The sequence below is a fragment of the Ruegeria atlantica genome, assembly GCF_013032005.1.
GTDB classification, from domain to species: Bacteria; Pseudomonadota; Alphaproteobacteria; order Rhodobacterales; family Rhodobacteraceae; genus Ruegeria; species Ruegeria atlantica_A.
In genome coordinates, this window is sequence record NZ_WQBE01000008.1 from 1 (window position 1) to 110,149 (window position 110,149).

Annotated in this window: 116 protein-coding genes (1 of these 116 cut by a window edge); 72 read left to right on the forward strand and 44 right to left on the reverse strand. The window is 58.7% G+C overall.

Annotated features, from left to right (window positions below; translation table 11 throughout):
• Positions 1 to 274 precede the first annotated feature (274 nt).
• From GOX21_RS14655 to GOX21_RS14665, 3 genes are all read left to right on the forward strand, one after another.
• Positions 275 to 1,429: a phosphoserine transaminase gene (locus GOX21_RS14655; protein WP_170378169.1), complete on the forward strand. Its 1,155-nt coding sequence runs from the start codon at positions 275 to 277 to the stop codon at positions 1,427 to 1,429.
• 58 nt (positions 1,430 to 1,487) lie between these two features.
• Positions 1,488 to 3,083 carry a phosphoglycerate dehydrogenase gene (gene serA, locus GOX21_RS14660; RefSeq protein ID WP_170378171.1) on the forward strand — a complete coding sequence of 532 codons (1,596 nt, stop codon included), beginning with the start codon at positions 1,488 to 1,490 and terminating at the stop codon, positions 3,081 to 3,083.
• 116 nt (positions 3,084 to 3,199) lie between these two features.
• Complete coding sequence (locus GOX21_RS14665) at positions 3,200 to 3,928, forward strand: metallophosphoesterase family protein (RefSeq protein WP_170378173.1); 729 nt, start codon at positions 3,200 to 3,202, stop codon at positions 3,926 to 3,928.
• On the opposite strand, the gene GOX21_RS14670 is transcribed toward GOX21_RS14665, so the two are convergent.
• The 3 genes from GOX21_RS14670 to GOX21_RS14680 all read right to left on the reverse strand — a co-directional run bounded on the left by GOX21_RS14670 (position 3,925) and on the right by GOX21_RS14680 (position 7,598).
• Positions 3,925 to 5,442: a malonate--CoA ligase gene (locus GOX21_RS14670; protein ID WP_170378175.1), complete on the reverse strand. Its 1,518-nt coding sequence runs from the start codon at positions 5,440 to 5,442 to the stop codon at positions 3,925 to 3,927. The two genes, GOX21_RS14665 and GOX21_RS14670, sit on opposite strands and share 4 nt — an antisense overlap.
• Positions 5,443 to 5,524: 82 nt before the next feature.
• On the reverse strand, positions 5,525 to 6,229 hold the full coding sequence (locus tag GOX21_RS14675; RefSeq protein ID WP_170378177.1) for a GntR family transcriptional regulator: 705 nt from the start codon (positions 6,227 to 6,229) through the stop codon (positions 5,525 to 5,527).
• 13 nt (positions 6,230 to 6,242) lie between these two features.
• Positions 6,243 to 7,598, reverse strand: a complete 1,356-nt coding sequence (locus tag GOX21_RS14680; RefSeq protein WP_170378179.1) for a formimidoylglutamate deiminase — start codon at positions 7,596 to 7,598, stop codon at positions 6,243 to 6,245.
• Between the two features lie 82 nt (positions 7,599 to 7,680).
• Here GOX21_RS14680 and hutI point away from each other — a divergent pair, with 82 nt between their 5' ends.
• The 8 genes from hutI (at position 7,681) to GOX21_RS14720 (ending at position 14,977) form a co-directional block, all read left to right on the forward strand.
• Entirely contained in the window at positions 7,681 to 8,889 is a 1,209-nt protein-coding gene (gene hutI / locus GOX21_RS14685; protein WP_170378181.1) for an imidazolonepropionase, read from the forward strand.
• Positions 8,886 to 10,415 carry a histidine ammonia-lyase gene (gene hutH, locus GOX21_RS14690; protein WP_170378183.1) on the forward strand — a complete coding sequence of 510 codons (1,530 nt, stop codon included), beginning with the start codon at positions 8,886 to 8,888 and terminating at the stop codon, positions 10,413 to 10,415. The genes hutI and hutH overlap by 4 nt, the downstream gene beginning before the upstream one ends.
• On the forward strand, positions 10,415 to 11,212 hold the full coding sequence (gene hutG / locus GOX21_RS14695) for an N-formylglutamate deformylase (RefSeq protein ID WP_170378185.1): 798 nt from the start codon (positions 10,415 to 10,417) through the stop codon (positions 11,210 to 11,212). The genes hutH and hutG overlap by 1 nt, the downstream gene beginning before the upstream one ends.
• Positions 11,209 to 12,894, forward strand: coding sequence for a urocanate hydratase (hutU, locus tag GOX21_RS14700; RefSeq protein WP_170351121.1), 1,686 nt, complete (start codon positions 11,209 to 11,211; stop codon positions 12,892 to 12,894). Before hutG ends, hutU begins: the two co-directional genes overlap by 4 nt.
• A gap of 70 nt (positions 12,895 to 12,964) precedes the next feature.
• A complete protein-coding gene (serB, locus tag GOX21_RS14705) occupies positions 12,965 to 13,843 on the forward strand; it encodes a phosphoserine phosphatase SerB (RefSeq protein ID WP_170378187.1) in 879 nt (292 codons plus the stop codon).
• A gap of 46 nt (positions 13,844 to 13,889) precedes the next feature.
• Positions 13,890 to 14,219, forward strand: coding sequence for an ArsR/SmtB family transcription factor (locus tag GOX21_RS14710; RefSeq protein ID WP_170362806.1), 330 nt, complete (start codon positions 13,890 to 13,892; stop codon positions 14,217 to 14,219).
• Positions 14,207 to 14,632: an SRPBCC family protein gene (locus GOX21_RS14715; RefSeq protein ID WP_170351118.1), complete on the forward strand. Its 426-nt coding sequence runs from the start codon at positions 14,207 to 14,209 to the stop codon at positions 14,630 to 14,632. The genes GOX21_RS14710 and GOX21_RS14715 overlap by 13 nt, the downstream gene beginning before the upstream one ends.
• A gap of 24 nt (positions 14,633 to 14,656) precedes the next feature.
• On the forward strand, positions 14,657 to 14,977 hold the full coding sequence (locus tag GOX21_RS14720; RefSeq protein WP_170378189.1) for a YciI family protein: 321 nt from the start codon (positions 14,657 to 14,659) through the stop codon (positions 14,975 to 14,977).
• Between the two features lie 5 nt (positions 14,978 to 14,982).
• On the opposite strand, the gene GOX21_RS14725 is transcribed toward GOX21_RS14720, so the two are convergent.
• Entirely contained in the window at positions 14,983 to 15,981 is a 999-nt protein-coding gene (locus tag GOX21_RS14725; protein ID WP_170378191.1) for an asparaginase, read from the reverse strand.
• 178 nt (positions 15,982 to 16,159) lie between these two features.
• On the opposite strand from GOX21_RS14725, the gene GOX21_RS14730 reads away from it, so the two are divergent.
• From GOX21_RS14730 to GOX21_RS14750, 5 genes are all read left to right on the forward strand, one after another.
• Positions 16,160 to 16,693, forward strand: a complete 534-nt coding sequence (locus tag GOX21_RS14730) for an invasion associated locus B family protein (protein ID WP_170351115.1) — start codon at positions 16,160 to 16,162, stop codon at positions 16,691 to 16,693.
• Between the two features lie 166 nt (positions 16,694 to 16,859).
• Positions 16,860 to 17,027, forward strand: a complete 168-nt coding sequence (locus GOX21_RS14735; RefSeq protein WP_170351114.1) for a hypothetical protein — start codon at positions 16,860 to 16,862, stop codon at positions 17,025 to 17,027.
• Positions 17,028 to 17,150: 123 nt separating this feature from the next.
• On the forward strand, positions 17,151 to 17,528 hold the full coding sequence (locus GOX21_RS14740) for a lysozyme inhibitor LprI family protein (RefSeq protein ID WP_170351113.1): 378 nt from the start codon (positions 17,151 to 17,153) through the stop codon (positions 17,526 to 17,528).
• A gap of 79 nt (positions 17,529 to 17,607) precedes the next feature.
• Entirely contained in the window at positions 17,608 to 18,795 is a 1,188-nt protein-coding gene (gene rlmN / locus GOX21_RS14745) for a 23S rRNA (adenine(2503)-C(2))-methyltransferase RlmN (RefSeq protein WP_170378193.1), read from the forward strand.
• Positions 18,796 to 19,029: 234 nt separating this feature from the next.
• Positions 19,030 to 19,656: a cytochrome P460 family protein gene (locus GOX21_RS14750; RefSeq protein ID WP_170378195.1), complete on the forward strand. Its 627-nt coding sequence runs from the start codon at positions 19,030 to 19,032 to the stop codon at positions 19,654 to 19,656.
• Here GOX21_RS14750 and GOX21_RS14755 read toward each other — a convergent pair whose 3' ends face one another.
• The gene (locus GOX21_RS14755; RefSeq protein WP_170378197.1) at positions 19,657 to 20,001 is read right to left on the reverse strand and encodes a hypothetical protein; all 345 of its coding nucleotides are present in this window, start codon (positions 19,999 to 20,001) and stop codon (positions 19,657 to 19,659) included.
• Positions 19,998 to 20,915, reverse strand: a complete 918-nt coding sequence (locus GOX21_RS14760) for a DnaJ C-terminal domain-containing protein (protein WP_170351109.1) — start codon at positions 20,913 to 20,915, stop codon at positions 19,998 to 20,000. The genes GOX21_RS14755 and GOX21_RS14760 overlap by 4 nt, the downstream gene beginning before the upstream one ends.
• Positions 20,916 to 21,062: 147 nt before the next feature.
• Between GOX21_RS14760 and GOX21_RS14765 the strand changes: the two genes are divergently transcribed.
• Positions 21,063 to 21,452 (forward strand): hypothetical protein, encoded by a 390-nt coding sequence (locus GOX21_RS14765; RefSeq protein WP_170378199.1) that lies wholly within the window; start codon positions 21,063 to 21,065, stop codon positions 21,450 to 21,452.
• On the opposite strand, the gene GOX21_RS14770 is transcribed toward GOX21_RS14765, so the two are convergent.
• On the reverse strand, positions 21,447 to 22,544 hold the full coding sequence (locus GOX21_RS14770; protein ID WP_170378201.1) for a cystathionine gamma-lyase: 1,098 nt from the start codon (positions 22,542 to 22,544) through the stop codon (positions 21,447 to 21,449). The two genes, GOX21_RS14765 and GOX21_RS14770, sit on opposite strands and share 6 nt — an antisense overlap.
• Before the next feature lie 3 nt (positions 22,545 to 22,547).
• Positions 22,548 to 23,390, reverse strand: a complete 843-nt coding sequence (locus GOX21_RS14775; protein WP_170351106.1) for a TIGR00730 family Rossman fold protein — start codon at positions 23,388 to 23,390, stop codon at positions 22,548 to 22,550.
• A gap of 79 nt (positions 23,391 to 23,469) precedes the next feature.
• On the opposite strand from GOX21_RS14775, the gene GOX21_RS14780 reads away from it, so the two are divergent.
• Positions 23,470 to 24,387 (forward strand): serine/threonine dehydratase, encoded by a 918-nt coding sequence (locus tag GOX21_RS14780; RefSeq protein WP_170378203.1) that lies wholly within the window; start codon positions 23,470 to 23,472, stop codon positions 24,385 to 24,387.
• Positions 24,388 to 24,495: 108 nt separating this feature from the next.
• Positions 24,496 to 25,323: a 2,3,4,5-tetrahydropyridine-2,6-dicarboxylate N-succinyltransferase gene (gene dapD / locus GOX21_RS14785; protein ID WP_170378205.1), complete on the forward strand. Its 828-nt coding sequence runs from the start codon at positions 24,496 to 24,498 to the stop codon at positions 25,321 to 25,323.
• Positions 25,324 to 25,455: 132 nt separating this feature from the next.
• Here the strand turns inward: dapD and GOX21_RS14790 are convergent, their stop codons facing one another.
• Complete coding sequence (locus GOX21_RS14790) at positions 25,456 to 26,103, reverse strand: hypothetical protein (RefSeq protein WP_170378207.1); 648 nt, start codon at positions 26,101 to 26,103, stop codon at positions 25,456 to 25,458.
• A 351-nt stretch (positions 26,104 to 26,454) separates the two neighbouring features.
• Here GOX21_RS14790 and GOX21_RS14795 point away from each other — a divergent pair, with 351 nt between their 5' ends.
• Entirely contained in the window at positions 26,455 to 26,799 is a 345-nt protein-coding gene (locus tag GOX21_RS14795; RefSeq protein WP_170351102.1) for a hypothetical protein, read from the forward strand.
• Here the strand turns inward: GOX21_RS14795 and GOX21_RS14800 are convergent.
• A complete protein-coding gene (locus GOX21_RS14800; RefSeq protein ID WP_170378209.1) occupies positions 26,796 to 27,854 on the reverse strand; it encodes a transporter substrate-binding domain-containing protein in 1,059 nt (352 codons plus the stop codon). The two genes, GOX21_RS14795 and GOX21_RS14800, sit on opposite strands and share 4 nt — an antisense overlap.
• A 209-nt stretch (positions 27,855 to 28,063) precedes the next feature.
• Between GOX21_RS14800 and dapE the strand changes: the two genes are divergently transcribed.
• Genes dapE through rnr form a run of 3 tightly spaced genes read left to right on the forward strand, consistent with a single transcriptional unit; the run spans position 28,064 to position 32,088 of the window.
• Positions 28,064 to 29,203, forward strand: a complete 1,140-nt coding sequence (gene dapE, locus GOX21_RS14805) for a succinyl-diaminopimelate desuccinylase (RefSeq protein ID WP_170378211.1) — start codon at positions 28,064 to 28,066, stop codon at positions 29,201 to 29,203.
• 3 nt (positions 29,204 to 29,206) lie between these two features.
• Entirely contained in the window at positions 29,207 to 29,782 is a 576-nt protein-coding gene (locus GOX21_RS14810) for a TIGR04282 family arsenosugar biosynthesis glycosyltransferase (RefSeq protein ID WP_170378213.1), read from the forward strand.
• 47 nt (positions 29,783 to 29,829) lie between these two features.
• Positions 29,830 to 32,088, forward strand: a complete 2,259-nt coding sequence (gene rnr, locus GOX21_RS14815) for a ribonuclease R (RefSeq protein WP_170378215.1) — start codon at positions 29,830 to 29,832, stop codon at positions 32,086 to 32,088.
• On the opposite strand, the gene GOX21_RS14820 is transcribed toward rnr, so the two are convergent.
• Positions 32,079 to 32,465 carry a DUF1801 domain-containing protein gene (locus GOX21_RS14820; RefSeq protein ID WP_170378217.1) on the reverse strand — a complete coding sequence of 129 codons (387 nt, stop codon included), beginning with the start codon at positions 32,463 to 32,465 and terminating at the stop codon, positions 32,079 to 32,081. The genes rnr and GOX21_RS14820 overlap by 10 nt on opposite strands.
• Positions 32,466 to 32,576: 111 nt before the next feature.
• Here GOX21_RS14820 and GOX21_RS14825 point away from each other — a divergent pair, with 111 nt between their 5' ends.
• Positions 32,577 to 33,875, forward strand: coding sequence for a lytic murein transglycosylase (locus GOX21_RS14825; RefSeq protein ID WP_170378219.1), 1,299 nt, complete (start codon positions 32,577 to 32,579; stop codon positions 33,873 to 33,875).
• A 576-nt stretch (positions 33,876 to 34,451) separates the two neighbouring features.
• The gene (locus GOX21_RS14830) at positions 34,452 to 34,715 is read left to right on the forward strand and encodes a hypothetical protein (RefSeq protein WP_170378221.1); all 264 of its coding nucleotides are present in this window, start codon (positions 34,452 to 34,454) and stop codon (positions 34,713 to 34,715) included.
• A 109-nt stretch (positions 34,716 to 34,824) separates the two neighbouring features.
• Here the strand turns inward: GOX21_RS14830 and GOX21_RS14835 are convergent, their stop codons facing one another.
• Positions 34,825 to 36,222 carry an aspartate aminotransferase family protein gene (locus GOX21_RS14835; RefSeq protein ID WP_170378223.1) on the reverse strand — a complete coding sequence of 466 codons (1,398 nt, stop codon included), beginning with the start codon at positions 36,220 to 36,222 and terminating at the stop codon, positions 34,825 to 34,827.
• A 75-nt stretch (positions 36,223 to 36,297) separates the two neighbouring features.
• Positions 36,298 to 36,981, reverse strand: a complete 684-nt coding sequence (locus tag GOX21_RS14840; protein ID WP_170378225.1) for a GntR family transcriptional regulator — start codon at positions 36,979 to 36,981, stop codon at positions 36,298 to 36,300.
• A gap of 140 nt (positions 36,982 to 37,121) precedes the next feature.
• On the opposite strand from GOX21_RS14840, the gene GOX21_RS14845 reads away from it, so the two are divergent.
• From GOX21_RS14845 to GOX21_RS14865, 5 genes are read left to right on the forward strand one after another with little or no spacing between them, the layout of a single operon-like run.
• Entirely contained in the window at positions 37,122 to 38,207 is a 1,086-nt protein-coding gene (locus GOX21_RS14845; RefSeq protein ID WP_170378227.1) for a polyamine ABC transporter substrate-binding protein, read from the forward strand.
• Positions 38,208 to 38,263: 56 nt separating this feature from the next.
• Positions 38,264 to 39,403 carry an ABC transporter ATP-binding protein gene (locus GOX21_RS14850; RefSeq protein ID WP_170378229.1) on the forward strand — a complete coding sequence of 380 codons (1,140 nt, stop codon included), beginning with the start codon at positions 38,264 to 38,266 and terminating at the stop codon, positions 39,401 to 39,403.
• On the forward strand, positions 39,403 to 40,293 hold the full coding sequence (locus GOX21_RS14855) for an ABC transporter permease subunit (protein WP_170362382.1): 891 nt from the start codon (positions 39,403 to 39,405) through the stop codon (positions 40,291 to 40,293). The genes GOX21_RS14850 and GOX21_RS14855 overlap by 1 nt, the downstream gene beginning before the upstream one ends.
• Positions 40,290 to 41,108, forward strand: a complete 819-nt coding sequence (locus GOX21_RS14860; RefSeq protein ID WP_170351089.1) for an ABC transporter permease — start codon at positions 40,290 to 40,292, stop codon at positions 41,106 to 41,108. The genes GOX21_RS14855 and GOX21_RS14860 overlap by 4 nt, the downstream gene beginning before the upstream one ends.
• Positions 41,105 to 42,406: an NAD(P)/FAD-dependent oxidoreductase gene (locus GOX21_RS14865; RefSeq protein WP_170378232.1), complete on the forward strand. Its 1,302-nt coding sequence runs from the start codon at positions 41,105 to 41,107 to the stop codon at positions 42,404 to 42,406. Before GOX21_RS14860 ends, GOX21_RS14865 begins: the two co-directional genes overlap by 4 nt.
• Here GOX21_RS14865 and GOX21_RS14870 read toward each other — a convergent pair.
• The 3 genes from GOX21_RS14870 to GOX21_RS14880 form a co-directional block, all read right to left on the reverse strand.
• Positions 42,401 to 43,243, reverse strand: a complete 843-nt coding sequence (locus GOX21_RS14870) for a phosphotransferase family protein (protein ID WP_254428566.1) — start codon at positions 43,241 to 43,243, stop codon at positions 42,401 to 42,403. The two genes, GOX21_RS14865 and GOX21_RS14870, sit on opposite strands and share 6 nt — an antisense overlap.
• Before the next feature lie 85 nt (positions 43,244 to 43,328).
• The gene (locus GOX21_RS14875; protein WP_170378234.1) at positions 43,329 to 43,994 is read right to left on the reverse strand and encodes a flagellar hook capping FlgD N-terminal domain-containing protein; all 666 of its coding nucleotides are present in this window, start codon (positions 43,992 to 43,994) and stop codon (positions 43,329 to 43,331) included.
• 2 nt (positions 43,995 to 43,996) lie between these two features.
• The gene (locus GOX21_RS14880) at positions 43,997 to 45,226 is read right to left on the reverse strand and encodes a flagellar hook-length control protein FliK (RefSeq protein ID WP_170378236.1); all 1,230 of its coding nucleotides are present in this window, start codon (positions 45,224 to 45,226) and stop codon (positions 43,997 to 43,999) included.
• A gap of 111 nt (positions 45,227 to 45,337) precedes the next feature.
• Between GOX21_RS14880 and GOX21_RS14885 the strand changes: the two genes are divergently transcribed.
• The 6 genes from GOX21_RS14885 to GOX21_RS14910 all read left to right on the forward strand — a co-directional run bounded on the left by GOX21_RS14885 (position 45,338) and on the right by GOX21_RS14910 (position 49,057).
• A complete protein-coding gene (locus tag GOX21_RS14885) occupies positions 45,338 to 45,619 on the forward strand; it encodes a rod-binding protein (protein WP_170378238.1) in 282 nt (93 codons plus the stop codon).
• Complete coding sequence (locus GOX21_RS14890) at positions 45,603 to 45,962, forward strand: flagellar biosynthesis protein FlgN (RefSeq protein WP_170362376.1); 360 nt, start codon at positions 45,603 to 45,605, stop codon at positions 45,960 to 45,962. Before GOX21_RS14885 ends, GOX21_RS14890 begins: the two co-directional genes overlap by 17 nt.
• Positions 45,963 to 46,171: 209 nt before the next feature.
• The gene (locus GOX21_RS14895; RefSeq protein ID WP_170351083.1) at positions 46,172 to 47,419 is read left to right on the forward strand and encodes a flagellin; all 1,248 of its coding nucleotides are present in this window, start codon (positions 46,172 to 46,174) and stop codon (positions 47,417 to 47,419) included.
• A 77-nt stretch (positions 47,420 to 47,496) separates the two neighbouring features.
• The gene (gene flaF / locus GOX21_RS14900; protein ID WP_170378240.1) at positions 47,497 to 47,868 is read left to right on the forward strand and encodes a flagellar biosynthesis regulator FlaF; all 372 of its coding nucleotides are present in this window, start codon (positions 47,497 to 47,499) and stop codon (positions 47,866 to 47,868) included.
• Positions 47,868 to 48,269, forward strand: coding sequence for a flagellar biosynthesis repressor FlbT (flbT, locus tag GOX21_RS14905; RefSeq protein ID WP_170362374.1), 402 nt, complete (start codon positions 47,868 to 47,870; stop codon positions 48,267 to 48,269). Before flaF ends, flbT begins: the two co-directional genes overlap by 1 nt.
• The gene (locus tag GOX21_RS14910) at positions 48,266 to 49,057 is read left to right on the forward strand and encodes a DUF1217 domain-containing protein (RefSeq protein ID WP_170378242.1); all 792 of its coding nucleotides are present in this window, start codon (positions 48,266 to 48,268) and stop codon (positions 49,055 to 49,057) included. The genes flbT and GOX21_RS14910 overlap by 4 nt, the downstream gene beginning before the upstream one ends.
• Before the next feature lie 32 nt (positions 49,058 to 49,089).
• Here GOX21_RS14910 and GOX21_RS14915 read toward each other — a convergent pair whose 3' ends face one another.
• The 3 genes from GOX21_RS14915 to GOX21_RS14925 form a co-directional block, all read right to left on the reverse strand.
• Positions 49,090 to 50,661, reverse strand: a complete 1,572-nt coding sequence (locus GOX21_RS14915) for a DUF427 domain-containing protein (RefSeq protein ID WP_170378244.1) — start codon at positions 50,659 to 50,661, stop codon at positions 49,090 to 49,092.
• Between the two features lie 106 nt (positions 50,662 to 50,767).
• Positions 50,768 to 51,469, reverse strand: coding sequence for a winged helix-turn-helix domain-containing protein (locus tag GOX21_RS14920; protein ID WP_170351079.1), 702 nt, complete (start codon positions 51,467 to 51,469; stop codon positions 50,768 to 50,770).
• Positions 51,441 to 51,728 (reverse strand): hypothetical protein, encoded by a 288-nt coding sequence (locus GOX21_RS14925; RefSeq protein WP_170351078.1) that lies wholly within the window; start codon positions 51,726 to 51,728, stop codon positions 51,441 to 51,443. The genes GOX21_RS14920 and GOX21_RS14925 overlap by 29 nt, the downstream gene beginning before the upstream one ends.
• Before the next feature lie 176 nt (positions 51,729 to 51,904).
• Here GOX21_RS14925 and GOX21_RS14930 point away from each other — a divergent pair, with 176 nt between their 5' ends.
• The 4 genes from GOX21_RS14930 (at position 51,905) to GOX21_RS14945 (ending at position 55,862) form a co-directional block, all read left to right on the forward strand.
• Positions 51,905 to 52,393 (forward strand): hypothetical protein, encoded by a 489-nt coding sequence (locus tag GOX21_RS14930; RefSeq protein ID WP_170362371.1) that lies wholly within the window; start codon positions 51,905 to 51,907, stop codon positions 52,391 to 52,393.
• 110 nt (positions 52,394 to 52,503) lie between these two features.
• Positions 52,504 to 53,121, forward strand: a complete 618-nt coding sequence (locus GOX21_RS14935; RefSeq protein WP_170378247.1) for a ribonuclease HII — start codon at positions 52,504 to 52,506, stop codon at positions 53,119 to 53,121.
• 108 nt (positions 53,122 to 53,229) lie between these two features.
• Entirely contained in the window at positions 53,230 to 54,330 is a 1,101-nt protein-coding gene (locus GOX21_RS14940; protein ID WP_170362369.1) for a site-specific DNA-methyltransferase, read from the forward strand.
• Positions 54,331 to 54,473: 143 nt separating this feature from the next.
• Positions 54,474 to 55,862 (forward strand): adenylate/guanylate cyclase domain-containing protein, encoded by a 1,389-nt coding sequence (locus GOX21_RS14945; RefSeq protein WP_170378249.1) that lies wholly within the window; start codon positions 54,474 to 54,476, stop codon positions 55,860 to 55,862.
• A gap of 78 nt (positions 55,863 to 55,940) precedes the next feature.
• On the opposite strand, the gene GOX21_RS14950 is transcribed toward GOX21_RS14945, so the two are convergent.
• Together GOX21_RS14950 and mutY are read right to left on the reverse strand one after the other, a co-directional pair.
• Positions 55,941 to 57,077 carry an alkane 1-monooxygenase gene (locus tag GOX21_RS14950; protein WP_170378251.1) on the reverse strand — a complete coding sequence of 379 codons (1,137 nt, stop codon included), beginning with the start codon at positions 57,075 to 57,077 and terminating at the stop codon, positions 55,941 to 55,943.
• A gap of 59 nt (positions 57,078 to 57,136) precedes the next feature.
• Positions 57,137 to 58,192, reverse strand: a complete 1,056-nt coding sequence (gene mutY / locus GOX21_RS14955; protein ID WP_170378253.1) for an A/G-specific adenine glycosylase — start codon at positions 58,190 to 58,192, stop codon at positions 57,137 to 57,139.
• Positions 58,193 to 58,273: 81 nt separating this feature from the next.
• Between mutY and GOX21_RS14960 the strand changes: the two genes are divergently transcribed.
• Both GOX21_RS14960 and GOX21_RS14965 read left to right on the forward strand, forming a co-directional pair.
• Entirely contained in the window at positions 58,274 to 58,780 is a 507-nt protein-coding gene (locus GOX21_RS14960) for a DUF721 domain-containing protein (protein ID WP_170351071.1), read from the forward strand.
• 14 nt (positions 58,781 to 58,794) lie between these two features.
• The gene (locus GOX21_RS14965; protein ID WP_170378256.1) at positions 58,795 to 59,451 is read left to right on the forward strand and encodes a DsbA family protein; all 657 of its coding nucleotides are present in this window, start codon (positions 58,795 to 58,797) and stop codon (positions 59,449 to 59,451) included.
• 39 nt (positions 59,452 to 59,490) lie between these two features.
• On the opposite strand, the gene lpxK is transcribed toward GOX21_RS14965, so the two are convergent.
• From lpxK to GOX21_RS14985, 4 genes are read right to left on the reverse strand one after another with little or no spacing between them, the layout of a single operon-like run.
• A complete protein-coding gene (lpxK, locus tag GOX21_RS14970; protein WP_170378258.1) occupies positions 59,491 to 60,489 on the reverse strand; it encodes a tetraacyldisaccharide 4'-kinase in 999 nt (332 codons plus the stop codon).
• Positions 60,489 to 61,712: a 3-deoxy-D-manno-octulosonic acid transferase gene (locus tag GOX21_RS14975; protein WP_170378260.1), complete on the reverse strand. Its 1,224-nt coding sequence runs from the start codon at positions 61,710 to 61,712 to the stop codon at positions 60,489 to 60,491. The genes lpxK and GOX21_RS14975 overlap by 1 nt, the downstream gene beginning before the upstream one ends.
• On the reverse strand, positions 61,709 to 62,509 hold the full coding sequence (locus tag GOX21_RS14980) for an inositol monophosphatase family protein (RefSeq protein WP_170378262.1): 801 nt from the start codon (positions 62,507 to 62,509) through the stop codon (positions 61,709 to 61,711). Before GOX21_RS14980 ends, GOX21_RS14975 begins: the two co-directional genes overlap by 4 nt.
• The gene (locus tag GOX21_RS14985; RefSeq protein ID WP_170378263.1) at positions 62,496 to 63,842 is read right to left on the reverse strand and encodes a TldD/PmbA family protein; all 1,347 of its coding nucleotides are present in this window, start codon (positions 63,840 to 63,842) and stop codon (positions 62,496 to 62,498) included. Before GOX21_RS14985 ends, GOX21_RS14980 begins: the two co-directional genes overlap by 14 nt.
• Positions 63,843 to 64,081: 239 nt before the next feature.
• Here GOX21_RS14985 and GOX21_RS14990 point away from each other — a divergent pair, with 239 nt between their 5' ends.
• Entirely contained in the window at positions 64,082 to 65,008 is a 927-nt protein-coding gene (locus GOX21_RS14990; protein ID WP_170378265.1) for a hypothetical protein, read from the forward strand.
• 49 nt (positions 65,009 to 65,057) lie between these two features.
• Here the strand turns inward: GOX21_RS14990 and GOX21_RS14995 are convergent, their stop codons facing one another.
• Entirely contained in the window at positions 65,058 to 66,581 is a 1,524-nt protein-coding gene (locus GOX21_RS14995) for a DUF2125 domain-containing protein (RefSeq protein WP_170378267.1), read from the reverse strand.
• 139 nt (positions 66,582 to 66,720) lie between these two features.
• Here GOX21_RS14995 and GOX21_RS15000 point away from each other — a divergent pair, with 139 nt between their 5' ends.
• From GOX21_RS15000 to GOX21_RS15010, 3 genes are read left to right on the forward strand one after another with little or no spacing between them, the layout of a single operon-like run.
• On the forward strand, positions 66,721 to 67,464 hold the full coding sequence (locus GOX21_RS15000; RefSeq protein ID WP_170378270.1) for an SDR family oxidoreductase: 744 nt from the start codon (positions 66,721 to 66,723) through the stop codon (positions 67,462 to 67,464).
• Entirely contained in the window at positions 67,461 to 68,069 is a 609-nt protein-coding gene (locus GOX21_RS15005) for an enoyl-CoA hydratase/isomerase family protein (RefSeq protein WP_170378272.1), read from the forward strand. The genes GOX21_RS15000 and GOX21_RS15005 overlap by 4 nt, the downstream gene beginning before the upstream one ends.
• Positions 68,066 to 68,803 carry a VOC family protein gene (locus GOX21_RS15010; RefSeq protein ID WP_170378274.1) on the forward strand — a complete coding sequence of 246 codons (738 nt, stop codon included), beginning with the start codon at positions 68,066 to 68,068 and terminating at the stop codon, positions 68,801 to 68,803. The genes GOX21_RS15005 and GOX21_RS15010 overlap by 4 nt, the downstream gene beginning before the upstream one ends.
• Here the strand turns inward: GOX21_RS15010 and GOX21_RS15015 are convergent, their stop codons facing one another.
• Complete coding sequence (locus tag GOX21_RS15015; protein WP_170378276.1) at positions 68,804 to 69,100, reverse strand: HNH endonuclease; 297 nt, start codon at positions 69,098 to 69,100, stop codon at positions 68,804 to 68,806.
• Positions 69,101 to 69,148: 48 nt separating this feature from the next.
• On the opposite strand from GOX21_RS15015, the gene GOX21_RS15020 reads away from it, so the two are divergent.
• The gene (locus GOX21_RS15020) at positions 69,149 to 70,330 is read left to right on the forward strand and encodes a TIGR03862 family flavoprotein (RefSeq protein WP_170378278.1); all 1,182 of its coding nucleotides are present in this window, start codon (positions 69,149 to 69,151) and stop codon (positions 70,328 to 70,330) included.
• Here the strand turns inward: GOX21_RS15020 and holA are convergent.
• The 4 genes from holA to GOX21_RS15040 all read right to left on the reverse strand — a co-directional run bounded on the left by holA (position 70,327) and on the right by GOX21_RS15040 (position 74,925).
• A complete protein-coding gene (gene holA, locus GOX21_RS15025; protein WP_170378280.1) occupies positions 70,327 to 71,355 on the reverse strand; it encodes a DNA polymerase III subunit delta in 1,029 nt (342 codons plus the stop codon). The two genes, GOX21_RS15020 and holA, sit on opposite strands and share 4 nt — an antisense overlap.
• On the reverse strand, positions 71,352 to 71,843 hold the full coding sequence (gene lptE / locus GOX21_RS15030; RefSeq protein WP_170378282.1) for an LPS assembly lipoprotein LptE: 492 nt from the start codon (positions 71,841 to 71,843) through the stop codon (positions 71,352 to 71,354). The genes holA and lptE overlap by 4 nt, the downstream gene beginning before the upstream one ends.
• Complete coding sequence (gene leuS, locus GOX21_RS15035) at positions 71,830 to 74,367, reverse strand: leucine--tRNA ligase (protein WP_170378284.1); 2,538 nt, start codon at positions 74,365 to 74,367, stop codon at positions 71,830 to 71,832. Before leuS ends, lptE begins: the two co-directional genes overlap by 14 nt.
• Before the next feature lie 72 nt (positions 74,368 to 74,439).
• Positions 74,440 to 74,925, reverse strand: coding sequence for a DUF3576 domain-containing protein (locus GOX21_RS15040; protein WP_170351055.1), 486 nt, complete (start codon positions 74,923 to 74,925; stop codon positions 74,440 to 74,442).
• Between the two features lie 283 nt (positions 74,926 to 75,208).
• Between GOX21_RS15040 and GOX21_RS15045 the strand changes: the two genes are divergently transcribed.
• Together GOX21_RS15045 and GOX21_RS15050 are read left to right on the forward strand one after the other, a co-directional pair.
• Positions 75,209 to 76,282, forward strand: a complete 1,074-nt coding sequence (locus tag GOX21_RS15045) for a porin (protein WP_170351137.1) — start codon at positions 75,209 to 75,211, stop codon at positions 76,280 to 76,282.
• A gap of 102 nt (positions 76,283 to 76,384) precedes the next feature.
• Complete coding sequence (locus GOX21_RS15050; protein ID WP_170362352.1) at positions 76,385 to 77,044, forward strand: YggS family pyridoxal phosphate-dependent enzyme; 660 nt, start codon at positions 76,385 to 76,387, stop codon at positions 77,042 to 77,044.
• Here the strand turns inward: GOX21_RS15050 and GOX21_RS15055 are convergent.
• Entirely contained in the window at positions 77,028 to 77,528 is a 501-nt protein-coding gene (locus GOX21_RS15055) for a L,D-transpeptidase family protein (protein WP_170378286.1), read from the reverse strand. The two genes, GOX21_RS15050 and GOX21_RS15055, sit on opposite strands and share 17 nt — an antisense overlap.
• Positions 77,525 to 78,619 carry a GTP cyclohydrolase II gene (gene ribA, locus GOX21_RS15060; RefSeq protein ID WP_170378288.1) on the reverse strand — a complete coding sequence of 365 codons (1,095 nt, stop codon included), beginning with the start codon at positions 78,617 to 78,619 and terminating at the stop codon, positions 77,525 to 77,527. Before ribA ends, GOX21_RS15055 begins: the two co-directional genes overlap by 4 nt.
• 161 nt (positions 78,620 to 78,780) lie before the next feature.
• On the opposite strand from ribA, the gene GOX21_RS15065 reads away from it, so the two are divergent.
• On the forward strand, positions 78,781 to 79,467 hold the full coding sequence (locus GOX21_RS15065) for a response regulator transcription factor (protein ID WP_058283107.1): 687 nt from the start codon (positions 78,781 to 78,783) through the stop codon (positions 79,465 to 79,467).
• 191 nt (positions 79,468 to 79,658) lie between these two features.
• On the opposite strand, the gene GOX21_RS15070 is transcribed toward GOX21_RS15065, so the two are convergent.
• The gene (locus GOX21_RS15070; protein WP_170351051.1) at positions 79,659 to 80,114 is read right to left on the reverse strand and encodes a hypothetical protein; all 456 of its coding nucleotides are present in this window, start codon (positions 80,112 to 80,114) and stop codon (positions 79,659 to 79,661) included.
• Positions 80,115 to 80,338: 224 nt separating this feature from the next.
• Between GOX21_RS15070 and GOX21_RS15075 the strand changes: the two genes are divergently transcribed.
• From GOX21_RS15075 to GOX21_RS15090, 4 genes are all read left to right on the forward strand, one after another.
• Positions 80,339 to 81,127 (forward strand): exodeoxyribonuclease III, encoded by a 789-nt coding sequence (locus GOX21_RS15075; protein ID WP_170378290.1) that lies wholly within the window; start codon positions 80,339 to 80,341, stop codon positions 81,125 to 81,127.
• Positions 81,128 to 81,203: 76 nt separating this feature from the next.
• Entirely contained in the window at positions 81,204 to 82,121 is a 918-nt protein-coding gene (gene trxA, locus GOX21_RS15080) for a thioredoxin (protein ID WP_170378292.1), read from the forward strand.
• A 27-nt stretch (positions 82,122 to 82,148) separates the two neighbouring features.
• Complete coding sequence (locus GOX21_RS15085) at positions 82,149 to 82,790, forward strand: LON peptidase substrate-binding domain-containing protein (protein ID WP_170362347.1); 642 nt, start codon at positions 82,149 to 82,151, stop codon at positions 82,788 to 82,790.
• Complete coding sequence (locus tag GOX21_RS15090) at positions 82,787 to 82,972, forward strand: Trm112 family protein (RefSeq protein ID WP_170351047.1); 186 nt, start codon at positions 82,787 to 82,789, stop codon at positions 82,970 to 82,972. The genes GOX21_RS15085 and GOX21_RS15090 overlap by 4 nt, the downstream gene beginning before the upstream one ends.
• Here GOX21_RS15090 and GOX21_RS15095 read toward each other — a convergent pair.
• The gene (locus GOX21_RS15095; RefSeq protein ID WP_254428567.1) at positions 82,969 to 84,231 is read right to left on the reverse strand and encodes an FAD-dependent monooxygenase; all 1,263 of its coding nucleotides are present in this window, start codon (positions 84,229 to 84,231) and stop codon (positions 82,969 to 82,971) included. The two genes, GOX21_RS15090 and GOX21_RS15095, sit on opposite strands and share 4 nt — an antisense overlap.
• Before the next feature lie 54 nt (positions 84,232 to 84,285).
• Between GOX21_RS15095 and GOX21_RS15100 the strand changes: the two genes are divergently transcribed.
• From GOX21_RS15100 to GOX21_RS15115, 4 genes are all read left to right on the forward strand, one after another.
• The gene (locus GOX21_RS15100) at positions 84,286 to 85,614 is read left to right on the forward strand and encodes an amidase (protein ID WP_170378294.1); all 1,329 of its coding nucleotides are present in this window, start codon (positions 84,286 to 84,288) and stop codon (positions 85,612 to 85,614) included.
• Positions 85,615 to 85,723: 109 nt separating this feature from the next.
• The gene (locus GOX21_RS15105; protein WP_170378296.1) at positions 85,724 to 86,905 is read left to right on the forward strand and encodes an aminotransferase class I/II-fold pyridoxal phosphate-dependent enzyme; all 1,182 of its coding nucleotides are present in this window, start codon (positions 85,724 to 85,726) and stop codon (positions 86,903 to 86,905) included.
• 14 nt (positions 86,906 to 86,919) lie between these two features.
• Positions 86,920 to 89,823: a DNA translocase FtsK gene (locus tag GOX21_RS15110; RefSeq protein WP_170351044.1), complete on the forward strand. Its 2,904-nt coding sequence runs from the start codon at positions 86,920 to 86,922 to the stop codon at positions 89,821 to 89,823.
• 39 nt (positions 89,824 to 89,862) lie between these two features.
• Positions 89,863 to 90,459, forward strand: a complete 597-nt coding sequence (locus GOX21_RS15115; protein ID WP_170362343.1) for a LolA family protein — start codon at positions 89,863 to 89,865, stop codon at positions 90,457 to 90,459.
• A 12-nt stretch (positions 90,460 to 90,471) separates the two neighbouring features.
• Here the strand turns inward: GOX21_RS15115 and GOX21_RS15120 are convergent, their stop codons facing one another.
• Together GOX21_RS15120 and GOX21_RS15125 are read right to left on the reverse strand one after the other, a co-directional pair.
• Complete coding sequence (locus tag GOX21_RS15120; RefSeq protein WP_170351042.1) at positions 90,472 to 91,053, reverse strand: lytic transglycosylase; 582 nt, start codon at positions 91,051 to 91,053, stop codon at positions 90,472 to 90,474.
• Between the two features lie 60 nt (positions 91,054 to 91,113).
• A complete protein-coding gene (locus tag GOX21_RS15125) occupies positions 91,114 to 91,995 on the reverse strand; it encodes an AEC family transporter (protein WP_170351041.1) in 882 nt (293 codons plus the stop codon).
• Positions 91,996 to 92,075: 80 nt separating this feature from the next.
• Between GOX21_RS15125 and hspQ the strand changes: the two genes are divergently transcribed.
• Positions 92,076 to 92,402 carry a heat shock protein HspQ gene (hspQ, locus tag GOX21_RS15130; RefSeq protein WP_170351040.1) on the forward strand — a complete coding sequence of 109 codons (327 nt, stop codon included), beginning with the start codon at positions 92,076 to 92,078 and terminating at the stop codon, positions 92,400 to 92,402.
• A gap of 25 nt (positions 92,403 to 92,427) precedes the next feature.
• Here the strand turns inward: hspQ and GOX21_RS15135 are convergent, their stop codons facing one another.
• The 3 genes from GOX21_RS15135 to GOX21_RS15145 all read right to left on the reverse strand — a co-directional run bounded on the left by GOX21_RS15135 (position 92,428) and on the right by GOX21_RS15145 (position 95,028).
• Positions 92,428 to 94,005: a gamma-glutamyltransferase family protein gene (locus tag GOX21_RS15135; RefSeq protein WP_170378298.1), complete on the reverse strand. Its 1,578-nt coding sequence runs from the start codon at positions 94,003 to 94,005 to the stop codon at positions 92,428 to 92,430.
• Positions 94,006 to 94,216: 211 nt separating this feature from the next.
• Positions 94,217 to 94,657, reverse strand: coding sequence for an ATP-binding protein (locus GOX21_RS15140; RefSeq protein WP_170362338.1), 441 nt, complete (start codon positions 94,655 to 94,657; stop codon positions 94,217 to 94,219).
• Positions 94,658 to 94,689: 32 nt separating this feature from the next.
• Positions 94,690 to 95,028, reverse strand: coding sequence for an STAS domain-containing protein (locus tag GOX21_RS15145; protein ID WP_170362337.1), 339 nt, complete (start codon positions 95,026 to 95,028; stop codon positions 94,690 to 94,692).
• Positions 95,029 to 95,129: 101 nt separating this feature from the next.
• Between GOX21_RS15145 and GOX21_RS15150 the strand changes: the two genes are divergently transcribed.
• Both GOX21_RS15150 and GOX21_RS15155 read left to right on the forward strand, forming a co-directional pair.
• Positions 95,130 to 96,302 (forward strand): acetyl-CoA C-acyltransferase, encoded by a 1,173-nt coding sequence (locus GOX21_RS15150; protein ID WP_170378300.1) that lies wholly within the window; start codon positions 95,130 to 95,132, stop codon positions 96,300 to 96,302.
• 54 nt (positions 96,303 to 96,356) lie between these two features.
• Positions 96,357 to 96,809 (forward strand): GAF domain-containing protein, encoded by a 453-nt coding sequence (locus tag GOX21_RS15155; protein ID WP_170362335.1) that lies wholly within the window; start codon positions 96,357 to 96,359, stop codon positions 96,807 to 96,809.
• Positions 96,810 to 96,862: 53 nt separating this feature from the next.
• Here the strand turns inward: GOX21_RS15155 and GOX21_RS15160 are convergent, their stop codons facing one another.
• Together GOX21_RS15160 and GOX21_RS15165 are read right to left on the reverse strand one after the other, a co-directional pair.
• The gene (locus tag GOX21_RS15160) at positions 96,863 to 97,258 is read right to left on the reverse strand and encodes an SHOCT domain-containing protein (protein ID WP_170378302.1); all 396 of its coding nucleotides are present in this window, start codon (positions 97,256 to 97,258) and stop codon (positions 96,863 to 96,865) included.
• Between the two features lie 105 nt (positions 97,259 to 97,363).
• Positions 97,364 to 97,774, reverse strand: coding sequence for a DUF1294 domain-containing protein (locus tag GOX21_RS15165; protein WP_254428568.1), 411 nt, complete (start codon positions 97,772 to 97,774; stop codon positions 97,364 to 97,366).
• On the opposite strand from GOX21_RS15165, the gene GOX21_RS15170 reads away from it, so the two are divergent.
• From GOX21_RS15170 to rarD, 10 genes are all read left to right on the forward strand, one after another.
• Entirely contained in the window at positions 97,763 to 98,332 is a 570-nt protein-coding gene (locus GOX21_RS15170; protein ID WP_170378303.1) for a helix-turn-helix domain-containing protein, read from the forward strand. The genes GOX21_RS15165 and GOX21_RS15170 overlap by 12 nt on opposite strands.
• Positions 98,332 to 98,955, forward strand: coding sequence for a LysE family translocator (locus tag GOX21_RS15175; RefSeq protein WP_170378306.1), 624 nt, complete (start codon positions 98,332 to 98,334; stop codon positions 98,953 to 98,955). The genes GOX21_RS15170 and GOX21_RS15175 overlap by 1 nt, the downstream gene beginning before the upstream one ends.
• A gap of 4 nt (positions 98,956 to 98,959) precedes the next feature.
• The gene (locus tag GOX21_RS15180; RefSeq protein ID WP_170378308.1) at positions 98,960 to 99,340 is read left to right on the forward strand and encodes a GFA family protein; all 381 of its coding nucleotides are present in this window, start codon (positions 98,960 to 98,962) and stop codon (positions 99,338 to 99,340) included.
• Positions 99,341 to 99,355: 15 nt separating this feature from the next.
• Positions 99,356 to 101,806 (forward strand): GcvT family protein, encoded by a 2,451-nt coding sequence (locus tag GOX21_RS15185; RefSeq protein ID WP_170378310.1) that lies wholly within the window; start codon positions 99,356 to 99,358, stop codon positions 101,804 to 101,806.
• A gap of 17 nt (positions 101,807 to 101,823) precedes the next feature.
• Positions 101,824 to 102,300, forward strand: coding sequence for a cupin domain-containing protein (locus GOX21_RS15190; protein ID WP_170351029.1), 477 nt, complete (start codon positions 101,824 to 101,826; stop codon positions 102,298 to 102,300).
• Between the two features lie 12 nt (positions 102,301 to 102,312).
• Positions 102,313 to 103,365 (forward strand): alcohol dehydrogenase catalytic domain-containing protein, encoded by a 1,053-nt coding sequence (locus tag GOX21_RS15195; protein ID WP_170378311.1) that lies wholly within the window; start codon positions 102,313 to 102,315, stop codon positions 103,363 to 103,365.
• A 12-nt stretch (positions 103,366 to 103,377) separates the two neighbouring features.
• Positions 103,378 to 104,271 (forward strand): homocysteine S-methyltransferase family protein, encoded by an 894-nt coding sequence (locus GOX21_RS15200; protein WP_170378313.1) that lies wholly within the window; start codon positions 103,378 to 103,380, stop codon positions 104,269 to 104,271.
• Between the two features lie 10 nt (positions 104,272 to 104,281).
• Positions 104,282 to 105,253 (forward strand): GlxA family transcriptional regulator, encoded by a 972-nt coding sequence (locus tag GOX21_RS15205; RefSeq protein WP_170378315.1) that lies wholly within the window; start codon positions 104,282 to 104,284, stop codon positions 105,251 to 105,253.
• A 90-nt stretch (positions 105,254 to 105,343) separates the two neighbouring features.
• On the forward strand, positions 105,344 to 107,797 hold the full coding sequence (locus GOX21_RS15210; RefSeq protein ID WP_170378317.1) for a GcvT family protein: 2,454 nt from the start codon (positions 105,344 to 105,346) through the stop codon (positions 107,795 to 107,797).
• A gap of 158 nt (positions 107,798 to 107,955) precedes the next feature.
• Positions 107,956 to 108,861: an EamA family transporter RarD gene (rarD, locus tag GOX21_RS15215; RefSeq protein WP_170378319.1), complete on the forward strand. Its 906-nt coding sequence runs from the start codon at positions 107,956 to 107,958 to the stop codon at positions 108,859 to 108,861.
• On the opposite strand, the gene GOX21_RS15220 is transcribed toward rarD, so the two are convergent.
• Positions 108,852 to 109,556, reverse strand: a complete 705-nt coding sequence (locus GOX21_RS15220; protein WP_170378321.1) for an SGNH/GDSL hydrolase family protein — start codon at positions 109,554 to 109,556, stop codon at positions 108,852 to 108,854. The genes rarD and GOX21_RS15220 overlap by 10 nt on opposite strands.
• Positions 109,557 to 109,558: 2 nt before the next feature.
• A complete protein-coding gene (locus GOX21_RS15225) occupies positions 109,559 to 109,969 on the reverse strand; it encodes a nuclear transport factor 2 family protein (protein ID WP_170378323.1) in 411 nt (136 codons plus the stop codon).
• A 97-nt stretch (positions 109,970 to 110,066) separates the two neighbouring features.
• Between GOX21_RS15225 and GOX21_RS15230 the strand changes: the two genes are divergently transcribed.
• Positions 110,067 to 110,149 carry the beginning of an RluA family pseudouridine synthase gene (locus tag GOX21_RS15230; RefSeq protein ID WP_170362323.1) on the forward strand. 565 nt of this gene lie beyond the right edge of the window, so the window shows 83 of its 648 coding nt (coding positions 1-83); its start codon is at positions 110,067 to 110,069; its stop codon lies off the right edge, out of view.

Here is a 110,149-nt window from a genome sequence, read left to right on the forward strand (position 1 = left end):
CAACGCATATGGCGACAGAAACCTCGTCTGCACATGCCCACCAATGGACGCATACGAAGAAGCCGCAGAATAAACACAAAACACAAAACCCCGCCGGAATACCGGCGGGGTTTTTCGCCAATAGGAAACCTGTGTTCCAATTTGCGCACCCACCCTATGTCGTTTTCTGCGGGTGAACGGTCTTTTTTGCTTGCTGGATCTGCGAAGGCCTCATACCCCTGTCCGTGGGACACCCCTCCCCAACGAGGGGCGTGTATCTGGAAGGGTAATACACATGACCATCGAACAACCGGCAACGCGGCCGGCGAATCCGCGTTTTTCCTCGGGCCCCTGCGCCAAACCCCCCACATTTGATCTGTCCAAACTGGCCGATGCCGCGCTGGGTCGGTCGCACCGTGCAGTCGTTGGCAAGGACAAGCTGAAGGCGGCCATTGAAGGCACGCGCGAGGTGCTGGGCATTCCGGCAGATTACAAGATCGGCATCGTTCCCGCCTCGGACACCGGCGCGGTCGAGATGGCGCTGTGGTCGCTGCTTGGCGAACGCAAGGTCGAGATGCTGGCCTGGGAGAGCTTTGGCTCGGGTTGGGTGACCGATGTTGTCAAGCAGCTAAAGATCGACGCCGAGGTGAAAACGGCCGAGTACGGGCAGATCGTTGATCTCGCATCCGTCGATTTCGCCAATGACGTTGTGTTTACATGGAACGGCACCACCTCGGGTGTGCGGGTTCCCAATGGCAACTGGATTGCGGATGACCGTCAGGGTCTGATGATCTGTGACGCAACCAGCGCAGCCTTTGCGATGGACCTGCCCTGGGACAAGTTGGATGTCACCACCTTCAGCTGGCAGAAGGTACTGGGTGGTGAGGCCGCGCATGGGATGCTGATCCTGTCACCCCGCGCGGTGGAGCGGCTGGAGAGCTATACCCCTGCATGGCCGCTGCCGAAGATTTTCCGCCTGACCAAAGGCGGCAAACTGATCGATGGTATCTTTACCGGTGCCACGATCAACACGCCTTCGATGCTGGCGGTCGAAGATTACCTGTTCGCGCTGGATTGGGCGCGCTCGGTTGGTGGTCTGCAAGGGCTGATCGCCCGAGCTGATGCCAATGCCGGTGCGGTGCATGCATTCTGTGACCGGAACGACTGGATCGCCAATCTGGCCGAGGATGCTGCGACGCAGTCGAACACTTCGGTCTGCCTGAAGTTCACCGATGACCGCATTCAAGATGGCGCAGTCTTTGCCAAAGCCGTGGCGAAACGGTTGGAGGTCGAGAATATCGCGCTGGATATCGGCGCCTATCGCGACGCGCCTGCGGGCCTGCGCATCTGGTGCGGTGGTACGGTCGAAACCTCGGATATCGAGGCGATGCTGCCCTGGCTGGCCTGGGCTTTTGAGGCCGAGATCGCGGCGCAAACCGAAGCCGCCTGACCTTTTTCACCGGGCCCCATCAGGCCCGGACCTTCCCTACAATTCAAGGACCAGAGATATGGCCCCCAAAGTACTCGTATCTGACAAGCTCAGCGAAACCGCCGTTCAAATCTTCCGGGATCGCGGCATCGATGTGGATTTCATGCCGGATCTTGGCAAGGACAAAGACAAACTGGCCGAGGTGATCGGTCAGTATGACGGCCTTGCCATCCGTTCGGCCACCAAGGTCACGCCGACCCTGCTTGAAAAGGCTGACAACCTGAAAGTCATTGGCCGCGCTGGCATTGGCACGGACAATGTGGACAAAGAGGCTGCCTCGAAAAAAGGCGTGATCGTGATGAACACGCCTTTTGGCAACATGATCACAACGGCCGAACATGCGATTGCCATGATGTTCGCCGTTGCGCGGCAAATCCCCGAGGCCAGTACCTCGACCCATGCGGGTAAGTGGGAAAAGTCCAAGTTCATGGGAATCGAGCTGACCAACAAGACCCTTGGCGTCATCGGCGCGGGCAATATCGGCGGCATCGTTTGCGAACGCGCCTTGGGCCTGAAGATGAAGGTCATCGCCTATGATCCCTATCTGGGCGAAGAGAAAGCCGCCAAGATGGGCGTGGAAAAGGTCGAACTGGACGAACTGCTGTCGCGGGCAGACTTCATCACCCTGCACGTGCCGCTGACCGACCAGACCCGTAACATCCTGAGCCGCGAAAACCTGGCCAAGACCAAGCCGGGCGTGCGCATCGTCAACTGTGCCCGTGGTGGTCTGGTCGACGAAGAGGCGCTGGCCGAACTGCTGCAATCCGGTCACATTGCTGGCGCCGCCTTTGATGTGTTCAGCGAAGAGCCCGCCAAGGAAAACGCCCTGTTCAACCTGCCCAACGTCGTCTGCACGCCGCATCTGGGTGCGGCCACGACCGAGGCGCAGGAAAACGTGGCGCTGCAGGTGGCCGAGCAGATCTCGAACTATCTGCTGACAGGAGCGGTGGAAAACGCGCTGAACATGCCCAGCGTCACCGCCGAAGAAGCCAAGATCATGGGGCCGTGGATCAAGCTGGCCGGTCACTTGGGCAGCTTCATCGGTCAAATGACAGATGAGCCGATCAAGGCGATTAACATCCTCTATGACGGTGTCGCCTCCGAGATGAACCTGGCGGCTCTGAACTGCTCGGTCGTGGCGGGGATCATGAAGAAGTTCAACCCCGAGGTGAACATGGTCTCAGCTCCGGTAGTCGCCAAAGAGCGTGGCATTCAGATCTCGACCACCAACCAGGACAAGTCCGGTGCGTTCGAAGGCTACATCAAAGTGACCGTGGTGACCGAAAAACGCGAACGCTCGATCGGTGGCACGGTCTTCAGCGACGGCAAGCCACGTTTCATCCAGATCAAGGGTATCAATATCGAGGCCGAGGTGGGTGCGCACATGCTCTACACCACCAACGAGGACGTGCCGGGCATCATCGGTGCACTGGGTCAGACCATGGGTGACAATGACGTCAACATCGCCAACTTTACCCTTGGCCGGGCGGAAGCAGGCGGCGAAGCCATTGCGTTGCTTTACGTGGACGAGCCGGTCCCGGCCGAGGCGCGCGCCAAGCTGGCGGAAACCGGTCTGTTCACCCAGATCAAACCGCTGGAGTTCGACGTCGCCTAAGCAGTGTTGAATTTCTGGAACAATTCTTGCCCGCGCCCCTCAAGGCGCGGGTATTTTCTTTTCCTGACACGCATTTCGCGCCAAAAGCCGGGTACGCGTTTATCCGAGGGATTTTCATGACATCCGCCATCTACGCCATCGGCGATATCCACGGGCAGTTAGAGATGCTTGAAAATGCGCTGCACCTTATCGAACAGGACGGTGGGCGGGATGCGCGGATCGTGTTTTTGGGTGACTATGTAGATCGTGGGCCGGATTGTCGTGGCGTTCTGGACCTTTTGGTCGCTGGGCAAAAGGTCGGACGGAACTGGGTTTTTCTGTTGGGCAATCATGACCGGATGTTCGCCAGATTCATGCACGATGGTTCAACCGCCGAGGCCAAATTGCGGATCGGCGAGCACTGGCTGCATGCGCGTTTGGGCGGGACCGAGACGTTGGCGTCATACGGTGTGACGTACACCGAAGAAGAACGCGTTTACAAAATTCTCGACCGCGCAAGGGCAGCGGTGCCGTCGGACCATGTCGACTTTCTGAACCGGTTGGTGACGTACCATCACCAAGATGAGGTTCTGTTCGTCCATGCCGGGATTCGCCCCGGTGTATCGCTGGCCGATCAGACCGAGGAAGACCTGATCTGGATACGGGGCGAGTTTCTGGATGATCCGCGACCGCACCTGTGGCTGGTGGTCCATGGGCACACACCTGCGGAACAGGCTGAGCATCGCGGTAACCGGATCAATCTGGACGGAGGTGCCGGGATGGGGCGACCGTTGGTTCCGGCGGTGTTTGAGGGCCGGGATTGCTGGCTGCTCACCAACGATGGCCGTGTGCCGCTGATCCCTTAACCCTTGGTGAACAGGTCCTTGTAATCCTCACGCAGGAAATTCTTTTGCACCTTGCCCATCGCGTTGCGGGGCAGCTCTTCCAGCACGATCAGTTTGCGCGGGTGTTTGAACCGGGCCAGCGAGTTCTGCACGTTTGCCAGAATGGCCTCGGGGTCCAGTGTCTGTCCCGGCTCGGGTACCAGAATGCCGACCGGTGTTTCGCCGAAATCCGGGTGCGGCACGCCGATCACGGCGCTTTCCAACACGCCCGGCTGGTCATCCAGAACCAGCTCAACCTCTTTGGGGTAAATGTTGTACCCGCCTGAGATGATCAGGTCCTTGCCGCGCCCGACGATATGGACATACCCGTCCGCATCCAAACGCCCCAGATCGCCGGTGATGAAAAACCCGTCATCGCGCAGCTCGGCGGCGGTTTTCTCGGGCATTTGCCAATAGCCCTGAAACACGTTGGGGCCGCGCACCTCAAGCATGCCGATCTCACCCTGCGGCAAGTCTGCACCAGTTTCAGGGTCGGTCACCTTCAGTTCGACGCCGGGCAGGGGAAAGCCTACCGTGCCTGGACGACGTTCGCCGTCATGGGGGTTCGAAGTGCTCATGTTGGTCTCGGTCATGCCGTACCTCTCAAGGATACGGTGGCCAGTGCGCGCCTCGAACCGCTCATGGGTCTCTGCCAGTAACGGCGCCGAGCCCGAGATGAACAAACGCATGTGCCGGGTCAGATCGCCGGTGAACCGCTCATCGCCCAGTAAGCGGGTGTAAAAGGTTGGAACTCCCATCATCGTCGTGGCCTGCGGCATCAGCCGCAACATGCCTTCAAGATCGAATTTCGGCAAAAAGATCATCGACCCGCCCGCGAACAGCGCCACATTTGTCGCCACGAACAGCCCGTGCGTGTGAAAGATTGGCAGCGCATGCAGCAGCACGTCATCCGCCGTGAACCGCCACTCCTGCACTAGCGTTTCAGCGTTTGACAGCAGATTGGCATGCGTCAGCATCGCGCCCTTCGATCGTCCCGTTGTACCCGAAGTATAAAGGAATGCGGCCAGATCATCCTCGGACCGCTGGACCGGCTCAAACGCGGGTAACATCCCCAGCGCCCGCCGCATAAGGCTTCCCGAACCATCGGCGTTGAGCGTCTCTAACCGGGCGTCTTGGGCGGCGGCGATGGGGGCCAGCCCCTGTTCTTTTGCGGCGTCACAGACAACCAGTTTCGCACCGCTGTTTTCGATGAAATATTGCAACTCGGCCGTGGTGTATCCGGTATTCAGTGGCAGAAAGATCAATCCGGTCTGCACGCAGGCAGCATAGAGCGCCAGCGCCTGGGGCGATTTTTCCACCTGTACGGCCACGCGTTCACCGGGCTCAAGTTCGTATCCGCTTAGGGTATTGGCGATCTGCGCGGCCATGTCCAGAAAATCGGCATGGGTCAGGATCTGACCATCAGGAAGATGAAGAAACGGTGTGTGTTTGCCCGCGTGAATGCCAAACAGCCGTTCGTACAGCGGGTTACCCATTTCGTCTTTCCTTTGCGTCTGCTCAATCTTGGGTGAATCTGTATCGGATTGAGCAGAGGGTAAAGAGAAATCCGGGCGCGGTTTAGAATTGCGTGGTCATGCGATACCCGGCGGCAAAGAACATCTTGGCAAAGGTCACGGGCTGACCCTGCAACCAGGTGATGCGCTCTCCGGTAAAGACGGGTTCTCCTTCGGGGACGTCCAGAAACCCGGCGAGTGTTGTATCGGCACGGCTGGCCAGAAAACTCAGTTCGACATTGGTGAAGGGCAGGGTCTGGATCAGCCACTCATTCGGTCCGATCTGCGAGAAATCTGCCTGCTCCACCTGCGGGACCGAGGCCGTGACGATCCAGCGATCCTCAAACTGAAACGGCGTGTTGCCGTTGAAATGCATGCAGCGAACATGCATCACGCTTTGCTCCTCAGACAGAGCCAATCGGGCGCTTAGCCATTCCGGAGCAGTCTCTAACTTAGAAGAAACCAGCGCATAGCGATACGTGCCGCCCATCGCCTCAACCTCGTCCCGGACCATGGGGATGGTGAAACGGGCCTGTCGCTGCGGTGCGCTCAACACCCGCGTACCAGCCTTGCGCCGGCGTTCCAGATAGCCCTCGTCAGCTAACTCCCGTAGGGCGCGGTTCACTGTTGTGCGGGTGCAGGAAAACTCGACCGCAAGATCCTGTTCGTTGGGCAACAGAGAGTCGGGCTGCCACTCGCCCGATCGGATGCGGGACAGAACGGTTTTCTTGATGTCTTTGTAGCTGGTGGTGTCACTGGATTGGGGCATGATGACCGTTCCTTTAGACCGAGGCCAGCAGGCCCGCAATCGCGGATCTATAGGCGGATAAGATCTGATCACGTGCGACGTGCCGGCCCTGTTTCACCATGTGGCGTCCGGCAGACCACAAGTCAGTTACCAGTCCATCAGGGGCGGCAAAACACAGTCCATCCAGCAATTGATCGTCCGTCAATGCGCAGAGCGTCGGGTGGGTCCGGTCAATGGCCAGCAGATCAGCTAACTTGCCCTCGGCAATCTCACCGGCGTCACGTCCAAGCGCTTGGGCCCCACCTCGCGCGGCACCGGTAAAAAGCGCATGCCCGACCGAGCCTTCGCCCGGTACTAGGACGGCACGTTGATGATCGCGCAAACGTTGGGAGTATTCCAGGGTGCGCAGTTCCTCTGGCAAGGAAATCTTAATATTAGAGTCTGATCCGACCCCAAATCGTCCGTTTTCTGCGACGTAGGTCGCGCCGTTGAAAATACCATCGCCCAGATTGGCCTCGGTGATCGGGCACAGCCCCGCCACAGCACCGGACTGGGCCAGCGTGCGGGTTTCGGCATCGGTCATATGGGTGGCATGGATCAGACACCACCGCGCGTTCACGTCTGCATTGTCCAGCAGCCAGGCCACCGGACGCTGGCCCAACGCGGATTGTACGTCGGCGACTTCCTGAACCTGTTCGGCGATATGGATATGGACCGGACCCTTGGGTGTGTTTTGCAGCAGTTCGCGCAGGTCTGTCGGTGAAGTTGCGCGCAAGGAATGTGGCGCAACCCCCAATATAGAGTCAGTGTGTGGCAGTTTATTACGGCAATCATCCACCAAATTCAAAAACCGGGACACATCATTGCTGAACCGCAACTGCCCACCTGACAGCGGGTCCTGCGCAACGCCGCCATAGGTGTAGAGGACCGGTAAATGAGTCAGACCGATCCCTGACTGGTGTGCGGCGGAAAAGATACGCTGGCTTAGTTCCGAGAGTTGATCGTAGGCCGCGCCGCCGGGTTGGTTATGGACATAGTGGAATTCACCGACCGAGGCATACCCGGCCTCCTGCATCTCCATGAAAACCAGTGCGGCGATGGCTTCGATCTGGTCGGGCGTCAACCGATCCAGAAAGCGATACATCAGGTTGCGCCATGTCCAGAAACTCTCGCGTCCGGCCATGCGGGTTTCCGTCATGCCCGCCATGGCCCGTTGAAAGGTGTGGCTGTGCAGGTTTGCCAAAGCGGGCAAAAGAACGTCAACGCGCGTATCATCGGGCAATGCCGACGCCTGGTACTGCACCCGGCTGATACGCCCATGGTCGATTTCTACTCGCACATCGTGAACCCAATCAGAGCCTAATAAAGCTGTCTTGGCATGAATCTGCATTTTGATTTCCATAATGTGTAGACTTCATATCTTTACACCTATACATAAAAATCAAACAAGAGGGGAGCCGAAAAGAATCGCCATGACCAGAAAAGCGGTCTTACTCAGCGCCAGGATGGCCACGATGTCAGAAGGGGGCACGCCCTATGGGCTGTGTCGGGATGCAGCGATCGCCGTTAACGGGGCAAAGATTGTCTGGGTCGGTGAACGCCAGGACCTGCCGCCGGAATATGCTGATTGGCCGGTCGAGGATTTCGGTGAACGGTTGATCACTCCGGCGCTGATTGACGCGCATACCCATGTGGTGTTCGGCGGAAACCGCGCAACTGAGTTTGAAATGCGGCTGAATGGCGCCTCATACGAGGACATCGCCCGTGCCGGGGGTGGTATCCTCTCCACGGTCAACGCCACGCGGTCCGCCAGCGCTGAGATGCTTTTGTCAGATGCTCTAACCCGCGTGGACGCCCTGATTGCCGAGGGTGTCAGCACCCTTGAGGTCAAGTCGGGCTATGGGTTGGATACCGAGACCGAATTGAAGATGCTGCGCGTTGCCCGCCGGATCGGTGAAACCCGCCCTATCCGCGTCAAAACCAGCTTTCTGGGCGCACATGCAGTGCCGCCGGAATATGCCGAATGCCCCGACGACTATATTCGCGAGGTCTGCATCCCAACCCTGCGCGCGACCCATGCCGAGGGGCTGGTGGACGCGGTGGATGGGTTCTGCGAAGGAATCGCCTTTAACCCCGCACAAATCGCCCTGGTTTTTGATGTGGCGCAAGAGCTGGGCCTGCCGGTGAAACTGCATGCCGAGCAGTTGTCCAATCTGGGGGGGGCGCAACTGGCGGCCTCTTACGGGGCTTTGTCGGCGGATCACATCGAATACCTGGATGCCAATGGTGTATCAGCCATGGCAAAGGCCGGAACCACGGCCGTGCTGTTGCCGGGCGCGTTTTACACACTGCGAGAAACGCAGGTGCCACCCGTTGATCTGCTGCGCCAGCATCAAGTGCCAATGGCTTTGGCGACTGACTGCAATCCCGGTTCTTCGCCGCTGACCTCGCTGCTGCTGACCATGAACATGGGCTGCACACTGTTTCGTCTTACGCCTGAAGAGGCGCTGGCTGGTGTCACCCGCAACGCCGCGCGCGCGTTGGGGATCAACGATGCGGGCACTCTCGCGCCGGGGCATAGGGCGGATCTGGCGATCTGGAATGTCACTCATCCGGCGGAACTGGCCTATCGCGTCGGCTTCAACCCACTGCATAAACGTCTTTTCGGAGGGATCGAATGACGTCTCTGATTTTGCAGCCCGGTCAGGTTTCTTTGGCGCAACTGGCCGAGATCTATTGGGATCAAACGGTTGTTTCACTGGATTCTGACTGCAAGCCCGCAGTCGATGCGGCGGCGCTACGTATTCAGGCGGCGGCTCGGGGCAATGACCCCGTCTATGGCGTCAATACCGGTTTTGGGAAACTGGCCAGCCTCAAAATCGCGCCACAGGACACCTCGACCCTGCAGCGCAACCTGATCCTCAGCCATTGTTGCGGTGTTGGTCCCGCCATACCGCAAAGGCTGACCCGGCTGATGATGACACTCAAGCTGTTGTCCTTCGGTCGCGGTGCATCGGGCGTGCGGAGGGAGCTGATCGAGCTGTTGCAGCAGATGCTGGCCCGCGGGGTCACTCCGGTGATCCCGGCACAGGGTTCGGTTGGGGCATCGGGCGACCTGGCGCCGTTGGCCCATATGACCGCAGTGGTCATTGGCGCGGGCGAGGCCGAGGTGAACGGCACTGTCCTGCCGGGGGCTGAAGCACTGAAAACAGTTGATTTAGAGCCAATTCAACTGGGTCCCAAGGAAGGATTGGCCTTTATCAACGGCACGCAGTTTTCAACCGCCTTTGCTTTGGCTGGGTTGTTCGAGGCTTGGCGTGCGGCGCAAAGTGCGCTGGTTGTTTCGGCTTTGTCGACCGATGCGATCATGGGGTCCACCGCACCCCTGCGGCCTGAAATTCACACTTTGCGTGGTCATCGTGGCCAGACCGAAGCCGCCAGCGCCATGCGCGCCGTGCTGGACGGGTCGGAAATTCGGGAAAGTCACCGTGAGGGCGACACCCGCGTTCAGGATCCTTATTGCATCCGCTGTCAACCGCAGGTCACGGGCGCAGCAATGGATGTATTGCGGCAGGCCGCCGCCACGCTTGAGGTTGAGGCCAACGCAGCCACCGACAATCCGCTGGTTCTGGCCGACGGGATTGTCTCGGGAGGGAATTTCCATGCTGAACCTGTAGGGTTCGCCGCTGATATGATCGCGCTGGCCGTGTCCGAGATCGGTGCTATCGCGCAGCGTCGCATTGCCTTGATGGTGGACCCGACACTCAGCTTTGATTTGCCGCCTTTCCTGACACCTGATCCGGGGTTGAATTCTGGCCTGATGATTGCTGAGGTCACCACCGCCGCATTGATGAGCGAGAACAAGCACCTCGCCAATCCCTGTGTCACCGACAGCACCCCCACCTCGGCCAACCAGGAGGATCATGTTTCGATGGCGGCCCATGGTGCGCGGCGCCTGATCCGAATGGTCGAGAATTTGAACTACATTCTTGGTGTGGAACTACTGTGTGCAGCTCAAGGGGTTGAATTTCGCGCGCCTCTGGTCACCAGCGGGCCTTTGCAGCAGGTCATTGCTCGGTTGCGGGCTGACATTCCGGCCCTGACCGAAGATCGTTATTTGGCCCCTGAGTTGGAGACCGCGAAACAACTGGTAGCCGGGGCGTCGATCCTACGGGCCGTTGGCACCCCAATGCCCGAGGTGGTGTGATGCAGGTGGTTAGCGTGCATCGCGGGGATGGCCCTATCGTCTTGGGACAACCGCATGGCGGGACCTATGTGCCGGATGACATTGCAGATCGTCTCAATGACACTGGGCGTGCATTGGCGGACACGGATTGGCATATAAACAGGCTCTATGAAAAGCTTTTGAGTGGTGCGACGGTGGTTCAGTCGCATGTTCATCGCTATGTCATCGACGCCAATCGCGATCCCGACGGTGTTTCGCTTTACCCAGGGCAAAACACGACAACGCTGGTGCCATTGACCGATTTCGATGGGCAACCGATCTGGCGCGACGGGCAGGAACCGTCAGAGGATGAGATCGGTCAGAGGCGCGAAACCTTCCATGCACCCTATCATGCCGCACTTGCCGAAGAGTTGGAGCGCGTGCGGGCAAAGCACGGCGTGGCTGTTCTATTCGATTGCCACTCTATCCGCAGTCGCATTCCATTTCTGTTTGAAGGCATGTTGCCCGACATGAATATCGGGACGGATGGGGGAGTGACGTGTGTGCCAGAAGTAGAGTCTATTGCTCATGAGTTTGCCGCATCATCGCCCTACAGCACCGTTTTGAACGGGCGGTTCCGGGGTGGCTGGTCGACCCGCCACTATGGCCGTCCGGCCGACGGTCTGTACGCCATACAGATGGAACTGGCGCAATCCACTTACCTGACAGCCGAGGCCGCCCCGTGGAGTTATGATACTGCCAAGGCCGACCGCCTGCGTCGTTGGCTGCGCGATATTCTTGAAGCCATCCAAGACACTGCATTGGAGACGATCCCATGACCGACCCTCGCAAGAACACGCGCGATATCTATCCGCCGACAGGCCCCGAGCTGAACGCCAAAAGCTGGCTGACTGAGGCCCCGCTGCGGATGTTAATGAACAACCTGCACCCGGACGTGGCCGAAAACCCGCATGAACTGGTGGTCTATGGCGGTATCGGCCGCGCGGCCCGCACATGGAAGGATTTCGACACTATTGTGGACGGTTTGAAGGATCTGGAAGAGGACGAAACCCTGATCGTTCAATCCGGCAAGCCGGTCGCCATTGTGCGGACGCACAAGGACGCGCCCCGCGTGCTGATCGCCAATTCCAACCTAGTGCCCCATTGGGCAACCTGGGATCACTTCAACGAGCTCGATAAAAAGGGTCTGATGATGTACGGCCAGATGACGGCCGGTTCGTGGATCTACATTGGCACTCAAGGCATCGTTCAGGGTACGTACGAGACTTTTGCTGAGGCAGGACGTCAACACTATGGCGGCGACTTGACCGGCAAGTGGATTCTGACCGGGGGCTTGGGTGGCATGGGGGGCGCGCAACCGCTGGCCGCCGTTTTTGCCGGTGCCTGCTGTCTGGCGGTCGAGTGTAACCCAGACAGTATCGATTTCCGCCTGCGCACCAAATACCTCGACGAAAAGGCCGAGACTCTGGACGAAGCGCTGGAGATGATCGATCGTTGGACCAAAGCGGGCGAGGCAAAATCCGTGGGCCTGTTAGGTAACGCGGCTGAGGTGTTCCCAGAAATCTTCAAAAGAGGAAACGAGGGCATCCGCCCGTTTCCCGATATTGTCACCGATCAGACCAGCGCCCATGATCCGATCAACGGCTACCTGCCAATTGGTTGGTCCATGGCGCAGTGGCGTGAAATGCGTGAAACAGACCCTAAAGCAGTGGAAAAGGCTGCTCGGGCGTCGATGAAACAACACGTCGCCGCGATGGTTGATTTCTGGAACGCGGGCGTGCCGACGCTGGATTACGGTAACAACATCCGGCAGGTGGCACAGGATGAGGGGTTGGAGAACGCTTTTGCCTTCCCCGGTTTCGTTCCCGCCTATATCCGTCCGCTGTTTTGCAAAGGCATCGGTCCGTTCCGCTGGTGTGCGTTGTCAGGCGACCCCGAGGATATCTATAAGACCGACGCCAAGATGAAAGAGCTGTTCCCCGAGAACGAACATCTGCACCGCTGGCTCGACATGGCGCAGGAACGGATTGCGTTTCAGGGCCTGCCTGCGCGGATTTGCTGGATCGGGTTGGGCGACCGCCACCGCGCCGGGTTGGCGTTCAATGAGATGGTCGCCAATGGCGAGTTGAAAGCGCCGGTCGTGATCGGCCGGGATCACTTGGACAGTGGATCTGTCGCCAGTCCTAACCGCGAAACCGAGGCGATGTTGGACGGGTCTGACGCCGTAAGCGATTGGCCGCTGCTGAATGCTCTGATCAACACCGCCAGCGGCGCGACCTGGGTCTCGCTGCATCACGGTGGTGGGGTCGGCATGGGGTTCTCTCAACATGCGGGTGTGGTGATCTGTGCCGATGGTACCGAGGACGCGGCCCGACGGTTGGAACGGGTGCTGTGGAACGATCCGGCCTCGGGCGTGTGGCGGCATGCGGATGCGGGGTATGACATTGCAAAGGATTGCGCCCGCGCCCATGGGCTGCGATTGCCTGGCATTCTGGGGTAAACATATCAACTGTCTCTGGTGAATTGGCGGCCCCTGCGTTATGCGCGGGGGAGCCTGCAGGAGACCGATGATGTACGTAGCCACTCTGTTGACCAATCCGAACATGCCGAAGCTCGAGCAGGCTTTGGTCGAGTCGTTGTGCAACGCGTGGGGCGGGGGCGATCTGGTTTGGCTCAGCGAAGATGAGGCGGCGCAGTTCACGTTTCCCGAGCTGCCTGATAATCAGTGGGACGTCTGGGCAGAGCTGCAGTTGTTAGAGGTCGACCTGATCGTGCAGCCGTTCGGGAAACGCCGCAAGCTGATGCTGCTGGCCGATATGGACAGCACCATGATCCAGCAGGAATGTATTGACGAACTGGCCGATGAGGCGGGCGTGGGCGATCGCGTCAAAGAGATTACCGCGCGGGCCATGAATGGTGAGCTTGATTTCGAAGGTGCGCTGATTGAACGTGTCGGCCTATTGAAGGGCCTGGATAAGGCGGTGATCGACAAGGTTCTGAACGAACGCATTACATTGATGCCGGGCGGTAAGGAACTGGTTGCGACGATGCGCCTGAACGGGGGCTATGCGGCCCTGGTGTCGGGTGGGTTTACGGCCTTCACCGCGAGGGTGGCTGATCTGCTTGGCTTTGATGAAAACCGCGCCAATACATTGCTGGCCGAAAACGGCAAGCTGACCGGTGATGTACAGCGCCCGATTCTGGGCAAACAGGCCAAGGTGGATGCGCTGGCGCAGATTACCAAGCGGCTGGGCCTGTCCGAGGCCGACGTGATTGCCGTGGGCGATGGCGCCAATGATCTGGGCATGCTGAGCCGGGCCGGAACCGGTGTGGCGCTACATGCCAAACCTTCGGTCGCCGCCAAATGCGATATTCGGATCAATTACGGAGATCTGACTGCTTTGCTGTACCTGCAGGGCTATTCCCGCGCGGCCTTTACCGAGGTCTGATCGCAAGGGGCTTCCCTTTATTTAACAAAAATGTTAAACAATGGTCATGAACACGCTTCTGACCGCATTTTCGGCATTGTCCGATGCCACCCGATTCTCGATCGTCGAGCAGTTAATGCAAGACGGTGAACTGCCCGCTGGTGACCTGATCGAAGGTCGCGGCATGTCCGGGGCCGCGATCTCGCGCCATCTGAAGGTGTTGCGCGCCGCCGGGCTGGTGCAGCAACGGGTGCAGGGCAGTCAACGCATGTATTCCATCCAGCCCGAGGGGCTGCGGACCATCGCGGAATGGACCATCTCGAAACGGCAATTCTGGGAAAGCAGCCTCGACCGATTGAACGATTTGATTGAAAGGGAGAATTCATGGCCGACCTGAAATTGGAACGCGCGTTTCCCACATCCCAGGAAAACCTGTTTGCCTGGATCAGCGATGGTGCAAAGCTGTTGCAGTGGTGGGGCCCCGAAGGGATGCATGTGCCCGAACATGATTTGGATTTTTCACGCCTTGGGCCGTGGCACTCGGTCATGGTGAATGCTGAAGGGCAGCGATACAAAGTATCCGGGCAGGTGACCCATGTTGATCCGCCGAATTCAGTGGGGTTCACCTGGGCCTGGCATGACGATCAGGATCAGCGCGGAGCGGAAAGCCACGTGACGCTGACGGTCACAGCGACGGAAGCTGGTGCAAAGCTGGTTCTTGATCACCGCGAATTGGCCGATGCCGAGGTCGCGGCCAACCACAATCAGGGTTGGACTTCGTCACTGCGCAAGCTGGAAGCTCAGTTTTAAGATTTTCATTAGGGAGGAAGAGAAATGCCTCAGTTCTTGTTTGTCTATCACGGTGGTCACACCCCAACCGACCCCGCCGAAATCGAAGCGACCATGGCCGCCTGGGGCGCATGGTTCCAGAATTTGGGCGATGCGCTGGACATCCCCGGCAACCCGGTGGGCCAGTCCTATACCGTCAGCAACAGCGGTGTCGTCGACAATGGCGGTGCCAACCCGGCCTCGGGGTTCACGGTCATCAGGGCCGACAGCATCGACGCCGCCAACGAGATGGCCAAGGGCTGCCCCATGGTCGTCAACGGATCAGGCTCGGTCGAAGTGGCCGAGATTCATCCGATCGAGATGTGATCGCCTTAGCCGGGGAAACCCGGCGCAGGCTTGATGATGCCGCATTCCAGCCCGCGGCGGCTGTACTGAATGGCGTTCATGAATTTGCGGGTGGCCGGGTGTTCGGCCTCCAGCACACCCAGATGGACCAGAATGGATGCGATGGCACATTCAGCGGCACGCGTGGTGCCGTCTGTGATCTTCAGTGCCACGCCCATGCGTTTTTCCGGAATGATGGCGATGAAAACAGCTTCGGCCCCGGTCTTGATCGCGGCGCGGCCCTCCATCGCGCGCATCAGTTCGGTACAGGCGCGGCTTTCGCCGGCAACCAGTTCGGGATGCTTGATCATCGCAGCGGTCAATTGCTGCGCCGCGTCGCTGGCCCGGTCCGACCGGTCGGCGGCCGAGGCAAACCACGCCATCGATCGCGCCAACCCCACCAGCGAGGTGGCAAAGTTCGGCGCTGAACATCCGTCTATCCCATAGGCGGGGCTGGCCTCACCGGTTGTTTCTTCGATGGCTGACAGACAGGCCTGCTGAACTGGGTGGTCGATTTCCAGATACTCCGGCCCGGCCCCCATATGCTGGGCCACGGTCAGGAACCCGCAATGCTTGCCCGAGCAGTTATTGTGAATCTGGCAAGGCGTGTCGTCGGCCAGAATCAATCCGTCGCGCGCGGCCATATCCTGCGGCTCTTGCGGGCCGCAGCGCAGATCATGTTCGGACAGGTTCAGATGGTCCAACCAGGCGGTCACACGGTCAGTGTGGATATGCGCGCCGCTGTGTGAGGCGCAAGCCAGTGCCAGATGCTCGCTGTTCAGCCCATATTTCGCCGCGGCGCCTGAGGTGATCAGCGGCAGACCTTGGATCATCTTGGCCGAAGAGCGGGGGTAGATAATCGCATTTGGATCACCCCAGCATTGTACGATCTGGCCACTGTCATCGCAGATCACCGCGTGGCCCAGATGCAGGCTTTCCAACAAGGGACCGCGCCATAGTTCTGTCATTGGTACCGGCTGCGTCATCAGGCCTCTCCGTAATATGCGCAAAATTCTGCCAATCGCCCTTTCGCCTGTGGCGAAACCTGCGTTAGTGTGTGTATGTCGACAATCATCGGAATACGCAACTTACAGACGAACCGGCAGGGTGCGCAGGCTTTTCCGATGGGTATGAGGTAATAGGTCGAGCTAGGAGGCTGGACAGATGGGATTGAAACTCGTCCGTGTAATCGCGGGCCTGTGCATGGCAGGGATGGCCACTACGGCAACCGCTCAGCAGGCGTCAAGCACCAACCGTGTGGCAGCCAAAACCGATTGGAGCGTGTTCGTCGAAGACGATCCCACCGAATGCTGGAGCGTGTCTGCACCCAAGGAAACCGTCAACACACGCGGTGGCCGGGTGGTCTCGGTCCGCCGCAGCGATATCCTGCTGTTCGTGTTCTATCGTCCCAACGCCGAGGTGAAGGGGCAAGTGACCTTTACCGGCGGCTATCCGTTCGCGGCAGGCTCAACCGTCAATCTTGAAATCGACGGGACCGAGTTTGAACTGATCACCGAAGGCGAATGGGCCTGGCCTGCAACCGAAGGCGAAGACCTCAAGGTGGTTGCAGCGATGAAGCGGGGCACTGAGGCTGTTCTGACCGCCCGGTCCGAGCGTGGGACGCAGACCAAGGACACATTCTCGTTGCTGGGTTTCACGGCAGCGATCGAAGACGCCGAGAAACGCTGCACAAACTGATACGTATCTGAAGACACGCGAGACCCCGTCATTTGGCGGGGTTTTCTTTTTTTGAAGCGCCAAGTGTCGGCTTTACGCCACGTCTGTCTGCAAGTTTGATCCGTATCAAAGCGAGCCTCCGACATTTTTGAACTAATTAGTTCAGCTGAATAGAAGGAGCTTACGAATGCTGAATAAGCCTATTGTTGCGCTGATGATGGCAGTCGCCGTGTTGTTGAGCGCGTGTGAAAAAGATTCTGAAACCTACCCCGTATCCGGTGAGCAATGTGGGCCAGAGGATCCGGTAAAAACTTTGGATGCAGCAGATTGCGATATCCTGCCAGCGGGCATCTGAAGCGGCTTACCTGATAGCATTGATTTCGGCCGCATCGGCGTTGACGGTGCGGCCAATCTGTATTTGGGGCGCAGTAGTTCGCGTGCTACCGTCGGCAGTGGGAACCTCTGGCAGGAGCGAGTTATGCGGTATGTATTGATCACATTGTTGTTTTCCTCTGCGGCACTGGCAGACCCAACGTTGGAATGTTCAGACGCAAGTTCTCAGGTGGAAATTGGGGCGTGTGTTGGCGAGATGGAAGATCGGGTCAGTCTGGCGCTGGAGGAGAGCTACGGATTTGCCATGCAATCGGCCAAAGAGTTGGACGAGATCACCGAGCGGGTGGTGGCGCAGCCCGCCTTGGAAGCTTCGCAATCAGCCTGGGCAAGCTACCGCGATGCGCAGTGCGAAGCGGTGGGCGCTTCCTATGGCGGAGGGTCCGGTACTGGCATCGCCATCACCGCGTGCCGGGTCGATCTGGGACGCGCGCGTGTGGACGAGTTGCTGCGCTTTGCGAATTGATTGATACGATTCCTTTTGATCTTTGCCAGCGATCCTATATAGAGGCGCATCCCAAGCCAGAATCCGTTGAGATAACCACATGTCGCCCAAAGCGCCGATCACTCAAGATGTCATGACCATCCCCCGCAAATTGCCCGAGGGGAAGATTAACCTTGTCGGCCTGACCCGCGCCCAGCTGCGTGAGGTTTTGATCGAACATGGCACACCGGAAAAGCAGGCCAAGATGCGCACCGGTCAGATCTGGCAGTGGATTTATCAATGGGGTGTGCGCGACTTTGCCGAGATGACCAATCTGGCCAAGGCCTATCGCGCACAACTGGCCGAAAACTTCGTGATCGAAATCCCTGAGGTTGTAACGCGTCAGGTGTCCGAGGACGGCACCCGCAAATACCTATGCCGCATCGCGGGCGGGCACGAGGTTGAGGTCGTGTACATCCCCGAAGAAGATCGCGGCACGCTGTGCATTTCATCTCAGGTGGGTTGCACGCTGACCTGTTCCTTCTGCCACACCGGCACGCAGAAACTGGTGCGCAACCTGACCGCGGCCGAGATTGTCGGTCAGGTCATGATGGCGCGCGACGATCTTGAGGAATGGCCGGTTCCCGGCGCGCCTAAAGACGAAACACGCCTGCTGTCGAACATCGTTCTGATGGGCATGGGTGAGCCGCTGTATAATTTCGAAAACGTCCGCGACGCGATGAAGATCGCCATGGATCCCGAGGGGATTTCCCTGTCGCGCCGCCGCATCACCCTGTCGACCTCGGGTGTTGTGCCTGAAATCGCGCGCACGGCTGAGGAAATCGGTTGTCTGCTGGCGATCTCGTTCCATGCCACCACGGATGAAACCCGTGACGTGTTGGTGCCGATCAACAAGCGCTGGAATATCGAGGAACTGCTGGGTGCGCTGGCCAGCTATCCGAACGCATCGAATTCCGAACGGATCACCTTTGAATATGTGATGCTGGATGGCGTGAACGACAGAGACGAGGATGCGCATCGCCTGATCGACCATATCAAGCGTCATAACATCCCGGCCAAGATCAACCTGATCCCGTTCAATGAATGGCCGGGCGCACCGTACAAGCGCAGCTCGAACAATCGCATCCGGGCCTTTGCGAATATCATTTACCAGGCGGGTTACGCCTCACCCATCCGCAAGACGCGGGGCGAGGATATCATGGCGGCTTGTGGTCAATTGAAATCGGCCACGGAACGCGCCCGAAAATCGCGCAAACAGATCGAGGCCGAAGCCGGGGTGAAAAGCTGAGGCGTGTTATTGTCGCCAAGTGGTCGACAATAAATAAATTCTCGCCTTGCTGTTCTTTGCATTCGAAATTTGGTATGTTTTAAGCGTCGGGGCTGGATCGGCGCATGTCACTCTTGCGCACAAAGCGGTGAAAGCCGTGGTCTGGCCGTGGCGCGTTTGTTCAGGGCCGCTATCTTATTTCAAACATGATAGGCGGCGTTCAGGCGAACCTTAAGAAACAGGTAGGCCATCCATATGTTTTTACGATTTAAACGTGTGTTTTCAATCTCACTGACAGTGCTGTCAATTTCGGGGTTGTCCGCAACCGACGGGTTTGCGCAATCAACTGGTGAGGACGCGCATATTGCCATCGAGAATCCAGCGGATTTGTCCAAGGGGGAAGCATTGCGCATCTATGAATCCCTGCAGCGGCGCATGGCGCGGGGTTATGGCGCTGCACAGCTGGATTTGCTCCTGAATTATCAGAACTGGCCATTGTTCAACGATGCGCCCTATATCTCGGCCACCCATGGTCAGCGGTATGTGAACAGCTATGCTAATCGCATGGCTCATAACTACGGAACGCTGGCCGAGGGGGAAAAGCTGCCCAAAGGCTCGGTTTTGGCCAAGGACAGCGTGACCGTCACGGATGAAGGCAATATCCATCCCGGCGCTTTGTTCGTAATGGAAAAGCTGGCCCAAGGCGAAAGCCCCGACACGGGTGACTGGCGTTATATCATGGTGATGCCGGACGGATCGCTGTTCGGGGACACGATGGGTGCGCGCGCAAATTCGGTCGCCTATTGCCATGATTGCCACGAGGCGGTGGCCGACCGGGACTACACCTTTTTCGTGCCCGAAGAATACGTCGTCGACAATTGATCAACTGCGCTTGAGGCGGGCGGCTCCGATCACCTCGATCAGGGTCTGACGCACGGGTTCGGGCTGCGCTTCAACCGCGTTCAGCACCTCGCGCAGTTCTGCGCGCAGGCCGTGCATCTGGTCGATCAGCGAAATCATCATCGACAGCGCGTCGGGTTCCATCTCGTATTGCTCATGCAATTCGCAGGCCAGTTCCAGACGGGCGACGTCGAGGCTGTGATAGACCAAGCCCTTATCGGTTTGTTCGGGGATCACGATCTCGGCGGCCAAGTATTCGGTCAACCGGGTCGAGGTCAGGCGGGTGACGGTTGCGATCAGCTGCTCTTCGGTCAGAGTGCGGGTCATGACGGCATTCCTTTACGCGGATCATAACTGTGGCTCTCGCGCCATGTCTCCATGAATTGCTTTAGGTCTTCGTCGATCTGTCCGGGCATCGCGATGGTCAGTTCGATCAGCTGATCGCCGCGCTCGGTTGAGCCGCGTTTCTTGACCCCTTTGCCGCGCAGGCGCAGTGTCTTGCCGCTGCTGGTGCCCGCAGGAACGCTGACATTAACGCCACCGTCGATGGTGGGTGCAGGGACCTTGCCGCCCAGAATAGCCTCATCAATCGTGATCGGCAGAGTGATATGTATGTCGTCGCCCTGACGATCGAAGACGGGGTGTTTGGCAACCGAGACGGTCACTAGAGCATCACCCGGCGGCCCGTCGCCAAAGCCCGGGTCGCCTTTGCCGCGCAGGCGGATGGTTTGGCCGTCGGTGATGCCAGCGGGAATCTTGACCTCGATCCGGTCGCCATCGGGCAGGGTAAGTTTCTGGCTGGCCCCAAAAACCGCATCCAGAAAACTGATCTGCAGGCTGTAGCCTCGATTGTGCCCCGGCGCGTGGAATTCATGGGTGCGCTGGCCGTATCCGCCACGGCCCCGCATGAACTCGGCAAAGATGTCCGACATGTCATCGGGGTCTGCAGCCTGTCCCCGATAAGGGTTCCCGGCGGCCTCAGCGTAGTCGCGATAATAATGCTGCTGCGGGCGTTCCTGACCCGAGGCGTCAATCTCACCATTGTCGAATTGCGCCCGCTTTTCGGGGTCTTTGAGCAAGTCGTAAGCGGCGGCTGCCGCCTTAAACTTGGCTTCGGCCTCGGCATCGCCGGGCTTTAGATCCGGGTGGCATTCCTTGGCGATACGCCGATAAGCCTTTTTGATTTCGGCGGCGCTGGCGTCTTTGGCGACACCAAGGGCGGAATAGGGATCGTCGCTCATCTCACCTCTCGCGGGTCGGGCTGAACAGGTTGGTTTTATCATGCGATTTCAAGGACCCAAAAGGAAGAGGCTTTTGAAACCGCTCGCAAAACCCCGAAAGTCTGCTAACATATGCACGTTTCGAATTATTTTCTGACGGAGACCCCCATGACGCGCAGAATCAAATCCGCCTTGGCCCTGCTGGCCGGCAATGCCATCGGGTTGCTACTGGCCACGCTGCTGCTGTCAGGGTTTGCGATCAAGCCGATCTCTTTCATCGTCGTGGTGATCGTCTTTACGCTGGTGCAGGTGGTGGCCGAGCCGCTGATCCTGAAGCTGGGCGAGAAAAAAGCACCCGCGCTGAAAGGCGGCATCGCGCTGATCGTTACCTTTGTGGGCTTGCTGATAACCGATCTTGTCACTGCCGGGTTGACGGTTGGAGGTATCTCGAACCTGTTGGCGGCCACGCTTCTGGTCTGGCTGGGGGCGCTGATCGCCAGCATAGTGCTGCCGATCTATGTGTTTACAGAACTGCGTGAGCCCAAGAAAAAATCATAGCGCGTTCAGGCTGATTTCAATCGCCTGCCACAGTTCCTCGACCGGTTCACAGCCGACAGACAGGCGGATGAAGGCGGGGTCGACATCGTCGCCCCAGCGCGCGCGGCGTTCTGCTGAACTGTGGACGCCACCAAAGGAGGTTGCGGGACGCAACATCGGGCAGGCGTTGATAAAGGCCTCGGCCTTGGCCTCGGTCTCAAGCGTGATCGACAGCAGGAACCCAAACCGCGACGTCTGTGCCGTGGCCAGCGCATGCGATGGATCGCTAGGCAGTCCGGGATAGCGGATTTGCCGGACCGACGAGTGGACGGCCAACCGTTCGGCCAGCACCTGCGCCGAGGAACACATGCGGTCGAACCGCACATCCAGCGTTTCCAGTCCGCGATGCAACAGCCAAGCCTCATGCGGGCCGGGGATCGCCCCAGAAACGCGGCGCCATTCTACTACCCGTTCCATAATCTGTGCATTGCGGCTGGCCACGTGGCCCATCAACAGGTCGGAATGCCCACCCATGGCTTTCGTATCCGAGGCCACAACCACGTCGATGCCCATATCCAGCGGGCGCTGGCCCAGCGGGGTCAGGGTCGTGTTATCAGCAATCGTGATCCCGCCCGCTACACGTACAGCAGTGGCGATAGTAGGCAGGTCCAGCATGTCCAGTCCGGGGTTTGAGGGGCTTTCGACAAAGACCACATCAAAGCCGTCAAACCCGCCCTCGGTAAAGGTGGCCGTCGGGCGTTCGGTGACCGTTACACCCAGCCCGGACAGGAACTGATCGGCCAGCACGCGCGTAACATAGTACCCATCCGACGGAATCAGCAGGTGCGACCCGGCCTTTAGTGTCGCAAACAATGCGGCTGAAATTGCCCCCATGCCAGACGGAAAAGTCAGGCAGGGCGCACCTTCAAGATGGGCCAGCACATGTTCCAGATGCTCCCAAGTGGGGTTGTCGACTCGGCCGTATGTGGGCAGGCCGTCCGTCACGCCCGGCAGATGATACATACTGCTTTGGGTCAGCGGCAGCGTCACCGGCTCGCCCGCGTTCAAGGCATTGCCGCGCAGGTGCAGCATCTCTCCGGTCTTCGGGGCCATGGCTCAGCGTCCCGGTATTTCGTCGCGGGGCGGGGCGGGTTCCCAGTTCTCGATGATCTCGACCGCCTCTTGCGCCGTGTCGACAAACCGGAACAGATCAAGGTCTTCGTCCGAGATGGTGCCCGCATCGGCCAGCGCCTCCCAGTTGATAACCTTTTCCCAGAACTCGCGGCCAAACAGCAGGAAGGGCACGCGCTCCATCCGACCGGTTTGGATCAAGGTCAGGGATTCGAACAGCTCATCCATGGTACCGAATCCGCCGGGAAAGATGGTGATGGCGCGGGCGCGCATCAGGAAGTGCATCTTGCGGATGGCGAAATAGTGGAAGTTGAAGCTGAGCTCGGGGGTCACGTATTCGTTCGGCGCTTGTTCGTGCGGCAACACGATGTTCAGGCCGATGGAACAGCCGCCCGCATCCTGCGCGCCGCGATTCCCCGCCTCCATCACGCCGGGGCCACCGCCGGTGACGATGACGTTCTCGCGGCAGCCGGTTTCATTGGATTTCTCGGTCATCAGCCGGGCGAATTCGCGGGCCTCGTCATAGTACTCCGACAGGTTGGCCAGCGTCTGGGTCCGGGCGGTGTGTTTCTGCGACGGCTCGGGAATACGCGCACCACCGAACATGACGATGGTCGAGGTGATCTCACGCTCGGTCATGAGCATCTCGGGTTTCAGCAGTTCTAGCTGCAGGCGAACCGGGCGCAGCTCATCGCGGCACAGGAAATCGTCATCGGCAAAGGCAAGGCGATACGCGGGCGAGCGCGTTTGCGGCGTGTCCGGCACCTCGCTCGCGGTCGAGCGGTCGGTCTGCGCGTCGCGGAAAGGGCTGAGGCGGTCTTCTCTCATGTGTAATGGTTCCCTGCTTGCGTGTTCTTGAAACAGCTATAGGGTTCGCGGGCAGAGTGCCAGTCACGGAAGAACAAGAATGAATTGGAAGAGTGAAATATTGGCGGCCGCCGACCGAATCAACGGCTATGCGCAGGTGACGCCGGTGATGGAAAGCAAGGCTTTGGGTCTTGATTATCCAGTTGAGATGAAGCTGGAACATCTGCAACATACCGGCAGTTTTAAGGCGCGTGGGGCGTTCAATACATTGCTCAGCCGGGATGTGCCCAAGGCGGGCATCGTGGCGGCGTCCGGCGGCAATCATGGTGCGGCGGCGGCTTATGCAGCGGGTGCCTTGGGCTATCCAGCCAAGATTTTCGTGCCGGAAATGGCGGGGCCGTCCAAGATCGCGCTGATCGAACGGACGGGCGCGGATCTGAGCGTGGTGCCGGGCGAATACGCTAACGCGCTGACCAGGGCGCAAGCGCATGAGGATGCAACAGGTGCGATGCAAATCCACGCCTATGACGCGCCCGCAACCGTAGCCGGGCAGGGCACCTGTTTCGCCGAGTGGGAGGCGCAGGGTCTGCAGGCCGACACGGTTTTGATTGCCGTCGGCGGCGGCGGATTGATTGCAGGCGCACTGGGCTGGTTGCAGGGCGCGCGCAAGGTTGTGGCGGTCGAGCCCGAAACCTCAAGCGCGCTGAACGCGGCACTTCAGGCCGGAGAGCCTGTGGATGTTACCGTTTCGGGTATTGCCGCCAATGCGCTGGGCGCGCGGCGGATCGGGTCGATCTGTTTCGGACTGGCGCAGGGGCTGGCATCGGTTCTGGTCAATGACGAGGCCATCGCCGAAGCCCAGCAGGTTCTGTGGCGCACGCATCGGATTCTGGTAGAGCCAGCGGGCGCGACCGCATTGGCTGCGCTGCTGTCTGGTGCCTATCAGCCGGAACCCAATGAGCGTGTGGCGGTGCTGGTTTGTGGCGGGAACCTCTCGCCGGACCCATTGAAAGGCTGAAACTGCAGCAATCAGCCGCAAAGCGCGCATTCTGCGTCGCATTGCGGCCTGTCCCCTGCTTGCGTATAGGCAACACCAACGTGAACAGATTCTGCAGGGAGCCGCCAAATGTCCAACGCGCAACTGGAAGCCGCTATCGAAGCCGCCTGGGAGGCACGCGATACCATCACCCCCGCCACCTCTGGCGAACAACGCGAAGCGATCGAAGATACGCTGAACGCGCTGGACAGCGGTTCTCTGCGTGTGGCCGAAAAGATGGACAGCGGCGACTGGCATGTGAACCAGTGGGCCAAAAAGGCGGTTCTGCTGGGCTTCCGCATCAAGGACATGGAGATTCAGTCGGGCGGTCCGCAGGCCGGCGGCTGGTGGGACAAAGTGGACAGCAAATTCGCCGGTTGGGGTGACGACCAGTGGCGCACCGCCGGGTTCCGCGCCGTGCCGAACTGCGTGGTTCGCAAATCCGCCTATGTCGCGCCCGGCGTGGTGCTGATGCCGTCTTTCGTGAACCTGGGCGCTTATGTCGACGAGGGCACCATGGTCGACACCTGGGCCACCGTGGGATCCTGCGCACAGATCGGCAAGAATGTACACCTGTCGGGCGGCGTCGGCATCGGTGGTGTGTTGGAACCGATGCAGGCAGGCCCCACCATCATCGAAGACAATTGCTTTATCGGCGCGCGCTCTGAGGTGGTCGAAGGCTGCATCGTGCGCGAAGGCTCAGTTCTGGGCATGGGTGTGTTCATCGGTAAATCGACCAAGATTGTTGACCGCGAAACCGGCGAGGTCACATATGGCGAAGTGCCGCCCTATTCGGTGGTTGTTGCCGGATCGATGCCATCAAAGAACAATATCAGCCTGTACTGCGCTGTGATCGTGAAACGTGTGGATGAAAAGACCCGCTCGAAAACCGGGATCAATGAATTGTTGCGGGACTAACAGGTAAGAAAAAAGATAATGCCCGAACCACGTTCGGGCATTTCATTTGTTTAAGCTCGGTTATCGAGCGATCTGATTGTTGGCGTCCGCGAGCTATATTCTCGTCATCTGACCAACACCAGATAAGCTTAGTTAGCGATCTTCGCCTGGACGTTCGACTGCGCTGCCATTTTCTTCGCCGCTAGTGTAGCCACTGCCGTTGGATTCACCGTCGTCTCCGCCGCCGGATTCACCGCCGTCATTGGGTTCACTGCCGTCATCGCCATCGTTGGGTTCACTGCCATCGTCACCGCCGGATTCACCGCCGTCATTGGGTTCACTGCCGTCATCGCCACCACCGGAACTGTCGCCGTCATCGCCACCACCGGAACTGTCGCCTTCATCGCCGCCACCGGAGCTGTCGCCTTCATCGCCGCCACCGGAGCTGTCGCCTTCATCGCCGCCACCGGAGCTGTCGCCTTCATCGCCGCCACCGGAGCTGTCGCCTTCATCGCCGCCACCGGAGCTGTCGCCTTCATCGCCGCCACCGGAGCTGTCGCCTTCTTCGCCGCCGCCGGAGCTGTCGCCTTCTTCGCCGCCGCCGGAGCTGTCGCCTTCATCGCCGCCACCGGAGCTGTCGCCTTCATCGCCGCCGCCGGAACCGCCACCTTCTTCGCCGCCGCCGCTGGCTTCAGCTTGCACAGAGTTGGTGGATGCGATTGTCACAACAAAAGCTGCGGGAGCCAGAGCTAGAACGGACACACTTGCCACGGTAGTTAGGAGTTTAGACAAAGTACTCATTGAACTTTCCTTTGTTAAAAAATTGCGACCAATAGTGTTGGGTATTCTAAATTTCGCATGCCATACCTCGTATCGACCTAAAGATGTGGCGCTGCCGTAAGCTAATTTCCGCGCAAATAAACCCGGGCTGTCGGCGAAATTGTACCGATTTCAACCATGCGGATTCTCAATAATATTCCTGTCAATCCAGTGGGGAAATTTTTGCTAGTAACGTGTGTCAATTTTGCATGAAGGCGGAAGCCTGTTGGCTTTGATGCAACGTATTTCGGTTGCCCACAAATCGAATCAGGTCTTGCTGCCGGATCGTTCTATCAGTTGACCATGCCTTGTTGCGCCCGTAATGCAGGCGCCATGGAAAAGCAAAAGAAACCCTCGCGTCAGCAAGTCTATACCCTGCTTGTGCAGATCGGCCGCAAGGATGGCGATGGCCTGCCCGACGGCGCGACCGGCGCGGCGCTGATGTGTTTCGCCAGTGGCGTGGATGAGGCCGAAGCCGTGCGCGAGACCGTGGCGATCCTGAAACAGGCAGACACCGCGCCGCTGGACGTCACCGGCTATGGTACATTGGCCGAGCGAGAAGCACAGGGCCATGACATTGACGCCGACGAGCGCGCGCTGATGCAGCGGGCATTGGATGAAAACGCGGTCATAGTCGCGCAGATGACGCCGTTTTTCGGCGATGAGGAGCAGGGTTAGTTCCGAACCCCGAACCACTTGCGGTATATCTCGTCATAGGTGCCGTCTTCACGCAGCGACAGCAGCGCCTGATTGACGTCCTCGACCAAGGGTGATCCCGTCGGGAAGGCGATCCCGTAATTCTCTCGCAAGAACACGCCGCCGGTCACCGATGCGATCCGTCGTCCTTCGTGCGAGGCATAGTAAGACAGGATCGGCGCGTCAAAAACAACCGCGTCCAGCTCTTTGTCCTTGAAGGCGGTCAGCATCTCATCCAGACCGGAATATCCGGTAAACTCGATCTCGCGCCGGTTCAGGAAATTTGCGGCGGTCGAGTTCGAAATCGTGCCCACCTGTTTGCCATACAGATCGTTGACCGAATTCACGTTGCCGCTGATCGCATCCACCGTCATGACCGAGGTGATGCGCGCGGTAAAAACCGACACGATGAACAGGGATGACACCACCAGAACCACGCCCAGCACACGGCCAAACGGGGTGCGCGGCATGCGTTCTTCGAACCCGCCATTGACCACCAGGTTCAGCGCCCACCAGAAGGACGGGAACCATGCCTCATTCAATTTGCGGTCGAAATAGGGCTGCGAGCGGCGCTCGAACCCCCACATCAGCATGCCACCGCCCAACAGGATGGCAAAGGCCAGGCCAATGGCGATGAACAATTCGGTCGACAGCAACGCATGCAGCAGCGAGGGCCGGCGTGCGGCCTCGGACGGGACCATGATCTGCAAACCGGCCTCAAAGATCGGCTGGCTGAAATCCATCTGCGTTTCGCGCGCCGCGGTGATCGAGATGTTGGCGATGGCCAGATCGGCGGTACCGTCCTGCACTGCACCCAGCATGTCGCTGAACGCCTCGACCCGGTTGACCGAATAGTCCCAATCCAGCGACTGGGCCAGCGCCGCCAGCAGATCCATGGAAAAACCGGTCTGTGCCCCGTCTTCGACATAGGAAAACGGAGGGCGGGTCACGGTGGTGACGTCCAGTGTCTGCGCCTGGGCTTGTTTTGCAAGCGTGGCGAAGGTCAGGCAGATCAGTGCGAATAGGGCGCGTATCATCGTCAGTTTACCTGTTTGGCGCGGCTCTAACGCAATTTTGACGGGTGCGGCAAGGTGGTCGCGGGGTCAAGGTCCGTGTTTTATTGGGGTATCGGCGCGATACAAACAGAAAAAAGCCCGTGGAATCGGGCGTGCGGGGGTTGGCAATCGGCCCAATTCGTTGAATCTGTGCGCGAACCAGCGCCCGAATGAAGCAAAGAGGTCTCACCATGACAGATCCGGTAGAATTGACAGCGGACCTAATCCGTTGCCCATCGGTCACACCCGAAGAAGGTGGCGCGCTGGTGTTGTTGGAAAAGTTATTGTCGGATGCGGGGTTCGATTGCACGCGGGTCGATCGCGGGGGTGTCGCCAACCTGTTCGCGCGCTGGGGCAAAAAGGGCCATGCGCGCAGCTTTGGGTTCAATGGCCATACCGATGTTGTTCCGGTCGGGGATGAAGCCGCCTGGACCATGCTGCCCTTTGGGGCGGAAATCCGCGACGGCGTGATGTACGGGCGGGGGACGACCGACATGAAATCCGGCGTGGCGGCCTTTGCGGCAGCGGCGGTGGATTTCGTGCAAGACACGCCACCAGACGGTGCAGTCATTCTTGCCATCACCGGGGATGAAGAAGGTGATGCCGTGGACGGCACGACCGCGTTGCTGGATTACATGGACCGCGCCGATGAACGGATGTCGGTCTGTCTGGTCGGCGAACCGACCTGCCCGAACACGATGGGTGAGATGATGAAGATCGGGCGTCGTGGCTCGATGACGGCGTGGTTCACGGTGACCGGTGTACAGGGGCATTCGGCCTATCCGCATCGCGCCAAAAACCCGTTGCCTGCAATGGCGCGGCTGATGCACGACCTGGCCAGTCATGAGTTGGATCAGGGCACGGATCATTTCGATGCCTCGACGCTGGCCGTTGTGAATATCGATACCGGAAATACAGCAACCAATGTGATCCCGGCGCAATGCCGTGGGGCAGTGAATATACGGTTCAACGATTTGCACTCGGGTGCAAGCCTAAGCGACTGGTTGCGGGCCGAAGCGCAGCGTTTGGCTAAGGCATATGACGTCGAGGTCGATGTCAAAATCAAAATCTCAGGCGAAAGCTTTCTGACCCCTCCCGGCCCGCTCTCTGATCTGGTGGCGCAGGCTGTTGAGGCGGAAACAGGTGTTCGTCCTGAGATGTCCACTACAGGTGGCACCTCGGACGCGCGGTTTGTGAAAAACCACTGCCCGGTGGTCGAATTCGGCCTGGTCGGTCGCACGATGCATCAGGTGGATGAATGCGTCGAGGTGGCGCAGATCGACCAGCTCAAGGCGATCTACACGCGCATCCTGCGGGATTATTTCGCCTGATCCATGCAGCGGACTCTGGTCATCATGGTCAAGGAACCGCGCCCGGGGCGGGTAAAGACCCGTTTGGGTCGCGATATCGGCATGGTCGGCGCAGCCTGGTGGTTTCGGCATCAGACACAGTCGTTGATCCGGCGGTTACGTGATCCGCGCTGGCAGATTGTCCTGGCGGTCTCCCCGGACCGCGAGGGGCTGAACAGCCGTATCTGGCCGGTGGATCTGCTGCGAGCGCCACAGGGGAACGGTGATCTGGGCGATCGCATGGGCCGGATGTTGCGGGACATGCCAAAAGGTCCGATCTGTTTAATTGGTGCGGATATTCCCGGCATCACGCGGTGGCATATTGCGCGGGCGTTCAAGGCGCTGGGCTCGGCGCAAATGGTGTTCGGGCCTGCGCCGGACGGGGGCTACTGGCTGGTTGGCGCGCAACGCTACGGGGCAATGCCCACGAACCTGTTCCGCGATGTCCGCTGGTCCACGGAACACGCACTGGCCGATACTCTGGTCTCAATCCCCGGAACGCGGGTGGCTTTTCTGGATCATCTGCGTGACGTGGACACGGTTGCCGATCTGAAACCCTGATCTTTTTTAGTCATGACGCCGTCGCATCCCCGTGATACGCCGGACTTATGACTCGCATCCCTACCAAGCAAGAGGTCCTCGATTGGATCTCGGCGAACCCCACCCTGACCTCGAAACGCGATATCGCCAAAGCCTTTGGCATCAAGGGTGCAGATCGAATTGATCTGAAGCGTATCCTCAAAGAACTTGAGGCTGAAGGGCATCTGGAAAAGCGCAAGCGCAGCTATCGTGACCCGGACCGGTTGCCGCCGGTCAGCGTGTTGCAAGTAAAGGCTCCGAATGCCGATGGTGACCTGTTCGCGCGCCCGCTGGAATGGCATGGTGAAGGCGTTGAACCCATCGTTCTGATCGTTGCGCGCGCCAGCGATCCGGCGCTGGGCGAAGGCGACCGTATCCTGGCTCGCCTGACAGTGGTACATGAAGAAGACCACAACTACGAAGCGCGCTTGATCCGACGTATCGGAACCAATCCGCGCAGGATCGTCGGTATCTTCCGCAAAAGCGCCGAAGGTGGACGGATCGTCCCCATCGACAAGACCGGCTCGACCGAATGGCTGGTGCATGACGGTGCGGTACTGGGCGCCAAGGATGGCGAACTGGTCGAGGCCGAACAGGCAGGCCCCAAGAACCGCATGGGTCTGCCGCGCGCCCGTATCGTCGAGCGGCTGGGTGACCCATCGGCACCCAAGGCGGTGTCGCTGATCGCGATCCACCAGCACGGTATCCCCGACGATTTCCCTGATAAGGTGATTGCCGAGGCCGATAAGGCCAAACCCGTCGGCCTGAAAGGGCGCGAAGACCTGCGGGACATGCCGCTGCTGACCATCGACCCCTCGGACGCGCGCGACCATGACGACGCCTGTTATGCGCACGCGGATGAGGACCCGAAAAACCCCGGCGGTCATGTGATCTGGGTCGCCATCGCGGATGTTGCTGCTTATGTGCAGCCGGGAACCGCACTGGATCGCGAGGCGCGAAAGCGTGGTAATTCCAGCTATTTCCCGGATCGTGTGGTGCCGATGTTGCCGGATCGCCTGTCCGGCGATCTGTGTTCGCTGCACGAAGGCGTTCCGCGCGCCTGTATCGCCGTACGGATGCAGATCGACGCAGACGGCAACAAGATCGAACACCGGTTTGTGCGGGGCCTTATGCGTTCGGCCGCTTCGCTGCACTATGCCGAGGTGCAGGACGCCATTGACGGTAACCCGAATGACCGCACCGGACCTTTGTTGGAAACTGTTCTGAAACCGCTCTACGCCGCTTATGCGGCCCTGAAGAAGGCGCGTGCCGAACGGCAGCCGCTGGAGCTGGACCTGCCGGAACGCAAGATCGTCCTCAGCGACGCGGGCGAAGTGACCAGCGTGGCGTTCCGCGACCGGTTGGACGCCCATAAGCTGATCGAGGAGTTCATGATCCTCGCCAATGTCGCCGCCGCCGAGACCCTGATTGCCAAGCGCCGCCCGCTGCTGTTCCGCGTGCATGAAGAGCCCGCGCCTGAGAAACTGGAAAGTCTGCGGGAAACGGCGCAGGCCGCCGGTCTTAATTTGGCCAAGGGCCAGGTTCTGCAAACCCGGCATCTGAATGCGCTGTTGAACGCCGCCGCCGGGACCGAGGATGCCGAGTTGATCAACCTCAGCACATTGCGGTCGATGGCGCAGGCGTATTACAACCCGGAAAACTTCGGGCATTTCGGGCTGGCGCTGCGGAACTATGCGCATTTCACCTCGCCCATTCGTCGCTATTCTGACCTGATCGTGCATCGGGCGCTGATCACGGCGCATGGTTGGGGTGACGACGGTCTGACCGAGGATGAAATCGCCAGGCTGGAAGAAACCGCCACCCATATTTCGGACACCGAGCGGCGTTCGATGATGGCCGAACGGGATACGACAGATCGCTACCTGGCTGCCTATCTCAGCGAGCGCGTAGGCAATGAGTTCAGTGGCCGTATCAGTGGTATCGCCCGGTTCGGGGCCTTTGTGAAAATGGACGAAACCGGTGCGGATGGTCTGGTGCCCGTCCGATCACTCGGGCGCGAATTCTTCCATTTCGACCGTGAGGCAGGGACGCTGATGGGATCGGACACCGGGCTGATCATCGCCATCGGACAGCGTGTCACCGTGCGTCTTGCCGCGGCGACGCCTGTGACCGGCGGTTTGGAACTGGAATTGTTGTCCATTGACGATCAGGCCCTGCCACGGGGACGCGGTGCGAAAGGGCGGCCAACCCGACGCAAAGCGGTTAGCAACAAGCGCAAGAAAGACAAGATCAAACGCAAGGTCGAACGCAAACGCCGTCAGAGGTGATAGGTCAGCGCCCGCGCAATCAGCCAGCCATGGCGCGTCGGGTCGATCTGCGCGGGGTCGTCAAACAACACGGCCCTGTTGCCATCCAGCCGATCCTCTTCGGGAAAGGCCGAGGTGAAATCACCCATCAACCGGCTTTGGCAATGGACGAACAGGGCAAACTGCGCGGCCTTATGCGTGCCAATCCGGATTGTTGAACCCTTTGGGGCCAGATAGGCGGGCTGACCCCAGCGCAGCGATTCCTGCAAAGGCTGCGCGTCGGGCGAGGACGCGGCGGTGTCAAAGATCAAGTCACGCAGGGCAAGCGCTCCGGCACGAGCATCAATTGGCAGCGCGTCAAATGCGGCGGCAACTTTTGGATCGTCAAAGGGTGTCATCTCAGCAGCTTATTCCGTTTGGCCGGGCGCGTCAGGCATTTTGACTTGAGCGCTTTGTGAATCTCTCACTTTGCGCTATCCTGAGGGCGAGCAGTAATCAGGAATTTCGGAATGCGTAAATGCGTAAGTGGCATCATAGCCGCTGCATTATGGGCATCCATTGTGCAGGCGGAATCCCACAATTCAGCGGATAGGTCACAGACCTTTCAGCTGGCCTCGGCTGATATAACCGTGTCCCTCCGACCGGTCGTGCGGCCTTCAGCTAAGGAGTATCGGGTGTCGACCGAAGGAAACGCGCGGTTTCAGGCGTGGCTGGGGGCGTTCCGCGAACGGGCAGAACAACAGGGCATTTCAGTCGCGACGCTGGACCGGGCGCTGGCGGGCCTGACCTATGACAAAAAAATCATCGAACGGGATCGCAATCAGGCCGAGTTTTCAAAACCGATCTGGGAGTATCTGGATGCCGCTGTGTCAGACACGCGAATCCGCAACGGTCGCGCCGGGCTGGAACGCCATCACGCGACCCTGACCCGGATCGAGGCGCAATATGGCGTCGAGAAAGAGGTTGTAACGGCGATCTGGGGGCTCGAGACCTCGTTCGGGACGTTTAGGGGCAGTGATCAGACCATCCGTTCACTGGCGACTCTGGCCTTTGACGCGCGGCGGGCGCAGTTCTTTGAAACTCAGTTGATCGCGGCTTTGCGGATCGTTCAGGCCGGGGATGTCAGTGCCGGGAATATGGTCGGCAGCTGGGCGGGTGCGATGGGTCACACGCAGTTCATGCCGACCTCATACCTGGATCACGCGGTGGATTTCGATGGCGACGGGCGGCGCGATATCTGGTCCGAGGACCCGACCGATGCGCTGGCCTCTGCCGCCGCCTACCTAGCGCGGCACGGCTGGACCAAGGGTCAGCCTTGGGGTGTCGAAGTACGTTTGCCGCAAGGGTTCGACTATGCCGTGGCCAAACGGGGTTATACATTGATGCCCTCTGACTGGGCCGCGCGCGGCGTGTTGGGTCGCAATGGTACGCCGGTGCCGGATTACGGACAGGCGGCCATTCTATTGCCCGCCGGAGGGCAGGGCGTGGCGCTGATGATCTTCGACAATTTCGGCGTGATCGAGAAATACAACGGTGCCGACGCCTATGTGATCGGTATCGGCCATCTGTCCGACCGTCTGGCCGGCCAAGCGCCGTTTCAAGCCAACTGGCCGCGCGGTGACCGGGTGCTGAGTTTCACCGAGAAAAAGGAACTTCAATCCCGCCTGACTGAGGCTGGCTTTGATACGCAGGGCATCGACGGGCGCACCGGACCAAACACGACCGACGCCGTCCGCGCGTATCAGTTGGCGCAGGGGCTGCTCCCGGATGGATATGCCAGTTTGAAACTATTAGAGCGGTTGCGGTGATAACGAACGGGTCCTGTACAGTGTTTAGGTGCGTGGTGCGGACATTCTCTCAGTTTTTGGCTTTATGGGATGAGTAACCTCCCGACTACCGGCACTCACTACGATAGACGGGAGGTGGACCCAGCAGTTTAGCGGGTCGCGACGCCAGTAGAGGTAATAAAAAACTGGACCGCATTCATATATTTGAATCTAAGATGCATCAAATCAAGTTTTTTATCGCGCGACAATTTTTATATTCCCGCGCGATGCGGTTGCAATGCTCGTGTGCTGAGCTTTGCTTAGCGCTGAAAACTGCTAGCTCGCCTGACAGAGGCTGGAACTGATACACAGGGTATAGACACAGGCGAACCGAGCCAAACACGACCGGCGTCGTACGAACGTACCAACTGTGCCGAATTTACTGCCGGATGATTTCGTCAGCTTGAATATGCAAGGGCGGCTTCAAACACTAACGTCACTGAGGTGTCTTAGTCTGAATCTTATGGTCTCGGCCGCCATTTTGTTGTGACTACCCGCCACGTATATTGCCGGTAGCTTCATCAATCCCAAGTGTGCCTCAAATGATGAGGCCGCACTATGACCGAAGACACACCACAACCAGCGCAGTACTATGACAAACACGACATCTGGACGTTGGATCCAACGTCCACGGACAAAGAGGTCTATGATGTCTTTGCTACCGAAGTCGCCAAACTTGTTCAGTTGCTGGATGAAAACGAGCCACTCATGTCGCGGGATTTTTACGCACGACTTTTTGTGTCACTATTGGGGTTGTCCCGAGTTTTGGGAGAGTACGATGATAGCTGGAGCCGGAGTGTCTATTCTCCGGACGAAATTTAGCTCTGTCACATATAACCTAATGAGGCAGAGCAAGACTCGGATCTTCAAAGCTAAGGGCGGTTGTTAATCCAACCGCCCCTTGCGTTTCGTAGTTACTCTGAACGCCGACCTATGCCGCCACCTTCATCAAGCCCTGCGCGATGATTTCGGCATGTGCCTCATCCAGCGACTTGTAAATCCGCACGAACATCTCGTCGATATCCGCAGGGGTCAGGATCAGCGGGGGTGAGATGATCATCCGGTCACCCACATGGCGCATGATCAGGTTGTTGGCAAAGCAGCGGTCGCGGCAGATATAGCCGACCGTGCCGGGGTCCGAGGCGAATTTGGCGCGGCTGGCCTTGTCTGGCGTCAGCGCGATCGAGGCCATCATGCCGACGATTTTGGCCTCACCGACCAGCGGGTGATCGGCCAGCGCCTCCCATTTCTCTTTCAAATAGGGCGCGGCCACGTCGCGGACGTGTTCGACGATCTTCTCCTCTTCGAGGATGCGCAGATTTTCCAGCGCAACGGCAGCCGCGACCGGGTGGCCGGAATAGGTGTAGCCATGGTTGAACTCGGTGCCGCCGATGACCTTGGCGATCTCATCACTGACGATGGACCCCCCGATGGGCGCATAGCCCGAGCTGAGCCCCTTGGCGATGGTCATGATATCCGGTCGGATACCTACGGTTTCTGAGCCGAACCAGTTGCCCGTGCGGCCAAATCCGCAAATCACCTCATCCGCGATCAGTAGGATATCGTATTTATCGCAGATCCGCTGAATCTCGGGCCAGTAGCTGTCGGGTGCCACGATCACGCCGCCCGCACCTTGCACGGGTTCGGCGATAAAGGCGGCAACGCGGTCTTCGCCCAGCTCCAGAATGGCGTCTTCCAACTCGCGCGCGCGGGCTAGGCCGAATTCCTCGGGGGTCATGGTGCCGCCTTCGGCCCACCAGTTCGGTTGGTTAATGTGGTGGATGTTGGGGATCGGAATGCCGCCCTGCGCGTGCATCCCGGCCATGCCCCCGAGAGACGCGGACCCCACGGACGAGCCGTGATAGGCGTTGTGGCGGCTAATGATGATGTTTTTATCGGGCTGGCCTTTTTCGGCCCAATAGGTGCGCACCAGACGGATGTTGGTGTCATTCGCCTCGGATCCGCCACCGGCGAAGAAGACGTGGTTCAGATCGCCCGGCGCCAGTTCTGCCAGCTTCGCGGCGAGCGCGATGACAGGCACATGGGTCGTTTTGAAGAAGGTGTTGTAATACGGCAGCTCGCGCATCTGGCGGGCGGCGACCTCGGCCAGTTCATCGCGACCATAGCCGATATTGACGCACCACAGACCGGCCATGGCGTCCAGAATCTCTTCGCCCTCGCTGTCGGTCAGATAGACGCCATTGGCGCGGGTGATGACGCGGGCGCCTTCCTGGCCAAGCGAACTATTGGCCGAGAACGGGTGCATGTGATGGGCAGCATCCAGCGCCTGCAATTCAGCGGTGGGCATGTGATTGGTGATAGTGGACATCCGGACGTCTCCTGCAAAAGCGGTTGGCATTTACAATATGATCAAATTTTTCCCTGTCAATCGAATCGCCAATTTCTAGCCGTCGGTCAGGGCGTCGGCCATCAGTTCCATCCCCTGTTCGATATCCTGAGCCGTGGCTTTTGCTGCCATTTTCGCATCTTTTGCGCGCAGCGCGGTGATAATGTCCTTATGCCGGTCCGGCAGACTTTGCGTGCCGAAACGGCCACAGACCACACGCAGAGACGGCCCGAATCTCAGCCAGAGCCGCTCGGTCAGATCAAGCAGAATTGGGGCGTCAGCAAAGGAATAGAGGGTTTCGTGAAACGTGTGGTTCAGATGCAGATAACCGCTGACGTCGCCGTCTGCGATTGTGCGGTCAAGCCGCTGATCGATCCGTTCAAGGTTTTCGATATCCGCGCTGTTCATATTCGCAGCCGCGCGGCTTGAAAGCTCTGATTCTATTGAAATTCTGGCAAATATCATCTGTTCAACATCTCCCGCCGACAACAGCGGTACACTGACCCTGCGGTTGCCCTGAAACACCAGCGCGCCATCCGAGATCAAGCGGCGAATCGCCTCACGCACGGGGGTCATTCCTACCCCCAGCGAATCAGTCAGCCCCTGTATCGTGACGGGCTGTCCCGGCACCAAGTCGCCGAACATGATCTGCGCTTTGAGGGTTTGATAGACCTGTTCGTGCGCGGGTCGTTTTTCGGTCTCTACCTTCGCGCTGGATGCCTTATTTTTGATCAAATCCAATTGGTTTGCCCCGTTTCCAGTGATGATGTCTTGCCAGGTTTCAGGCCTCGTGAAACCATACGCGGGATCGGGGGAAAACGCAAAACTTGATCAAATCCAAAAAAACGGGATTATACCCGTACACTTGCAGGGAGAAGAAAATGACAATCAAAACGCTGACCATGACAGCGGTCATCGCGCTGGGGACTTCGGCGGCCTTTGCCGAAGAGGTGCGTGTTTACAACTGGTCCGACTATATCGATGAGGAACTGCTGTCCAAGTTCGAGGAAGAAACCGGCCTGACGCTGATCTATGATGTGTTCGACAGCAATGAGGTTCTTGAAACCAAGATGTTGGCCGGTGGTTCGGGGTATGACGTTGTGGTGCCGTCCGGAACATTCCTTCAGCGCCAGATACAGGCTGGTGCATTTCAGGAGTTGGATTCGTCCAAACTATCCAACGCGGGCAACCTGTGGGACGTAATCCAGGAACGTACCGCGGGTTATGATCCCAGCAACGCGTATTCGATAAACTACATGTGGGGCACCACTGGACTCGGCGTGAATGTCGACAAAGTCAAAGAAGTGCTGGGTGATGACGTCGCCCTCAATAGCATGGATCTGGTGCTGAAGCCTGAGAACATGAAAAAGCTGGCCTCTTGTGGGGTGCACTTCCTGGACGCGCCAGCCGAGATGATACCAATGGCTTTGCAGTACATAGGCGAAGATCCTGATAGCCACGATCCTGACGTCATCAAGAAAGTCGAAGAGGTTCTGACTAGCGTCCGCCCTCACATCCAAAAGTTCCATAGTTCGGAATATATCAACGCATTGGCCAATGGAGATATATGCGTAGCCGTCGGCTGGTCGGGCGATATTCTTCAGGCACGCGATCGCGCAGCAGAGGCTGACAACGGTGTCAACATTGAATACCACCCATTTGCCGAAGGCTCGTTGATGTGGTTCGACCAGATGGCAATTCCGGCGGATGCTCCGAACCCAGAAGGTGCACACAAGTTCCTGGATTTTATTCTGGATGCCAATAACATGGCCGCTGCATCGAACTACGTTTACTATGCCAATGGCAACAAGGCGTCACAGGAGTTTCTTGTAGAAGACGTGATCGGTGATCCGGCGATCTATCCTGATGATGCTACCATGCAGAATCTCTACATCACGACGCCATACCCGTCGAAAACACAACGGGTGGTGACCCGTCTGTGGACCAAGATCAAATCGGGCACCTGACCGGTTATCTGCACAGGGCGGATTGGCCCGCCCTGTGCCATTTCCCAGATTGATGCATGGGGGCCGTTTTGAACTCTGACGTCTTTGAGCCGTGGAATGATCCACAGGCGAAACCTTTGATCCAGTTCCGGAATGTCACCAAACGGTTTGGTGAATTCACGGCCATCGACAACCTGTCTCTGGATATCTTCGAAAAAGAATTCTTTGCTTTGCTGGGGCCTTCGGGCTGCGGCAAGACCACCATGATGCGGATGCTGGCGGGGTTCGAAACGCCGACCGAAGGGCACATCATGTTGGGCGGTCAGGACATCGACCCGATCCCGCCGAACAAGCGGGCGGTGAACATGATGTTCCAGTCCTACGCACTGTTCCCGCACCTCAGTATCTGGGACAATATTGCCTTCGGCCTGCGCCGGGACAACATGCCCAAGCATGACTTGGAAGAGCGTGTCGAAGAGATGCTGCGCCTGACCCGACTGGAACAATTTGCCCGCCGCAAGCCGCATCAGATCTCGGGTGGGCAACGTCAGCGTGTGGCGCTGGCGCGGTCGCTGGCCAAGGCACCAAAGCTGCTGTTGCTGGATGAACCGCTGGGCGCGTTGGACAAGAAACTGCGGCAGGACACGCAGTTTGAACTGATGGACATTCAGGAAAAGACCGGCACCACCTTTGTGATCGTGACCCATGATCAGGAAGAGGCGATGACCGTCGCCAGCCGTGTCGCCGTGATGGATCAGGGCAAGTTGATGCAGGTGGAAACGCCGGATCGCATCTATGAAAACCCGAACTCGGTCTATGTTGCGGATTTCATCGGGGATGTGAACATCATCGAGGGCCGGGCGTCCGCCAACGGTGAAGACTCCTATCAGATCGACTGGGCCGAGGGGCAGGCACCGCTGACGGCAACCTCAGCAAATGGGTTTTCTAGCGGTCAGACCTGCCATCTGGCGATCCGGCCCGAAAAAGTGACGATCTCGGCGGATCGTCCGGCAGATGCGATCAACGCGGTGCAGGGCAAGGTGCATGACATCGCCTATCTGGGCAACCTGTCTACCTATCATGTCGAGCTTGCAAACGGCACGATCATCAAGGCGCAGACGGCCAATACCCGTCGAATCTCGCGCCGGTCGTTCACCTGGGAAGACCCGGTCTGGCTGTCTTGGACAGCGACGGCCGCGGTTCTGCTGGCCAGCTGATGCGCCGCGCGTTTCTAATTGCCGTTCCCTATGTCTGGCTGCTGGCGCTGTTTCTGGTGCCGTTCTTCATCGTTCTGAAGATCTCGTTGTCGGATACCGAACTGGCCATTCCGCCCTACACGCCAACACTGGACCTGTCGCAGGGCTGGGCCGGGATCAAAGAGTTCTTCAGCCAGCTGGATTTCGAAAACTTCGTCTGGCTGACCGAGGATGACCTGTATTGGAAAGCCTACCTGTCCAGCGTCAAAATCGCGGTGATCTCGACTTTTCTGACGCTGTTGGTGGGCTATCCGATTGCCTACGGCATGGCCCGCGCGCCGGTCGAGTGGCGGCCCACGCTGATGATGCTGGTGATCTTGCCGTTCTGGACCTCGTTCCTGATCCGCGTTTACGCGTGGATGGGGATTTTGTCGAACGAAGGCTATCTGAACCAGTTTCTGCTGTGGTTGGGCATCATATCGACCCCGCTGACCATTCTGAACACGCAATGGGCGGTCTATATCGGCATCGTCTACACGTATCTGCCGTTCATGATCCTGCCGGTTTATTCGTCACTGGAGCGTATGGACGGGTCCCTGATCGAAGCGGCTGAGGATCTGGGCTGCTCACGCCTGCAGGCCTTTTGGCTGGTGACTGTTCCGCTGTCGCGCCCTGGCATCATCGCTGGATGTTTTCTGGTGATGATCCCGGTGATTGGTGAGTTCGTGATCCCATCATTGCTGGGCGGCTCGGGCACATTGATGATCGGCAAGGTGCTGTGGGAAGAGTTCTTCTCGAACCGCGACTGGCCGGTGGCCAGCGCCGTGGCGGTGGTACTGCTGCTGATCCTTGTCGTCCCGATTGTGCTGTTCCAGCGCAACCAGCAAAAGCAGACGGAGGCCGAGCAATGAACAGGCTAAGCTGGTTCAACGCGGTGTCCCTGACGCTGGGATTTGCGTTCCTCTATATCCCGATGATCATCCTGATCATCTTCAGCTTCAATGAGAGCAAGCTGGTGACAGTCTGGGCCGGGTTCTCGACCAAATGGTATGGCGAAGTGATCCAGAACGAGGCCTTTCTGGATGCAGCCTGGGTGACCGTGCGCGTCGCGGTATTCTCATCCACATTGGCGACAATCTTGGGTACCGCCGCGGCCTATGTGTTGGTGCGTGGTGGGCGGTTCTTTGGTCGCACGCTGTTTTCCGGCATGATCTACGCGCCGCTGGTGATGCCCGAGGTTATCACCGGGCTGTCGCTGCTGTTGCTGTTCATCGGCATCGGGTTGGATCGGGGTATCCTGACCATCGTTCTGGCGCATACGACCTTTTCGATGTGTTTCGTCTCGGTCGTCGTGTCTTCACGCCTAGTGACCTTCGATAAATCTTTGGAAGAGGCTGCGCTGGATTTGGGCTGTTCACCCGCTCAGGCGTTCCGGCTGGTGACTTTGCCAATTATCGCGCCTGCGGTGATCTCGGGTTGGTTGCTGGCCTTCACTCTGTCGCTGGATGATCTGGTGATTGCGTCGTTCACTTCTGGGCCGTCGGCGACAACCCTGCCGATCAAGATCTTTTCGGCCGTGCGCCTGGGTGTCAGCCCCGAGATCAACGCATTGTCCACGATCATGATCGCGATTGTGACGGTGGGCGTTATCACCGCATCATTGGTCACAAAACGCGCGATGGTGCGGCAAAAGCAGGATGAAATGGCTGCTGCGCGTACCGAATGAAGCGGCTGTTCCCGGATTACACCTATGGGCCCGGCCCCCGGACCAACTGCTGGTGGGACGAAACGATTGCCAGCCCCGACTGGCCGGTTCTCAACGGTGAACAGAAGGTAGACGTCGCTATTGTTGGTGGCGGTTTCACCGGGCTGTCAGCGGCGCTGCATCTGGCAAACGCGTGTGTTTCGGTTGCGGTGCTTGAGGCCCAGACACCTGGTTGGGGCGCCTCGGGGCGCAATGGTGGCTTTTGCTGTCTGGGCGGATCAAAACTGAGCTACAGCGCAATGGTCCGCCAATTCGGTGAGGCGGCCGCACACAGTTATGATCAAGCTGAAATGGACGCGGTTCACCTTGTCGCTGATCTGCTGAAAACCAATGCCATAGATGCGGATGTGCATTCACAGGGTGAAACCCAACTGGCCCACACCCCCCGTGCGATGGAAAGGCTGAGCAAACGGGCCGAGGCCACGGGCACTTTGCACGCCCCAGATGATCTTCCCGGACTTGGGTTTGGTGGTCGGTTTTATGGCGGGTACACCAACCCGGTCGGGTTTGCACTGAACCCCAGAAAATACCTGTTCGGTTTGGCGCAAATGGCGCAGACACTTGGGGCCAAGCTGTTTCAGAACAGTGCGGTGCAGACAATTCGGAAGACGCAATCTGGCTTTGACTTGGAGGCAGCCTCGGGTCGGATCAGCGCCGCAAACGTTCTCATCTGCACCAATGGTTACTCCAGCGAGGACGTGCCGACCTGGCTGGCTGGCCGGTATATGCCTGTCCAATCCACGGTTCTGGTGACGCGCCCCTTGTCCGACGCTGACTTGCAAGCTCAGGGTTGGACATCTGACCAGATGTCTTACGATACCCGCCATTTGCTGCATTATTTCCGCCTGATGCCCGACCGACGGTTTCTGTTCGGAATGCGCGGCGGGTTGCGCGCGTCTCCGCAGGCTGAGGCGGCCATTCGCCGGAAGGCTCTGAACGATTTCAGGCAGATGTTCCCGGAATGGGCGTCGGTCGATGTCACCCATATGTGGTCCGGTATGGTCTGCCTGTCGCGAGGGTTAACGCCGTTTGTGGGTCCCGTGACGGATCAACCGGGGATGTTCGCCGGGTTTGCCTATCACGGTAACGGGGTGGCGATGGGGACCTATTGCGGACGGGCGCTGGCCCGGATGGTTTTGCAGCAAGAGACCGGGCTACCTGAACCCATAACACGTGTCCCGGCGCGGTTTCCGCTGGGACGCTGGCGGCGCGCATTGATGCCGCCGGCCTATGCCATGATGGGGCTATTGGACTTATGACCGCTCTAGCACCGCGCGTTCTAGTTCCAACCCCGTGGCATAGTCCGGTGACCCGTTTTCTATCCGCCACAAACAATAGGCCGCCATCCGCCAGGCATACCAACGACGCAGCGATTTGAACCGGTTCACGATGTCTGCGCGTCTGTACGAGGACAGAAACTGATTTTCTTCCTCAGGTGTCAAAGCTGACCCCCGGTACAGGTGCTGCATGGCGGGCGACACAAACAGTGCAATGTCTTCGCACGGATCGCCCTGCGCCGGGCATTGCCAGTCGATTAGGGTCAGCCCGGATGGCGCAACCAGAATGTTCCCCGCAACCGGGTCGCCGTGTATCAGGCAAGTCTGTTGGGTCGGTTGTACCTGTTCGTCAGGTTTTAGCTGTTCCAATTGGTGCCGCATGGCTGAGGTGCATCCGTCAAGGATGCTCTGGCCGTGCCGGGCCAGATCCGCACTGCCATTGCATCCGCGGGGCGCCGGAACCGACACATCCAGCCCATGTAGTTTGCCGAGCAATAGGGCAACGTCGGTTGTGTCCTTACGCCAGGGCGTACCCGGCGCGTGATCGTAAAACACCCATCGACCGTTTTGATGTTGACCCGCCGCGCGCAGACGCGGGGCAAACCCGGTCGGCTCCAACGCGGTTAGGCACTGCGCTTCCAACTCGGCATCGTTGCGAAACAATGGATTGCGCAACCCTGTTCGGTACAGTTTCAAAACCTTGCCGCCGTTCTCTTCCAGCACTTTCCAGACCTTATTGGTCCGACCGCCATACAGGGTTTGAAACTGTGCATCAGGTGCGATCAGCCTTCGGTGACGCAGGTCATCAACAAGATCCAAAGGGGGGAGTGTCGGGGCGGGCAGTGGGTTCACCAAAAAAAACGAGTCGCAGTTTGCACTGGTTTGGCCTGTCCCGCCCTGCAGATCAAGTTCCGGTTCGGACCCCGGTCACCATCCCCGCCGGAACCACTTGCCCGCTTTCCAGCGTCAGCACGACAGCATCCTCGCCAACCTGTGCCTCGACCACCTGACTGTAGGTTGAGACAGGCTGGACCGAAAGCAACTGTTCCCCGTCATAGCTTTCCAGCGTGGCTGAATAGCTGCCGGTCGGCAAAGGGTTGCCATCGCTTGTTGTCCCGGCCCAGTCAAATTCGGTCTCGGTCACCGGTACGGAAATCCTTTCGATCTCGGTGCCGTCACTGTCCCGGATCACCATCATCGCACTGTCTGCCGCCGGTTCAGCCTGCGCGGACAGGGTCACAGGCTCGCCATCAAAGTGGAACGCTGCGGTGGTCTGGACATCCATACCGACCCAATTGGCAAGATCCTCCAGCTTTATACCGCCCAGAGACAGCGCCAGTTCGGACAAAAGCTCGTTGCTCTGAACTTGTTGTTCAACCATCGAAAATTGCGCCAATTGCGAGGCGTACTCGGTCGAATCCATCGGCTCCAACGGGTCCTGATTTTGCGCCTGGGTTGTCATCAGCAACAGGAAAGTGTCGAAATCCGACGCGATCGAGGTTGCCTGTGACTGAGATGCTGATTGGGCCTGGGTATTGGCTTGCGTCGTCGATTGGGTTGGGGTGATCATGCTCAAAGCCTCATGTCGATCCGGCCGTCGGGGCCTAGTTTCGGAATGGCGGGACCTGCCTCGGTGACAGGCTCGTCCTGCGTTTCCGCAAGCCGGGTGCCGTCGCCCGAGTCAGACCTATCCTGCTGTGCGTCTGCAGAGGTGCCCAGATCAAAGGACAGGTCGCCCAGCCCAAAGTTCTGGAATTCGGCCTCCAGCACCGAGATGTGACGGCGCATCATATCCAGTGTTTCCGGCCGTTCCGCCGAGATTGTTACGTGCAGACCATCCTCGCGACCATTAAAGACTATCGAAACGCGTCCCAGTTCTTCGGGGTTTAACGCGACCTCGATTGTGCCTTGCTGTCCACGGGTCGAAACAATGGTTGCCATTTGATTGGCAACCGCGCGTGCCGTTTCAGCGCGCGCCGTCGATGTCATGGTCTGTGTTAATGGTGCCGAATCTCGGGCAGAGGACAATGCCGGGGTCTCTCTGGTGGTCGATATCTCTTCGATTTCGGGAAAGGTCTGAAGCTCGGTCTGCGTGTTGGTTTGATCCGTGGCCAAAAGCTGCATTTGTACAAGTGTTGGCGCCCGATCAGGCACCACCGCTTGCGATCGCGCCACCTGTGGCGTCGCGGGGACACTTGGTCCGCCCAGGTCGGGTCGGATGATGGGCGAATGATCCAACCTCTCTTTCGGGAGCATGTTCGGTGTTACAAACCCGGCGGGAAAGCTTGGCGGATTGGTGGCCGCCTGGGGCGTTCTTCTTGGCGAAACTGTACCGAAAAGCATGGCTTGAACGGCTGGAGATACCGCACTCCGAGCAGGGCCCGCCGCGGGTTGCAACCTGTCGGCTTTTTGAGGGGGCGGGTGCGTCTCGTCTACCGTTTCAGTCTCCGCCTCAATAGTTGATGACGTCATGGTTGGTTTTTCAGCCAACGTCTTGGCAACCGGAGCCGGAAAAACTTCCGGCACAGCCGCATGCAATTCGGCAGGCGGCTGATCCTCGGGGGTATCGGAAACATCCGGAATTTCAACGTTTGCTGCGATGTCGTCCACCTCTGACACCGTGTCTGGGTCCTGAACCAAAAGGTCGGTGAGATCGGGCTCGGCTGACTGCGGATCGGCCTCTTGATCCATGACCATTTGAAAGGACGCGGCCCCTTTGGACGCACGAGGTTCTTGCGGTGTTGAATCGGGTTTCGCGGCGGTGCCCGACGAAGACAACAGTGCTGAAAGTGGGTTGGGCATTTTGCTCCGACTCCGTTTGTGTGAACGGAAATCTGCCCGCAGGAGGTTACGTTTATTTTAACTGCTTTCGCCTTTGATCAAGAAAGTTCGATGCAAATTTCGGAGAAAGTGATGAAGATTTCCACAACCCTTCCTACTGCTCAGCCCCTCACCACGGTCGAGAAATTGCAGGCTGCGGCGGTCGAGTTGGAGGCCGCGTTTCTGGCGGAAATGCTCAAATCTTCTGGGTTGGGCAAGGCCAGCGAATCTTTTGGCGGCGGTGCGGGCGAAGATCAGTTTTCGTCCTTCCTCGTGCAACATCAGGCGCGCGCGATGGCCGCATCCGGCGGCATTGGCCTGTCCGAAATTTTGTTCCAGTCCATGATGGAGAAAACTGATGCCAACCAATTCTGAAACCGACCTGATCCGATCCCTTGAGGAAGTGCTGGATCTTGAGCGATCCGCGCTTGTCGACGGGGATCTGGACCGGCTGAGCCATATGGCACCGGAAAAGGAAAAGCTGATCGGCGCGATCAATGAATTGCAGGTTTTGGACAGCGCCGAATTGATTCGCCTGCAGCAGAAAGTCGAACGGAACCAGGCGCTTTTGAACAGTGCCGCCGAAGGGATTCGGGCCGTTGCCAGCCGTATGGCCGAATTGCGGCGCGTTCGGCAGGAGTTCAGCACCTACGGAGCGGACGGGCAGCGCAACGGATACGCCGTGCGTCGCAATGCGAAACTGGAAAAACGGGCATAGGAGCGGGTTTGATTCAAATCCGAATTTTCTCAGTGAGGGGCTTTAGCATTCCGTTAGGGGATCAGGGGCAAAGGTGGCCGGGCATCTGAAACAACAGGTGGCGCGAACAGCCCGACGGCGGATCGCATTGATCAGAAAGACGTCAAAGCCCGCATGTGGTGCGGGGTAAGCATGGGCGCAAAGGGCCCGAACGGAAAAGGAAGAAAGCTATGTCCAGCATTCTGACAAACAACGGCGCAATGGTGGCGCTGCAAACCCTGAAATCGGTCAACAAGAATCTGGAGATGACCCAGAACGCGATCTCGACCGGTAAGGACGTCGCAACTGCCAAGGACAACTCGGCCGTCTGGGCAATCTCCAAAGTCATGGAGTCGGACGTCAAGGGCTTCAACGCGATCAAAGACAGTCTCGCGCTGGGTGAATCGACCGTTGCGGTGGCGCGGAACGCGTCGGAAACCGTGACCGATCTGTTGACGCAGATGAAAGAGAAAATCGTCGCCGCGCAGGAGGACAACGTTGACCGCGGCAAGATCAACGATGATGTGACCGCTCTGCGGGATCAGATTGCGTCGGTTGTTGGTGCGGCACAGTTCAACGGGCTTAACCTTGTGGACGGCTCGGCCGGTACTGCTTCGATCTTGTCCTCACTTGATCGGGATAGCACTGGTGCAGTGAATTCGTCGTCGATTTCGGTTGCAAGTCAGGACCTGTCCATTGGCGGTTATACTGCCAAAGGCGTACTTGCAGGTTCGGGAGGCGCGACCACTGACAATGATGTTGCAGGCTTTACCATGGATAAAGCCGGCGGGTCAGGTGACATTGTGATCGACAGCTCGACTGACAACTTTGAAGTCGGTGATAGTGTCTCGATCCGAGTCGGTGATCAGGATGTGTCGTACACCATTCAAGCCAGCGATCTGGATCCCTCTGGAACCTATGACGATGCATATACAGATGCTCTTGTTGCTGTTGGCCTCAAGAACCAGGTTGATGCGCTGGGCATCACAGGTGTCGCAGTCGACTATGACTCGGGATCGCCGAACACCCTGTCCTTTACTACAGGTACGGCAACGGCTGGTGCGGATGCGGATCAGGACATTACCGTGTCGGCTCAATTCACTAATGCTGGTTCCGGTGGGCTTGGCGCACTCAGCTCGATTGACGTTTCGACAGATGCAGGCGCGGCAGCCGCGCTGGGCACCATAGAAACACTGATCGACACGTCGATTGATGCAGCGGCAGCCTTTGGTTCGGCGCAGGGCCGTATCGAAACACAGCAGGATTTCGTTTCCAAACTGACCGACTCGTTCAAGTCCGGCATCGGTTCGATGGTTGACGCCGATATGGAAGAGACCTCGGCTCGTCTGCAAGCTCTTCAGGTTCAGCAGCAGCTGGCCACTCAATCGCTGTCGATTGCCAATCAGGCGCCGCAGTCGATCCTGTCGCTGTTCCGTTAATTTTCGGAACCTGGTCGGGGCGCCCAGACGCGCCCCGACTCTGATCGCCAAAAGACGGCCTATTGGAAGGATTTCAAGTGACACCGCAAACTCTTGCACAACGTGCCTACGCGCAGACCGCCCCGACCCGCACCCCGCGCGATACCGAGTACGAGGCGATTTCGAAGATCACGCATCGGCTCAAGGTTGCGGCGGCCCGACGCAAAACCGATTTCGGAGGGTTCGTTCACGCGCTACACGAAAATCGTCGCTTGTGGACCGTTCTGGCAGCTGGCGTGTCCGACTCGGACAACGCGCTGCCCAATGAATTGCGCGCGCGAATCTTCTATCTGGCAGAATTCACCGAGCAACACAGCAGTCAGGTTCTGGGCAATAAGGCGACCGTTGAGCCGCTGCTTGAGATCAATATGGCCGTCCTGCGCGGCCTGCGTCAGATGGGTGCTACCTGATGGGGGGGCTGGTTCTGAAACTGGCACCGAAAGAGAGGGTGCTGATAAACGGCGTGGTTGTCGAAAACGGAGATCGCCGCAGCCGCTTTTCAATCATGACGCCGGACGCAAATGTCCTGCGCCTGCGGGATGCCATTCATCCGGATGAGGTGACTACCCCGGTGCGGCGGGTGTGTTATGCCGCCCAGCTTGTCTTGTCCGGCGATATGGAGCCTGAGCGGGCGCGGCAACAGCTTTTGCGGCGGGTTGAAGAGTTGAGCCAGGTCTTCACCGATGCCGACAGTCGTCGTGTTCTGTCCGAAGCTACTGAGGCTTTACTGGCCGAACAGTATTACAAATGCCTGAAATCCCTGCGGGCGCTGTTGCCGCGTGAAGAACGGTTGATGGCGTATCAGCAATGACATTCCGGCCTGTCATCCCCTCTGATGGTATTGTCGGCTGGCGTTTTTTGCAGCGTACCTATGATACGCAGCTCGAAAGCTTTTCGGCCTCGCCAGTCAATGAACGAGAGACAAAGTACTTTCTGAGCAATATCGGCAAGGTACAGACGGCTGAGGAATTGGTTTCGGATAGGCGGTTGCTGCAAGTGGCGCTGGGCGCCTTCGGGCTAGAGGATGACATCAACAATCGCTATTTCATCCAGAAAATTCTGTCCGATGGGACAAGCGCCGAGGATGCATTGTCCAACCGTCTGGCCGATAAGCGGTATCGGGAGTTTTCCGAAGCCTTCGGCCTAGGTCCGGGCGAGGTGCGCAGAACGGGTTTGACCACCTTTATGGAAGCAATTGCGCAGGACAATGTCGTGTCTCGGTTCGAAATCGCTGTGGGTGAGAGCGATGAGACGATGCGCATATCGCTTTATACGCAACATACCTTGGCGGATCTGGCCGCGCAGGACAGCAATTCGGACACTAAGTGGTTCGACCTGATGGGGCAACCGCCGCTGCGAAGCATGATGGAGACGGCGCTGGGGCTGCCATCAAGTTTCGCGCAGTTGGACATCGACAGGCAGCTTGAGGTTTTCAAGGATAGATTGTCGGGCCTGACTGGATCAGACGATCTGGCCCAATTTACCGACGAGGCGTCGGTGGCCCGGCTGACAGACCAATATCTTGCACGCAGCCAGATTGCACAGCTGCAAAACACGATTTCCCCTGCTCAAACGGCGCTGATTTTGCTGGGGGCGTAACCTGGGCGCGACACAGATAACTATTCGAAAATTCAGGCGTTCAACACGGCATCCGCCGAAGTTCTGAGTGCAAATGCGGTCACTGGCTGGGACACATTGTGCAGCTTGACCTCGCCCAATGACAAAGCATCCGCGCATGCAGGCTGAATATCGGCCGAGACGACAATGCGCTGACCGATCGTTTTGCTGTATTCCCCCAACCGGGCCGCGACATTTGCGGCCTGTCCGATGACTGTGAAATCCAGCCGTTCGCGCGATCCGACATTGCCATATGTGACCCGACCATAGGCAACCCCGATCGAGCAATCGCAATGAACGTCTGAGCCAGATTGGCGCAACTCACCAAGTTTTTCGACAATTTCAACGGCTGAGCGTTGCGCGTTTCGGCGCGCGACCATGGAATCTTCACCCTCGGGAAAGACTGCCAGAACAGCGTCACCGATGAACTTCAATACTTCGCCGCCATTGTTATGCACGATATCGGACACGGTTTCGAAAAAGTCGTTCAGCACGTTGATATAGGCGGTACGGCCAAGCTGCTCTTCCAGGCTGGTCGAATTGCGCAGGTCGCAGAACATAATGGCCGCATCAATCTCATCCCCGTCGCCGCGCCGGATTTCACCGCCCAGCACCCGCGCGCCCGAGCGTTTGCCGACATAAGTCTCAAGCAACACCTGTGCGTTCTCGCGCTGCATGAAAACTTCGTAAAAGCGGGCAATGACAGATGAGCACTCGAACACCAACCCGAGGTTTTCTGTTGTAAACCCATCAGGATGATCGCAGGTCAGGGTCAGGACATTTGTCCGCCCGTCCGAGAACGGCAATGGCATGGCGACGTAATCGGTGGCACCCTTGGCCCGCAGGTCCTCCATAATCGGGAAGCTGTTTTGGGGGTTTTCGTCGTTCAACCGCTGGCGCACACCGCCCAGCCCGTTCGAGACGTGACGCAGGGGGCTGTTGATATAGGCCGGGTGATCGTGGATTTCATACGTGGGCACGTTAGTAGAAATCTCGGCCTTACCTTTTTCCCAGATATAATGCTTGCCTGCGATCAGCGGATGCAGAGACCAGGCCAGAATGCTGAGCCGTTGAATGGCGATGCCGTGTTCCAACATCTTTTCGGCCAACGCCTTGGTGAAGGCTTCCGGCGTGCTGAGGTTGGATGCACCACGCATCAGCCAATCAATCAGAGGGCCGCTGATATTGCCATCCTCGGTATCTCGCAGTTGGTTTTCGCCCAAGTCGACCCGTGTATAGGTCGATGGCATAAACCCGACATAGCCCTGAATGGCGGCGCTTTCAGGCAGTGCTTCTTCATAGGCCCAGACTGAGTTGGTCAGCCGTTGCCCATTCAGAATGACATCGTGATAGGTCGCCGTTCCCTTGAATGGGCAAAACGTCTGCAACTCGGTTTCTGCACCAAGATCGACACAGACATCTGCGCGCGGGACGTAAATTGTGGCCGGCAGCCGCGTTTCATACATGACTTTCGCGTCGGTGCTTTCGGCCAACAGGGTGTCATCCCGATAGATCGCGATCCGACCTTTCAGCGATTCGACCGATATCCCATAGCCTTTGGTCGGCGGTGTGGTATGGACGTTCATCATCAGTTTCCCTGACCCGCTTGGTAATAGGATGGGCCTTTGGGGCAAGCATTCCAAGGGGGATAACTGGCATTTTATCACACATACCTTGTGGGATGCGGCAAAGTCAGACCATCTGAATCACATCTTTTTCGATCGACAGCATATAGCCTTTTTTGGCGATATTCTTGACCAGCAACTCACTGACCATCTGATTGCCCAAGGCATCGCGCAGCCGTTTGATCCGTGTGGCACCTGCGGCCTCGTCACAATCGGCGGTGTCTTTGCCCGAAATCATCGACTCGATCTGGACGCCGGACAGGACCTCGTCGTCCAGCCGGGATTCGGCCAGCACCGACAAGGTCTCCATTGCCGCGGGGGTCAGTTTGAAATCCATGTTGTTCAGATAGACGGTATTTTCCTCGCGGCTGATCAACAGCGAGGTGACCTGAATGCCGGTGCGTTCGATCTGTGCCATTCGCCGGTTCAACAACACCAGCATTACCAGAAACACCAGCGCCGTTACCAACATAGCAGTGGCAAAAACCAGCAACACGAAAATCACCATTCGGTAGCTGGACAGTGTATCGGCAAAAGCGGTGCCCGATTGCGCCAATATCTCAAGCAAGCGGATTTCAGTTTGCGAGGTTAGATCGCTTTCGATGAACAATCGTTCGACCCGGGCGTTGAATGCGTTCGCATCGGGCAGGGTCCAGAATAAAAAGATGGCCGCTGTTACCAGAATCACCACGATCGCCGCGATGCCCGCGCCGACCAGTCTGACACCAGATCGGCGGGCCTCAGTAACGGAGATAGAATTTTCCGGCATTGACCTTCCTTTTATCCAACCCTTCCGGCCCGAACACGGACATGACGTTCAGCAGGGTCCAGCCCGACCCCTTGAGGCGTTGGGCGACTTCTTTTTTAGCCTGCCCTTTACCGCAAGCCGATACCTGCATGACGCCATAATGCAGGCGCAGTGGATTGTCCTGCTTGGCCTTGTAGTCGGCATAGCAATCGGCCGCCGAAGCGGTGGTGCCAAGCGATATCAGGGCCAACAGGGCCAGAGAAGAGAGGATCTGTTTCATAGGCCGCATCCTGCGCATGTGTTGGCACGATATTCAATAACCTAAGGGGTTTCGCGGGCCTGATATCGGATAACACCGGCCCGTTATTGCCTGTCTGAACGAGGCGCGGCCAGTGTCGGGTCATCAGCACACGGCCCGCCACCGGGTCACCTCAAGACTACTGAAGGACAAGCACCATGCATAAGAAATTCATTGCCCTGATCGTGGCCTCGGCAGTTGCCATCACCGGTATTTCCGCGTCTCAGGCGCGGGCCGCGGATGTCGAGGATATTCTTGGCGGGCTTGCAGCCATTGCGCTGATTGGCGCCGCTGTGAAGCATTTCGACGACAAGAGCAAAAAGAACAACGTGACGCACAACTACAATCACATATATAAGGCGCCCCAGAAACACGTACACACCCGGCCAAAGCACCGGCCACATCACGTACGCCCGCTGCCTCCGCGTGTTGCGCGTTACAGCCTGCCGCAACGATGCTTGCGCACGTTCAAAGGGTATTCGCCCAATCAACGACTGTTGGGGCAGACCTGTCTGGGCAAGCATTACAAATACAGCAATAGCCTGCCTAACCAGTGCAAGGTCAGGTTCTGGAATGGCAAAAAGGTCAAGCGGGCATACCACCCCGGTTGTCTGCGCCAGAAAGGATACCGCGTTAGTTACAAGTAACGGTTTTCGAGCAGGAGCGGCGCCACAGAAGCGCTGTGCGGGGGAGGGCGGCGCAAGCTGCTCTCTCCTTTTTTCTTGCGGTGGGTGGCAAAACGCGGTTTTCCGGGGGTATGACGACTCCGGATTATGAAATTGAGAATGCCGCAGCGGCGCGTGGATTTCTGCGGATCGCAGGTGTCGACGAGGTTGGGCGCGGACCGCTGGCCGGACCGGTGGTAGCCGCAGCCGTGGTTCTGAACCCCAGTGATATTCCTGACGGGCTGAACGATTCCAAAAAGCTGACGGCGAAACGGCGCGCCGCGTTAGAGGCAGCCCTGCGTGAGAAGGCCGAGATCGCAATTGCCGAGGCGTCAGTGGCCGAGATTGACGAACACAATATCTTGCGGGCCTCACATCTGGCGATGGAGCGCGCGGTGGCAGCGCTGGACCCGCCGCCTGATTACCTGCTGATCGATGGGAACATGATTCCACGAGGCCTGACGATCCCCGCGAGGGCGGTGGTCAAAGGCGATGCGCATTCTGTGTCGATTGCGGCGGCTTCGATCGTCGCCAAAAACTGGCGCGATCAACTGATGGTGGATTTGGCGCAACAGCATCCGGGCTACGGATGGGAGACAAACGCCGGTTATCCGTCGAAACAACACAAGGACGCGCTGCAAAATCTTGGTGTGACCCCACACCATAGACGTTCCTTCAAGCCGGTACACAATATCTTGTATCAAGAGTAAATCGTAAGTCGCTGATTCAAAAAAGAAATTGACGGCGAATCGACTTTGACTCATCCTTGTCTCAACCAAATGAGCGCAAAAGCGCCGTGGATACTTGAGGCAGTACAAATGACAACAACCACTAAAAAGGGCGCAAAAGCGCTCCCTTTAAACACGATTCTATCCGGGGACTGCATCGATGTGATGAACAGTCTGCCCGAGGCGTCGGTGGACCTGATTTTTGCGGATCCGCCCTATAATCTTCAGTTGAAGGGTCAATTGCACCGCCCCGATAACAGCCAGGTAGATGCGGTTGACGATCATTGGGATCAATTCTCCAGCTTTGCCGTTTATGACCAATTCACCCGCGAATGGCTGAAGGCAGCGCGTCGTCTGCTTAAGCCAAATGGCGCGATCTGGGTGATTGGATCTTACCACAATATCTTCCGTGTGGGTTCGGCCCTGCAGGACGCGGGCTATTGGATTCTAAACGACGTCGTGTGGCGCAAATCCAATCCGATGCCGAACTTCCGCGGCAAACGCTTTACCAACGCGCATGAGACGATGATCTGGGCGTCGAAACGCGAAGGGGCAAAGTACACGTTCAACTATGAAGCCCTAAAGGCGCTGAACGAGGGCGTTCAGATGCGCAGTGACTGGGTGCTGCCGATCTGCACCGGGCACGAGCGCCTGAAGGATGAAAACGGCGACAAGGCGCATCCGACGCAGAAACCGGAATCGCTGTTGCACCGTGTGCTGATCGGCTCGACCAATCCGGGCGACGTGATCCTTGATCCGTTCTTCGGTACCGGAACCACAGGTGCAGTTGCCAAGATGCTGGGCCGCGAATTCATCGGCATCGAGCGCGAGGAAAGCTATCGCAAGGTCGCTGAAAAGCGCATCTCGAAGGTCCGTAAGTTCGACCGTGAGGCGCTGGAGGTCAGCGCCAGCAAACGTGCCGAGCCGCGCGTGCCCTTCGGCCAACTGGTTGAACGTGGGATGCTGCGCCCGGGTGAAGAACTGTATTCCATGAACCAGCGCCACAAGGCCAAAGTCCGTGCCGACGGCACGCTGGTGGGCAACAACGTCAAGGGCTCGATCCATCAAGTGGGGGCGCAGCTGGAAAACGCGCCGTCCTGTAACGGCTGGACCTACTGGTGCTTTAAACGCGACGGCAAAACGGTGCCGATTGACGTGTTGCGTCAGCAGATCCGGGCCGAGATGAACTGATTTTACCAACACCGCCGGTGCCTGTGGCCTGACACAAGGCACTAAGCCTTGCCCCGCCGATCTCGGCGGGGTCTTTTGTTTTTCAACATCTGGTTTCGAAACGGGCCTTCTGTATCCTGCGGTGCAGTGAAGGAGCTTGTGCAATGTCGGAAACCACAGCCAGCGAGTCCCGCTTTGACCGGTTCTTTGTGACCCGCCCGGACAATTTCGATCTGGAAAACAAATATACCGAAGCCGCGATGGAACGACACAAGCGCGAGGGGCTTGAACTTGCGGTCCGCGCTCGCTGGATCGCGATGGCGCTGACTGGTGTGCTGCTGATCTACCTGAATCCGCAATGGGAAGTGCTGTGGTATCACTTCATCTTGCTGCTGATCTGCGCCAACGGCTGGTTTATCCGGCGCGCGGGGCGTGTGGGGCAATCGCGGACCGAGCTGCTTTTGATCTTTGTGGACCTGCTGATCATGACACTGGGGATGATTGTGCCCAACCCGTTCAGCGACGATGTCCGACCGTTGGCGATGCAGTACCGGTTCGACAATTTCCAGTATTTTTTCATCATTCTGGCGGCCGGTACGTTGGCCTATTCCTGGCGCACGGTGATTGCGATCGGATCATGGACGGCAGGGGTCTGGACAGCAGGATGGATCATCGCCTGGTGGGTTGCAACCCCGATGCCCGGTCTCAGCGAGCGTGTGGCTGAGGCATTGGCTGGCTATCCCGATGTGGCAGAATTGCTGGACCCCAACAGCTTTATGCCAGCGCAGCGTATTCAACAGGTGATCGTGTTCATGATGGTGGCGGTGACATTGGGCGTGTCGATGCGGCGGCTCAATCGGTTGCTGATGTCGAATGCGGGGTTGGAGCGCGAAAGGGCAAACCTGTCGCGGTATTTCTCACCGAACGTGGTGGATGAGCTGAGCCAGAATGATGAGCCGCTGAAGCAGGTGCGCAAAGAGCAAATTGCCGTCCTGTTCATCGATATCGTCGGGTTCACCAGATATGCCGCGGGGCGCGACCCATATGATGTGATTGAAGCCCTGCGCGGCTTTCACGCCCGGATGGAGGCCGAAGTGTTCCGCCATCACGGAACGCTGGACAAATACCTGGGTGACGGGTTGATGGCCACGTTTGGGACGCCGGTGCCGACACCGCAGGATGCGAGTAATGCAGTGGCCTGCGCGCGTGGGATGATCGATGTGATTGACCGTTGGAACGTGGAACGCCGCCGTACGGGCGAGCCTGAGATACGTGTGGGGATCGGGGTCCATTTCGGCGCGGTCGTTCTGGGGGATATCGGCGCCAACCGTTTGGAATTTGCGGTGATAGGGGATGCGGTGAATGTGGCCGCGAAGCTTGAGGCGCAGACTCGCGAGTTTCAGGCAAAAGTCATCATGAGCGACGCAGTTCGGAGCCGTTTGGAGGAAGAAGGCCGCAACGTATCCGAGCTGATGGCGGGGTTTGCGAAACACGAAAATCGTGCGGTCCGGGGGGTGGAGGCCCCGATGGATGTATGGGTGATGACCGGGTGAGGGCTCCCGCCGATCAACCATGCATCGAAGATGCAAGGCGGATCGTTGGGCCGGGCAGCACGCTGACGCGTGCTGCGGTCAGGCACGTGGCAGCGGGTTTTGCAATTTGTTATAGGGCGTCCAGTCCGTAACTTCGGGATAGTATTGGCGCCGCCAAGCGCGGACGCGCGGGTTCATGATGCGACGCCACAGCGGTGGGATCATCGCGGCGACCGTCATCACCGGATAGCCATAGGGCAATTGCGGGGCGGCGTCCTCAGGGTGGTGTTGCAACAGTGGAAAGCGGCGGTTGGGTTTATAGTGGTGGTCCGAGTGGCGCTGCAAATTGATGAGCAGCCAGTTCGACGCTTTCTGTGACGCATTCCATGAGTGGCGTGGTTGGACATGCTCATACTTGCCTGCGCCCAGATGTTTGCGCGTCAGGCCATAATGTTCGACGTAATTAACCAATTCTAGCTGCCAGATGGCGACGCCCGCTTGGATCAGGAACAGTGCGAGCCCCGAGAGACCTCCGATCACGAAGGCCAATACCAGCATTGCACCTTGTAATGCCCAGTAGCGCCAGAACGGGTTGGAGAGGTCGCTCCACGGGCGGTCTTTACGGGCCAGTTTTTCGCGTTCAGCCTGCATGGCCGAGAACAGGCATTGTTTCAGCACCCGCGGATAAAACCGATGAAACCCCTCGTTATAGCGTGCAGTCACCGGGTCGCGGGGCGTACCGACATAGCGGTGATGCACCAGCAGATGTTCAGAGCGGAAATGTGAATACAGCACCATCGCCAGAAGGATATCGCCCAACCAGCGTTCGACTCGGCCTTTTTGGTGCATCAACTCGTGGCTGTAGTTGATGCCGATCGTGCCCGAGATTACTCCCATTCCGAAGAACAGCCCAATCTTAGCTGAACTTGACAGGTGGTCGGTATGCGTGGCGTGCCAGATCAGCCCGTAAAGGGTCAGGAATTGTACCGGAACCCAAGCTTTTGTCAGCAGGATATACCAGTGCAACACCGAGTCGGGGGTATCGGGGTTGGCATTGGTCAGATCCAGCCCGGTGAGCCGGTCGAGCAACGCAAAGGCCCACCATGTGGAAAGTGGCACCAGCAAGACCCACCAACCGCCAGCCATTGCGGTGAACCAGATCAGCGGGATCAGCAGGAATGAGATCCAGAACGGCAGGGCTGATTGCCAACGGGGTAAGGTATCTGTTGCGGTCATTGGGTGGCTCCGGATGACTGCGCGCACATTAGCCACAGTCCGGTAGGACAGACAATGGGTTACCGGTTGCGCCAGAGGTCATATGCTTTGCGCATCACGGTCGGCAGGTCGCTGGGGCGGAAAGTGTGTTTTTCCAAAACGATCAGATCATCGAGCGTCGTTTCCGTCGGCAACGTAGCTGTCCAGACACACAGGATCAGGTGAAAATGGGTGAAGGTGTGGCGCACCTCACCTGCCAAAGCTTGCCAGTCAGCGGAAAAGGGGGGGGAGTCTGCTGGCGCATCTGACCAAACTGACCCCGGCCAGCCCAGCATGCCGCCCAGCAACCCTTTGTCGGGGCGCCGCTCCAGCAGCAGGGCTCCATCCGTACGCTGAGCGATATAGACATGGCCATACCGCGTGGGTTTCGGCTTTTTCGGTGTCTTGCGCGGCAGGTCGGGCTGGGTTCCGGCCGCACGGGCCTGACAAGGGTCGCGCAGGGGGCAGATGCCACAGGCCGGAGACTTCGGGGTACAGATCGTGGCCCCCAGATCCATCACGGCCTGTGCATAATCTCCGGGTCGCAGGTCGGGCGTTAGCGCAGCGGCTTTTTCTTTCAACAGGGGTTTCGAGCCCGGCAGAGGGTCGTGAATGTCATACAGACGCGCCATGACCCGTTCGACATTGCCATCCAGAACCGTCTCGGGCTGGTCAAAAGCGATGGCCGAGATAGCGGCGGCCGTATAGGGGCCGATGCCGGGCAGTTTCAGCAGGGCGTCATAGGTATCAGGAAAAACGCCGCCATGTTCATTGGCCACCGCGCGTGCGCATTTCAGCAGGTTGCGGGCACGGGCGTAATAGCCCAGCCCGGCCCATTCGCCCATGACCTGATCGTCCGGTGCGGCCGCCAGCGTCTGAACCGTAGGCCAGCGCGCGGTGAATCGCATAAAATAATCTCGGACAGCGGCCACGGTGGTCTGTTGCAACATCACTTCGGACAACCAGACCCGGTAGGGGTCCGGTATCATGCCCGCCGCCCGGTCGGTTGGTCTAACACGCCACGGCATTGTGCGAGCGTGGCGGTCGTACCAAGCCAGTAACGCACCGCTCAGGTCATGTTGAATACTGTCACGCAAGTTTTATCTATCTCTCTGTCGGGTTTCGCTGGCGTCCGATATCATGCCCTTTACAATAGCGGCGCAGGAGTTGGAAACCAGATGCAGCGCAGACGTTCTTCGACCCGCGGGTTCAAACGCACCGCGACATTGCTGAACGGCCAGATTAGGCGCGCCGGGGAAAGCCGGGGCTTTGCCGTTTCGCGTCTGCTGACCCATTGGGCCGAGATCGTGGGCCAAGATATGGCCGCCATCGCGCGACCGGTGAATGTGGGCTATGGCAAGGGCGGGATCGGCGCGACGCTGACGGTGCTGACCACTGGTCCGCAGGCTCCGATGCTTGAAATGCAAAAGGAACAGCTGCGCGGCAAGGTGAATGCTGTTTATGGCTATAACGCCATCAGCCGGGTGCGTATCACCCAGACCGCGCCGACAGGATTTGCCGAGGGGCAGGCCAGCTTCGATCACAAACCGAAAGCGGCGAAACCCAAAATCGATCCCGAAATCGTGGCCGAGGCGGACCGGACTGCGCGCGACGTCAATGACGGTGATCTGCGCGCGGCCCTTGAACGTCTGGGCCGCAACGTATTATCCAAGCAAAAACGCTGAGAAAGGGCTGAGAAATGAGCCGTATTGCAACCGGAATCTGCGCGGCCGTCGCTATTGCCGCTGGCGGCTATTGGCTGTCGAATTCCTCTACTTCGTATCCGATGATTGGCAGTGCCGAGGCGCAAGAGGCCGATATTGACACCTCGACCATCGTCGAGATGGTGCAGGGGGCCGAAGATGCGCCGGTCGAGATCATCGAATATGCATCCTATACCTGCCCGCATTGCGCCAACTTCCATACGGGGGCGTATAAGCAACTGAAGAAGGATTTCATCGACACCGGTAAGGTTAAGTTCATCTACCGCGAGGTGTATTTCGACAAATATGGCCTGTGGGCTTCGATGGTCGCGCGTTGTGACGGCCCCGATAAGTTCTTTGGCATTTCCGACCTGATCTATGAAGGTCAGTCCGAATGGACCCGCGCAGGTGGTCCAGCTGAAATCGTGGACGAGTTGCGCAAGATCGGGCGTCTGGCTGGTATTGACAATGACCAGCTTGAAGCCTGCCTGCAGGACGGCACCCGCGCGCAAACACTGGTGGCCTGGTATCAGGAAAACGCCGAACGTGACGGTGTTCAATCCACGCCTTCGTTCGTTGTGAATGGCAAGAAGGTCGACAACCAATCTTATGCCGATTTCAAGAAGCTGATCGAAGAAGAACTGGGCAGCTGATTGCCTGTTGCGACCGGTTCTGCATGGACCGGTCGCACTTTACGGCGACGGGGCGATTTGCAGCAGCATCTGCCGCACCTTGTCGGCCTCATTCACTTTCAAACGCACGGGCAGGGTGATGACCTTGCTGCGAAACGCCGGTGGCAGGCGCACGGCGTCTTTTTCTGTTGTCACCATTTGCGCGCCCAGCAGGCGGGCCTCGTTCTCTAACCGGGTCATAAGGGCAGGGGTCAGCGGTTGGTGATCGTCCAGTGCCTCGGCCCGCAAGAGTGTCGCGCCCTGTTGGCGCAGAGTGTCAAAAAACTTTTCAGGATGGCCGATCCCTGCAAAGGCCAGAACCGGCGTATCTGCCCAATCCATACCGGTTTGCAGGGGCTCAACCGCGCCGGTGGCGTGGGGAGCGGTCAATTTCGCCCCCCAGCGATCGGTAAATTGCGACTGCGCGTCGGTATCACCCAGCGACAGTACCAGATCGGCGCGTTGCAATCCGGTTTCAACAGGTTCACGTAAAGGCCCGGCAGGCAGACACAGTCCATTGCCGAATCCGCGCGCCGCATCGACCACGATGACCGAGAAATCCTTGGCGACCGAGGGGTTCTGAAACCCGTCGTCCAGCAGGATCACACTGGCCCCGGCTTCGGCCGCCGCGCGCGCGCCGGCGGCGCGGTCCTTGGCCACCCAGACCTCGGCAAAGGCGGCCAGCAACAGGGGTTCATCCCCGACTTGCGCGGCGGTGTGTTTGGATGGGTCAACCTGCACGGGCCCTTCTAACGAACCTCCATGGCCACGCGTCACCACATGCGTTTCGTGCCAGGCGTCGCGTAATTGCTCGATCATCCAGATCACGGTTGGGGTCTTGCCGGTGCCACCCGCGTTCAGGTTGCCGATGCAGATGACCGGAACGCCGGGTTTAACTCCCGGTTTGGACGCAACCCGCCGGGCGGTTGCGGCGGCGTAGATTCGGCCAAGCGGTGCCAGTAGTCTGGCACGCATATCCAGCCGGTTGGGGGCGGTGTTCCAAAAACCAGGTGCTCTCATCAATCCGCACTCCGCTGATCCAGGCAATCCTGCACCATATCGATCAGTTGATCCGCTTGTGGTGCGCCTTCGGATACGATCTGCCACCCGGCCAACGCCATATCTGCAGCCCGGTCAGGCGATAGCAGCTCGACCACGGCGTCGCCCAGTTCGGTTGCGGATCTGACCATGCGGGCAGCGCCGGCCCGATCCAGTTGATCGTACATCTGCTGATGACGATGCACAAACGGGCCGTGGATGACAGACGACCCAAGGGCAACGGCAAAAAGTGGATCGCGCCCACCCGCGTCGCGTTCTAGCGAGCTGCCCATGAATGTGACTGGCGAGATCCGGTGCCACAGGCCCAGATCTTCGGAGTGGGCGGACAGGATAACCTGCGTGTTGTCTTCGATCTGACCGCTGGTGTCCCAATTGGTACAACGCAGATCCATAGTCTCAAGGCGGTTTTGCAGTGGTTCTGCCTCGGCGGTGTCTGCCACATGCAGCACCAGTGTCAGCCGGGGCAACATCCGCAATGCCTGGCGATGGGCACTAAGGATCGAGATGAACTCCTTGTCCCGCACACATGCTGCCAACCAGACCGGACGCCCCGCCAGTGCGTGATTGGTTTCGATCAGTTCATCCTCGGGCCAGGGCTGCGGGTTCGGGCTGACATACAATGGTGGAGAGTCGGTGACTTTGCCCGACGTGATGCCAAGGCGACGGATTGTCCGGGTGGTTTCCGAATTCGTGGTCAGGATGGTTTTGAAACAGTCTAAAGTAAAACGGGTGATGTCCGGCAGCCACCGGGCGCCGCGCGCGATCTTTATATCTACCCGTGCTTCGATCAGGATCAGGGGAATACCGCGCTCTTCGGCGCGCGTGATAACATTGGGCATCAGCCCGCCCCCGACCCACAGGCCGGTTTCGGGGTGCCAATGGTCCAGAAACGCGCGTGCTGCCCCCGCTTGTTCCGAGGGCAGGTTCACCAGCGGGTAGTCTCCTTGCTCCCAAAGGCTCAGGTCGGCTTCGGCGGGCACTGTCAGCAGCACATGCAAAGTGGGTCGGACCTGCTGCAGCCTATGGCAGAAATCTACGACCGCGCGCTGGCGATCCTGCGCGTTGATATGGACCCATAGCAACTCGCCCTCAGGGCGCTGGATCTCGGGTTGGCTGCTCGGGTTGGACACGCCCCAGGACAGAACCCGATAGGCTGCCAGGCTGAGGGATCGCGGTCGGCTCATGGGCGGATTCCGGTGCTGCCCGGGTCAAGCTGTGCGTGCAGGGTGTCATGAATGGGCGTGCCGGCCGCGATCACGCCGTTCAGGCGCGGATGGGCGTTGTTGAACCGCAAGGGTTGCGCCAACCGGTCGGAACAGCGGCCGCCAGCCTCGCGGATAAGCAGGTCGCCTGCAGCGATATCCCATTCCCAACTGGGCCGCAGCGTCAGCATCCCGTCGAAACGCCCTTGTCCGACCAGCGCCATTCGATAGGCCAGTGACGGGCGATAGACCCGTTCAAAGTCAGGCACCTGACCCTGCCGCCAATGGTGTGGCTTTATATTGGGTTTGGCCGCCAATATTTGCGCCGTGTCCAGCGTCGTGACGCCCGAGACGTGGATCGCCGCCCCATTCAGAAACGCGCCTTGTCCTTTGGCCGCAGTATACAGCAGATCGCGCAGGGGCAGGTAAATTACAGCTGCAATCACTTCGCCCTGTTCTGCAATGGCCAGTGAGTGTGCCCAGGTGCGCGATCCTTCGGCAAAGCTGCGCGTGCCGTCGATCGGATCGATGATGAACACCCGGTCCTTCGTCAGCCGGTCAGTGGAATCCTCGGTTTCTTCGCTCAGCCAGCCATAGCATGGCCGGGCGGCGGGCAGGCGCTGTTCCAGCATGGCGTTGACGGCCAGATCGGCCTCGGTCACCGGTCCGGCGCCGTCGGGTTTATCCCAGCGCTGCGCCGTTGTGCCCGAGTATCGAGTGGCGATCTTTCCGGCCTCTAATGCGGCGTCGATCAAAAGTTGCAGGTCAGCTGCCGGCAAGTGTCATTCCTTCGATCAGCACCGACGGAACCACCCGCGACAGATACGGGCGCGCGTCGTTTGCCGGGATGATCCGTTTCAACATATCGCGCAGGTTACCCGCGATGGTGCATTCGTTGACCGGATGCGTGATCTCTCCGTTCTCGACCCAAAACCCTGATGCACCGCGTGAATAGTCACCTGTGTTTGGGTTGATGGTCGAGCCGATCATAGATGTCACCAGCAGCCCGGTACCCATGTCGCGCAGCAAGTCCTGGCGGCTGTGTGTGCCTTGGGTCAGGCTCAGGTTCCAGTTGCTAGGCGAAGGTGGCCCCGACACGCCGCGCGCGGCGTTACCGGTTGAGGTCATGTCCAGCTTGCGCGCGCTGGACAGATCAAGCGTCCAGCCGGTCAGCACGCCGTTTTCGACAATGGCGCGCCGCTGCGTTGCCAGTCCTTCGGCGTCGAAGGGGCGCGAGCCTGCGATGCGTGGGCGGTGCGGGTCTTCGATCAGCGACAGGTGGTCAGGTAACACCTGTTCGCCCAGACAGTCCTTAAGCCAAGACGCGCCCCGCGCGATAGCCGCACCATTGCTGGCCCCCAGCAGGTGACCGATCAGCGAGGATGAGATGCGTTCGTCAAACAGCACCGGAAATGTGCCGGTGGTGGGTTTCTGAGCCCCGACCAGCGCCACAGCACGTTCACCTGCGGTGCGGCCGATTTCCTCGGGGCTGCGCAGGTCGCTTTGAAAGGTGCGGTTGTCGCCGTCATAGTCGCGCTCCATCCCGGTACCTTCGCCCGAGATCGCCACGCATGTGGTCGAGCGGCTGCTGCGGGCATAGCCACCGGAAAAACCGTTGGTTGCTGTCAGATGTACACGGTGCGTGCCATAAGCCGCCGCTGCATCGGATACTTGCGATACGCCGTGAACCGACAGTGCCGTAGCTTCGGCTGCTAGCGCGTCATGCAGCAGGTCTTCGGCCGCTGGTTCCGGGGTGGGGTCGAACAATTCCAATGCGGGCAGATCCCAATCCGTGGCCAACTGCGCCGCATCGGCCAGCCCGGTGAACGGATCTTCGGGGGCTTCGCGGGCCATGGCCACGGCGCGCTCGGCCATCGCGGTCAAGGTTTCCGGGCGGCTGTCAGAGCTGGACACGATCGCCTGCCGTTGGCCCAGGAACACCCGCAGGCCAAGGTCAGTACCCTCGGACCTTTCGGCATGTTCCAGCGCCCCGCTCCGCACTTCGACCGAAACCGAAGAGCCATCGATCACAATAGCATCCGCCGCGTCGGCCCCGGCATTGCGGGCCGCGTCCATCAAGGATTGGCTGATGTCTTCAGGTGTTAGGGTCATGCGGCCTCCGGTTTTATTGCATTGGACCTAGCCTTGGACCGCCCGTCCCGCAAGACCTCTGGGCAGATAGATCACAGGTCAGACCCCTTAGTTTGGCCCAAATTCAGATGGGGCAGCCGAAGGGTTTACATTTCCGTATAAACTTTCATTAGTTGGGACGCATTACAGATTTCCGGGTGACGATCGCAACAGATTGAAACTTTCACCCGGGCAAGTGAAGGCAAATAGGAGAGCTTGGCTTGGCTCAGTTTTTCGTAGTTGATTTTGACGAGCCGCATGTCGTTGCCGCGGGCAAAGGGTCGAGCAATATCATCAGCCATTTCACAAGGGTTCTTACCAAGCTGCAAGTCCCTGCTGAAGTTTTGCCTTTCCGGGAACTGATTGAGCGCGGCCCGACAACAGATCCGAAAAGCTATGTTTTGCTGCATTACAACGAGCTTTTCGTCGTTCAGCATCAAAAAGTAGACTGGCTGCGTGCACGTGAAACAGAGCTTGCTGCTCTGGGTCACAAGGTCCTGCATTCTGTTGAACATGGGCGCGTCATTGGCCACAAAGTCCGCCAGAACAAGGTTTTGACGGCCGCGGGTGTTCCCATGCCTAGGTTGATTGAGGCGGGTGACAGTTTCGGCACTGTTTTTTCGAACGAAGTGTCAAACGCGCATGTTCCGGTGCAACTCGTGAGTGACGAAAGGGAATTGGATTCCACGCGGTACAACACCGATTACATCAATTGCAAATACGAATACAAAGGTAAGCCCTGGCATGTATCCATTCGTGCCATGGCGGTAGGCGAACAGGTCCTGTTTTCGTGGATAAGAACCGGAAAAGGACTCAATGTCCGAACTCGGGGGACGCCGGTTGATGCTGAAATGCTAACACATTTTCACGACCTACTGATCAAACCCAATATTGACCAAATCCGCGACATCGCGAAAAGCGTCAAGAATGCTGTGGGAGTCGGGCTTTACGCGCATGACATTCTTCCATGCGCAGAAACCGGGGAATTTTTTCTGTGTGAGACCAACTTCAAATTTTATGAGGGGATGTACCGGTTCCACATGCAGAGCATTGCTAAGGATCTGCCGACACCCGCGTATTTTAATGGTCGAACCGCCGGACGGCGTATCGCACGAGCTCTAGTCCACGAGTTGGATTTGCAGACCTGAGTCAGTTAGCGGGCGAAGCTCTGGTAATATTGAGCTTCGCCCCCCAACATCACTTGATGCGCTGACCGTTGGCCAGTATCTGGCCATCTTCCGTGAACTCGATTTTCGAGTTCAGCGTATCCGGTTCGTCGCCGGGTACGGCCATCAGGCCCATCATCATCCGCGCACCCATCGCGTCGCTTTCGCCGATCACGCCCATGGTGATCAGCGTGTCGATCAATGCGTTGGCGCCCGCCAGCTGAAGGTTCGCCACGCCGGCCGGGGTCGGCAGCCCGTCGAACTCCTCGGTGCTGGAATTGTCGAAAGTAAAGTCCGCGTCACCCGTCAATTTAGCTCCGACCATTGAGACCAGCAATTCGTTGATCTTCAGCGAGTTCAACTCACCCGGTGCTTCGCCTGATGTTTCCAGAGCCTCGATAGCGGCCGGATCGAAGAAGTTCGTCAGGATTTTTGCGGTTCCGGTGGCGTCCAGCGCGATCGTTGCCGGGTCGCGCGGCAGGGCGCCTGCCGGGTCGAAGATGCTCCACAACACGTCCGACATGGTGAAATCGGTTACGTTGACCGACAGTCCAAAGGGTTGCTCTTCTTCGGATTGCTGCACCGGGAATTCGAACCCTAACCCTGTCTTGGCCATTGCCATCTCGATTGGGAACGGCAGCTCGGCCGTAGTCACGGCGAGGTTTGCGCTGTTTTGTTCGACATCATAAGCCAGACGCTGATCGTCCAAGCTGGCGCCGAACCGGCCACCTTCGGATTGGGTGGCCATCGAAAATGCCTGACCTTCGCTCGTCCCTTCAATCGCGGCCTGACCCGAGGCATAGGTGAACAGACCCGAGAATGAGACCCCGCCGTTGAAGAAGGATTGCGGATCGGTGCCGTCGAAATCTTCGGGGATCACGCTGGTGCCTTCGAAGGTCAATTGGTTCATCGACCCGTTGATCTTGCCATCATCTGACCCTTCGGGATCGGTGAATCCCAGATCATAGATCAGCCCGGCGGCGGTCATTTTCTGGTCCACTGTGCGGGTTTCGCCGATCTTCATCCGCGAATCTCCGGACAAGTCGGTCAGTTTGAAATCCATGGCCAGCATGTCGTTGGGCAGGGTCTCATCCTCGACCTGTACGCCACCCAGTTTCAGACCAAGTGTGGGCGCGGAATAGTCATAAGTCATATCGTCCGGTTGGCCCGAAACGACCATCTCAAGCCCGGTATGGTAGTACTCGATATCAACGGAAAACGCCTCGCCCTCTTCCTCACCGGACAGGGTCATGGGAAAGCTTTCGGGGAAACCGATGCTGACTGTGCCGTCACCATTTTCAGTCAGGGTCATCTGCGGGACGGTCATTTTGAACGATCCGTCCGTGTCCGGCGAAGACAAGGCAACAATCATATCGGTGATCGTGGTCACCCCGCCCGAGATGGATTGTTCCGCCGAAACCGTATAGCCCATCTGGGACAGGTAGGCCTGCCAATCATCCCAAACCTGCTGGGCGGTGACATCGGCGAACGCGCCCTGAGTGACAACGGCATAGGCCAGAACTGCGCCGCTGCTGCGGCGGAGGAAAGCGGACATTTGAGAACCCTTCTTGATCAAATTTGCCGGCATCGTCGTGCCTGAGACCGCAGGCGTCAAGGGGCAAGGGCTGGACCCTTTCCCCGTTGGCACGGTAAAGATTCACACAATCTAAAAACAACGGAGGTACAGGGTCCATATGCAGGGTAAAACCGTACTGATAACAGGGGCCAGTCGTGGCATCGGGGCCGAGGCGGGGCGCGTATTTGCCGCAGCGGGGGCAAATGTCGCGCTAGTGGCCCGTAACGTCGACCAGATTGATGCGCTGGCTGCTGCATTGGGTGACAATGCTATCGCGCTGCAATGCGATGTCAGCGATTTTGCGCAGGTCGAACAGGCCGTTGCGGATTGTATCGACCGTTTTGGCGGGCTGGACGTTTTGATCGGCAACGCGGGTGTCATTGATCCGATCTTTCACTTGTCCAATGCCGATGTCGCCGCGTGGAGCCAGGCAATCGACATCAACCTCAAAGGTGTCTTCTACGGAATGCGCGCCGCGTTACCGGTTATGCGCGCGGCGGGCGGGGGCACGGTGATCACGGTTTCTTCGGGCGCGGCGACAAACCCGATCGAGGCGTGGAGCCACTACTGCGCCTCGAAAGCCGGGGCTAAAATGCTGACCGAATGCCTGCATCTTGAAAATTCAATGCACGGTATTCGTGCTATGGGCCTGTCGCCGGGCACCGTGGCCACGGATATGCAGCGGGTGATCAAGGCGAGCGGCATCAATGCCGTTAGCCAGCTGGATTGGGATGATCACATTCCTGCCGATTGGCCTGCACGGGCATTGCTGTGGATGTGTTCGACGGATGCAGATGAGTTTCTGGGCTCAGAAATCTCGCTGCGACGCGAAGATATCCGGCAAAGGGTAGGGCTGACGTGATCAAACTAACCAAGAAGGACGGGTTGTGGACGGTCACACTCAACAACCCGCAAAAGGCCAATGCACTGACCGAGGTGATGCTGAGTGAGCTGGTTGAGATCGCCGAAGCTGCTAATGAGGCGCGGGCCCTGATCCTGACAGGTGAGGGTAAAGTGTTCAGCGCCGGGGCCGATCTGGATGAGGTCCGTGCGGGACTGGCGACCTCGGATCTGTGGGAGAGGTTGTCAGGCGCCATCGCGGCCTTGCCGTGTCTGACGGTGGCTGCTTTGAACGGGACGCTGGCGGGCGGTGCCAACGGGATGGTGCTGGCCTGTGACCTCCGAATCGCGGTGCCGCAAGCCAAGTTCTTTTATCCGGTGATGAAGCTGGGGTTTCTGCCGCAACCCTCGGACCCGGTGCGTATGGCTGCCCTGATCGGGCCATCACGCACCAAGATGATTCTGATGGCCGGTCAAAAGATCACGGCAGAGGAAGCGTACGGTTTCGGTCTGGTCGACCGGGTTGTCGACCCTGATCAACTGATGCCAACGGCGCATGAACTGGTGGCAGACAGCCTGGTCGCCGATCCCCGAATTGCCGCTGGAATCGCAAGGATGTGCCAATGAAATTGTCCGCCGTGCTGCTGCGTGTTGCCGACCCCAAGCAACTGACTGATTTTTATATGGATGTTCTGGGTATGACGGCGCGTGCGCAGGGGGCGAATTATCGCATTGGCTATGGTGGGCAGGACGCGGACCTACTGCTGATGCCGGGTGGGGGCGGATATGCCCACGATGGTGGACAGCGGTATTGGAAGATCGGTATTACCGTGCCCGATGTTGACCTGGCCGTTTCTCATCTGCGTGAAAAAGGCGTCGAGGTCTCGGAGCCGAAACAGTTCCGCGACATCGGCTATATGTGCCACCTGAAAGACCCCGAAGGGTTTGTGATCGAGCTACTGCAACACGACTTTCAGGGCAACCGTTCCGATAACGCAGCCGACCCTGCCGCACCATTCGCCAAAGCCTGCATCGGCCAGATCACCTTGCGGACAGGGGACATAGCCGCCGAGGATGCGTTCTGTCGGGCGCAAGGCATGCGACTGCTTTCAGTGCAGGATGTGGCCCAATACGGGTTCGACCTGCATTTCTATGCCTTCACCGATGATGTGCCGCCTAATCAGGACCTTTGGTCCGTTGAGAACCGCGAATGGCTTTGGAAACGTCCCTATACCACGTTGGAATTCCAGCACATCGCCGGGGCGCAGTTTGCGTCGGCGCCGGATTACAGGGGGTTAGAGGTTCAGGGGCTGTCGACGTCCCTGAGGGATGCTTTTGGTGATCCGGTGCGGCCTGGCTGATCAGCGCACACGTCGTTTGCCCGGAACTTTCGACCGAAATCCGGGTGGTCGATTGCGCACCCAGATCAGGAATTTTTCTAGTCGCGGATGGGCACGCAAGGCCTCGACCGTGTTGAAAGTGCGGGCCAATTCACCCTCGGTCAAGGTGGCGTGGATTTCTTTGTGGCAAATCACGTGCAGCAAAACCGTGGGTCCGCCCTTGCCCCCTTTGAGTTTTGGGATCAGATGGTGCAGGCTGCCGCCCCCATCCGGGATGGGGCGGTCACAGAGCGGGCAGATCGGATCGCTGTCTGACATGGCAGGTACAGATTTGCGCTGGATAGCGTGAAAGGCAAGGGGACGGACATGGCGCAGGCAGTGGTGATCGGGGCCGGACCCGCAGGCCTGATGGCGGCAGGGGAACTGGCCGCTGCTGGCCATGACGTGATGGTGGCCGAGGCCAAGCCATCAGTCGCACGCAAGTTTCTGATGGCGGGCAAGTCGGGTCTAAACCTGACCAAGGACGAACCGTTCGAAACTTTGCTGCAATCCTACGGAGAGGCGGCGGAGTGGCTGCGTCCGATGATTGCTGAGTTCGACGCCGCCGAGGTGCAGGACTGGGCGCGGGGTTTGGGGCAGAAGCTGTTTACCGGCTCGACCGGGCGGGTTTTCCCGACAATGATGAAAGCCTCGCCGCTGTTGCGCGCATGGCTGAGGAGGCTTGAGGGCGCGGGCGTTCGGATACAAACCCGCTGGCGTTGGTTGGGATGGGACGGCGATGCGCTGATTTTCGACACGTCTGAAGGTACACAGAGCCTGAAGCCGGATGTGACCATTCTGGCGCTGGGCGGGGCCAGCTGGGCGCGGTTGGGGTCAGACGGTCAATGGGCGGATATCTTGCAACAGAAAGGCGTCGCGCTGACACCCTTCGCCCCGGCGAATTCCGCCTTGTCCGTTGACTGGAGCCCCCACATGACCCCGCATTTCGGCGCGGCGCTGAAATCGGTGCGTTGGATGGCCGGAGAGCTGGACAGCCGCGGAGAAGCCACGATATCGGCAACGGGGCTTGAGGGCGGCGGGTTGTATTCTTTGACCCCGGCTTTGCGCGCCGGTGCGGACCTGTTAGTCGATCTTGTGCCCGATCTGGACGCAGCGGCGCTACAGTCGCGGTTGGATGCAAAGAAATCCAAGACCACACTGTCACAATGGCTGAAGAAGTCATTGAAGCTGCCGCGGCAAAAGATTGCGTTGTTCCATGAGATGTCGAAACGTTGTGGATTGCCGCAATCCTCTGAGGCCACTGCACTCAAACAACTTCCTGTTTCCGGGGCAGTCCTGCGCCCGATGGATGAAGCCATTTCAACGTCGGGTGGGGTCAGATGTACAGCGCTGGACAAGGGGCTAATGCTGACCGCAATGCCCGGCGTGTTCTGTGCCGGAGAGATGCTGGATTGGGAAGCTCCGACCGGGGGCTATCTGCTGACCGCTTGCATGGCGACTGGGCGATGGGCCGGGCGTTCGGCTGTGGATTGGTTGCGCACCGGTTAGCGGGATCGGGCCAGCATAGCCAGACGGATCATTGCCCGTTCCACCAGCGCCATGGCAGGCGCAGACTGCCCAGCTGAGCGCAGTGACAGGTCAGTATCAGTCAGAACTGTCAGAGCCGTTTGCAACTTCGGTGCTCCCCAGCCCTGGGCCTGCCGTAAAATCCGGTCACGGCGTTTGCCATAGACCGGTGGCCGCAGCTTGCCGATGCCCTGTGCCGCCCCGCCGGGGTCCGAGGCACAGGCATACAATGTGCGAAAGTGCCGGGTTGCGCCGATACACAGGCTGACCGCATTGGTGCCCTGTGATTGCAGCCGTCGGATCAGCGGACCGATCTCTCCGGCGCGGCCTTCAGCCACCACGTTCAAAACATCATCCAGCGCGGCCTCGGTCGAGCGGGGCGCGCAAGCTTCGATATCCTCGATGGCCAGTTCGGAACTGTCTCCACGTTTATAGAGCGACAGTTTTTCAATGGTTTGCGTGAAGTCTCCGGGGCTGATCCCAGTGGCCAGCTCAGCAAGGGCTGACATCGAATCGCGAGGGATGTTCTGCAACCTGGCCTGTGTCAGAATCCGTTCGATCTCGGCCCGTGAGGGCGGATCGTCATAAATGCCGACAGCATAGGCAGCGGGATGCGCCTCGAACGCTTTGCGGATTTTCGAGCTGGGTTTCAACTGCCCGGCGGTGACGATGATCTGGGCATCACCAGGGGCCCAGTCTTCGAACGCGGCGATGATTGCGGGGGCGGCGGTGTCGGTGGTGTCTTCGACGAATACGGCGCGGGGGCCTGGGAAAAACCCCACGGCCTTGACCGCATCCAACAAAAGTGCGGGATCGCCGCGCAAATCCGTGCCCGGAATGCGGGTCAGGCGCATTTCCTCTTCGGCATTGGCGCCCAGAAGTGCCGACAGAACCTGCTGGCGTTTCAGTGCCACGCGCATCGTATCCGCACCATAAATCAAGAGCCCGGCCTTGTCGGCGTCGGGCCGGGCGAAATACCCTTCAGCCTCGCGCGGGCTGAGCTTCATGAACCAAGGCCTGGCGCAGCATAGAGTTCGTTTACGATCTGATCCGATAGGATCGCCATCAGCCGTTTGCGGGCGTCGCGTTCGTCCGCCAGCGTGGACACTGTTGATCCGGCGGCAGAATAGCTGACGAAATTCTCGACCGTGCCCGAGGCAATGACCTGACCGGTCTCGTTTGATTTGAGCGTGTAGCTCGACCTGCCTTCGATGGTATAGCGGTTGGTTTCGTTCGTCGAAGTGATCGCTGACCGCTGGAAAGCAATCGAGACGGTTACATTCAGATTGTATTCGCTGCCCGAGGTCGCGCTGCGCCCCAGCCGCTGTTCCAGATTTTGGACCAGCAAATAGGTGTCGACCGAGTTTGGCGCTGAAACGGCGACCTTGCCGTTCAGGGCCGCACCCGAACCACCGGGAGCGTAGACCGGTTCAAAGCCGCAGGCAGCCAACACCAGCGGTATCATCAACAGGATTCTGCGGTTAAACAACGACATTTACGATCCGGCCCGGGACAACAATAACCTTCTTAGGCGCATTGCCATCCAGCGCCTTTTGCACAGCTTCGATGCTGAGCGCGATTTTTTCAACCTCGTCCTTCGCCATATCCTTGGCCACGCTGATTTCCGCGCGGCGCTTGCCGTTGATCTGAATCGGCAGGGTCACCGTGTCGTCGACCAGCATCGCCTGATCCGCAACGGGCCATGGGGCTACCGCCACCAAGCCTTCGCCGCCTTGATGTGCCCAGATGTCTTCTGCAATGTGCGGCGTCATCGGCGACATCAGCTGCGCCAGCGTTTTTATTGCCTGCTTTTGCGCCGCAGCGCCAGCTTTGGATTTTGCCAGCGTATTGGTGAAGGCGTAGAGTTTCGCGATCGCTGCATTGAAGCCAAAGCTCTCAACGCCAAGGGTAACGTCGTGGATGGTCTTGTGCATCTCGCGCAAAAGCTCTTGATCGCCTTCCCCTTCGGCTGCTGGGTTCATGGCCCCGATCTTGTCGCAGAGGTTCCATACCCGGTTAAGGTGCTTATAGGCGGCCTCGGCCCCGGACGCGGTCCATTCCACATCGCGCTCGGGCGGCGAATCGGACAGCACGAACCAGCGCGCGGTGTCGGCACCGAACGCCGAGATAATGCTGACCGGGTCGACCACGTTCTTCTTGGATTTCGACATCTTGGCCGAAGGGATGATCTCGACCTCGGTGCCGTCTGCCAGTTTGCCGTCGGTCACATCCTCGGGCAGGTGATAGACCGGGCGGCCGTTTTCGTCGCGGGTCTGGTAAATCTCGTGGGTCACCATGCCTTGGGTGAACAGCGCATCGAAAGGTTCGATGGCCTTTTTGGGCAGATGGCCCGTGATGTTCATCGCCCGCGCGAAGAAGCGGGAATAGAGCAGGTGGAGAATCGCGTGCTCAATGCCGCCGATATACTGGTCCACATTCATCCAGTATTCGGCCTCGGCCAGATCAGTGGGCGTTTCGGCGCGCGGGGCGGTGAAGCGGGCGAAATACCACGACGAATCGACAAACGTATCCATCGTGTCGGTTTCGCGTCTGGCCGGGGCGCCGCAGTTCGGGCAGGAACAGTCGCGCCAGGTCGGATGACGGTCCAGCGGGTTGCCTGGTTTGTCAAAGGTGACATCATCGGGCAGCCGGACCGGCAGGTTCTCTTTCTTCTCGGGCACCACACCGCAGCTGTCGCAATGGACAACGGGAATCGGGCAACCCCAATAGCGTTGGCGGGAAAGGCCCCAGTCTCGCAGGCGGTATTTGGTGACGCCTTCGCCCCAGCCTGCCTTTTCGGCAAAATCCACGGTGGCGTTGATAGCCTCATCACCCGTGGCTTCGGTGAGGCCCGCGAAATGGTTCACCCAACGGACTTTTTCGGTCTTGGGTGGCACGAAGGCGGTTTTGTCGACCGGAGTGGCGTCATCCAGCGCAAAGAACGTATCGACCACGGGCAGGCCGTATTTGCGGCAGAAATCCAAGTCGCGCTGGTCATGCGCGGGGCAGGCAAAGATCGCGCCCGTGCCATAGTCCATCAGGATGAAGTTGGCGATCCAAACTGGCAGTTCCCAGCTTGGGTCCAGCGGGTGCTTGACGCGGATCCCGGTATCGTAACCCAGCTTTTCAGCCGTTTCGATGGCTTCTTCGGTGGTGCCACCTTTGCGACATTCAGCCACGAATTCAGCAACTTCGGGGTTCTCGGCTTCCAATTGCTTAGCAATCGGGTGATCCGGCGAGATGCCCACAAACGACGCGCCCAGCAGCGTGTCGGGGCGCGTCGTATAGACGGTGATCGGTTCGCCTCCGTCCGTGCGCTCGAACCCGAATTGCAGGCCGCGTGACTTGCCGATCCAGTTTTCCTGCATCAAGCGGACCTTTGCGGGCCAGTTTTCCAACGTGTCCAGTGCGTCGAGCAGTTCCTCTGAATAGTCCGAGATCTTGAAGAACCATTGGGTCAACTCGCGGCGTTCAACCAACGCGCCCGAGCGCCAGCCGCGCCCTTGTTCCACCTGCTCGTTGGCCAGAACGGTCATGTCGACCGGGTCCCAATTCACAACGGCGTTCTTGCGGTAAACAAGCCCAGCATCGAGCATATCCAGAAACAACGCCTGTTGCTGGCCGTAATATTCTGGGTCACAGGTTGCAAACTCACGCGACCAATCGATCGACAGGCCCAATGGCTTCATTTGCCCCCGCATGTCGGCGATGTTCCCGTAGGTCCAGTCTTTGGGGTGGCCACCGATGGCCATAGCGGCATTTTCCGCAGGCATTCCGAAGGCGTCCCAACCCATCGGGTGCAATACGTTGTGGCCGGTCGCCAGTTTGTGTCGCGCGATCACGTCGCCCATCGTATAGTTGCGCACATGTCCCATATGGATTCGGCCCGACGGGTAAGGGAACATCTCAAGCACATAGTATTTCGGCTTGTCCGCCTTGTGGTTGGCGGTGAAGATTCCGGCCTTGTCCCAGGCCTCTTGCCATTTTGCTTCGATTTCGTTGGCCGAGTAGCGAGACATTGTACGGTCCTTCGTGAATGAAAACGCCGGGTAGGAACCCGGCGTGGTATTAGTGTGATTTTCGACGAGTTGCTAGAACTTGTTGTCCGCAATGCGCAACTGACGGGCGCGGGACAGGATTGCATCTTCGACTGCGCGGGTCGTGGCCGCACTGACCGGGGCGCCACCGCTGGTCTGCAGCGAGACCGACAGAGACCGCGCCGCCAGGGCCGGGTCACTGATGTGAACTGTCGCGCGATACTGCCGCCCTCCACCCGGAGGTGTGCCGTACCCGGTCACGATTACCCCGGTAAAGGGATCAACTTCCTGAACCGGCAGGAAATTCAATACATCCAGCGACGCCGTCCAAAGATAGCGATTCACATTTGTGATCTGTTCAGCATTGGCCGTGTTGAACACATCCCAGATGGTCTCGCGATTCGGATCGTTGAGCTGGCGCTCATCGGTTTTACCCGCATCGAGATTCGTAGTGTACTCGGTTGGTGCGGCCCGATTCTGTCCGCAGGCGGACACGGCAGCAGTCATTATGATCAAACCGAAAATCGTCTGCAGGCGCATTATCGACTGGTCCTGTTCACTTTGGTCAACGTTGTCAATTGTTACTCCTAGACAAGGACCCGTTCAGCAACAACCCTATTATTGTCACATATCAGTGGTCGTAGGGCTTACCGATGCCCAAAAACAGACTGTGGCATCCTTGCACCAATTTTCCCTCAATGCAGCCGAGTCATTTATGCCAAGCTTGCGTGTTGGGGGCAAAAAGAGCGAAACGGTTCCCGTGCTGAGACATGTGCTGAGGCATGTGTCGAGTAGAAAAACTTTTGAAACCGAGGGAAACAAGATGAAAAAAGTTCTCTTCGCATCGACAGCTCTGATTGCAACCGCAGGTGTTGCAGCGGCTGATTCCGGTGTAAACTTGAGCGGTTATGGCCGTTTCGGTATTGGCTACGTTGAAGATCGCGCCAATGCGACCGGCGTAACTGCTGCCACTCTGACCACCGTGAACGGCGGAACAACAGCAGGTGTCATCCCGACCTTTGCTGATTCCGACGACGCGATCCTGGTATCGCGCTTCCGTCTGAACATCGACGGTTTCACTGAAACCGACGGTGGCGTTCGCTTTGAAGGCCGTGTTCGTCTGCAAGCCGACGAAAACTCGTCGACCGGCGAGGCCAACTCCGCTGGCCTGAACGGCGCGCGCTTCTCGGTTATCTACGGTGGTCTGCGTGTTGACGCCGGCAACGTTGCCGGTTCGTTCGACAACCTGGCAAACTACTACGGTAACGAAGTTGGTCTGGAACTGTTCGCAGGTCAGTATTCGGGTGTTGACTACAGCTTCCTGTCGTACACCTCGACCGGTTCGGGCGCGAACGCAGTGTTCTTCCAGTACGCAGTTGGCGACTTCGCTTTCGGCGCATCGTATGACCAGCGCACCATCTTCCTGAACGACGGCCTGGGCGGCACCATCGACGCCGACCGTTGGGACGTGAGCGCGACCTACACCTTCAACAACATCACCGCAGCTATTGCTTATGGTCAAACTGACGCTGGTGTTTCGGGTGTTTCGGATCCAGAACTGCTGGTTTTCACCCTGGGTGCTGAATTCGGCGACTTCTCGGGTACCCTGTTCGTGGCTGACGAAGACAATACCGCTCCTGCTCTGATCGGTACTCGCTTCTATGAAACCGACGGCACCGCTTGGGGTGTGTCGGGTGCCTATAACCTGGGCGCAGCAACCACCCTGCTGTTCACCTACGGTGACGGTAGCGCGGACGCTGACCTTCAGCAGATTGCTATCGGCGCAAGCTATGACCTGGGCGGCGGCGCGTCGCTGGTTGGTGGTATCGGCCGCAACGATTGTTCGGTTTGCGAAGACTCCATCCAGGCTGACTTTGGTGCAATCTTCAACTTCTAAGTTGGGTTGAACCGCAAGGTTTAAGGGCAGGTCTTCGGACCTGCCCTTTTCTTTTTTGCCGACATGGTGTTTTCCTGCGCTGAAAGCAGATTGAGGAAGCTTATGTCGCTGCAAGATATCACTGCCCGTATTTCCAAAGCCGAAACTGCCGCCGGGCGGCCTGCCGGTTCTGTCAAACTGATCGCCGTATCAAAAGTGCAGCCGAACGAACGTGTGCAGGCTGTTCTGGAGCAGGGCCATCGGTGTTTTGGTGAAAATCGGGTTCAAGAGGCCGTAGGTAAATGGCCGGGTTTCATGGAGCAGTTCGCCGACATTGATCTGCATCTGATTGGCCCGCTTCAAACCAACAAGGCCCGTCAAGCGATTGAGCTGGTCAACTCTATCCACTCGGTGGACCGGCCCAAGCTGGCCAAAACGCTGGCGCGGCTGGCACAAGAGGTCGGCACCTGCCCGGATCTGTTCATTCAGGTCAATACCGGGGAAGAGGATCAAAAGGCCGGTATCCTGCCTGCCGAGGCGGATACGTTCATTGCAGAATGCCGGGGGCTGGACCTGCCGATCCAGGGATTGATGTGTATCCCACCCGTCGATGAGGAACCCTCACTGCATTTCGCACTGCTGGCGAAAATAGCCGAGCACAACGGCCTGACTGGTCTATCGATGGGTATGAGCGGTGATTTCGAACAAGCCATCGCATTGGGGGCGACCCATGTGCGCGTTGGCTCGGCCATTTTTGGCGAACGGGTCAGGCCGCAGGAATGATCAAACTCGTGCCCGGCGAGACGCGGCGCGCGATCCAATGCAGGTGATCACGGCGAAAGGCAACGCAGCCCTCGGTCGGGTATCCGGGGCGCCGCCATTGATGAATAAAGATCGCTGATCCGTGACCCGGTATGGCATTGGGCCAGTTCCAATCGGTGATCAACACCAGATCATACAGCGGATCAGCGCGGCGCAGCTTTTCATGGCTAAAGTCATAGGGCGCGCTGACCAGATTATTGTACTGGTCGTCCCGCCCGTCATCCGACCAAAGATCGCGCGGACCGATGGGAATCGCCCAAGGGGCCGGTTTGGCCATGCGATCTGGCCGGTACAGCATCCCCACGATGTGATGTACGCCCGTGGGCGTGGCGCCATCCCCTTCGCGTTTTGCGTGGCTCAACCCACCTTTGCCGATTGTGCAGGGAAAGACCCGCCCGGCAAATCGTACTCCGCGCGGTGTCAGGACCAGATCATTCGGCGTCACAGCAGATGCCCGGACTTGGCCGCTTTGGTCGCAAGATATCCGCGGTTATGGGCGGTTTCGCCAACCTTCAGCGGCACGCGCTCGGTCACGGCGATACCGGTCTTCTCCATCATCGCGATCTTTGCCGGGTTGTTGGTCAGCAACCGGACCGAGTTGAACCCCAGAGATTTGAGAATGTCCGAACCCAGCCTGAAATCCCGCTCATCATCCTCGAACCCTAACCGATGATTGGCTTCGACTGTGTCGAACCCCTGATCCTGCAGGAAATAGGCGCGCATCTTGTTGGCAAGGCCAATACCGCGCCCTTCCTGGTTCAGATACAGCAGCACCCCGGCCCCTTCCCAACCCATCTGAGCCAGCGCACCACGCAATTGCGGACCGCAGTCGCATTTCAGACTGCCCATAAGGTCTCCGGTAAAACAGGCCGAATGCAAACGGGCCAATACCGGCTTGTCCCGGTCCGGGCGCCCGATCTCGACGGCATAGTGTTCTTCGCCACCATCTTCGGGGCGGAATACGTGCAACCGGCCGGCCTCGGACACTTCCATCGGCAGGCGGGCGGCAACCACAGCATGAAGCTCACTGCGATCGGCCAGATGTGGCGCAGCGCGGGTGTGGTCAATGCATGTCAGGCCATGTGCCGCTGCAAAGCCACGCCCATCCTCAATGGGCATCACAACGGCTGCGGGTAGCAATCGCGCCGACTTGGTGAGGGCGATTGCGATGCGGTGCAGGTTGGCGTTGCCCTGACGTTCGGTCATCAGGGGGCCCTTCATCGGAGCGTTCAGGTCGTCTGACGGATCGGCCACCGCCTGCACCCAGGTCATATCGGCATCGGCAGGGATAATCACACGCGCCAGATCGCCATCATAAGACCGGGCCTTCAGCGTTTCCGCCCGCCGCACAGTGACAGCAACCACCGGGTCGCCACCAAGCCCGCGCAGATCCGCGAGCCGTTGCGCGCTCAGGGTCTCAGCCGCGATGGCCAGCACGCTGAACCCGCTGTCGTCGGTCAATGCGACGGGAACCCCCATGCGCAGATCGGCGCGGGCCCGCGCCAGCAATTCTGAAATATCCGGGATCAGACTCATCTATGTTACCCTGTAACGTTCAAGCCTTGCTGTAGCCTGATACGGCAGAAATGTGAAACATTTCCTCTACCTTGGACACGAGGGCGTGAGACAATTGCAGCAAACCTTGTTGATTGCATCTTCCGCGCGCAAGTGGTGGAAAAGGCTTAGGAGGACCGCACATGGCTCAGCTCAAGAAAATTCTGCTGGTGGATGATGACGAAGACCTGCGCGAGGCGCTTAGCGAGCAACTTGTGATGACCGAGGATTTCGACGTGTTCGAAGCCCATGACGGTCAGTCCGCGATGGAACGGGCGCGTGAAGCGATTTACGATCTGGTCATTCTGGACGTTGGTCTGCCGGATACCGATGGGCGCGAGCTGTGCCGCCTGATGCGCAAGCAAGGTGTAAAAAGCCCGATTCTGATGCTGACCGGCCATGACAGCGACGCAGATACCATCCTGGGCCTGGATGCCGGTGCCAACGACTATGTCTCGAAACCGTTCAAGTTTCCCGTGCTGCTGGCCCGTATCCGTGCCCAGCTGCGCCAGCATGAGCAATCCGAGGATGCGGTGTTCGTTTTGGGGCCGTACACGTTCAAGCCTGCGATGAAGATGCTGATCACCGAAGAAGATCGCAAAATCCGGCTGACCGAAAAAGAAACCAATATTCTCAAGTTCCTGTACCGTTCGACCGATGGCGTGGTTGCCCGCGACGTTCTGCTGCATGAGGTCTGGGGTTATAACGCCGGTGTCACCACCCACACGTTAGAGACGCATATCTATCGTCTGCGCCAGAAAATCGAGCCCGATCCGTCAAATGCGCGCCTTTTGGTCACAGAATCGGGTGGATATCGCTTGGTCTCTTAACTCGTTGTGGATTGACGTGGATCAAAGTGATACTCTGGATACGTAATTAGATTACTCCCAACCCGCGCATGTCCGGGTTATGACATGCACCTCCCTGTTGGACTGCCGGGCCTGATGGCCCGGCCTTTTTTTGAAACAAGCTGGGTCGAAGATACAAATCCGATGGCCAGATTTGCTCCCTCAAACACAGTTTAGCTGGTGCCGTCGTTTTCCAGAACGGTACCGTAGGTTATGCCGCTGCGCAGGCTACGAAAATCAGCATAAATCTTGCCATCTTCAAATGTGGCATCGATCAACCCGTTGACCTGGCGGTCTTCTCCGACCCGGGTTTCAACCATGGCGATTGAACCAGTGCCATCGCGGCTGATTGTCCCGGTAACCTGACCTTCGTTCCACCGGTCCGAGCCGATCCGGCTCCATTTGCTGGTTCCCCAGAACGCATTGTCCTGTTGTTCTTTGATCTCAAGAACCCACTCAGATTGATTAAAACGCGGGGCTCCGTCGCTGTGTTCGTTGGGCAGGGCCGCAACGGTGTGGGTGCCGCTCCAGACGCCGCGCAAATCAGGTGTGTTTTCCGCAACTGCATGGGTTGCAAAGGCAAGGGTGCTGGCCAGCGCGGCGGCGCCAAGTGTCTTGAATCTGGTCATGGTTTCCTCCGTTTTCTAGTCACAAATGTTGGGAACCGCTGTTCTGATTTCCATGCTGGCGACGAAACATAAACAGGATTTAACCTGCGCTTTATGTTGCGAACGGTGTGGTGGATTGAGCCCGTTTGCCCTCAAAACCAAAAACTGGCTCAGGACATTTTTTTCTCGTGGCACCGGCGGAAACGCCACGCTAACCTGCGCCAATTGCGACAGAGGAATCCCCCATGCCCTTTACACTTGCCACCTGGAACATCAACTCGGTCCGCCTGCGCGAGCCTATCGTGCTGAAATTGCTGCAGGAGGAAGCGCCGGATGTTCTGTGTCTGCAGGAGTGCAAGTCGCCGGTTGAAAAGATCCCGACCGAGGGGTTTGCCGAGCTGGGCTACACCCACATGATCGCACGTGGGCAAAAGGGGTATAACGGCGTCGCCATCCTGTCTCGGCTACCAATGGAAGAGGTCGGCGACAAGGATTTCGCGGGTCTCGGTCACGCGCGACACATTGCCGGACGGTTGGAAAACGGGGTCACAATCCACAATTTCTATGTCCCGGCTGGTGGCGACGTGCCGGATCGTGAAAAGAATGAGAAGTTCGGGCAAAAGCTCGACTACCTCAGCGACATGCGCGATTGGTTCCATACGGAAAAGCCGGAAAAATCCATTCTGGTGGGGGATCTGAACATCGCCCCGCGCGAGGATGACGTCTGGTCGCACAAACAACTGCTCAAGGTTGTTTCGCACACACCGATCGAGGTCGAAGCGCTGGCTGAAACCCAGGATGCAGGCGGTTGGGTTGATATCACCCGCCAGGATATTCCCGAGGGGCAATTGTACAGTTGGTGGTCCTATCGCGCGCGCGATTGGGACGCCGCTGACAAGGGGCGGCGGCTGGATCACGTCTGGGCCACGCCCGATATCTCGAACGCGGGCCACTCCAGCCGCGTCCTGCGCGACGCGCGCGGATGGGAAAAACCCAGCGACCACGCACCCGTTTTTGCCAGTTTTGACCTGTAATTACGCAACTCTGCCCTTGGTTTCCGCTGCCAGCGGTTGCATATAGGGCGCAAGTTCGAACCGGAGAGTGAAAACCATGGATCTTCTGAACGCCGCAGCCAGCCCCGAGGCCACCGATCTGATCAAGGACGGGTCCGAGGCGACCTTTATGGTCGACGTGGTCGAGGCCTCTCAGGAAACGCCTGTCATCGTTGATTTCTGGGCGCCTTGGTGCGGGCCATGCAAGACGCTGGGGCCCGCCTTGGAAGAAGCTGTAACCGCTGCCAAGGGTGCGGTGAAGATGGTCAAGATCAACGTGGATGAGGCGCAGATGATCGCGTCGCAAATGCGCATTCAGTCGATCCCGACCGTTTATGCCTTTTTCAAAGGTCAGCCCATCGACGGGTTTCAGGGCGCGCAGCCGGGTTCGGAAATCAAAGCTTTTGTTGATCGTGTGATCGAAGCCGCGGGCGGCGAAAGCCCCGGTGGGCAGCTGGATGATGCGGTCGAAGCTGCCGAAGATATGCTGGCCGATGGCGCCGCTGTTGATGCGGCCCAAACCTTTGCTGCGATTTTGGGCGAAGATCCGAACCATGCCGGGGCTTACGGCGGGCTGGTTCGCGCACACATCGCGTCAGGCGATTTGGAACAGGCCGAAGCCATTCTGAACGGCGCACCTGCCGAGATTTCTACCTCGGCCGAGGTGGAGGCGGCGCATGCGCAGCTGGAACTGGCCAAGCAGGCCGCTGATGCCGGTCCGGTGGCCGAACTGACCGCTGCGGTCGAGGCTGATCCCGACAACCTTCAGGCCCGGTTCGATCTGGCGCAGGCACTGCACGCCAATGGCAATGTGGAGGAGGCCGTGGCGCAGTTGCTGGACCTGTTCCGCCGTGATCGCGAATGGAATGACGGTGCCGCCAAGGCGCAGCTGTTCACCATCTTCGACGCGCTAAAACCCAATGATCCGATCGTTCTGAACGGGCGGCGCAAGCTCAGCTCGATGATATTTGCCTAATTCGGGATCAGAGCTACACTCGGATACATGATGCATCCCGCTGATCTGCCGGAAACGGTATCCGTTTTTCCATTGCCGGGGGCGCTGTTGTTGCCCCGCTCGCGCCTGCCGCTGCATATTTTCGAGCCGCGCTATCTGCAGATGCTGGACGACGCACTGAAAACGCAGGAGCGGCTGATCGGCATGGTGCAGCCGAACCCATGTCACAGCAACGAAGATAAGCTGCACCAGATCGGCTGTGCTGGGCGTGTGACGCAATTTTCGGAAACCGAAGATGGCCGTTACCTGATTACCCTGACCGGGATTTCACGGTTCCGCGTCCAATCCGAGTTGGACGCCTTTACGCCTTACCGGCGCTGTGCCGTGTCGTGGGGTGGGTTTGATCGGGATTTGGGCCGGGCCGAGATGGACGATAGTTTCGACCGCAGCGCATTTTTGGGCTTGTTGGAACGGTTTTTCGCCTCGCGCCAGCTTTCGACCGATTGGGATACGTTGAAAGATGCAGATGATGAGTTGCTGGTGAATTCACTGTCGATGCTGCTGGATTTCGATCCCGAGGAAAAACAAGCGCTGCTTGAGGCCCCCTGTCTGCGCACCCGGCGCGAGACACTAACGACACTGATAGAATTCGCCATGCGCGGCGGCACGAATGAGGAAAAACTGCAATGACCGAGCCCCAACACCCTTTCGACCGGCATATGCTTGAGGCTCTGATTTGTCCGCAGACGCACACGACTTTGCACTACGATGCCGACAAGCAGGAACTGGTGTCCAAGGCGGCCAATCTGGCCTTTCCGATCCGAAATGGGATTCCGGTGATGTTGGTCGATGAGGCGCGAGAACTAGACTAAATCGCGCGACCCTGCAGCAGTTTTGGCAGGTCTCCGGTCAGCCCGGCGGCCTCACGCACGAAGCCACGGCGCAGGCCGGGCAGCGATCCCACAATTCCCATTCCAATGTCGCGTCCGATCCGCAGCAATGGGTTGTCGTTGGAAAACAGCTTGTTGAACACGTCTGTCGCCATAGCCAGCGCCGCCGTGTCGAACCGCCGCCATTCCTGATAGCGTTCCAGCACCAGGACAGATCCGATATCCTCGCCGCGCCGCCCGGCCAGTGTTAGCACCTCGGCCAGAGCCCCGACATCGCGCAGACCCGCGTTCAGGCCTTGCCCCGCGATGGGGTGCATGCCGTGGGCGGCGTCTCCGACCAGAGCCATTCGGTCGCCAATGAAGGAATTGGCGATGGTCAGGTTCAGCGGATAGGTGAACCGGTCGCCCTGCAGGCGGATATCGCCCAGAAAATCTCCGAACCGGGGGCGCAGGACCTGCAGGTACTCGTCTTCGGGCAGGGTGTTGATGTGCTGGGCCGTCTCAGTCCGTTCGCTCCAGACGATCGAACTGCGATTGCCGGTCAGGGGCAGAATGGCTAGCGGGCCGGGTGGCATGAAGAACTGGTGGGCAACGCCGTGGTGGGGCAGGTCATGTTCGATGGCGCAGACCAGTGCGGTCTGGCCGTAATCCCAGCCAGTACGCTTGATGCCCGCCCGCGTGGCGGTCCCGCTGCGGCGACCGTCGCAACCGACCAGCATTGAACCGGTCAGTGTGGTGCCGTCGTCCAAGGTCAGCGTCACGCCGGTCGCATCGCAATTCTGCGCGACAACGGTTCTGCCGCTGATTTCTGTGATGCCTTTTTCCTCGGCCATGGCGCTCATAAAGGCGCGGCGCAGGTGACGGTCTTCGACCATGTAGCCCATCGGACCTTCTTCGATCTCGGCATGGTCGAAATGCATGAAGAACGGGGATGGCCCAACGCCTGCATGCCCATCGGTCACCTTGATTTCCAACATCGGCTGGGCGTGTTCGGCCACGCGATCCCAGACCCCGATCGCATCCAGCAACCTTTGAGAGGCCAGCGCCAGCGCATAGGCACGCCCATCAAAGGCTGCGTTCTTGCGCACTTTTTCCGCCAGCGCGTCAATCACGGTGACCGAATGGCCGGTCTGCGCCAGCGCCAAAGCCAATGCCGGGCCGTTTAGGCCGCCGCCCACGATCAGGATATCCGAGGTTTGTTCCATGCCCCGCAATATGCGCGCCCATTCGGGATTGTCCATGTGCGGTCCTGTCGCTACCGTCCGTCAAAGCGCAATTTTTTCAAGGGGGCGGTGATGCAGGATTGGCTGACCATGACGGCGTGTGATCTGGGTCGGGGCATCGGTATGGGGCGGATTGACCCGGTGGAATTGACCGAAACATACCTGTCGGCCATCGACGAACATCCCCACAGCGACCGAATCTATGCCCGTGTCACCCATGATCGCGCTAGGTCTGAGGCGGCAGCGGCGCAAGCCCGCGCCAAGCAGGGGCAGCGCCTGTCGCTTTTGGATGGGGTGCCGATCAGTTGGAAAGACCTGTTCGACACTGCCGGTATCGGAACCGAGTCCGGGTCGGCCCTGCTGAAAGGTCGGGTGCCGGAAGCTGACGCGGTCGTGGTGCGCAACGCCACCGCGTTGGGGGCGGTCTGTCTGGGCAAAACCCATATGAGCGAGCTGGCCTTTTCCGGCCTCGGCCTGAACCCAATTACTGGCACGCCGCCCTGCGTCGATGATGTGGACGCGGTGCCGGGTGGATCCTCGTCTGGTGCCGGGGCATCGGTGGCCTGGGGATTGGCGGCTGGCGGGATCGGCTCGGACACCGGCGGATCGGTCCGCATCCCCGCGGCCTGGAACAACTTGGTGGGGCTTAAAACCACCGCCGGACGGATCAGCCTGGAAGGTGTAGTGCCCTTGTGCCTGCGATTCGACACCGCCGGTCCGCTGACCCGGTCGGTTGAGGATGCCGCGCATATGCTGGCGCTGTTGGAAGGAGGTACACCGGCGGACCTGCGGGGGGCCAGCCTGAAAGGTCGGCGCTTTGCTGATCTGCAGAACGTCGCCAAGGACGACCTGCGCGATGCGCCCCGCAAAGCTTTTGACGACGCTGTTGACCGGTTGCGCGATGCTGGCGCGGAAATCGTGCCATTGGAAGTGCCCGAACTGGATGAGGCGATGGGGCTTTCGGGCATTCTCTACACCACCGAAGCCTATGGCTTGTGGCGCGACGTGATCGAGGCGAACCCTGACGCCATGTATCCCGAAATTCTGGCTCGGTTCCGTGCAGGCAAGGATACCTCTGGCCCCGATTACGTCGCCGCATGGTCCAAACTGAAAGCCTGCCGGGCCGCTTGGGATGCGGCAACCTCTGGCTTTGACGCCGTTCTGGCCCCGACAGCCCCCATTCTGCCACCGAATCTGGAGCGGTTGATGACGGATCACGACTATTACGTCACCGAAAACCTGCTGGCTCTGCGCAATACGCGGATTGGCAACCTGATGGGGCTTGCAGCCCTGACCCTGCCCACCGGCACCCCCGGTTGTGGGCTGATGATGTTAGGTTATCCGGGCTCGGAAGAAGTGCTTTTGCGACTTGGATCAGCAGCCGAAGCAGCATTGGCCTGAATGCCACAATCCCCTGATTCGGCACCTCTTTGTCTGGACGAAGCGGGGTGCGGCCTGTAATCTGCTAAAAAAACGGGGCGAAAATGATCCCGATATTGAGGCAGCAGTTATGAATTTCCCCGAGCGGTTTTCGAACCTACCGGAATACGCATTTCCGCGTTTACGCACCCTGTTGGACCACCATCAGCCGGGCGGAGACGTGATTCACATGACCATCGGCGCCCCGATGCATGACTTCCCGGCTTGGGTGACGGATGTGATCATGGAAAACGCTGCTGGGTTTCAGGGCTATCCGCCAAACGAAGGCTCGCCCGAGCTGCGTGGCGCGATCACCGACTGGATCAAGCGCCGCTATGGTGTGGCGATGGACCCCGAAACCAACGTGATGGCGCTGAACGGCACGCGTGAGGGGTTGTATAACGCCGCCATGGCGCTGTGCCCGGAACAGAAGAACGGCCAAAGACCGGTCGTCCTGTGCCCAAACCCGTTTTATCAGGTCTATATGGTCGCCTCGATCTCGGTTGCGGCCGAGCCGGTCTTTGTGCCTGCGACCGCCGCGACCGGTCATCTGCCCGATTACGCTGGATTGCCCGAGGACGTGCTGAACCGCACCGCTGTGGCCTATATCTGCTCACCCGCCAACCCGCAGGGGGCCGTGGCCTCGCGCGATTATTGGGCCGAGCTGATCCAATTGGCCGAGAAATACGATTTCCGCATCTTCGCGGATGAGTGTTATTCCGAGATTTACCGCAATGATGCCCCAGCCGGGGCCTTGACCGTAGCGCAGGAACTGGGGGCTGATCCCGAACGGGTCACCCTGTTCAACTCGCTGTCAAAACGGTCCAATCTGGCAGGGCTGCGGTCCGGCCTGATTGCGGGCGGGCCTGAGACGATCAAACGGGTCAAGCAGTTGCGCAGTTACGCGGGCGCGCCCTTACCAGCCCCCTTGCAGGCCGCAGCGGCACGGGTTTGGGCGGATGAGGCGCATGTCGCTGAGAACCGCGCGCTGTATCAGGAAAAATACGCGATTGCCGATGAGGTATTTGCCAATGTTCAGGGTTACATGCCGCCAGAGGCGGGGTTTTTCCTGTGGCTACCTGTCGAAAACGGCGAAGAAACCGCATTGAAGCTTTGGCAGCAGACCGGGGTACGGGTGCTGCCGGGCGCATATCTTTCTCAAGGCGATCCGGGGCAAAACCCGGGCGAACAATTTATCCGGGTCGCCATGGTGGCCCCAAAAACAGAGATGAAGCGCGGGCTGATCATGCTCCGCGACTGCATCTATTCGTGAGGTACGAGGGCAAAATGGCATCTTATAACGCGCGCAACCGCGATCCATTGCTGGACAGCACGACTCAGGCCGCGATTGAGCGGCGCAGCAAAGAGCTGATCGGGATCGCCCTGATCCTGCTGGGCCTGGCCGCCGCTGCGATGATCTGGTCCTACACGCCGGATGATCCGAATTGGATGGTTTCAACGGACGCGCCGGTGCAAAACTGGATGGGGCGGATTGGTGCCTCAATCGCCGCACCTTTGTTCATGATCGTAGGTTGGGGCAGCTGGAGTATCGCGCTGGTGCTGATCGGCTGGGGCGTGCGCTTTGCTGGGCATTTCGGCGAGGAGCGCGCGGTTGGCCGCCTGATCTTTGCGCCGATCTGGATTGCTATAGTCTCGGTCTATGCCGCGACGCTGGTGCCGGGGGAGGCGTGGCGTGCGACCCACAGCTTTGGTCTGGGTGGCCTGTTTGGCGATACCGTAATGGGCGCGCTTCTGACGCTGCTGCCGATTTCCTCGCATTTCATGGTCAAGCTGATGTCACTGGCCATGGCTGCTGGGATGTTGGCGCTGGGTGTTTTTGTGCTGGGTTTCACCAAAGCGGATGTGCGCAAGGGCTTCCGCGCCTTCTTGCTGGGCTTGGTCATGTCCTATGACATGCTGATGAACCTGCTGGGCCGTGGGGCCACTGCCACCGCGCAGGCCGCTCGCGACCGTCGCACGCAGTGGGAGGAACGCAAGGCCGCCCGTACGGAAGCGGCGGAAGCCGTGTTTGACGATGATCTGGCCTATGCCGATCCGGTGTTCGAAGAGCCGGACTATGACGAACCCGAGCCCGCAAAGCCGGGCTTGTTGGCGCGGATGCCCAACCTGATCCGCCGTCCCGATCCGATGATCGAGCCCGAGCTGGTCGATCCTGAACCCGTTGCTGGGTTTGACGAAATGCCGGGTGAGGATCGTATCCGATCCAAGATCTCTGCCGCTGTGCGCAACCGCAAGGTCGCGATCGGCGAAATGACCCCCGAGCCTGATCCGAACCTGCCGCTGACCAAGGGGCGGGGCCGGGGGCCCGATCCGCTGATCCTGAACCCCAGAGGTGGCGACGAGCTGCCGCCCGAACCGCCGATGACCTCGGCTGGACTGCCGCCGGAACCGATGCTGACAGCAGAACCTGCGCCCGAATGGCAGCAAGAACCGCTGCATCAGGATTTTGCGTCCGAGCCGGATTTCGAAGACGAAGCCGTGTTCGAGGATGCGCCACAGTCTGAACCCGCGTCGCAGCAGCGCCCTGCGATGAAAATCCCGGTGGCCGAGCCGCGCAAACCGGTGGTGGCACAGCCCGTGCGCCGGACCCCGCCGCCCTCGCGCCGCGCTCAGGCCGAGGCACAGCCGACCTTGTCCTTCGAGGAACGGCATTCCGATTTTGAATTGCCGCCGCTGAGCCTGTTGTCCAACCCCGCCAGCATTCAGCGCCATCACCTTAGCGACGAGGCGTTGGAAGAAAACGCGCGGATGCTTGAAAACGTGCTGGATGACTATGGCGTCAAGGGTGAGATCACCAGCGTCCGCCCCGGCCCGGTTGTCACCATGTACGAACTGGAACCGGCGCCGGGCCTGAAAGCCAGCCGTGTGATCGGTCTGGCCGACGACATTGCCCGTTCGATGTCGGCGTTGTCGGCTCGGGTTTCGACTCTGCCGGGCCGCTCGGTGATCGGTATCGAACTGCCGAATGAAAACCGTGAGATGGTGGTTCTGCGCGAAATTCTGGCCAGCCGAGATTTTGGTGACGGTAACCATGCGCTGCCTCTGGCGTTGGGCAAGGATATCGGTGGCGAGTCCGTTGTGGCGAACCTGGCCAAGATGCCTCACTTGCTGATCGCGGGGACCACCGGGTCCGGTAAGTCGGTAGCGATCAACACCATGATCCTGTCGCTGTTGTACAAGTTGTCACCGGACGAATGCCGCCTGATCATGATCGATCCGAAGATGTTGGAACTGTCAGTTTATGACGGCATCCCGCATCTGCTGTCGCCCGTTGTAACCGACCCGAAAAAGGCGGTTGTGGCCCTGAAATGGGTCGTGGGCGAGATGGAGGACCGCTATCGCAAGATGTCCAAGATGGGCGTGCGTAATATCGCGGGCTACAACGGCCGTGTGAAGGACGCGTTGGCCAAGGGCGAGTTGTTCAGCCGCACGGTCCAGACCGGGTTCGATGACGAAACCGGCGAACCGATGTTCGAGACCGAAGAATTCGCCCCCGAGTCGATGCCCTATATCGTTGTCATCGTCGACGAGATGGCCGACCTGATGATGGTAGCGGGCAAAGAGATCGAAGCTTGCATTCAGCGTCTGGCGCAAATGGCGCGGGCCTCGGGCATTCACTTGATCATGGCTACGCAGCGTCCCTCGGTCGATGTGATCACCGGTACGATCAAGGCGAACTTCCCGACCCGGATTTCGTTCCAGGTGACCTCGAAAGTCGACAGCCGCACCATTCTGGGCGAAATGGGTGCTGAACAACTGCTGGGGCAGGGCGATATGCTGTATATGGCCGGTGGGGCCAAGATCACCCGCTGCCACGGGCCATTTGTCTCGGACGAAGAGGTCGAAGAAATCGTCAATCACCTGAAACAGTTCGGCCCGCCGGATTACATGAGCGGCGTTGTCGATGGACCGGCAGATGAGAAGGCTGACAATATCGATGCCGTTCTGGGTCTGAACACGGGCGGCAATACGAACGGCGAAGATGCCCTCTATGATCAGGCCGTGGCGATTGTGATCAAGGATCGCAAATGCTCGACCTCATACATCCAGCGGAAACTTGCCATTGGCTACAACAAGGCCGCGCGGTTGGTTGAGCAGATGGAGGACGAAGGCGTTGTTTCTTCTGCAAATCACGTCGGTAAGCGGGAAATCCTCGTCCCCGAGCAGTAGGATATTTAATAACAAGGGCAAAGCGCTTATCTGGGTTTTATGAAACAGATTGCTTTTGCCCTTGCTCTGACCCTGGCCGCACCTGCCGCCTGGGCGGCCGACAAACTGCCATTGTCGCAGATATCCAATTATCTGAACGGTCTGAATACCGTTGAGACGACATTCACTCAGGTCAATGATGACGGCTCGTTGAGTACCGGCAAGCTGTGGATGCAGCGGCCGGGCAAGATGCGGTTCGAATATGATCCGCCCAACAGTGCCGTTGTTCTGGCCAATACGGGCACGGTGCAAATCTTTGACCCCAAGTCGAACCAGCCGCCCGAGCAATACCCGCTGAATCGGACACCGCTGTCACTGGTGCTGGCGCGTAACGTGAACTTGGGGCAGGCAAATATGGTTGTGGCTCATGACTTCGACGGCACCGCCACAGTTGTCACCGCCCAAGACCCGAAAAATCCCGATAGCGGACGGATCGAGCTGATGTTCACCGACAACCCGGTTGAGCTGCGCAAATGGGTGATCCATGACAATGCGGGCACGAAAACAACCGTGCTGTTGGGTCAACTGGATACAGACAGCAACCTGAGCCGAGATCTGTTTACCAAAGCGAAAAGAAGCGGATCAGGCAATCGCTGACCCGCGTTCTGGTCAATAGCGGCAACCGGACAGTTGCGCTTGGTAAAGTTTGGCGCGCGCATCCACATCATTGGCGACATTCAGCAACCAGGTCTTGCTATAGTGGCTGCCCCGGGCATAGCCGGTGTGGCCTTCGTGATAGGCTAGATACTGGTTGCGGGTGTCGCTGGGGTGAATGCCGTTCCGCTGATAACTTTTGTTCATATACCAGCCGATAAAGTCAGACGCATCGCGGATACGGTCACGCTTGGCCCGGCGCTTGCCGGTCTCGCGCTGGTATTCATCCCAGGTGCCATCCAACGCTTGACTGAAGCCATATGCGCTGCTCTGCCGGCCCATCGGAATCACACCCAGAACGTAATTATGCGGCGTGCGTGCGTCATGCTTATAGCGGCTTTCCTGATAGATCGTCGCCATTTGTACATGAACCGGGACGCCCCATTTGCGCTCGGTGCTCTTAAAGGCCTTCATATAATCGGGCCGTTCGCGCGCAATGCTGCACGCGTCATTCAATTTGCTGGGTGGTTGCTTGGATCCACCACCACAGGATGCCAAAAGCAGCACCCCGAAGAGTACGATAAGAATTCTGCTCATGTGCCTCGTGCCTTTTTTCTTTATTCTAGCGCAGATTGAGCGTTTAGGGAATCACAATCGCTACAGAATAATCGCGAGAATTATAGGTAATGCGCCCACGGACAACGCTGTTGAGACCATGACCATCCCGGCAACCGCGTCGGAATCGGCATCGAACCGCTCGGCCAGCAAGTAAGAGGTTACTGCCACCGGAGTACACATCTGCAGCACCAGAACGCCAAAGGCCACGGCTTCGAGTTTGAAGATCAGCGCAACAGACCAGCCCAGGGCGAAACAGACAGCCAGTTTAAGAAATGACAGCCAGACCGCCTGACTCAGCCGGTGCGTTGTCAGCCGCGCAACCGCCACGCCCAGCGTTATCAGCATCAGGGGCACTGCCATCTGGCCCAACAATTCCAATGTGTTAGTCAGAAACAGGGGCGTCTGCCATCCGCGCCACAAAAACACCGCCCCCAATAGGGTGGCCCAGACCATCGGTTCGCGCACGACTTTGCCGAACGCGCCTTTTCCGGCCACAAGGTAGATGCCGTAAGTAAACGAAAACAACGCTGTTACTGACAGGAAAATGACCGCATAGCCCAACCCGGCCTGGCCAAAGGCGAAAATGCACAAAGGAAGACCCAAATTTCCGGTATTTCCGAATATCAGCGGCGAAAGATAGGTGCGCTGTTCAAGTTTCAGCCCCCGGACGATCAGCCAGAAGACCGCTGCCATCACCAGATTGGCAACGATTGTCGCAACGGTAAAACGGGAAAGATCGCCGCCCGGAATGTCGGTTTGCATCAGCGCCACAAAGATCAGGCTGGGCACAGCAAGGGTCATGGCAAAGCGTGTGACGAATTGCAGGCGATACTCGAATCCCAGCTTGACCCAAGCAAAACCGATGCCCGCCAGAATAAACACCGGGGCCACGATTTCGAATACTGTCAGCAAGAGGTTCACAGACTGTTTCCCTTATTTACGGATCAATGATTGGCATTTCGGCCCGGAAAGAGGTAGTAAGTTCAATGGGGGCATAAACTATGCTGAAGACACACGCCAAGTACGGCCTGGGACAGATCGTCCGTCATAAAAAACATCCCTTCCGAGGGGTGATTTTTGACGTGGACCCCGAGTTTGCGAACACGGAAGAATGGTATCAGGCCATCCCCGAAGACAGCCGCCCGGTCAAAGATCAGCCGTTTTACCACTTGTTGGCGGAAAACGACCAATCCTTCTATGTGGCTTATGTTTCTGAACAAAATCTGATCGCTGACCAGTCGGGCGAACCGGTCGAACACCCCGATATCCCCGATATGTTCGGCCCGTTCGAAAACGGCGCCTATCCGCTCCATTTCCATCTGAACTGAAGGTGCTTGGCCGGGCGTCGGCCCGTCAGTATCCAAGGGCGCACCCGTCTTTTCGCGGATCGCTTGCGCCTTGCAAAACGCCATCCTCACAGATTCGAATAGCTTGTGCGCCACCCAATGGCGTTTCTGGAATCTCTACAGTGTGTCCCAAATCACGCAATTGTTGGGCGGTGCTGGGCGAAATTCCGCGTTCCAGCTTTAATACGCCATTGTCGGCAAAGGCGCGCGGTGCCTCGATGCTGACCTGAAGGCCCAACCCGTGGTCCGTCAAATTTGACACAAACCGGGCGTGGCCGGTGGGTTGATAGGCGCCACCCATCACGCCGAACGGCATCAGCACACGACCATTTTGCGTCAACAGCCCCGGAATGATTGTGTGCATGGGGCGTTTGCCGCCGCCCAGTTCATTCGGATGACCCGATTGCAGGGTAAAGCCTGCGCCTCGGTTTTGCAGCAGAATGCCGTATTTTTCGGATGCGATCCCCGAGCCGAAGCTGTGAAAGATGGAATAGATCAGCGAAACCGCCATTCTGTCCCGATCCACAACGGTGATATAGACGGTGTCCTTGTGAATAGCCTCGGTCAGTGGGGCGGCGGCGGGCATGGCGCGTTTCGGGTCGATTAGCGCAGCCAGCCTGTCGGCCACATCCTGATCCGTGAACCGATCCGCATGTGTTGTATGATCGGGATCGGCGATAAAGCGGTTGCGCGCGTCATAGGCGAGTTTCGAGGCTTCTGCCTCGATATGCAGACGCTGCGCCTCGAACGGGTCCATGCTGACAAGGTCGAAGTTCTTGAGGATATTCAGCAAAAGAATGGCCGTGGCGCCCTGGCCATTTGGTGGATGTTCAACCAAATCCAACCCATTGTAGTCGCCGCTGACAGGCTGTGTTTCAGTGCATGCGGTGGCCAGAAAATCCTCAATCGTGTGAACGCCGCCCAGTTGGGTGAGTGCAGCGACCATGTCCTCGGCGATGTCACCGGAGTAAAACGCATCCCGCCCGGTACGAGCAATCTGGCGCAAGACTTCGGCTTGCCCGCGAGAGTGAAACACCTGCCCAGTCTTAGGAGCACTGTCATTAATCAGGTATTGCGTCCGCGCGGCCCCCTGTAGAGTGGCTGCCCCCGTTTCCCAATCAAACGCCACCCTTGGGGCAACCGGCACCCCAGCTTCGGCATAGTGAATGGCGGGTTGCAAAATGGCCTCAAGCCCCAGTTTGCCTTCGGTTTGCGCCAGATGACAGAACGCATCGACGGCGCCGGGAACGGTTACAGCGTCTGCTGTGTTCAAAGGCACTTTTGTCAGCCCCTGCGACCGCAGTTTTTCTGCGTTAGCTGCTGCAGGCGCGCGGCCCGAACCATTCAGGGCGCGTATCTGATCCTCACCCGCCCGGTTGTACAGCACGAAACAATCGCCGCCCAGCCCGGTCATCTGAGGTTCACAAATACCCAACAGCACCGCCCCGGCGATGGCGGCATCCATTGCGTTGCCACCCTGGGTAAGAATGTCCACAGCGACCTTTGCGGCCAAGGGATGCGACGTGGCGCACATCCCTTCGGTCGCCAGAACTTCGGATCGACCCGGTGAGTGAAAATCCCGCATGACATTATTCCCCGATTGAACGCGCCGAAGGTATCGCGCAGTCCGGGGTTGTCCAGTCAAATCAAAGGGAAGTTCCTCGGCGCCGTTCACTGGGTGGGGGCTGTGACACGTGGCGCCGAGGGAAGCTATCTGAGCTACAGGTACTGTTTTGCCCTTTGTTTGGGGCGTTACAATGGTTCGATCTGGGCCTTATTGTGACGTTTTCTTGCCGTCAGACAGGTTCTGGAAAGTCAAAGCGCAGCGACAAACGGTTACAACCATTGCTTCGTTCATAGCGGATATCGCTGGTCAGTTCATGGATTAGAAACCAGCCGAACCCACCTTCGGGCAGGTCTTCGATGGTCGATCCCAATGATGCCGGGATGCCGTCAGGTACCCGAAATCCGGGTAACGGGTTGCCGGTGTCCGAGATCAAAATCTCAAGCCAGTTCTGATGCAGGCGGCACCGAACCTTCACCTTGGCCGGAGTTATGTCGGCATAGGCGTGTTCGACCACATTATTGATTGCTTCGGCCAGCGCGATTTTTACATCACCCGCCTTGTGCGCCGGAAGCCCATGCGTCGCCAACCCCCGGCTGAGTTGCGCGATCCCGTCACTGGCCTCAGTCTCAGTTGCTGCGAAGCTCAGATCTAAACACTTGCCGTTGTACATGGGCGTCGCGCCTATTCAGATAGTCAATTAGGTCAATCCGCGGAGGTCGACAGGGCATCATCCAGGGTTGGATATAGTTTGAACACCGTGTCCATACGGGTCAGGCGGAAAACCTTTTCAACAAAAGGGTGCAGCCCTGCCAGGTCCAGCCTGCGCTCATTTCCAAGCTGTTTCATCGAGGCGACGATTGCACCTAAGCCACTTGAATCTATGAACTCGACACTGGTCAGGTCCAGCACCACGCGTGTGGCCCCGCCTTCGGCCTGATTGCGCATATCTTCCTTGAACTGGATGGCCATGGCCGCATCAATCCGGTCGGAATGCACTTTGATAATTTGGGTTGCGTCGGTCGTTGTGCTGGTCAAGGCCATGCGCGACGGTCCTCTAATATGAAACTCGCTAGTAGAAATACGCTAGACGACAATTCTTACCATTCGGTATCCATCAAAGCTGAAAGAGGAGGATCATCGCGATGAAACAGGTTGTTATCGCGGGGGCGGCGCGGACGCCCATGGGCGGGTTTCAGGGTATGTTCGACGGTATTGCCGCTGCTGAATTGGGCGGGACCGCCATTCGTGCTGCGCTGCACGGCGCGGGCGCTGATACGGTCGACGAGGTGCTGATGGGCTGTGTTCTGCCCGCCGGCCAGGGCCAGGCCCCGGCACGACAGGCCGGATTTGCGGCGGGATTGGGTGAAGAGGTGCCCGCAACAACCCTGAACAAGATGTGCGGGTCGGGAATGAAGGCTGCCATGATCGCCTTTGACCAGATTGCTCTGGGTCACGCTGATACGATGATCGCAGGTGGCATGGAGAGTATGACCAACGCCCCTTACCTGTTGCCGAAAATGCGCGGAGGTGCGCGCATCGGGCATGGTCAGGTGGTTGACCATATGTTTCTGGACGGCCTCGAGGACGCCTATGACAAAGGCCGCCTGATGGGCACCTTCGCCGAGGATTGCGCCGAAGCCTATCAATTCACGCGAGAATCGCAGGACGAATACGCGCTGCAGTCGCTTTCCAACGCCCTGTCCGCACAGGAAAGTGGTGCCTTCGAGGGTGAGATCACACCTGTTACCTCCAAGACCCGCAAGGGCGAGGTCACTTTTGCCCAAGATGAACAGCCGCAATCCGCCCGGCCAGATAAAATCCCGACGCTGAAACCTGCCTTTCGTAAGGATGGGACGGTCACGGCAGCCAATTCGTCATCGATTTCTGACGGGGCAGCCGCGTTGCTACTGGCTTCGGCTGAGGCGGCCGAAGCGCAGGGCCTGACTGTGCGTGCCCGGATCATTGGTCATGCCAGCCACGCGCAGGCCCCGGGTTTGTTCACGACCGCGCCGGTTCCGGCCGCACAGAAACTACTGTCGAATATCGGCTGGTCCAAAGATGACGTCGACCTGTGGGAGGTGAACGAGGCCTTTGCCGTTGTACCCATGGCCTTTATGCACGAAATGGGCCTGTCGCGCGACAAGGTGAACGTAAATGGCGGGGCCTGCGCTTTGGGGCATCCAATCGGCGCCTCGGGCGCTCGGATCATGGTCACTCTGCTCAACGCGCTGGAAAAGCGGAACCTCAAACGCGGCGTGGCTGCCATCTGCATCGGTGGCGGCGAAGGCACGGCCATCGCCATCGAACGCGTTTGACGCTTGGGTTTATTCCACATACTGCGGGATAAACCTTTTCCAAAGAGCTCAATCATGACCGCCGATTACGACACGCTTGCTAAAACCATCGCCGCCCTGACCGAAGGTGAAACGGATCAGGTTGCCCTAATGGCGACAATTACCTGCGAGGTGCATCACGCCGATGACCGGTTCGACTGGACTGGCTTTTATCGCGTGACCCAGCCCGGTTTGTTAAAGATCGGTCCCTATCAGGGTGGGCACGGCTGTTTGGTCATCCCGTTCGACCGGGGCGTCTGTGGTGCTGCCGCGCGGACTGGCGAAGTGCAGCTTGTGCCGGATGTCGAAGCCTTTCCGGGTCACATCGCCTGTGCGACGTCCACCCGGTCAGAATTGGTGCTGCCAGTGCGGGACGCATCGGGAAAGGTGATAGCGGTGTTCGACATCGACAGCAATCAGCCGGACGCATTTACCGATCAGGACGCCACAGCGCTTGGCGCCATTCTGACCGACGTTTTTGCAAGATGAATTCAGCCGGGACATGTCCCGGCTGATTGATGTTCAAAAAGGGTCGCGATTTATCAGCTTGCCAGGATCTTGGCCTTTTGCGCGGCGAATTCCTCTTCCGTCAGGTGGCCGCTCTCCTTGAGCTTGGCTAGCCGTTCCAATTCATCCGCGGCGGATACGCTCGCGACCGAGCGGATGTAATCCTTCTGCGCCTCTTCTATCTGATTCATGGTCTCGACATTGTGCTGGTGCATCTTATCCCCGCGCACGATGAGATAGCACAGCACGCCCAACCAGGGGATCAGGATCACAAAGGCGATCCACAACGCTTTGCCACCGCCGCTCAGGTCCTTTGAGCGGAAGACATCGGCAACGACCGAAATCATCACCCAGAACCAGGCAACCATCAGGAACAACCAGAAGATTGACCAGACTATATCGAAGAAACCGATCCCATTTTCCATATTCATCCAACCCTTTGCATAAAAAATAGAAATCTCTGCGCACAGAGACACCTATTTGTAACAGACAGTTGGCGATATGGTTAGATATTGTTTTAGGTGAATATAATATTTTTAGAGTAGTTTTTCCGAGGCTTCGGTCACCACCAAGAATACTAGAATCATTTGAACTCCAGTTATCGCGAACAGCCAGACTGAGAACCCGCGTTTGCGGGTTTTGTGCCTGAAAATCCATCGCCCGACCACTGCGCCGGGGCTGCCACCAAGCGCGGCCAGCCATAATAGGCGGCGTTCCGGCACCCGGTTTTTGCGCCGTCGTGCGCGGGCCTTGTCCCAGCCAAAGGCCAATAGTGTCAGGGTGTTGATCCCCCATAAATAGATCACTGCAATCCACATGCGAAAGGCATACCAAGCAAACTGATCAAGTGAAATGAAAAAACTCTTGGAAATTTCATGATTCTCAGCCATCGTGAAAAAGGAGAGGATATTTTCACAAGAATCGGAGCGGCCCTGGTGAATACCCAAGCCCCCCACAGCGCGACACTTGGTGCGGATATCCGCGCCCTGCGCAAGGCGCGAGGGTTGACCTTGACCGAGATTGCAGCGCGGCTGAACCGGTCGGTCGGATGGCTCAGCCAGGTTGAGCGCGACATGTCCGATCCCTCGATCTCGGACCTGCGCCAGATTGCTGAGTGTCTGGGTGTGCCGATGTCGATGCTGTTTGCGCATTCCTCGGTGCCGGTGGCCGAACAGGGTTATGTGGTGCGCGCCGGATCGCGCCGTCCGATGGGCTCGGGTGAGGAAGGGTTGATCGAAGAATTGCTTTCGCCCGATCTGACTGATGATTTCGAGATGGTACATTCCACATTCGAGCCACGCTCCAGCATGCAGAAACCGGCCAATCGGCCGACGCAAGAGGTTGGTTACATGATCTCTGGCCGATTGGATCTGACCATAGGCTCCAACCAGTTCACGGTGGGGCCGGGTGACAGTTTCCGCATCCGGCATGAACCCTATCAATGGGACAACCCCTATGATGAGCCCGCCGTGGCCATCTGGGTCATCGCCCCGCCGGTGTACTGATGAGTTTCGAGGCCTGGACCATATTCGCGCTGTTTTGGGTAGTGTTCGTAACTACGCCTGGGCCGAATGCGGTCAATTGTATTTCGAATGGGATGAGCCTGCCGTTTCCAAAGGCGATGCTTGGCGTTCTGGCAATCCTGACGCAGGCCAGCGCGTTTCTGATCCTGTCAGCGCTGGGTGTGACCGCGCTGATCGCGGCCTCTCCAACCGGGTTCTTCATCGCAAAGCTGGTGGGCGCGGGTTTCCTGATCTGGGTGGGTATTCGTGGCTGGATGAATGCTACGAAACCTGCGCCAGTTTCGGAACGGCCTGCACGTCATGTCTATCTGCACGCGCTGGCCGTGGCGACGATCAACCCCAAAAGCGTGGCTGGATATCTGGCGGCCTTTTCGCAATTCGTGCAGCCCGAGGTGCCGATCTGGCAGCAGATGGGGGTGATCATGCCCACCGCGCTGGTCATCACCACGCTCAGCTATACCGGGTTCACCTTGCTGGGTGCGCTGATGGGCAAGGCGGCACTGGGGGCGGTGTTCAACATCTGGGTGCGCCGGGTCATGGCGACCTGTTTCATCATCTATGGCGTGTTGCTGGGGGCCAGCTCCACGCCCGCAACAAGGGGGTAATGACATGCAAGCCGGTTCCTGCCTGTGCGGCGCGGTCGCGTTCACGATTGACGGAGAGTTGTCGCCGCCCTCGGCCTGCCATTGCGGTCAGTGCCGCAAGCAATCAGGGCATTATTGGTCTTCGACCTCGACCAATCAGGACAACCTCAGCTTCGCTGCCAGCGATACGCTGAACTGGTTCCGTGCCTCGGACATTGCTCGGCGTGGCTTTTGCAACGCCTGCGGTTCGTTCCTGTTTTGGCAGCACAATGACGAAGACACGATTTCGATTTCCATGGGCGCACTGGATGAGCCCACAGGACTGCACCTCGCCCGGCATATCTTTGTCGCTGACAAGGGCGATTACTACGACATCACAGACGATCTGCCCCAACGGGCACAGTAACAAGGATCAAGACCAATGAGCGATTTTCCGACAAAAGCCCGCGTGGTTGTTATCGGTGGCGGTGTGGTGGGAGCCTCCTCGCTGTACCATCTGGCCAAGAAAGGCTGGACCGACTGCGTTCTGCTGGAAAAGAACGAGCTGACCGCAGGCTCGACCTGGCACGCGGCGGGTAACGTACCGACTTTCTCGACCTCATGGGCGATCATGAACATGCAGCGGTACTCGACCGAGCTGTATGCGCGGCTGGGTGAAGAAGTCGACTATCCGATGAACTATCATCAGTCCGGCTCGATCCGTTTGGCGCACAGCAAAGAGCGGATGCAGGAGTTTGAGCGTGCCATGTCGATGGGCCTGTACCAGGGCATCCCGATGGAGATGTGGACCCCAGAAGAGGCCAAGGAACGCTATCCCTTCCTTGAAACGCATGATCTTGAGGGCGTGCTGTATGATCCGACCGATGGTGACATTGACCCGGCGCAGTTGACACAGGCGTTGGCCAAGGGTGCCCGCGACATGGGACAAAAGATCATCCGGTTCTGCCCGGCAACCGGCGTGACCCAGCATGATGACGGCACCTGGACCGTACACACTGACAAGGGCGATATCGCCTGTGATTATGTGGTCAACGCTGCTGGATATTACGCGCAACGCGTGGGTGAGTGGTTCAAGCCTTACGGTGGCCGCACTGTGCCCGCGATGGTCATGAGTCACCAGTACCTGCTGACCGACGAAATCCCCGAGGTTGAAGAATGGTCCAAGGAAAACGGCGGCAAGAAGCTGCCGCTGCTGCGCGACGTAGATATCTCGTACTACCTGCGGCAAGAGAAGCACGGTTTCAACCTTGGCCCGTATGAGCCCAACTGCAAGGGCCACTGGATGAGCGAAGACGACCCGATGCCCGAAGATTTCTCGTTCCAGCTTTGGAATGACGATCTGGATCGGATTGAGGACATCGTCACCGACGCGATGGAGCGGGTGCCGCTGATGGCAACCTCGGGCGTTGGTCGCGTGATCAACGGCCCGATTCCTTACGCGCCGGACGGTCTGCCACTGATTGGCCCAATGCCGGGCGTCAAAAACGCGTTCGAGGCGCACACCTTTACCTTCGGCATCGCGCAAGGCGGTGGTGCAGGCAAAGTGCTGGCCGAATGGATTGTCGATGGTCACACCGAATGGGATATGTGGGCCGTCGATCCGCGCCGCTATACCGATTACACCGATCAGGATTACTGCAACCAGAAAGGGCTTGAGGTCTATGGCAACGAATACGCCATGCACTATCCCCAACACGAATGGCCGGCCGCACGCGACAAGAAACTGTCGCCGGTCCACGCCAAGGTGAAGGAACTGGGCGGCGTCATGGGAGTATATAACGGTTGGGAACGGGCCAACTGGTTCGCACAACCCGGCGATGACACCTCGCTTGAAGCCACCCATACCTGGGGCCGCTCGGGCCCGTGGGAGCAGCGCGTCAAAGAAGAATGCGAGGCTGTACGCGACCATTGCGGTGTGTTGGATCTGCCGGGCTTTTCGCGCTTTATGGTCAAAGGCGAGGGCGCGGCCGAGGCGTTGCGCGGGCTGGTCGCGGGTGGTCTGCCCAAGGTCGGCCGCATCAATCTGGTGTATATCTCGGACGATCGGGGCCGGATCCTGACTGAGATGTCCTGCCTGCGTTTGGGCGAGGATGAGTTCGTCATGATAACGGCCGCGACGGCGCAATGGCATGACCGCGATATTCTGGTGAATGCGATGCCTGCTGGTGTTTCGGTCGAGGATGTCACCACCACACGCGATACACTGATCGTCACCGGACCGAAATCGCGGGATATCCTGTCGGGTTTGACGGATGCCGATCTGACCACAGGTTGGCTGACCCACCAAGCGGCCACCGTCGCCGGGCAACCTGCCTATTTGATCCGAGTGTCTTTTGCCGGCGAGCTGGGCTGGGAAGTGCATGCCCTGAACGAGCATATGCCTGCGATCTATGACGCGATCATTAATGCCGGGGCCAAGCCGTTTGGTATGTATGCCTTGAATTCGCTGCGGATCGAAAAGGGATATCGCGCCTGGAAAGGCGACCTGTCGACCGACTATTCGCTGCTGGAAGGTGGACTGGGGCGGTTCGTCAAGCTGGACAAGCCGCAGGACTTCCCCGGCAAGGCCGCGATCCAGAACGAAAAACAGCAGGGCGTGAAGAAATCCTTTGTCACCCTGACTGTGGACGCAGGCGATTGCGACGCACCCTACATGTCTTGCATTTGGCAGAATGGTGAGATCGTTGGCGAAACCACCTCGGGCGCATGGGGCTACCGTGTTGGCAAATCCATTGCGCTGGGCATGATCAAGGCCGAGCTTGCCAACCCCGGCACCGAACTTGAGGTCGAAATTTACGGCCGGAAATGCCGCGCCGTGGTAGAAGAGGATCAACCGCTGTGGGATCCTCAGAACGAGCGGCTGCGCGCCTAACCCCTGTCGGAGGAGCCATGAGCAAGCGATATTCCAAATTGGGGCCCGGTGAGGGTCCCAACTATGACTGGGAAAACGACCATACGTTCGTAAAGGTTTCGGCCCGGGATACGAATGGCGCCTATACGCTCATGGAAGACAATCTGAAGGCCAGCTTTGCGCTTGGCCTTCATCGCCACGATACCCATGCCGAGTCCTTCTATTTCTTGGAAGGTGCAGTGGATTTCTATGTCGACGGTGACTGGCATCGATGCGGTCCGGGTACCACGATGCATGTCCCGCCAGGGGTTCCGCATGCTTGTCGCGTGGCCGATGGGGCACCGGCGCGGATGCTGATGATTTTTCAGCCTTCGGGGTTTGACGGTTTCCTTGCAGAACTTTCGACTATGACCAACGCCGATTTCGCTGATGAGGCTAAGATGGCAGCACTAAACGCCCGCTATGACATCATCCCGATGGGTCCCGTTCCGTCGCATCCAGACGATCAGGCATAAAGGCAGTATCTGATGACGACACCCACAGTCATGTCCGGCGTTTTTCTGACCCAACACGGCGGACCCGAGGCATTGGAATGGCGCGACGACCTTCCGGTACCGCAACCGGGTCCGGGGCAGGCGCTGGTTCGGGTGTTGGCCGCCGGGGTGAACAACACGGATATCAATACGCGGGTCGGCTGGTATTCCTCGGATGTGACAGGCGCGACGGATTCTGTTGATCAGGACGTCGATGCCGGAGGTTGGGGCGGTGCGCTGCAGTTTCCACGCATTCAGGGTGGTGATCTGTGTGGTGTCGTTGAACAAGTGGGTTCAGGGGTGGCGTTCCAACCGGGCCAACGCGTGACCTGCCCGATCAACCTGCCCCGCCCCAGACCCGGTCACCCGACCGGTTTCGTTGCGCTGGGCTCGGAGTTGGACGGCGCATTTGCGCAATACTGTCTGGTTGAGGCGGATGATCTGTATGACGTCAGCGCCTCGCCCCTGTCTGACGTGGAAATCGCCGCCATCCCCTGCGCTTTTGGCACGGCCGAGAACCTGCTGGCCCGCGCAGGTGTGACCTCGGGGCAAAAGGTGCTGATCACCGGCGCGTCAGGTGGCGTCGGTCTGGCGGCCGTACAGCTGGCGGTGTTGCGGGGGGCAACCGTCTGGGGCGTGTCCAGCCCGTCCAAGGCCGAAGTGGTCAAATTGCAGGGCGCCGCGGATACGTTCGACCGTGATGCCGCACTGCCAGCCGATATGTTCGACGTGGTGATCGACGTTGTGGGCGGCCCGGCATGGCCCGGCCTGATCCTGGCGTTGAAACCGGGTGGACACTACGCGGTTTCCGGTGCCATCGCCGGCCCGATCGTAAAGGCCGACCTGCGAGATATCTATTTGCGCGACATCACCATTCACGGCTGTACGCATCAGGCGTTCGAGGTGTTCGGACGGCTGGTTGAGATGATCAATGGCGGGCGCATCATGCCCTTGATCGCAAAGACTTATCCGCTAAAGGACATCGCAACCGCGCAGGCTGATTTTCAATCCAAGGCGTTTGCGGGCAAACTTGTGCTGATTCCCTGAATAGGATGAGATATGGCGGATATCACTCTTCTGGATGGCTCAATCGGACAGGAACTGGTCAAGCGCAGCGGGGACCGGGCCACGCCTCTGTGGTCGACGCGGGTGATGATCGACTATCCCGAACTGGTGGGTGACGTACATGACGACTACTTTCGTCGTGGTGCGACTGTCGCCACCACAAACACCTATGCCGTCCACCGCTCGCGTCTGGTGCGCGTGGGGATGGAGGATCAGGTCGCAAATCTGATCGACACTGCCCTGACCCAGGCAGAACGAGCATGTGCAGGAACCAGAGGGCGGATTGCCGGATCGCTAGGGCCGCTATTGGCTTCGTACCGACCCGACCTGAACCCTGACCCGACAGATGCGGCGAATAAGTTTCGGGAGCTAGTGTCGCTGATGGCCACGCGCGTCGATCTTTTCCTGATTGAAACGGTGTGTTCGGTGCAGGAAGCCCAAGGTGCTTTGCGCGGGACAGAGGGCTGCGGCAAACCTGTCTGGCTGGGGCTGTCGGTGATGGATGAGGACGGAACCCGCCTACGCTCGGGCGAGCTGTTGAGGGATATCGAACCGGTTGTGGCACGCTTTGCGCCGGACGCCATCTTGATCAACTGTTCGCGTCCCGAGGCGATTCCCGCGGCGCTGCCGATCATTGCGCAGATGGGCCGCCCGTTCGGGGCCTATGCCAACGGGTTCACCGGAATATCAGAAGGATTTCTGAAAGACGCACCCACAGTCGATGCATTGGAACAACGTCAGGATCTTGGACCTGATGCCTATGCCGATCACGCCATGGCCTGGGTGGCGCAGGGGGCGACGATTGTGGGTGGCTGTTGCGAAGTTGGCCCGGATCACATCGAAACGCTGGCCGGCCGGCTGCGCGCAGCCGGCCACCGGATTGTCTGAGGAAAAGGCGATGCGGACACGTTTGGACAATTTACCGCAGACACAGCAGCACTTCGATATCCTTGTGGCACCCGGCTATGTGTTGTTGGAACTGGCCTCGCTGGTCGAAGTTCTGCGACTGGCCAACCGCGTCTGTCCGACCCCTCCGTTCACCTATGCCTATCGGTCACTGAAAGGCGGCCCGATTTCCAGCAGCAGCGAGGCGATGGTTCAAACTGATCCTGTCCCGGCGCAGCCCAAGGCGGATTACCTGTTCGTGATCGGCAATTCTGACCCGGATCACCCCGACCTTTCGCTGGGGCGTGTCGTGTCGAGCTATACGTTCCGCGGGGCCAAGGTGTTCCTTCTGGCCGAGGCCGCCAGCCGCTATATCAACGAACACGGCACGGGCGACATGGCGACCCATTGGGAGAACGCCTCGTTCCTGCGTGAGCGCGGCGCCCGGTTCGAGGCCAAGCTGTCCATTGCCACCGAACAGGGCGCGGTGGTGACCTGTGCCGGGATGGAGGCGACAACAGATGTGGCGCTGGCGGTGATCGGTCGCCATATCTCGGGACCTGCCAAGATGACGGTGGCCGATATCATGCTGCATGAAAACATCCGCGATTTTTCATCAATGCAGCCGTTTTCCGGGGCGAAACTGACCGCGACGGGCGACGCCAGACTGGATCAGTGCATCAAGCTGATGCAGGCCAACATTGAAGACCCGATGCCAATCCATCAGATCGTCGAGTCGCTGCACCTGTCGAACCGGTCGCTAGAGCGGAAGTTCAAAACCTTTTTCGGTACCACGCCCAATGGATTCTATCGTGAAATGCGACTGGCCAAGGCAAATAACCTGCTGCTGAACACCACAATGAGCGTTCGTGAAATCGGGCTTGCCTGCGGCTTTCCCAACGGTTTTTCCTCGGTCTACAAAAGCTTCTTCGGGGTTACGCCCTTTGTTGTAAGGCGGGAAAAACGGGCCGCGATACAACGGTGAAAATCGCCAATACAGTGACGGTTTTGGCGCATTTATTGTCGATCTTCCGTGGCATTTTGGCGCAAACCTGACACATCGGAGATTCTCAGGATGGTTGATCTTCCCAGCAAGGCCAAAGTGGTCATCATCGGCGGCGGCGTCATCGGATGCTCGGTCGCATATCATTTGACCAAGAAGGGCTGGAACGACGTTGTGCTGCTGGAGCGCAAGCAACTGACCAGCGGCACCACATGGCATGCCGCCGGTCTGATCGCGCAGCTGCGCGCCACGGCGAACATGACCAAGTTGGCAAAATACAGTCAGGAGCTTTACGGCTCGCTTGAGGAAGAGACCGGTGTGGCCACCGGTTTCAAACGCTGCGGGTCGATCACCGTGGCGTTGACCGAAGAGCGCAAGGAAGAAATCTATCGCCAGGCCGCCATGGCTCGCGCTTTTGGGGTGGAAGTCGAAGAGATTTCCAACGAACGCGTTCAAGAACTGTATCCGCATATCAACCTCGAAGGTGTGACGGGCGCGGTTTACCTGCCGCTGGACGGGCAGGGCGATCCGGCGAACATTGCGCTGGCTTTGGCCAAGGGCGCACGCCAACGCGGTGCGGTTGTCAAAGAGCGGGTGAAGGTTGCCGATATCGTCAAGCAGGGCCGCAAGGTGACCGGTGTCGATTGGGTTGCGGATGACGGCAGTGCCTCGGGTCATATCGAATGCGACATGGTGGTGAACTGTGCGGGAATGTGGGGGCATGAGGTCGGTCGCATGGCGGGCGTCAATGTCCCGCTGCACGCGTGCGAACACTTCTATATCGTCACCGAGAGTATTGACGGGTTGACCCAGTTGCCGGTGCTGCGGGTGCCGGATGAATGCGCCTATTACAAGGAAGACGCAGGAAAAATCCTGCTAGGGGCCTTTGAGCCCAACGCCAAGCCATGGGCGATGAACGGCATCCCTGACACGTTCGAGTTTGACCAGCTGCCTGAAGATTTTGATCACTTCGAACCGATCCTCGAAGCTGCATGTGAACGGATGCCGATGTTGGCCGAGGCCGGTATCCATACCTTCTTTAACGGACCGGAGTCTTTCACACCCGATGATGCATACCATCTGGGTCTCGCGCCCGAGATGGACAATGTCTGGGTTGCCGCGGGGTTCAACTCGATCGGTATCCAGTCCGCCGGTGGCGCGGGTATGGCGCTGGCTGAATGGATGGATACGGGCGAGAAGCCGTTTGATCTGGGCGATGTGGACATCAGCCGGATGCAGCCTTTCCAGGGCAATAAGCAGTATCTGTTTGAACGCTCTAAGGAAACGCTGGGCCTGCTTTATGCCGACCACTATCCCTATCGCCAGAAAGCCTCCGCGCGGGGTGTGCGGCGGACCCCGTTCCACCATCATCTGCTGGAACAGGGCGCCGTGATGGGCGAATTGGCTGGTTGGGAGCGCGCCAACTGGTTTGCCAATGAAGGGCAAGAGCGAGAATACCATTACAGCTGGAAGCGCCAGAACTGGTTCGAGAACTCGGCCACCGAACACCACGCCGTGCGTGAGAATGTGGGCATGTACGATATGTCCTCGTTCGGTAAAATCCGCGTCGAAGGACCGGATGCTGAGAAGTTCATGAACTATGTCGGCGGCGGCGACTATTCGGTGCCGAATGGCAAGATCGTCTATACTCAGTTTTTGAACCGCACCGGCGGGATTGAGGCGGACGTGACCGTCACCCGGTTGACGGAAACTTCCTATCTGGTGGTCACTCCGGCGGCGACTCGTCTGGCGGACCAATCCTGGATGATGCGTCACGCACGCAACTTCAACGTGGTCATCACCGATGTCACCGCGGGCGAGGGCGTTCTGGCCGTTATGGGCCCGAATGCGCGCGCGCTGCTTGAAAAGGTCTCGCCCAGCGATTTCTCGAACGCAATAAACCCGTTTGGCACCGCGCAGGAGATTGAGATTGGCATGGGCCTCGCCCGCGCGCATCGCGTGACCTATGTGGGTGAGCTTGGTTGGGAAATCTATGTTTCATCCGACATGGCAGGACACGTGTTTGAAACCCTGCATGAGGCCGGGCAGGACATGGGTCTGAAACTGTGTGGCATGCATATGATGGACAGCTGCCGGATCGAGAAGGGCTTCCGCCATTTCGGCCATGACATCACCTGTGAGGATCACGTGGTCGATGCGGGCCTGGGCTTTGCCGTGAAGGTCGACAAGGGCAGCGACTTTATCGGCCGCGAGGCGGTGATTGCGCGCAAGGAAAACGGGCCCAAAAATCGCCTGGTGCAGTTCAAATTGACGGACGCCGAACCGCTGCTGTTCCACAACGAACCGATCATCCGGGATGGCGAATATGTGGGCTATCTGAGTTCAGGCAACTATGGCCACACGTTGGGTGGTGCCATCGGTCTGGGCTATGTCCCGTGTGAGGGTGAGAAGGCAGCAGATGTGCTGGCCTCGACTTATGAGATCGACGTGTGCGGCGTAAAGGTCCAGGCAGAGGCATCGCTAAAGCCGATGTACGACCCGAAATCCGAACGTGTTAAAGCGTAGTCAAAAAGTCGGGGCGCTGTGGCGCCCCGCTCGATTTTGGTGCCTGCCTGTATTGGCACGACGTATCAGATTTCCTGATGACCCTCTTCACAGTTTTCGCGGTTTCCAAGCTAGTCTGATTTGCCGTAGAGAAATACGGTATCAGTCGGAGACCCGCCGTGGCAGACGCCCCCCTACCATCGAACAATGCAGACACGCCCAAAGGGCTTGCGCTGGCTGTGACGGCCTATGTCCTGTGGGGATTTTTACCCCTGTATATGAAGGCACTGTCGCACGTTGGCCCGGTTGAGATTGTTGCGCATCGCGTCATCTGGTCGGTACCTGTGGCCGGGTTGTTGCTTGTGGCGCTGGGGCGTACGCGGGATCTGAAGGCGGCGCTGGTAAACCCAAAGATGTTAGGGATGGCTTGCCTGACGGCAGCGCTGATCTCGGTGAATTGGGCAATCTATGTCTGGTCGATTGCCAATGACCGGGCTTTGGATGCTGCGCTGGGATATTACATCAACCCGTTGTTCAGCATTGCGCTGGGCGCGGTTCTGCTGCGCGAGCCGTTGACGAAAACGCAACTGATGGCAGTGGCGATTGCGGCCCTTGGAGTGCTGGCTTTGATCATCGAGGCGGGTAGTCTGCCGTGGCCAGCACTGGGGTTGATGGTAACGTGGGGATTTTATGCCTTTTTCAAGCGGTCACTGCCCATTGGCCCCAACCAAGGCTTTTTGCTTGAGGTCCTGATCCTGCTGATCCCGGCGTTGATGTACGTCACGTGGTTGGGTGTGAAAGGTACTGGCAATTTTGGGGTGGGTGCATCGGAAACCTTGCTGCTGGCTGCGGCAGGGGTGGTGACGGCGGTGCCCCTGCTGGTTTATGCCAATGGGGCCAAGCTGGTACGGTTGTCGACCATGGGTATTCTGCAATACATCGCTCCGACCATGATTTTCATCACCGCCATTACCGTGTTTGGTGAGCAGATCGACCGTGGGCGCATGATTGCATTTCCTCTGATCTGGACGGCTCTGGTGGTGTATTCGATTCCGATGATCCGGCAGATGCGGGCTCAGGCCTGACGTAGAATACGGGCCGCCTCTTCGGCCCAGATCGCGTAGGTTTTTGGACTTGGGTGATACCCGTCCGGCGCGACCAGTGCCGGATCGTCGGCCAGATCCATCGCCAGATACCGCGCCTGCGCGAAGCTGGCCGCAACATGCCGTAGGCCCTGATCCAACCGTCTTGCCTGATGGCCTAAGACCCAGGCCAGCGGCTGCGGCAGGGCCGGGAACCGGTTCATCTGCGGTACCGCTGTGACGGCCAATCGTTTTACGCCCAGAGGGCCGGTCAAAAGCTTCAACAATTGGGTCTGGCGGTCCACGAAGCGCTTGTACGTCACGCCGCGCGTCACGTCATTTACACCGAGCGCTGTCACTGCCATGTCGAACTGGTCGCTCAGGCCGCGCAATCGGTCAATCGTATCCTGAGTTGTGTGTCCAGTGGTGGCCTCAAGCCGCCATTCGACCGTGTAGTGACTTGCCAATCGGGACACGAGATGCCCGGACAGCGCTTGCGCCTGTGTCCCCGCACCGACCCCGGCGGCCGAGCTGTCGCCCGTGATCAGCAAACGCAGTCGGGGCCCACGCCCGTCGCGCCCTTCGCGCGGGCCAATTGGTTCCGGCAGCAATTGGGCGTTGCGGCGCACCGACAGGCCCTGCATCGCCAGAACCGGCAGTAAGGGCACGCGCAACAGCTGATCTGGGGCAAAAGGCATGGTCAGTTGAGCGTGTTCTTGAATTCTAGGAACCGCGCATCGGTCATGATCCGCGCCATCATCGCCTCGCGCAGGGCACCGATGGTTTTGTGGGGGCGCATGACGACCTCGAATTCCTGGATCAGCCCATCATCGTTCAGGGTGATCAGATCGACACCCACCGCATCCAGGTCACCGACCTTGCACTGAAACTCCAACGCCCAGTCCTTGCCCGCACCCATCACACGGCGATAGCGGAAGTCCGAGAACACTTGCCCCACGTGCCCCAGTACCGCCGCCACCGGTGCGCGCCCTGTCCAGGTGCTGTAATAGGTGGGCGGTGAAAACCGCACATCCTCGGCCAACAACTCGTGGATCAGGCTTTCATCGCCCTTGGCCACCACTTCTTGCATGTGTTTGATCGTGGGGTGCATGGTCTCTCCTTCCGTATTGGAGCGAGAGTTGCTGAACCGTTCCGTTCAGGCAAGCGCGACGTTGCGGGAGGTCGCGCGCTGCGATAGGCAGACGCGCATGAGCGAGACCTATGATCCCCCGATGACCCCCTTGGACGTGTTGCACGAGGATGCGCAGCTAATTGTGGTGAACAAGCCCTC

What these genes read in the sequence shown, in the direction of transcription:
- GOX21_RS14675 (WP_170378177.1), bottom strand. Translation starts at nt 6,229, where the DNA reads ATGCCCCAATCCAGTGACACCACCAGCTACAAAGACATCAAGAAAACC.
- GOX21_RS15100 (WP_170378294.1), top strand. Translation starts at nt 84,286, where the DNA reads ATGCAGGATTGGCTGACCATGACGGCGTGTGATCTGGGTCGGGGCATC.
- GOX21_RS15110 (WP_170351044.1), top strand. Translation starts at nt 86,920, where the DNA reads ATGGCATCTTATAACGCGCGCAACCGCGATCCATTGCTGGACAGCACG.
- GOX21_RS14730 (WP_170351115.1), top strand. Translation starts at nt 16,160, where the DNA reads ATGGGATTGAAACTCGTCCGTGTAATCGCGGGCCTGTGCATGGCAGGG.
- rnr (WP_170378215.1), top strand. Translation starts at nt 29,830, where the DNA reads ATGACTCGCATCCCTACCAAGCAAGAGGTCCTCGATTGGATCTCGGCG.
- GOX21_RS14795 (WP_170351102.1), top strand. Translation starts at nt 26,455, where the DNA reads ATGGAAAAGCAAAAGAAACCCTCGCGTCAGCAAGTCTATACCCTGCTT.
- GOX21_RS14945 (WP_170378249.1), top strand. Translation starts at nt 54,474, where the DNA reads ATGTCGGAAACCACAGCCAGCGAGTCCCGCTTTGACCGGTTCTTTGTG.
- GOX21_RS15150 (WP_170378300.1), top strand. Translation starts at nt 95,130, where the DNA reads ATGAAACAGGTTGTTATCGCGGGGGCGGCGCGGACGCCCATGGGCGGG.
- GOX21_RS14925 (WP_170351078.1), bottom strand. Translation starts at nt 51,728, where the DNA reads ATGAAACAGATCCTCTCTTCTCTGGCCCTGTTGGCCCTGATATCGCTT.
- GOX21_RS14830 (WP_170378221.1), top strand. Translation starts at nt 34,452, where the DNA reads ATGACCGAAGACACACCACAACCAGCGCAGTACTATGACAAACACGAC.
- GOX21_RS14800 (WP_170378209.1), bottom strand. Translation starts at nt 27,854, where the DNA reads ATGATACGCGCCCTATTCGCACTGATCTGCCTGACCTTCGCCACGCTT.
- GOX21_RS14750 (WP_170378195.1), top strand. Translation starts at nt 19,030, where the DNA reads ATGTTTTTACGATTTAAACGTGTGTTTTCAATCTCACTGACAGTGCTG.
- GOX21_RS14680 (WP_170378179.1), bottom strand. Translation starts at nt 7,598, where the DNA reads ATGCAGATTCATGCCAAGACAGCTTTATTAGGCTCTGATTGGGTTCAC.
- trxA (WP_170378292.1), top strand. Translation starts at nt 81,204, where the DNA reads ATGGATCTTCTGAACGCCGCAGCCAGCCCCGAGGCCACCGATCTGATC.
- GOX21_RS14710 (WP_170362806.1), top strand. Translation starts at nt 13,890, where the DNA reads ATGAACACGCTTCTGACCGCATTTTCGGCATTGTCCGATGCCACCCGA.
- GOX21_RS15095 (WP_254428567.1), bottom strand. Translation starts at nt 84,231, where the DNA reads ATGGACAATCCCGAATGGGCGCGCATATTGCGGGGCATGGAACAAACC.
- GOX21_RS14810 (WP_170378213.1), top strand. Translation starts at nt 29,207, where the DNA reads ATGCAGCGGACTCTGGTCATCATGGTCAAGGAACCGCGCCCGGGGCGG.
- flbT (WP_170362374.1), top strand. Translation starts at nt 47,868, where the DNA reads ATGGGGGGGCTGGTTCTGAAACTGGCACCGAAAGAGAGGGTGCTGATA.
- GOX21_RS14655 (WP_170378169.1), top strand. Translation starts at nt 275, where the DNA reads ATGACCATCGAACAACCGGCAACGCGGCCGGCGAATCCGCGTTTTTCC.
- GOX21_RS15120 (WP_170351042.1), bottom strand. Translation starts at nt 91,053, where the DNA reads ATGAGCAGAATTCTTATCGTACTCTTCGGGGTGCTGCTTTTGGCATCC.
- GOX21_RS14855 (WP_170362382.1), top strand. Translation starts at nt 39,403, where the DNA reads ATGCGCCGCGCGTTTCTAATTGCCGTTCCCTATGTCTGGCTGCTGGCG.
- hutU (WP_170351121.1), top strand. Translation starts at nt 11,209, where the DNA reads ATGACCGACCCTCGCAAGAACACGCGCGATATCTATCCGCCGACAGGC.
- GOX21_RS15105 (WP_170378296.1), top strand. Translation starts at nt 85,724, where the DNA reads ATGAATTTCCCCGAGCGGTTTTCGAACCTACCGGAATACGCATTTCCG.
- GOX21_RS14770 (WP_170378201.1), bottom strand. Translation starts at nt 22,544, where the DNA reads ATGGCCCCGAAGACCGGAGAGATGCTGCACCTGCGCGGCAATGCCTTG.
- GOX21_RS14715 (WP_170351118.1), top strand. Translation starts at nt 14,207, where the DNA reads ATGGCCGACCTGAAATTGGAACGCGCGTTTCCCACATCCCAGGAAAAC.
- GOX21_RS14965 (WP_170378256.1), top strand. Translation starts at nt 58,795, where the DNA reads ATGAGCCGTATTGCAACCGGAATCTGCGCGGCCGTCGCTATTGCCGCT.
- GOX21_RS14935 (WP_170378247.1), top strand. Translation starts at nt 52,504, where the DNA reads ATGACGACTCCGGATTATGAAATTGAGAATGCCGCAGCGGCGCGTGGA.
- GOX21_RS15020 (WP_170378278.1), top strand. Translation starts at nt 69,149, where the DNA reads ATGGCGCAGGCAGTGGTGATCGGGGCCGGACCCGCAGGCCTGATGGCG.
- GOX21_RS14940 (WP_170362369.1), top strand. Translation starts at nt 53,230, where the DNA reads ATGACAACAACCACTAAAAAGGGCGCAAAAGCGCTCCCTTTAAACACG.
- GOX21_RS14885 (WP_170378238.1), top strand. Translation starts at nt 45,338, where the DNA reads ATGAAGATTTCCACAACCCTTCCTACTGCTCAGCCCCTCACCACGGTC.
- GOX21_RS14820 (WP_170378217.1), bottom strand. Translation starts at nt 32,465, where the DNA reads ATGACACCCTTTGACGATCCAAAAGTTGCCGCCGCATTTGACGCGCTG.
- lptE (WP_170378282.1), bottom strand. Translation starts at nt 71,843, where the DNA reads ATGTCGTTGTTTAACCGCAGAATCCTGTTGATGATACCGCTGGTGTTG.
- GOX21_RS14835 (WP_170378223.1), bottom strand. Translation starts at nt 36,222, where the DNA reads ATGTCCACTATCACCAATCACATGCCCACCGCTGAATTGCAGGCGCTG.
- GOX21_RS15210 (WP_170378317.1), top strand. Translation starts at nt 105,344, where the DNA reads ATGGTTGATCTTCCCAGCAAGGCCAAAGTGGTCATCATCGGCGGCGGC.
- GOX21_RS14915 (WP_170378244.1), bottom strand. Translation starts at nt 50,661, where the DNA reads ATGAACGTCCATACCACACCGCCGACCAAAGGCTATGGGATATCGGTC.
- GOX21_RS14845 (WP_170378227.1), top strand. Translation starts at nt 37,122, where the DNA reads ATGACAATCAAAACGCTGACCATGACAGCGGTCATCGCGCTGGGGACT.
- GOX21_RS14665 (WP_170378173.1), top strand. Translation starts at nt 3,200, where the DNA reads ATGACATCCGCCATCTACGCCATCGGCGATATCCACGGGCAGTTAGAG.
- GOX21_RS14860 (WP_170351089.1), top strand. Translation starts at nt 40,290, where the DNA reads ATGAACAGGCTAAGCTGGTTCAACGCGGTGTCCCTGACGCTGGGATTT.
- GOX21_RS15065 (WP_058283107.1), top strand. Translation starts at nt 78,781, where the DNA reads ATGGCTCAGCTCAAGAAAATTCTGCTGGTGGATGATGACGAAGACCTG.
- GOX21_RS15045 (WP_170351137.1), top strand. Translation starts at nt 75,209, where the DNA reads ATGAAAAAAGTTCTCTTCGCATCGACAGCTCTGATTGCAACCGCAGGT.
- GOX21_RS15200 (WP_170378313.1), top strand. Translation starts at nt 103,378, where the DNA reads ATGGCGGATATCACTCTTCTGGATGGCTCAATCGGACAGGAACTGGTC.
- hutH (WP_170378183.1), top strand. Translation starts at nt 8,886, where the DNA reads ATGACGTCTCTGATTTTGCAGCCCGGTCAGGTTTCTTTGGCGCAACTG.
- GOX21_RS14995 (WP_170378267.1), bottom strand. Translation starts at nt 66,581, where the DNA reads ATGTCCGCTTTCCTCCGCCGCAGCAGCGGCGCAGTTCTGGCCTATGCC.
- GOX21_RS15090 (WP_170351047.1), top strand. Translation starts at nt 82,787, where the DNA reads ATGACCGAGCCCCAACACCCTTTCGACCGGCATATGCTTGAGGCTCTG.
- GOX21_RS14930 (WP_170362371.1), top strand. Translation starts at nt 51,905, where the DNA reads ATGCATAAGAAATTCATTGCCCTGATCGTGGCCTCGGCAGTTGCCATC.
- GOX21_RS14790 (WP_170378207.1), bottom strand. Translation starts at nt 26,103, where the DNA reads ATGAGTACTTTGTCTAAACTCCTAACTACCGTGGCAAGTGTGTCCGTT.
- dapD (WP_170378205.1), top strand. Translation starts at nt 24,496, where the DNA reads ATGTCCAACGCGCAACTGGAAGCCGCTATCGAAGCCGCCTGGGAGGCA.
- holA (WP_170378280.1), bottom strand. Translation starts at nt 71,355, where the DNA reads ATGAAGCTCAGCCCGCGCGAGGCTGAAGGGTATTTCGCCCGGCCCGAC.
- GOX21_RS15205 (WP_170378315.1), top strand. Translation starts at nt 104,282, where the DNA reads ATGCGGACACGTTTGGACAATTTACCGCAGACACAGCAGCACTTCGAT.
- rlmN (WP_170378193.1), top strand. Translation starts at nt 17,608, where the DNA reads ATGTCGCCCAAAGCGCCGATCACTCAAGATGTCATGACCATCCCCCGC.
- GOX21_RS14720 (WP_170378189.1), top strand. Translation starts at nt 14,657, where the DNA reads ATGCCTCAGTTCTTGTTTGTCTATCACGGTGGTCACACCCCAACCGAC.
- GOX21_RS15000 (WP_170378270.1), top strand. Translation starts at nt 66,721, where the DNA reads ATGCAGGGTAAAACCGTACTGATAACAGGGGCCAGTCGTGGCATCGGG.
- GOX21_RS14735 (WP_170351114.1), top strand. Translation starts at nt 16,860, where the DNA reads ATGCTGAATAAGCCTATTGTTGCGCTGATGATGGCAGTCGCCGTGTTG.
- hspQ (WP_170351040.1), top strand. Translation starts at nt 92,076, where the DNA reads ATGCTGAAGACACACGCCAAGTACGGCCTGGGACAGATCGTCCGTCAT.
- hutI (WP_170378181.1), top strand. Translation starts at nt 7,681, where the DNA reads ATGACCAGAAAAGCGGTCTTACTCAGCGCCAGGATGGCCACGATGTCA.
- GOX21_RS14740 (WP_170351113.1), top strand. Translation starts at nt 17,151, where the DNA reads ATGCGGTATGTATTGATCACATTGTTGTTTTCCTCTGCGGCACTGGCA.
- GOX21_RS14895 (WP_170351083.1), top strand. Translation starts at nt 46,172, where the DNA reads ATGTCCAGCATTCTGACAAACAACGGCGCAATGGTGGCGCTGCAAACC.
- GOX21_RS15185 (WP_170378310.1), top strand. Translation starts at nt 99,356, where the DNA reads ATGAGCGATTTTCCGACAAAAGCCCGCGTGGTTGTTATCGGTGGCGGT.
- GOX21_RS14880 (WP_170378236.1), bottom strand. Translation starts at nt 45,226, where the DNA reads ATGCCCAACCCACTTTCAGCACTGTTGTCTTCGTCGGGCACCGCCGCG.
- GOX21_RS15135 (WP_170378298.1), bottom strand. Translation starts at nt 94,005, where the DNA reads ATGCGGGATTTTCACTCACCGGGTCGATCCGAAGTTCTGGCGACCGAA.
- GOX21_RS14760 (WP_170351109.1), bottom strand. Translation starts at nt 20,915, where the DNA reads ATGAGCGACGATCCCTATTCCGCCCTTGGTGTCGCCAAAGACGCCAGC.
- leuS (WP_170378284.1), bottom strand. Translation starts at nt 74,367, where the DNA reads ATGTCTCGCTACTCGGCCAACGAAATCGAAGCAAAATGGCAAGAGGCC.
- GOX21_RS15175 (WP_170378306.1), top strand. Translation starts at nt 98,332, where the DNA reads ATGAGTTTCGAGGCCTGGACCATATTCGCGCTGTTTTGGGTAGTGTTC.
- ribA (WP_170378288.1), bottom strand. Translation starts at nt 78,619, where the DNA reads ATGAGTCTGATCCCGGATATTTCAGAATTGCTGGCGCGGGCCCGCGCC.
- GOX21_RS15050 (WP_170362352.1), top strand. Translation starts at nt 76,385, where the DNA reads ATGTCGCTGCAAGATATCACTGCCCGTATTTCCAAAGCCGAAACTGCC.
- GOX21_RS15085 (WP_170362347.1), top strand. Translation starts at nt 82,149, where the DNA reads ATGATGCATCCCGCTGATCTGCCGGAAACGGTATCCGTTTTTCCATTG.
- GOX21_RS15160 (WP_170378302.1), bottom strand. Translation starts at nt 97,258, where the DNA reads ATGAATATGGAAAATGGGATCGGTTTCTTCGATATAGTCTGGTCAATC.
- GOX21_RS15070 (WP_170351051.1), bottom strand. Translation starts at nt 80,114, where the DNA reads ATGACCAGATTCAAGACACTTGGCGCCGCCGCGCTGGCCAGCACCCTT.
- GOX21_RS15040 (WP_170351055.1), bottom strand. Translation starts at nt 74,925, where the DNA reads ATGCGCCTGCAGACGATTTTCGGTTTGATCATAATGACTGCTGCCGTG.
- GOX21_RS15155 (WP_170362335.1), top strand. Translation starts at nt 96,357, where the DNA reads ATGACCGCCGATTACGACACGCTTGCTAAAACCATCGCCGCCCTGACC.
- GOX21_RS15195 (WP_170378311.1), top strand. Translation starts at nt 102,313, where the DNA reads ATGACGACACCCACAGTCATGTCCGGCGTTTTTCTGACCCAACACGGC.
- serB (WP_170378187.1), top strand. Translation starts at nt 12,965, where the DNA reads ATGTACGTAGCCACTCTGTTGACCAATCCGAACATGCCGAAGCTCGAG.
- GOX21_RS15015 (WP_170378276.1), bottom strand. Translation starts at nt 69,100, where the DNA reads ATGTCAGACAGCGATCCGATCTGCCCGCTCTGTGACCGCCCCATCCCG.
- GOX21_RS14975 (WP_170378260.1), bottom strand. Translation starts at nt 61,712, where the DNA reads ATGAGCCGACCGCGATCCCTCAGCCTGGCAGCCTATCGGGTTCTGTCC.
- GOX21_RS14755 (WP_170378197.1), bottom strand. Translation starts at nt 20,001, where the DNA reads ATGACCCGCACTCTGACCGAAGAGCAGCTGATCGCAACCGTCACCCGC.
- GOX21_RS15140 (WP_170362338.1), bottom strand. Translation starts at nt 94,657, where the DNA reads ATGTACAACGGCAAGTGTTTAGATCTGAGCTTCGCAGCAACTGAGACT.
- GOX21_RS14670 (WP_170378175.1), bottom strand. Translation starts at nt 5,442, where the DNA reads ATGGGTAACCCGCTGTACGAACGGCTGTTTGGCATTCACGCGGGCAAA.
- GOX21_RS14890 (WP_170362376.1), top strand. Translation starts at nt 45,603, where the DNA reads ATGCCAACCAATTCTGAAACCGACCTGATCCGATCCCTTGAGGAAGTG.
- GOX21_RS14920 (WP_170351079.1), bottom strand. Translation starts at nt 51,469, where the DNA reads ATGCCGGAAAATTCTATCTCCGTTACTGAGGCCCGCCGATCTGGTGTC.
- GOX21_RS15180 (WP_170378308.1), top strand. Translation starts at nt 98,960, where the DNA reads ATGCAAGCCGGTTCCTGCCTGTGCGGCGCGGTCGCGTTCACGATTGAC.
- GOX21_RS15145 (WP_170362337.1), bottom strand. Translation starts at nt 95,028, where the DNA reads ATGGCCTTGACCAGCACAACGACCGACGCAACCCAAATTATCAAAGTG.
- GOX21_RS14985 (WP_170378263.1), bottom strand. Translation starts at nt 63,842, where the DNA reads ATGACCCTAACACCTGAAGACATCAGCCAATCCTTGATGGACGCGGCC.
- hutG (WP_170378185.1), top strand. Translation starts at nt 10,415, where the DNA reads ATGCAGGTGGTTAGCGTGCATCGCGGGGATGGCCCTATCGTCTTGGGA.
- GOX21_RS15190 (WP_170351029.1), top strand. Translation starts at nt 101,824, where the DNA reads ATGAGCAAGCGATATTCCAAATTGGGGCCCGGTGAGGGTCCCAACTAT.
- GOX21_RS14910 (WP_170378242.1), top strand. Translation starts at nt 48,266, where the DNA reads ATGACATTCCGGCCTGTCATCCCCTCTGATGGTATTGTCGGCTGGCGT.
- GOX21_RS14765 (WP_170378199.1), top strand. Translation starts at nt 21,063, where the DNA reads ATGACGCGCAGAATCAAATCCGCCTTGGCCCTGCTGGCCGGCAATGCC.
- GOX21_RS14960 (WP_170351071.1), top strand. Translation starts at nt 58,274, where the DNA reads ATGCAGCGCAGACGTTCTTCGACCCGCGGGTTCAAACGCACCGCGACA.
- serA (WP_170378171.1), top strand. Translation starts at nt 1,488, where the DNA reads ATGGCCCCCAAAGTACTCGTATCTGACAAGCTCAGCGAAACCGCCGTT.
- GOX21_RS15220 (WP_170378321.1), bottom strand. Translation starts at nt 109,556, where the DNA reads ATGCCTTTTGCCCCAGATCAGCTGTTGCGCGTGCCCTTACTGCCGGTT.
- GOX21_RS14950 (WP_170378251.1), bottom strand. Translation starts at nt 57,077, where the DNA reads ATGACCGCAACAGATACCTTACCCCGTTGGCAATCAGCCCTGCCGTTC.
- GOX21_RS14875 (WP_170378234.1), bottom strand. Translation starts at nt 43,994, where the DNA reads ATGATCACCCCAACCCAATCGACGACGCAAGCCAATACCCAGGCCCAA.
- GOX21_RS15075 (WP_170378290.1), top strand. Translation starts at nt 80,339, where the DNA reads ATGCCCTTTACACTTGCCACCTGGAACATCAACTCGGTCCGCCTGCGC.
- GOX21_RS14725 (WP_170378191.1), bottom strand. Translation starts at nt 15,981, where the DNA reads ATGACGCAGCCGGTACCAATGACAGAACTATGGCGCGGTCCCTTGTTG.
- GOX21_RS14850 (WP_170378229.1), top strand. Translation starts at nt 38,264, where the DNA reads ATGGGGGCCGTTTTGAACTCTGACGTCTTTGAGCCGTGGAATGATCCA.
- GOX21_RS14780 (WP_170378203.1), top strand. Translation starts at nt 23,470, where the DNA reads ATGAATTGGAAGAGTGAAATATTGGCGGCCGCCGACCGAATCAACGGC.
- GOX21_RS15225 (WP_170378323.1), bottom strand. Translation starts at nt 109,969, where the DNA reads ATGCACCCCACGATCAAACACATGCAAGAAGTGGTGGCCAAGGGCGAT.
- dapE (WP_170378211.1), top strand. Translation starts at nt 28,064, where the DNA reads ATGACAGATCCGGTAGAATTGACAGCGGACCTAATCCGTTGCCCATCG.
- GOX21_RS14775 (WP_170351106.1), bottom strand. Translation starts at nt 23,390, where the DNA reads ATGAGAGAAGACCGCCTCAGCCCTTTCCGCGACGCGCAGACCGACCGC.
- GOX21_RS15115 (WP_170362343.1), top strand. Translation starts at nt 89,863, where the DNA reads ATGAAACAGATTGCTTTTGCCCTTGCTCTGACCCTGGCCGCACCTGCC.
- GOX21_RS14865 (WP_170378232.1), top strand. Translation starts at nt 41,105, where the DNA reads ATGAAGCGGCTGTTCCCGGATTACACCTATGGGCCCGGCCCCCGGACC.
- lpxK (WP_170378258.1), bottom strand. Translation starts at nt 60,489, where the DNA reads ATGAGAGCACCTGGTTTTTGGAACACCGCCCCCAACCGGCTGGATATG.
- GOX21_RS14825 (WP_170378219.1), top strand. Translation starts at nt 32,577, where the DNA reads ATGCGTAAATGCGTAAGTGGCATCATAGCCGCTGCATTATGGGCATCC.
- GOX21_RS15010 (WP_170378274.1), top strand. Translation starts at nt 68,066, where the DNA reads ATGAAATTGTCCGCCGTGCTGCTGCGTGTTGCCGACCCCAAGCAACTG.